General features: G+C 53.5%; 96 protein-coding genes and 1 pseudogene (1 of these 97 running past the window's edge). 34 read left to right on the top strand and 63 right to left on the bottom strand.

Annotation, left to right across the window (positions count from 1 at the left end):
* From B4923_RS15615 to B4923_RS15545, 16 genes and pseudogenes are all read right to left on the bottom strand, one after another.
* A partial coding sequence (locus tag B4923_RS15615; protein ID WP_211313967.1) for a phage tail protein occupies nt 1-598 on the bottom strand: 598 nt, incomplete at its 3' end.
* Entirely contained in the window at nt 595-1,203 is a 609-nt protein-coding gene (locus tag B4923_RS15610) for a phage tail protein I (RefSeq protein ID WP_109055292.1), read from the bottom strand. The genes B4923_RS15610 and B4923_RS15615, both read right to left, overlap by 4 nt.
* Entirely contained in the window at nt 1,196-2,092 is an 897-nt protein-coding gene (locus B4923_RS15605) for a baseplate assembly protein (RefSeq protein WP_109055291.1), read from the bottom strand. Before B4923_RS15605 ends, B4923_RS15610 begins: the two co-directional genes overlap by 8 nt.
* Nucleotides 2,079-2,447 (bottom strand): GPW/gp25 family protein, encoded by a 369-nt coding sequence (locus tag B4923_RS15600; RefSeq protein WP_211313966.1) that lies wholly within the window; start codon nt 2,445-2,447, stop codon nt 2,079-2,081. The genes B4923_RS15605 and B4923_RS15600 overlap by 14 nt, the downstream gene beginning before the upstream one ends.
* Nucleotides 2,444-3,025: a phage baseplate assembly protein V gene (locus B4923_RS15595; protein ID WP_109055290.1), complete on the bottom strand. Its 582-nt coding sequence runs from the start codon at nt 3,023-3,025 to the stop codon at nt 2,444-2,446. Before B4923_RS15595 ends, B4923_RS15600 begins: the two co-directional genes overlap by 4 nt.
* The gene (locus B4923_RS15590; RefSeq protein ID WP_109055289.1) at nt 3,022-3,657 is read right to left on the bottom strand and encodes a phage virion morphogenesis protein; all 636 of its coding nucleotides are present in this window, start codon (nt 3,655-3,657) and stop codon (nt 3,022-3,024) included. Before B4923_RS15590 ends, B4923_RS15595 begins: the two co-directional genes overlap by 4 nt.
* Nucleotides 3,654-4,115, bottom strand: a complete 462-nt coding sequence (locus tag B4923_RS15585) for a phage tail protein (protein WP_109055288.1) — start codon at nt 4,113-4,115, stop codon at nt 3,654-3,656. Before B4923_RS15585 ends, B4923_RS15590 begins: the two co-directional genes overlap by 4 nt.
* A gap of 3 nt (nt 4,116-4,118) precedes the next feature.
* Nucleotides 4,119-4,412 (bottom strand): Rz1-like lysis system protein LysC, encoded by a 294-nt coding sequence (gene lysC / locus B4923_RS21120; protein WP_245929608.1) that lies wholly within the window; start codon nt 4,410-4,412, stop codon nt 4,119-4,121.
* Nucleotides 4,333-4,689: pseudogene (lysB, locus tag B4923_RS15580) on the bottom strand (Rz-like lysis system protein LysB); the annotation flags it as partial. The gene lysC and the pseudogene lysB, both read right to left, overlap by 80 nt.
* Nucleotides 4,686-5,180, bottom strand: coding sequence for a glycoside hydrolase family 24 protein (locus B4923_RS15575; RefSeq protein ID WP_109055286.1), 495 nt, complete (start codon nt 5,178-5,180; stop codon nt 4,686-4,688). The gene B4923_RS15575 and the pseudogene lysB, both read right to left, overlap by 4 nt.
* Nucleotides 5,173-5,484: a phage holin family protein gene (locus tag B4923_RS15570; protein ID WP_109055285.1), complete on the bottom strand. Its 312-nt coding sequence runs from the start codon at nt 5,482-5,484 to the stop codon at nt 5,173-5,175. Before B4923_RS15570 ends, B4923_RS15575 begins: the two co-directional genes overlap by 8 nt.
* A gap of 2 nt (nt 5,485-5,486) precedes the next feature.
* Nucleotides 5,487-5,687: a tail protein X gene (locus B4923_RS15565; protein WP_109055284.1), complete on the bottom strand. Its 201-nt coding sequence runs from the start codon at nt 5,685-5,687 to the stop codon at nt 5,487-5,489.
* Nucleotides 5,687-6,184, bottom strand: coding sequence for a head completion/stabilization protein (locus tag B4923_RS15560; RefSeq protein ID WP_109055283.1), 498 nt, complete (start codon nt 6,182-6,184; stop codon nt 5,687-5,689). The genes B4923_RS15565 and B4923_RS15560 overlap by 1 nt, the downstream gene beginning before the upstream one ends.
* A gap of 102 nt (nt 6,185-6,286) precedes the next feature.
* Complete coding sequence (gene gpM, locus B4923_RS15555) at nt 6,287-7,192, bottom strand: phage terminase small subunit (RefSeq protein ID WP_109055282.1); 906 nt, start codon at nt 7,190-7,192, stop codon at nt 6,287-6,289.
* 45 nt (nt 7,193-7,237) lie between these two features.
* Nucleotides 7,238-8,284: a phage major capsid protein, P2 family gene (locus tag B4923_RS15550; RefSeq protein ID WP_109055281.1), complete on the bottom strand. Its 1,047-nt coding sequence runs from the start codon at nt 8,282-8,284 to the stop codon at nt 7,238-7,240.
* A gap of 25 nt (nt 8,285-8,309) precedes the next feature.
* Nucleotides 8,310-9,143 (bottom strand): GPO family capsid scaffolding protein, encoded by an 834-nt coding sequence (locus B4923_RS15545; protein ID WP_109055280.1) that lies wholly within the window; start codon nt 9,141-9,143, stop codon nt 8,310-8,312.
* 157 nt (nt 9,144-9,300) lie between these two features.
* Between B4923_RS15545 and B4923_RS15540 the strand changes: the two genes are divergently transcribed.
* A complete protein-coding gene (locus B4923_RS15540) occupies nt 9,301-11,022 on the top strand; it encodes a terminase large subunit domain-containing protein (protein WP_109055279.1) in 1,722 nt (573 codons plus the stop codon).
* Between the two features lie 2 nt (nt 11,023-11,024).
* The gene (locus B4923_RS15535; RefSeq protein ID WP_109055278.1) at nt 11,025-12,077 is read left to right on the top strand and encodes a phage portal protein; all 1,053 of its coding nucleotides are present in this window, start codon (nt 11,025-11,027) and stop codon (nt 12,075-12,077) included.
* A 50-nt stretch (nt 12,078-12,127) separates the two neighbouring features.
* Here the strand turns inward: B4923_RS15535 and B4923_RS20805 are convergent, their stop codons facing one another.
* The 13 genes from B4923_RS20805 to B4923_RS15465 form a co-directional block, all read right to left on the bottom strand.
* A complete protein-coding gene (locus tag B4923_RS20805; protein ID WP_146187265.1) occupies nt 12,128-12,340 on the bottom strand; it encodes a hypothetical protein in 213 nt (70 codons plus the stop codon).
* 285 nt (nt 12,341-12,625) lie between these two features.
* Complete coding sequence (locus tag B4923_RS15530; protein ID WP_109055277.1) at nt 12,626-13,036, bottom strand: type II toxin-antitoxin system HicB family antitoxin; 411 nt, start codon at nt 13,034-13,036, stop codon at nt 12,626-12,628.
* A gap of 27 nt (nt 13,037-13,063) precedes the next feature.
* Nucleotides 13,064-13,243: a type II toxin-antitoxin system HicA family toxin gene (locus B4923_RS15525; RefSeq protein ID WP_109055276.1), complete on the bottom strand. Its 180-nt coding sequence runs from the start codon at nt 13,241-13,243 to the stop codon at nt 13,064-13,066.
* Between the two features lie 86 nt (nt 13,244-13,329).
* Nucleotides 13,330-14,022: a DNA adenine methylase gene (locus B4923_RS15520; protein WP_109055275.1), complete on the bottom strand. Its 693-nt coding sequence runs from the start codon at nt 14,020-14,022 to the stop codon at nt 13,330-13,332.
* A 93-nt stretch (nt 14,023-14,115) separates the two neighbouring features.
* On the bottom strand, nt 14,116-16,662 hold the full coding sequence (locus tag B4923_RS15515; RefSeq protein WP_109055274.1) for a replication endonuclease: 2,547 nt from the start codon (nt 16,660-16,662) through the stop codon (nt 14,116-14,118).
* Nucleotides 16,662-17,666, bottom strand: a complete 1,005-nt coding sequence (locus B4923_RS15510; protein ID WP_109055273.1) for a phosphoadenosine phosphosulfate reductase domain-containing protein — start codon at nt 17,664-17,666, stop codon at nt 16,662-16,664. The genes B4923_RS15515 and B4923_RS15510 overlap by 1 nt, the downstream gene beginning before the upstream one ends.
* Nucleotides 17,663-18,691 carry a DNA cytosine methyltransferase gene (locus B4923_RS15505; RefSeq protein ID WP_109055272.1) on the bottom strand — a complete coding sequence of 343 codons (1,029 nt, stop codon included), beginning with the start codon at nt 18,689-18,691 and terminating at the stop codon, nt 17,663-17,665. Before B4923_RS15505 ends, B4923_RS15510 begins: the two co-directional genes overlap by 4 nt.
* Complete coding sequence (locus B4923_RS15500; protein ID WP_109055271.1) at nt 18,688-19,518, bottom strand: DNA adenine methylase; 831 nt, start codon at nt 19,516-19,518, stop codon at nt 18,688-18,690. Before B4923_RS15500 ends, B4923_RS15505 begins: the two co-directional genes overlap by 4 nt.
* A 136-nt stretch (nt 19,519-19,654) precedes the next feature.
* Nucleotides 19,655-19,879, bottom strand: coding sequence for a TraR/DksA family transcriptional regulator (locus tag B4923_RS15495; protein WP_109055270.1), 225 nt, complete (start codon nt 19,877-19,879; stop codon nt 19,655-19,657).
* On the bottom strand, nt 19,879-20,109 hold the full coding sequence (locus B4923_RS15490) for a DUF2732 family protein (protein ID WP_109055269.1): 231 nt from the start codon (nt 20,107-20,109) through the stop codon (nt 19,879-19,881). Before B4923_RS15490 ends, B4923_RS15495 begins: the two co-directional genes overlap by 1 nt.
* Nucleotides 20,110-20,174: 65 nt before the next feature.
* Nucleotides 20,175-20,516 carry a DUF5347 domain-containing protein gene (locus B4923_RS15485; protein WP_109055268.1) on the bottom strand — a complete coding sequence of 114 codons (342 nt, stop codon included), beginning with the start codon at nt 20,514-20,516 and terminating at the stop codon, nt 20,175-20,177.
* 5 nt (nt 20,517-20,521) lie between these two features.
* Nucleotides 20,522-20,722 (bottom strand): phage filamentation protein Fil family protein, encoded by a 201-nt coding sequence (locus B4923_RS15480; RefSeq protein ID WP_109055267.1) that lies wholly within the window; start codon nt 20,720-20,722, stop codon nt 20,522-20,524.
* A gap of 429 nt (nt 20,723-21,151) precedes the next feature.
* Nucleotides 21,152-21,424, bottom strand: a complete 273-nt coding sequence (locus tag B4923_RS15465) for a Cox family DNA-binding protein (RefSeq protein WP_109055264.1) — start codon at nt 21,422-21,424, stop codon at nt 21,152-21,154.
* Between the two features lie 262 nt (nt 21,425-21,686).
* On the opposite strand from B4923_RS15465, the gene B4923_RS15460 reads away from it, so the two are divergent.
* From B4923_RS15460 to B4923_RS15450, 3 genes are all read left to right on the top strand, one after another.
* Complete coding sequence (locus B4923_RS15460) at nt 21,687-22,154, top strand: hypothetical protein (RefSeq protein ID WP_109055263.1); 468 nt, start codon at nt 21,687-21,689, stop codon at nt 22,152-22,154.
* A 244-nt stretch (nt 22,155-22,398) separates the two neighbouring features.
* The gene (locus B4923_RS15455) at nt 22,399-22,692 is read left to right on the top strand and encodes a helix-turn-helix domain-containing protein (RefSeq protein ID WP_109055262.1); all 294 of its coding nucleotides are present in this window, start codon (nt 22,399-22,401) and stop codon (nt 22,690-22,692) included.
* A gap of 69 nt (nt 22,693-22,761) precedes the next feature.
* Nucleotides 22,762-23,745, top strand: coding sequence for a phage integrase (locus B4923_RS15450; protein ID WP_109055261.1), 984 nt, complete (start codon nt 22,762-22,764; stop codon nt 23,743-23,745).
* A 265-nt stretch (nt 23,746-24,010) separates the two neighbouring features.
* On the opposite strand, the gene cpxP is transcribed toward B4923_RS15450, so the two are convergent.
* Nucleotides 24,011-24,496 (bottom strand): cell-envelope stress modulator CpxP, encoded by a 486-nt coding sequence (gene cpxP / locus B4923_RS15445; protein ID WP_109055260.1) that lies wholly within the window; start codon nt 24,494-24,496, stop codon nt 24,011-24,013.
* Between the two features lie 153 nt (nt 24,497-24,649).
* On the opposite strand from cpxP, the gene cpxR reads away from it, so the two are divergent.
* Nucleotides 24,650-25,348 (top strand): envelope stress response regulator transcription factor CpxR, encoded by a 699-nt coding sequence (gene cpxR / locus B4923_RS15440; RefSeq protein WP_109055259.1) that lies wholly within the window; start codon nt 24,650-24,652, stop codon nt 25,346-25,348.
* A complete protein-coding gene (gene cpxA / locus B4923_RS15435; protein ID WP_109055258.1) occupies nt 25,345-26,715 on the top strand; it encodes an envelope stress sensor histidine kinase CpxA in 1,371 nt (456 codons plus the stop codon). The genes cpxR and cpxA overlap by 4 nt, the downstream gene beginning before the upstream one ends.
* Before the next feature lie 62 nt (nt 26,716-26,777).
* Here the strand turns inward: cpxA and B4923_RS21225 are convergent, their stop codons facing one another.
* From B4923_RS21225 to B4923_RS15420, 3 genes are read right to left on the bottom strand one after another with little or no spacing between them, the layout of a single operon-like run.
* Entirely contained in the window at nt 26,778-27,119 is a 342-nt protein-coding gene (locus B4923_RS21225; RefSeq protein ID WP_109055257.1) for a metal-sensitive transcriptional regulator, read from the bottom strand.
* Entirely contained in the window at nt 27,097-27,315 is a 219-nt protein-coding gene (locus B4923_RS15425; protein WP_109055256.1) for a heavy-metal-associated domain-containing protein, read from the bottom strand. Before B4923_RS15425 ends, B4923_RS21225 begins: the two co-directional genes overlap by 23 nt.
* A gap of 36 nt (nt 27,316-27,351) precedes the next feature.
* Entirely contained in the window at nt 27,352-29,739 is a 2,388-nt protein-coding gene (locus B4923_RS15420; RefSeq protein ID WP_109055255.1) for a heavy metal translocating P-type ATPase, read from the bottom strand.
* 371 nt (nt 29,740-30,110) lie between these two features.
* Here B4923_RS15420 and B4923_RS15415 point away from each other — a divergent pair, with 371 nt between their 5' ends.
* The 8 genes from B4923_RS15415 (at nt 30,111) to B4923_RS15385 (ending at nt 39,142) form a co-directional block, all read left to right on the top strand.
* Nucleotides 30,111-32,327, top strand: a complete 2,217-nt coding sequence (locus B4923_RS15415) for a TonB-dependent siderophore receptor (protein WP_109055254.1) — start codon at nt 30,111-30,113, stop codon at nt 32,325-32,327.
* 24 nt (nt 32,328-32,351) lie between these two features.
* Nucleotides 32,352-34,097, top strand: coding sequence for an ABC transporter ATP-binding protein/permease (locus tag B4923_RS15410; protein ID WP_170116068.1), 1,746 nt, complete (start codon nt 32,352-32,354; stop codon nt 34,095-34,097).
* 1 nt (nt 34,098) lies between these two features.
* The gene (locus B4923_RS15405) at nt 34,099-34,878 is read left to right on the top strand and encodes an energy transducer TonB (RefSeq protein WP_109055252.1); all 780 of its coding nucleotides are present in this window, start codon (nt 34,099-34,101) and stop codon (nt 34,876-34,878) included.
* 28 nt (nt 34,879-34,906) lie between these two features.
* Entirely contained in the window at nt 34,907-35,581 is a 675-nt protein-coding gene (locus tag B4923_RS15400; RefSeq protein ID WP_109055251.1) for a MotA/TolQ/ExbB proton channel family protein, read from the top strand.
* A gap of 17 nt (nt 35,582-35,598) precedes the next feature.
* Nucleotides 35,599-35,832: a biopolymer transporter ExbD gene (locus B4923_RS21115; protein ID WP_245929606.1), complete on the top strand. Its 234-nt coding sequence runs from the start codon at nt 35,599-35,601 to the stop codon at nt 35,830-35,832.
* Entirely contained in the window at nt 35,726-36,010 is a 285-nt protein-coding gene (locus B4923_RS21110; RefSeq protein ID WP_342752541.1) for an ExbD/TolR family protein, read from the top strand. Before B4923_RS21115 ends, B4923_RS21110 begins: the two co-directional genes overlap by 107 nt.
* A gap of 205 nt (nt 36,011-36,215) precedes the next feature.
* Nucleotides 36,216-38,414, top strand: a complete 2,199-nt coding sequence (locus B4923_RS15390; RefSeq protein ID WP_109055250.1) for a PA5441 family protein — start codon at nt 36,216-36,218, stop codon at nt 38,412-38,414.
* 11 nt (nt 38,415-38,425) lie between these two features.
* Nucleotides 38,426-39,142, top strand: a complete 717-nt coding sequence (locus tag B4923_RS15385; protein WP_425428638.1) for a DUF3142 domain-containing protein — start codon at nt 38,426-38,428, stop codon at nt 39,140-39,142.
* Nucleotides 39,143-39,189: 47 nt separating this feature from the next.
* Here B4923_RS15385 and B4923_RS15380 read toward each other — a convergent pair whose 3' ends face one another.
* Nucleotides 39,190-39,654 (bottom strand): tRNA (cytidine(34)-2'-O)-methyltransferase, encoded by a 465-nt coding sequence (locus B4923_RS15380; protein WP_109055248.1) that lies wholly within the window; start codon nt 39,652-39,654, stop codon nt 39,190-39,192.
* A gap of 163 nt (nt 39,655-39,817) precedes the next feature.
* On the opposite strand from B4923_RS15380, the gene B4923_RS15375 reads away from it, so the two are divergent.
* Entirely contained in the window at nt 39,818-40,114 is a 297-nt protein-coding gene (locus B4923_RS15375; RefSeq protein ID WP_211313968.1) for a DUF2756 domain-containing protein, read from the top strand.
* A 9-nt stretch (nt 40,115-40,123) separates the two neighbouring features.
* On the opposite strand, the gene B4923_RS15370 is transcribed toward B4923_RS15375, so the two are convergent.
* The 7 genes from B4923_RS15370 to ygbI all read right to left on the bottom strand — a co-directional run bounded on the left by B4923_RS15370 (nt 40,124) and on the right by ygbI (nt 47,220).
* On the bottom strand, nt 40,124-41,080 hold the full coding sequence (locus B4923_RS15370; RefSeq protein WP_109055247.1) for an AEC family transporter: 957 nt from the start codon (nt 41,078-41,080) through the stop codon (nt 40,124-40,126).
* A gap of 123 nt (nt 41,081-41,203) precedes the next feature.
* Nucleotides 41,204-41,953: a glycerophosphodiester phosphodiesterase gene (ugpQ, locus tag B4923_RS15365; RefSeq protein ID WP_109055246.1), complete on the bottom strand. Its 750-nt coding sequence runs from the start codon at nt 41,951-41,953 to the stop codon at nt 41,204-41,206.
* Nucleotides 41,954-41,958: 5 nt separating this feature from the next.
* Nucleotides 41,959-43,032 carry a sn-glycerol-3-phosphate import ATP-binding protein UgpC gene (locus B4923_RS15360; protein WP_109055297.1) on the bottom strand — a complete coding sequence of 358 codons (1,074 nt, stop codon included), beginning with the start codon at nt 43,030-43,032 and terminating at the stop codon, nt 41,959-41,961.
* Between the two features lie 78 nt (nt 43,033-43,110).
* Nucleotides 43,111-43,956: a sn-glycerol-3-phosphate ABC transporter permease UgpE gene (gene ugpE, locus B4923_RS15355; RefSeq protein ID WP_109055245.1), complete on the bottom strand. Its 846-nt coding sequence runs from the start codon at nt 43,954-43,956 to the stop codon at nt 43,111-43,113.
* A complete protein-coding gene (gene ugpA / locus B4923_RS15350; RefSeq protein ID WP_109055244.1) occupies nt 43,953-44,840 on the bottom strand; it encodes a sn-glycerol-3-phosphate ABC transporter permease UgpA in 888 nt (295 codons plus the stop codon). Before ugpA ends, ugpE begins: the two co-directional genes overlap by 4 nt.
* 86 nt (nt 44,841-44,926) lie before the next feature.
* Nucleotides 44,927-46,246, bottom strand: a complete 1,320-nt coding sequence (ugpB, locus tag B4923_RS15345) for a sn-glycerol-3-phosphate ABC transporter substrate-binding protein UgpB (RefSeq protein ID WP_109055243.1) — start codon at nt 46,244-46,246, stop codon at nt 44,927-44,929.
* 212 nt (nt 46,247-46,458) lie between these two features.
* Nucleotides 46,459-47,220: a DNA-binding transcriptional repressor YgbI gene (gene ygbI, locus B4923_RS15340; protein ID WP_109055242.1), complete on the bottom strand. Its 762-nt coding sequence runs from the start codon at nt 47,218-47,220 to the stop codon at nt 46,459-46,461.
* A gap of 307 nt (nt 47,221-47,527) precedes the next feature.
* Between ygbI and ltnD the strand changes: the two genes are divergently transcribed.
* The 5 genes from ltnD to B4923_RS15315 all read left to right on the top strand — a co-directional run bounded on the left by ltnD (nt 47,528) and on the right by B4923_RS15315 (nt 52,702).
* Nucleotides 47,528-48,442 (top strand): L-threonate dehydrogenase, encoded by a 915-nt coding sequence (ltnD, locus tag B4923_RS15335; RefSeq protein ID WP_109055241.1) that lies wholly within the window; start codon nt 47,528-47,530, stop codon nt 48,440-48,442.
* Nucleotides 48,439-49,713 (top strand): 3-oxo-tetronate kinase, encoded by a 1,275-nt coding sequence (otnK, locus tag B4923_RS15330; RefSeq protein ID WP_109055240.1) that lies wholly within the window; start codon nt 48,439-48,441, stop codon nt 49,711-49,713. Before ltnD ends, otnK begins: the two co-directional genes overlap by 4 nt.
* Nucleotides 49,710-50,351 (top strand): 3-oxo-tetronate 4-phosphate decarboxylase, encoded by a 642-nt coding sequence (gene otnC, locus B4923_RS15325; RefSeq protein WP_109055239.1) that lies wholly within the window; start codon nt 49,710-49,712, stop codon nt 50,349-50,351. The genes otnK and otnC overlap by 4 nt, the downstream gene beginning before the upstream one ends.
* Before the next feature lie 2 nt (nt 50,352-50,353).
* Nucleotides 50,354-51,142 carry a 2-oxo-tetronate isomerase gene (gene otnI, locus B4923_RS15320; RefSeq protein WP_109055238.1) on the top strand — a complete coding sequence of 263 codons (789 nt, stop codon included), beginning with the start codon at nt 50,354-50,356 and terminating at the stop codon, nt 51,140-51,142.
* Nucleotides 51,143-51,343: 201 nt separating this feature from the next.
* Nucleotides 51,344-52,702 (top strand): GntP family transporter, encoded by a 1,359-nt coding sequence (locus tag B4923_RS15315; protein WP_109055237.1) that lies wholly within the window; start codon nt 51,344-51,346, stop codon nt 52,700-52,702.
* A gap of 172 nt (nt 52,703-52,874) precedes the next feature.
* On the opposite strand, the gene B4923_RS15310 is transcribed toward B4923_RS15315, so the two are convergent.
* The 6 genes from B4923_RS15310 to B4923_RS15285 form a co-directional block, all read right to left on the bottom strand.
* Nucleotides 52,875-54,062: an aminotransferase-like domain-containing protein gene (locus B4923_RS15310; protein WP_109055236.1), complete on the bottom strand. Its 1,188-nt coding sequence runs from the start codon at nt 54,060-54,062 to the stop codon at nt 52,875-52,877.
* 53 nt (nt 54,063-54,115) lie between these two features.
* Nucleotides 54,116-54,817, bottom strand: coding sequence for a high-affinity branched-chain amino acid ABC transporter ATP-binding protein LivF (livF, locus tag B4923_RS15305; RefSeq protein WP_109055235.1), 702 nt, complete (start codon nt 54,815-54,817; stop codon nt 54,116-54,118).
* A 4-nt stretch (nt 54,818-54,821) separates the two neighbouring features.
* Nucleotides 54,822-55,592: a high-affinity branched-chain amino acid ABC transporter ATP-binding protein LivG gene (livG, locus tag B4923_RS15300; protein WP_109055234.1), complete on the bottom strand. Its 771-nt coding sequence runs from the start codon at nt 55,590-55,592 to the stop codon at nt 54,822-54,824.
* Nucleotides 55,589-56,860 carry a high-affinity branched-chain amino acid ABC transporter permease LivM gene (locus B4923_RS15295; RefSeq protein WP_109055233.1) on the bottom strand — a complete coding sequence of 424 codons (1,272 nt, stop codon included), beginning with the start codon at nt 56,858-56,860 and terminating at the stop codon, nt 55,589-55,591. Before B4923_RS15295 ends, livG begins: the two co-directional genes overlap by 4 nt.
* On the bottom strand, nt 56,857-57,783 hold the full coding sequence (gene livH, locus B4923_RS15290; protein ID WP_109055232.1) for a high-affinity branched-chain amino acid ABC transporter permease LivH: 927 nt from the start codon (nt 57,781-57,783) through the stop codon (nt 56,857-56,859). Before livH ends, B4923_RS15295 begins: the two co-directional genes overlap by 4 nt.
* Before the next feature lie 143 nt (nt 57,784-57,926).
* Nucleotides 57,927-59,039, bottom strand: coding sequence for a branched-chain amino acid ABC transporter substrate-binding protein (locus tag B4923_RS15285; protein WP_109055231.1), 1,113 nt, complete (start codon nt 59,037-59,039; stop codon nt 57,927-57,929).
* Nucleotides 59,040-59,617: 578 nt separating this feature from the next.
* Here B4923_RS15285 and panM point away from each other — a divergent pair.
* The gene (gene panM / locus B4923_RS15280; protein WP_109055230.1) at nt 59,618-60,025 is read left to right on the top strand and encodes an aspartate 1-decarboxylase autocleavage activator PanM; all 408 of its coding nucleotides are present in this window, start codon (nt 59,618-59,620) and stop codon (nt 60,023-60,025) included.
* Between the two features lie 127 nt (nt 60,026-60,152).
* Here panM and rpoH read toward each other — a convergent pair whose 3' ends face one another.
* The 4 genes from rpoH to ftsY all read right to left on the bottom strand — a co-directional run bounded on the left by rpoH (nt 60,153) and on the right by ftsY (nt 64,305).
* Nucleotides 60,153-61,010, bottom strand: a complete 858-nt coding sequence (rpoH, locus tag B4923_RS15275; RefSeq protein WP_109055229.1) for an RNA polymerase sigma factor RpoH — start codon at nt 61,008-61,010, stop codon at nt 60,153-60,155.
* Nucleotides 61,011-61,353: 343 nt separating this feature from the next.
* On the bottom strand, nt 61,354-62,322 hold the full coding sequence (ftsX, locus tag B4923_RS15270) for a permease-like cell division protein FtsX (RefSeq protein ID WP_109055228.1): 969 nt from the start codon (nt 62,320-62,322) through the stop codon (nt 61,354-61,356).
* Complete coding sequence (ftsE, locus tag B4923_RS15265; RefSeq protein WP_109055227.1) at nt 62,312-62,983, bottom strand: cell division ATP-binding protein FtsE; 672 nt, start codon at nt 62,981-62,983, stop codon at nt 62,312-62,314. Before ftsE ends, ftsX begins: the two co-directional genes overlap by 11 nt.
* Nucleotides 62,984-62,988: 5 nt before the next feature.
* Nucleotides 62,989-64,305, bottom strand: a complete 1,317-nt coding sequence (ftsY, locus tag B4923_RS15260) for a signal recognition particle-docking protein FtsY (RefSeq protein WP_109055226.1) — start codon at nt 64,303-64,305, stop codon at nt 62,989-62,991.
* 249 nt (nt 64,306-64,554) lie between these two features.
* On the opposite strand from ftsY, the gene rsmD reads away from it, so the two are divergent.
* Nucleotides 64,555-65,130 carry a 16S rRNA (guanine(966)-N(2))-methyltransferase gene (rsmD, locus tag B4923_RS15255; protein ID WP_109055225.1) on the top strand — a complete coding sequence of 192 codons (576 nt, stop codon included), beginning with the start codon at nt 64,555-64,557 and terminating at the stop codon, nt 65,128-65,130.
* Nucleotides 65,131-65,172: 42 nt separating this feature from the next.
* Nucleotides 65,173-65,451: a DUF1145 family protein gene (locus B4923_RS15250; protein ID WP_109055224.1), complete on the top strand. Its 279-nt coding sequence runs from the start codon at nt 65,173-65,175 to the stop codon at nt 65,449-65,451.
* 3 nt (nt 65,452-65,454) lie between these two features.
* Here the strand turns inward: B4923_RS15250 and B4923_RS15245 are convergent, their stop codons facing one another.
* Nucleotides 65,455-65,814: a DUF2500 domain-containing protein gene (locus B4923_RS15245; RefSeq protein WP_109055223.1), complete on the bottom strand. Its 360-nt coding sequence runs from the start codon at nt 65,812-65,814 to the stop codon at nt 65,455-65,457.
* Between the two features lie 3 nt (nt 65,815-65,817).
* Complete coding sequence (locus B4923_RS15240; protein WP_109055222.1) at nt 65,818-66,138, bottom strand: DUF1820 family protein; 321 nt, start codon at nt 66,136-66,138, stop codon at nt 65,818-65,820.
* A 192-nt stretch (nt 66,139-66,330) separates the two neighbouring features.
* Here B4923_RS15240 and B4923_RS15235 point away from each other — a divergent pair, with 192 nt between their 5' ends.
* Both B4923_RS15235 and B4923_RS15230 read left to right on the top strand, forming a co-directional pair.
* Nucleotides 66,331-66,960 (top strand): lysoplasmalogenase, encoded by a 630-nt coding sequence (locus tag B4923_RS15235; RefSeq protein ID WP_109055221.1) that lies wholly within the window; start codon nt 66,331-66,333, stop codon nt 66,958-66,960.
* A gap of 91 nt (nt 66,961-67,051) precedes the next feature.
* Nucleotides 67,052-69,367 (top strand): zinc/cadmium/mercury/lead-transporting ATPase, encoded by a 2,316-nt coding sequence (locus B4923_RS15230; RefSeq protein WP_109055220.1) that lies wholly within the window; start codon nt 67,052-67,054, stop codon nt 69,365-69,367.
* A gap of 114 nt (nt 69,368-69,481) precedes the next feature.
* Here the strand turns inward: B4923_RS15230 and B4923_RS15225 are convergent, their stop codons facing one another.
* The 3 genes from B4923_RS15225 to tusA all read right to left on the bottom strand — a co-directional run bounded on the left by B4923_RS15225 (nt 69,482) and on the right by tusA (nt 73,371).
* Nucleotides 69,482-70,447: a siderophore ABC transporter substrate-binding protein gene (locus B4923_RS15225; protein ID WP_109055219.1), complete on the bottom strand. Its 966-nt coding sequence runs from the start codon at nt 70,445-70,447 to the stop codon at nt 69,482-69,484.
* A 61-nt stretch (nt 70,448-70,508) separates the two neighbouring features.
* Nucleotides 70,509-72,737 carry a TonB-dependent siderophore receptor gene (locus tag B4923_RS15220; protein WP_146187264.1) on the bottom strand — a complete coding sequence of 743 codons (2,229 nt, stop codon included), beginning with the start codon at nt 72,735-72,737 and terminating at the stop codon, nt 70,509-70,511.
* Nucleotides 72,738-73,125: 388 nt separating this feature from the next.
* On the bottom strand, nt 73,126-73,371 hold the full coding sequence (gene tusA, locus B4923_RS15215; RefSeq protein WP_109055218.1) for a sulfurtransferase TusA: 246 nt from the start codon (nt 73,369-73,371) through the stop codon (nt 73,126-73,128).
* Between the two features lie 244 nt (nt 73,372-73,615).
* Here tusA and B4923_RS15210 point away from each other — a divergent pair, with 244 nt between their 5' ends.
* Both B4923_RS15210 and B4923_RS15205 read left to right on the top strand, forming a co-directional pair.
* Complete coding sequence (locus B4923_RS15210; RefSeq protein WP_109055295.1) at nt 73,616-74,293, top strand: 7-cyano-7-deazaguanine/7-aminomethyl-7-deazaguanine transporter; 678 nt, start codon at nt 73,616-73,618, stop codon at nt 74,291-74,293.
* 178 nt (nt 74,294-74,471) lie between these two features.
* The gene (locus B4923_RS15205) at nt 74,472-75,038 is read left to right on the top strand and encodes a DcrB family lipoprotein (protein ID WP_109055217.1); all 567 of its coding nucleotides are present in this window, start codon (nt 74,472-74,474) and stop codon (nt 75,036-75,038) included.
* Nucleotides 75,039-75,091: 53 nt separating this feature from the next.
* On the opposite strand, the gene B4923_RS15200 is transcribed toward B4923_RS15205, so the two are convergent.
* Together B4923_RS15200 and B4923_RS15195 are read right to left on the bottom strand one after the other, a co-directional pair.
* Nucleotides 75,092-76,621: a flavocytochrome c gene (locus B4923_RS15200; RefSeq protein ID WP_109055216.1), complete on the bottom strand. Its 1,530-nt coding sequence runs from the start codon at nt 76,619-76,621 to the stop codon at nt 75,092-75,094.
* 266 nt (nt 76,622-76,887) lie between these two features.
* Nucleotides 76,888-78,087: an MFS transporter gene (locus tag B4923_RS15195; RefSeq protein ID WP_109055215.1), complete on the bottom strand. Its 1,200-nt coding sequence runs from the start codon at nt 78,085-78,087 to the stop codon at nt 76,888-76,890.
* 249 nt (nt 78,088-78,336) lie between these two features.
* Between B4923_RS15195 and yhjD the strand changes: the two genes are divergently transcribed.
* The 3 genes from yhjD (at nt 78,337) to kdgK (ending at nt 80,800) form a co-directional block, all read left to right on the top strand.
* Nucleotides 78,337-79,431 carry an inner membrane protein YhjD gene (gene yhjD / locus B4923_RS15190; RefSeq protein WP_109055214.1) on the top strand — a complete coding sequence of 365 codons (1,095 nt, stop codon included), beginning with the start codon at nt 78,337-78,339 and terminating at the stop codon, nt 79,429-79,431.
* A gap of 17 nt (nt 79,432-79,448) precedes the next feature.
* Nucleotides 79,449-79,646 carry a 2-hydroxymuconate tautomerase family protein gene (locus B4923_RS15185; protein ID WP_109055213.1) on the top strand — a complete coding sequence of 66 codons (198 nt, stop codon included), beginning with the start codon at nt 79,449-79,451 and terminating at the stop codon, nt 79,644-79,646.
* A gap of 221 nt (nt 79,647-79,867) precedes the next feature.
* The gene (gene kdgK, locus B4923_RS15180; RefSeq protein ID WP_109055212.1) at nt 79,868-80,800 is read left to right on the top strand and encodes a 2-dehydro-3-deoxygluconokinase; all 933 of its coding nucleotides are present in this window, start codon (nt 79,868-79,870) and stop codon (nt 80,798-80,800) included.
* Between the two features lie 59 nt (nt 80,801-80,859).
* Here the strand turns inward: kdgK and B4923_RS15175 are convergent, their stop codons facing one another.
* The 5 genes from B4923_RS15175 to B4923_RS15155 all read right to left on the bottom strand — a co-directional run bounded on the left by B4923_RS15175 (nt 80,860) and on the right by B4923_RS15155 (nt 88,732).
* Complete coding sequence (locus B4923_RS15175) at nt 80,860-82,353, bottom strand: M16 family metallopeptidase (RefSeq protein ID WP_109055211.1); 1,494 nt, start codon at nt 82,351-82,353, stop codon at nt 80,860-80,862.
* A 397-nt stretch (nt 82,354-82,750) separates the two neighbouring features.
* Nucleotides 82,751-84,046 (bottom strand): dicarboxylate/amino acid:cation symporter, encoded by a 1,296-nt coding sequence (locus B4923_RS15170; RefSeq protein WP_109055210.1) that lies wholly within the window; start codon nt 84,044-84,046, stop codon nt 82,751-82,753.
* Between the two features lie 336 nt (nt 84,047-84,382).
* Nucleotides 84,383-85,540, bottom strand: a complete 1,158-nt coding sequence (locus tag B4923_RS15165; protein ID WP_109055209.1) for a diguanylate cyclase — start codon at nt 85,538-85,540, stop codon at nt 84,383-84,385.
* Between the two features lie 350 nt (nt 85,541-85,890).
* Nucleotides 85,891-87,654: a gamma-glutamyltransferase gene (gene ggt / locus B4923_RS15160; RefSeq protein WP_109055208.1), complete on the bottom strand. Its 1,764-nt coding sequence runs from the start codon at nt 87,652-87,654 to the stop codon at nt 85,891-85,893.
* A gap of 166 nt (nt 87,655-87,820) precedes the next feature.
* Nucleotides 87,821-88,732, bottom strand: a complete 912-nt coding sequence (locus tag B4923_RS15155) for an EamA family transporter (protein ID WP_109055207.1) — start codon at nt 88,730-88,732, stop codon at nt 87,821-87,823.
* A gap of 356 nt (nt 88,733-89,088) precedes the next feature.
* On the opposite strand from B4923_RS15155, the gene B4923_RS15150 reads away from it, so the two are divergent.
* The 3 genes in view from B4923_RS15150 to B4923_RS15140 are tightly spaced (at most 25 nt apart) and all read left to right on the top strand, a layout consistent with a single transcriptional unit that may run on beyond the window.
* Nucleotides 89,089-90,732, top strand: coding sequence for a TIGR04028 family ABC transporter substrate-binding protein (locus tag B4923_RS15150; protein WP_425428634.1), 1,644 nt, complete (start codon nt 89,089-89,091; stop codon nt 90,730-90,732).
* 25 nt (nt 90,733-90,757) lie between these two features.
* Nucleotides 90,758-91,705: an ABC transporter permease gene (locus tag B4923_RS15145; protein ID WP_109055205.1), complete on the top strand. Its 948-nt coding sequence runs from the start codon at nt 90,758-90,760 to the stop codon at nt 91,703-91,705.
* Nucleotides 91,702-91,762, top strand: the start of a protein-coding gene (locus B4923_RS15140; protein WP_109055204.1) for an ABC transporter permease. It continues 800 nt past the right edge of the window; the window shows 61 of its 861 coding nt (coding positions 1-61); its start codon is at nt 91,702-91,704; its stop codon lies beyond the right edge, outside the window. The genes B4923_RS15145 and B4923_RS15140 overlap by 4 nt, the downstream gene beginning before the upstream one ends.

The raw sequence follows: 91,762 nt of genomic DNA, 5'->3' as shown, positions 1-91,762 counted from the left end.
TCTGTGCTGCTGTCGGTGCTGTCGGCGTGCCGGTCAGCGCAGGGCTGGCTTTCGGTGCATATTGCGTATGTGGGTCTGCGGCGGCAACGTGGAGCCCCATCAAATTATCGGCATACGCCTTAACCTCTATCACTGCTTCATCAACATAACCCCGCGTCGCCAGTACCACTGCCGGATCGATTTTCAGCGTCACGGCAGCGGCGTTGCTGACAATCAAAATCATGCGCACAGTCTGAATGCGGCCACTCCCCTCCTGTAACAGTGGCTTGTAGGTTTCCGGGCAGTTGGCAATAGCAATCAGATTATCGTCGTCGTCAAACAGGCCGATCTCTCGTATCCAAAACCCCCCTTCGTTTTCTGGAATGACCTGTTCGGCGATGATTTGACTGGTATTATCTGGATCAACAATCAGGGCATTAATCACCCCCCGGCGTTTTTCGTTAATCAATTCTGTTTGTGCCGGGTTGGGCGTCGGCAGCGTGCCGCCACCATCCCCTACTGCCATTTTTGTTATGGATAAACGGCTTCCCAGCACGGTGGCGTTCGCCAGTTTAGCTACACCGATATTAGTTAATAGGGCGAAATAGGTTGCACTCATGCTGTTACGCTCACGTTGTCAATTAAGTGAATAGCCGCCCCGGTAACATCCAGTGTCGTGACGGTCAGAGTTTCAGGGAAATACGGATAAACAGTCAGGTCGTCACCGCTGTATGTAGTGACAGCGACATAGGCCGCGCCGTGCGTATCAAGATTAATATTCAGCCCGAGTAGGTGACGGCTCACGGGCTTAGCATCGGCAATCAGTCGCTCAAGCTCTAAAAAGATTTCATCTGTAATGCCGTTGTTTTGTACGCCAATATCAAGACGAAACGTACCCGGAGTCTCGTCAGACTGCCACCACTCGATAATACGGATCAGATAGCCAAACGGTTCAACAACGCGCCGTAGCGCAGCGATAGTTCCCTTTTGGCGATGTACCAACCAGGCAGACCTGATCACCTGGCGCTTTGTTTGCTCTGACCAACGTTTATCCCAACGATCGACAGATAGCGCCCACGCCAGATAGGGGAGTAGTTCAACAGGGCACCGATCCGCGTGCCATAGCGTATTAAGATCAACTGGCAGATCGTTAATTATCTGAAACGCCTTAACCACGTTGCGCATAAAGTCACTGGCAGAAGGCGGTAGCAGGCTGTTATTCATCTGTCCCCCCATCCTCAATAGTGAATGTTTCGCAATAAGCCGCTTGGATATCGCTGATCACAATATCTGCCGCCGGTTCGAGAAGCTCTACACGTTGCACACCCTGGACATGCAGCGCCGCCATAATTGCCGATCGTGCAACATCACGCCCAATATTGCCGTGTCCACCAATCCATGATTCCAACGCTGCCTGCGCCGCTTTATAAATGGGTTCCGATTCCGGGCCTGGGTAGAGATAGATCCGGGCGTTAATGTGGTAACTGACGATTTCCGCGCTTTGCACGGTCAAACGATCACCAACCGGTCTCTTATCTTCGGCAGATAGCGCTGCTTCAACAGTTGCCAGCAATTCATCAGAGGCCGAGCCGTTCCCGTCGAACGAAAGCACGGACACGACTACCGCCGCTGGCGAGGGGCTGGTTGCTTTAGCATCCCTGACTTTGCCGCTCGAACTCTTTGCAAAATACTCATATGCGCCAGTTGGCCCGGCTACGCTCAGCCCTTCAAACGCAGATTGCGCACGCAGGCGAAACGCATCATCGCCTTCCATGACTGCGGCGGCAGTTTCCGTAGCTTCTGTGATAACCAGGCGTTCTGTACTCAGGTTCACTGCCAGGTTATCCAGATCGCCAGAAACCGAATGACTGAGCATGCAAGCCGCAGCGCCTTCGTTAATTCGCTGGCGTAGCATCATTTCCCGATAAGCAACCACTTGCACAATCTGGTTCAATGGCTCTGACTCCAGTTCAAGCGCGGCAGCAACAGATGTTTGCTGGTCAGCAGGGAAGGCAGCGATCATGACCGCTTTCACGTCCCGTAAAATCACTTCAAAGTCCAGCACTTCAATGATCTGCGGCTGGGGTAACTGCGATAAATCAACTGTTGCCACTGTTAGCCCCTCGTATCGTTACCGTTCCGCCGCTTGATTCCATCGTCTCAGTGATCAGCCCGTTCAGCGATGCTTCGACTTCTCCAGATGCGGAATAGGTAATATCCACCGTGTTCAGAGCGATCCGAGGCTCCCAGCGTGTTAACGCAATAACCGTAGCGCTCATCAACTGCATGCGAGTGACTTCGTTCTGAGGCGCGTCAATCAAATCAGGCACGATCGAACCATAATCACGACGCATTACCCTTGAGCCGATCGGCGTGGTCAATATGTCGCGCACGGACTGCCACAGGTGATCGCTGTCTGTCAGTGTTCCCAGACGATCCGGATTCATACCGACATAACGTGTTGTCACTTGATGCCCTCCGTCCAACTACCGCCACGCTCCACGCCGCCGTGGTCATGTTCGTCAATCTGTACGCCGTTTGACTTGAACGCTCCGTTCGAATGATCAACATTGCCGCGTATCCTTCCGCCTTCGGTAATTTCGAGTGTTTTCGCCACAAGATGATCAGTGCATTCAACTACCGGGGTTTCCAGCGTTACGCCAACCGATGCGACAATGCGCGCCGTTTTCATTCCGCTGGCTTCCAAGGCGCTGGCGTCGGCGTCATATCGAACCGTCGCACCGTCCGGGGCTTTGATTACCATTTCATTGATACTACTGCCCGCCGCCGGATTTTCATCGCTGTACAAACTGCAAAGAATGACAGCGGTTTCTGGATTGCCACCGATGCAGCCCAGCAAAACCTGTTCACCCACAGATGGCGGAATCCAGATATTGAATGCCCCGGCGCGTGTCGTTTCCCAACGCAACCAATCCGTATTCAGTTCGCCGGAATTGACGCGGACGCGCCACGTATCAACATCTATCTCTGTTACCGTGCCGACGCGCAGCAAGTTACCCAGCAAGCGGAATAGTTCGGCGTTCATGACAGCCTCATTGATTCAATCATTTTCTCGGCAATGATCCGCCGGTCTGCTTCGCTCAGTCCAAGCAGCACGCGGCGCGGGTACGTCACCGACGCATTGCCGCCGACTTTATCTTTCAGTGCGAGCTGATGCACGCGGGCAATACGGGCAGCAACGCCTGAAAATCCCACCGTAGCGCCTGACGCATCCGCTTTAGTGCGCAGCCATTTGGCTGTTCTGAGTCTGCGGAACATAGGATCGGTTTTTGTCGTATCTTTTTTCGTTTGAGAAAAGTTGATATTGAGATAGCGTTCTATGTCGGCGCGATAAAACGAGCGGATGGCGCCGCGCCCATCATCGAAACCCGTAAGCATGCGCCCGCGCTTTCCGCGAGTAGCGCGCCAGTTTTTTAACTGCCTGGTTTCATCGTTCCAGACAAAGCTGATTCCGGCTTGCGAACGCAATACTTTGCGGCGGCGTTTCTCATACTGCGATCCGTCCGGGTTCTGCTGCCTGGCAATGCGTTGTTGCTGGCTGCGGCGCAGACCGATCGCAATGGCCCTGGCCGATGCACGGCGACCCTGCGCGGACATTCCCGACATGATGTTGTTAAACACGTCATCAAGCTGATGAAACAGATCGTTATCGCTCATGCGTCCGTCCCTTTAACCATTTCACCCTCAAAAACCGCATCCCATTCACTACCGATCAGCCGTGGGCGAGGTTCGGCCAGGTGTTTTGCTGTTACGGCGCCGCTTTCGTCGCGCGTGACAATCACCCGCTCCCATACCGGGATTTTGAAAAGCACGTCTGCTGTGTCATCGCTGGCAATATCCGCATCGAATTCAATCAGTTTGTTTTTGTCTGGGTTCAACAGCAGATCGGGCTGATTAACGCGCAGCCAGTCGAGGATCGGCAACGTGATATCGTCGATATTGCCGGGGTAATCCATGGCAAATACGCTAATCGGGTAGCGGTACATAAATGAGCTATCGTCACCGGCGATCTCAATAGAGCCTTTTTCAACCCAGACGGTTATCCGTTCCGGATTGGCCTTACACCAACGGTTTTTTTCTGCCAGCGCCGCGCGCAATGATTCAGCCTTTAGCATGGTTTATTCCCCATTATTCTCCGGTTTTCCCGCGTCTGGCGCGCCCGTGCGTTCCTGGCATTCGATGGTGATATCGACCTGATCGGCGCAGTCGGCCAATGCCGTTTCCGTCTCATCAAGCTGGTTATTCAGATCGCCGTTGGTCTGCGGGCTCGACGCCGGGAACCGGCACGGCGTCAGCTTCGGACAGCCATTTACGATAAGCGTTACCGCCGGAGAGAGCGGGGCGTTGCCGCAGCCTGACAATATCAGCAGGCAGAAGAGTGTCAGCCCAACGCTTAAGCTCTTGATTCTCACGTTTTAACCTCTCTATCAGTTTCTGCCGGCCGGATAATTCCGCGTGATTCTTTGCGGCCAACTCACGCAGCCGCGCCTGCGCTTCATCGCTGCGCTTTAGCTGGCCGGCCAATGCTTCAAGCTGGCTATTTTTTTCGCTCAGCGCATCCTGCTGCTGCTTTAACGTCTTGCTCTGCTGATCATTCAGTTGTTGAGCATGACTAAGCCGCCACGACTGCACGCCCAGGCCGGCCAGCAGTAACAGGATCGCCGCGCCGAAAATCAGCGCCGTTTTCATGCGACTTTCCCGCCCGCCTGCCGATAGGCGACCAGCAGACGATCAAGGCCATGCTCACGCTGACCATATCCGGCCCCCGGCAGCGAGGCCCAGATATTGCGGCATTTCGACACGGCAACATCGAACCGCCCGGCGATCACGTCATTCAGCGCGCCGCGCTCAGTGATGAGCCTGATCGCCAGCTTGTCCTGTGAATCGGGGCTAAAATCCGGCAGCGCCAACAATTTTTTGTAATGCGGCCAGTAACGGTAAAGCTGCTGATAACGCCCGGATGCCGTCGAGCGCTGCCCCTGCTTATTGAACACCTTGCCGGGACGTCCGGAGGCGAAAGGATGATCGCGGTAGTCGGTAAAAATCTCCGGCTTGCCGTCCATGCCGGTTACGATCACGTCATAGCCGCGGTTACGGGTTAACGGGTGATTCGCTGTTCCCTCCGAAAAGGCCAGCATATCTAGATACGCGATAACATTGGGTTGAGGTTGATTAGCCATTTTCGCCCCCGCTTGTCTCATCGTTTTTTTTGCTCAGTTGATTGGCGCGGCGCTGGATCAGCAGCTCAACGGTTTGATACCCGGCAATCCCCAACGCTGCGCCGATACCGTTAACCGCCAGCGGTGGCAGATCGGGAAACTGCACCAGCGCCACGCCTGCAATCATTGATACAAACCCACCCAGCAACACGCGACCGATAAACAACCGCAACGTGACGGGCTCGCTCCCTGCCAGCACTTTCCCTATGGCGATCATCACGCCGATAATGAACAGCGAAACCATGCTTTTTTCTGTTTCGTTCACAATTAACCCCAAAGCTGGATCGTCTGCGGCGTCTCGGCCTCAACGGTATCCGGCATTTCAACTGACTGACCAGCAGCCAGAAACAATTGACCGCTCAGGCCAGGATTGGCAGCAATAACCGCCTCGGTAACTCCCTCTGTGCGTCCATAGTGCCGATAGCACAACTGATCGACGGTATCGCCTTGCAATGCTTTCACTTTCACTAAAACACCTCCGCAAAATTGCGCACGGTGCCGATAATGTCGGAAATCGCCCAGCGCGCATCGCGCCACAGATCCGCTGCTTGCAAGGTCAACGCGCTGGCGTGCTTCTCGCCTGCGTCGCCGGTCGTATCAACGTCTCGGTAGTTCTCAATAAGCAGCGCGCGGGCGACGCTGAACACCGCGCGGCGGTAGCGGTACACCTTCACGCTTTCATTGTTTATCTGCGCCGCAGGGACGAGCGCGAGCGATGCATAACCGGCGCTCGTCTGGCCGGACTGCCACTTCGCTAACTGGTCGGTGACATGCGCAACAGCCTCGATCACAACGTGCTTTAGCCGGGTTGTCGTCACTGCGCCGTTAATGCGCATTTCCATGCGAACATCACTTAGCGAGATCTCCGGCCAGAACGCGCCAGCGCTGATTTTCTCGCCGTTATCATCGGTATCAGGCACATCGTCAGCGGCAGCGGTGACGGCTCGCCCGGCAACAAGGCTCATAGCCAAAGCTCCTTAAAGGTTGGCGGTGAGCGAGTGGAGAAAAGCACACGCTACGCGTTGCAGATCTCCGCCCGCGCCGCCAGCGCACGGGGCGCAAGTCGGTTATTCGGTTTTTTCGGGCGCGGCTTTCTTTGCCGCAGCCTTGCGGGTCGTTGTTTTCCTGACTGTCGATGCCGTTTTGCGCGTCGTTTTACGGGCCGAGGTCTTACTTGTCGCTGTAGCCACCACAGCCGAATCTGACGATGCTTCAGCGCTTGCGTCATTCGTCGCGCTCTCTGTTGTATCCTCGCCGCCATCAGCCGCATTCCCGGCATCGCTTCCGGCCTCCGCATCGGCGGATTGGCTGTTTTTCTTAACCAAACGAGCCAGGCGCTCGATCTCTTTTTTCACCCCCGCGCCCGCATCCAGCTTTAACGCTTCGCGCAGGTATTCCAGTGCCGTCGCCTGGGTTTCGGTTCCATTTCTCAGCGCAAAGGCGCGGGTTTTAAACAGCTTGGCGCGAACCTGATCCGGCATGTCTTTGCCGTCAACAATCTGGGCGACCTCATCCAGCACGGCCAGATTAGTGGAAATATCGGCGCTATCGTCGGCTTTCACTTGAACCAAGATCGGATCGCAGATTTCTTCAACAAGTACAGTCGGCGCCGTGCGGTTAAAGCGGTCTGGCATGACAAGACCGTGAGTTACCACATAACGGCCAATACGTACCGCAAGTGGATAATTAGCGGCATCGATCGCCCATACCATCAGAGTGACAATCACTTCATCCTGTCGCCCGCTGTCCCCTTCAATCGTTCCCTCGATCCAGCCCTCGTAATGGGGGAGTAGCCTTTGCTTCATCGCGGCTTTCGCCTGATCAGACTGCACTTTGCGCAACGCGCTCTGATCCATGCGCAGCCGGTGCATAATTTGTTCATGTGCGGTGCGGGCGGTGTCTGTCTGCGTTTCCGCGTTGCCGTGACGCTCTGCCATGACCCGTTGAAAATGTTTTTGTGCCGGTGTCAGCATTATCCTGTCCCCGAATAGCGGCGGGCATAGCCCGCCTACGTGTCATTAACCGCCGTTTTCTGCCTGCGCAAAGGTTATGCCGTCGATAAACGCCACAGCGCCGAAATCTTCTACGACGAAATCGTCGTTAGACGACTGATAGGTCGCCACGCGGTTATAGTGAGGCTCCTCGCGGATGGTGCGGCGTAAACTTCCGTTCTGGAAGTACAACGACAGGTTTTTAAACGGCGTAATCAGAATGCCGGTTGCCGGGAAATACGGCGCGATAAATGTCGGCATATTGGCTACACGTTCCTGGGCGACAATCAACTGACCAGCTAACATTTCAGTGTTCGGATTGGTCTGGCTCATTGCGTTGATCGTCGGAAAATTACTGGTTGTCAGCAGGTCGCCAGCCAGGATCACAACATTGTCCGGGTTGCGTTTGTGCCATTCGTCCATTAGGCTGTTTTTTGCGTCGTACACTGCGGCAGTCACGTTACCGTAAGTACCTTTCGTAATAATGGTATTGTCCTGATCGCGAGAGGTAACGGTAACGTTGCTGATGATTCGATGCGGCGCTTGATTGCGAATTTTTTGCAACCATCCAATACCGCAATCTTGCAATAGCGGATTGGTAGCGCGATCTGACGGATCGGCGTAACTGGTGCCGTTGAAACCGATCATGATTCGGTCAAGCGACATCTGGCGCGCCATCGCCGCGCTGATCAGTGGCTGGAAATTTGGCTTGTGCGCCCACGCATCCAGCTGCGCATACTTCATTGCGTAGTCATAGTTGACTTTGCGGCAGGTATATTTATCCGCGTTCATATCTTCGTTTGAAGCTGGGTTGCGGCGCGTGGTTGTGCTGTTATTTACCCCAGCAAGCGGCCCCTTGCTTCCGATCAGGATTTTTTCCCCAATCTGCTCATCAACGCCAAACACATTGATTTGTTTCAGGAACGAGTCGCTTTCCTGTGCCGCCGCTTCCAGCTTCTGCTGTGCCGCTGGATCAACGCTGAATTGTGCGGCAACTGCCGCAGGCGTTACGCCGTTTAGTTCCGCCTGTCGGGCCACGTACTGGTCAAACAGTTTGCGAGTGGTATTTCTCATGTTTGGGTTCTCTCGTTTCTGATTATCAGTAGTCAGCCAACTGGACGTTGCCGCCGCCGCTTGCTGCCGGACGCTGGCTAAAATTTCCGTCTGTGCCTTCCAGCTTCTGTTGCAGTGCGGCCAGATCGGCGGACAGCTTTTCAATAGCTTGCTTATCACCGGCGCGCGCCTGTTCTGCGGCGCTGAACTGGTCGCTTAAATCGGTCTGGGATTGCGCCACGACTTCAACCGCTTGATGCACCTGGCTGAATCGCTCATCGTCGGTTTTCTTTCCTTTTCCCAGAATGCCCATAACGCGGGAAAACCATTCCTTTCCTGAGTCAGAGCGCCCCTGATCTGCCTGGATCAAATCCGCTTCAATGGCTGCGGTGAACATCGTAGGCTCTGCATCCGCCGCGCTGAATCGCATGATTTCCCCGCGCTTCTCAGCCGCAAATTTCAGCTTGTCAGTTCCCAGGCTTGCCGGGGTATCCGTCATTGCCAGACCAACCAGATAAGGGCCGTTAGTCAGCGAAAACTTGGGGTGAATTTCGACGCTGGAATAAATCTTTTTCCCGTCATCGGTCATGGCCTTCATGCGGTCAGTAGGATCGATCTCAGCGAACAACGCCGCCTCGCCAGTCAACGGCCCCTCTGAAATATCCTCAGCAGAAAGCGCCAGTACATCACCCATTGCACAAAAGGTGCTGTCTGGGAACGGTGATAGATAATGCTCAATGTTCACGCGGGCGCCGTAAACCGCCGGGTTATATGCCGCCGCCATCGCGTGAATTTGATCGCGGGTAACAGTTCGGCCGTCAATTGTCGTGCCGGACGTCATCACGCGGAATTTTTTACGTGTATTCGTCTTACTTGCCATGTTTGCCTGCTCACCAATGTTTAGCTCCTGGTGATGATTCCATGCCGCACGCCCCCCCCTCAACGCCTTGTTGTTGTAGGGGAAATGTCACAACCGGCACCGCAAGAAACTACCCGCGCGCGCGGGTTAATCTCCCTGCCATGAACAGGGGGGAGCGATGGCGGTTCAGGAAGCATTTATCAGACTGCGGGCACGGCAACTTTACTGGCAGGGATACCCGCCAGCGGAAATCTCGCGCCTGATGGGCATCAATCAAAATACGGTTTACGCCTGGAAAAAACGCGATGAATGGGACGAAACACCCCCGATCCAGCGTGTTACTACGTCTATTGATGCGCGACTTGTTCAACTGACCGCGAAAGAGAAAAAGACCGGTGGCGATTTTAAAGAAATTGACCTGTTGACGCGCCAGTTAAAGAAACTGGATAACGGCACAGCAGCGACGCAGCCAAAAAAGAAAGTACGAAAGAAGCAAAATTCCTTTTCAGAGACGCAGATCGCCGCATTGCGGGCGAATATCCTCGACTCGCTTCACTGGCATCAACGCGGCTGGTATGAAAACCATCATTACCGGAACCGCGCGATCCTTAAGTCCCGCCAGATTGGGGCGACCTGGTACTTTGCCCGCGAGGCACTATTGCGGGCGTTGGTCGATGATGTGAAGTACAAGCATCAACGCAATCAAATATTTTTATCAGCCAGCCGGCGTCAGGCGTATCAGTTTCGCAGTTTTATCCGCTCCGCAGCGGAAGAGGTGGATGTTGAACTGAAAGGCGGCGACATGATCCAACTGTTCAACGGCGCAGAGCTTCATTTTCTCGGTACCTCGGCAGCGACGGCGCAGTCTTACACCGGCAACCTGTATTTTGATGAATTTTTTTGGGTAGGCCGGTTCGCCGACTTAAAAAAAGTGGCGGGGGCAATGGCAACCCTGAAAGGGCTTACTCGCACCTATTTTTCTACCCCTTCAGCGGAAAGCCATGAGGCTTATCCGTTCTGGACGGGAGAAGCCTTTAACAAAGGGCGCAGGAATGGCAAGCGCATTGAATTTGATACGTCATGGAAAACGCTTAACAGCGGTTTGATGTGCCCGGATAACGTTTGGCGGCAGATCGTCACGCTACAGGACGCCATCGATCACGGCTGGGATTTAACGGATATTGAGGAAATCCAGCAGGAGAACAGCCCGGAAGAGTACGACAACCTATACGGCTGTCAGTTTATCCGCACCGGTGAAGCTGCTTTCGATTACAACATGCTACTGACCTGCGGCGCAGATGGTTATGACGACTGGCCGGACTGGAAACCCTACGCCATGCGACCAATGGCCGATCGTCCGGTATGGATTGGTTACGACCCCAACGGCGCAAGCGGTAAAGGCGACAGCGGGGCGATCTCCGTCAACGCGGCGCCGCTCATCCCCGGCGGCAAATTCCGCACTATTGAAACGCTACGCGTCCGAGGTATGGAGTTTGAAGCGCAGGCCGCGCTGATTATCAACATGCTATCCCGCTACAACGTCCAGCACATCGGCATTGACGGCCAAGGTATTGGCGAGGCGGTTTATCAGTTAGTTAGGAAAAGATTTCCGGCGGCAGTGTGTTATCAGTTCTCAGCATCCAGCAAGCGCATGTTGGTATTGAAAATGTTACAGCTTATTCGCGGCGGACGCTGGGAATATGACCGGGGAGAGTACGATCTGATCACCGCTTTTAACTCAGTTCGCAAGGTTGTTACGCCTGGCGGGGTTATCACCTATGACACTGACCGCTCGCGCGGCGTCAGTCACGGCGATCTGGCCTGGGCGACCATGCTATCAATTATTAACGAACCGCTGGGACAAGAAGGCGGCGGCGGAATGACGGTTACGGAGTATTAAAATTGAGCAGACGAAAATCACCGCGCGGGCGGCATAGCGCCACGGCGCAGACGGATCTGGCGACAGAACTACAAAAACTCCCAGGCCTGAGTACGTTCACTTTCGACGGGCCTTGGCCGGTTACATCTGCCTATGATCTGTTGGACTCGATGTATTGCGCCGACAATGGCCGGTACTACGAGACGCCGATCAGCTGGTACGGCCTGGCTCGCCAGTCCGGGCATGCAAGCTGGCACCAGTCTGCACTGATGTTCAAGCGTAATGTGCTGGCCGGTTGTTTCGTCCCCAACAAGCTGCTATCGCGCCAAGTATTCTCAGCGTTCGCATTAGACTGGTTCGTTTTCGGTAATGCCTACCTGGAATTACGTAAAAACGTGCTCGGCGGTGCTCTGGCGCTGCGTCACGTTCTGGCGAAATATACACGGCGCGGATCTGATTTAGATACCTATTGGTTTATCCAATCCGGGCTTGATGATTACTCATTTAAGACTGGTGACGTTTGCCACCTTATCAACCCCGACATTCATCAGGAAATCTACGGCATGCCGGAATACCTGGCCGGGCTGCTATCCGCTAATCTGTCACACTCCGCTGATATGTTTCGCAAACTGTACTACGACAACGGCAGTCATGCGGGATGCATCGTTTACGTTAACAGCGCCATTGCCGATCAGGAGAGTTTGGACAAACTTAAAAAGACGCTGACGGACACGCGGCGAGGCGGGGCATTCAAAAACATACTGCTGCATGCACCGAATGGCGGTAAGGACTCAGTGCAGATTTTGCCATTCAGTCAGATATCGGCAAAGGATGAATTCATCGGCGTTAAGTCTGCCACGCGTGACGATATCCTGGCCGCGCACCGTGTGCCGCCGCAATTGATGGGCGCTATACCAGAAGGTAATGGATCGTTTGGGGATATTGAAAAGGCCGCAAAGGTATTCGCTATCAACGAACTAACCCCAGTGATGGAAGCTATGAAGTATGTAAACGACTGGATCGGCGAGGAAGTGATCCGCTTCAACCCCTACGCGCTATTAGATACTGGCAAATAATCACCGCCGCCATGCTGCTGGCCTGCGGCATGGCGATCCAGGTAACATAGTCATTGCTGGCTATTCCGGCCAACGCCCCAATAACTCCCCATACGCCAGGCATCGAGCATAGCCGCAACTAATCCATTGAGCGGCCCACAGCTGGCACAGTCATTACCGGCTATGTCTTCCGGAATGACTATTTTTTCGCCGCCCGTATCGCAACCTATCAATACCGCGCCAGACGCCGCAGGCGACACACTGGCATGTTCTCCCGTTCCCATTCGACTTTTGCACCGATGCGGTGCGCGCTTCACAGCGGGCGATTCAGGCGGCACCAGCCCCCCCTACCTGACCCCCAAAGCGCGCGCTTGCTCCCCCGCCTCGCCCGCGCGCTAAACATGCGTGTTTTTATGCAATATCTCAGGGCAGGGGAAGTCGCGCCGGGACTGGCGGGGGACAGGGTTTGCCGATGTGAAAAACTTGTGCAAATTTGTGCAGAATCTTGCGGTGATTTTTTCCAAAAAGAAAAACCCGCCAGGCGGGTTTTGTGAAGGAATATTTTTCGCTTACCGAACGGACGAAATGCGCTCCAAAGCCGCTTGTGCAAGGAACCCGGATCGGCTCTTAAATTCCGGGTTGCTCGCCACGCAGCGATCAATACGATCAATCAGTGATTTCGGTAGCGTGACGTTAATTTTTTCTGCGCCCCCCATTAATCGGGTCACGTCAATATCAACCACCGCCCAGGTGTAACCGGCGTATTCTACTTCTTTCGCCAACTCACCGACGGATGACACGTTGGGGATATCCTGGCCCATTTCGATCAACAGCTCAATATGACCGGTGATTGCTTCTTTGACGTTTGCTATCGCCTCATCAAGCGTATCACCCGCAGAAAAACAGCCTGGCAGATCCGGCACCGTTACGCCGTATGCGTGAGTATCATCGCCCGCTTCAATTGCCACTGGATAAAACATAATTCAGCCTCTTCGAGTAAGAGGGGATTAAATCCCCGCTTGTTTCCTGATGCTTTTTACCGTGCCTATCGGTAAATCCTTCTTAGGGTGTGGGATTGTCACTAATCCCGGTTTGCTGGGGTGTGTGAAATGGTGATGACTTCCGTTAACCCTTACCAGTTCCCACCCGTCGGCCTTGATTTCTGCTATTAACGTCCTGCTATCCATCCCTTTGCCCCGCTGCCCTTCGATAAAACAATAATAACCCCAATAACCCCAAACGGCAATCTTTTTAGGGTTATTGGAGTTATTTTTTATTTCGCGTCTATCTTGCTCAATGCCGTCATGATCGCCAGCCGTTCCGCCGGTGGTAACGCGGCATACTTCGTCTTCCACCGCTCCGCCTTGCGCTTAATACGCTGTCGATCGATATAGTCTCTTCCCGCGAAAGCCGCACTGTACGCCGCCCCGTCAGGATAGTTCATCCATAATTGTTCTGTGCGCGGCCCGCCGCGCGTCATCACCTGGAAGGTGATCGAACGCCAATCGTGCAGCAGTTCATCATAAAGTGCGGAGGGGTAACCGGAAATCATCACGCTGGCCGGCACGCTGCGCAGTATGGCGATCAGCGCGCGGTGATCGTCGGCGCTGTATTCATGCCGGTAGCGGTTCCGGCTGGTGCGGGTTTCGGGCAGGTAGGGCGGATCGGCATAAATCAACGTGCGGCCATATTTTTCAAATGGAACCGCGCGCAGCAACTTCACCGCGTCGCCCACTTCAATCATTAGCCGTTCTTCCTGGCTATCCAGAAAATCCGGGTTGAACTGACAGAATTTTTCTACTGTGATCATGTCTATATCCCAGCAGATAGAACGCAGCGCCGGCGGCTTGCGCAGCATCACCGTGCCACCGCCCAAGTGCGTTTCTATGTAGGTGTCGTGCGGCGGCATATTAGCAATGATTTTCTGATATGCGCCCGATGCCGCCTTACTCCCCAAATACCCCATATTTCCCCCTTTCGGTACCACATAGCTGTTTTTATCTGTGCTGTAGTAGTGTCATTTCTGTCTGTGATCGATGCCGCTGGCCAATACAGCCATTTATAACTGTGCGGCCAACTCCCGCAGCACGGCGACGCGCTGCAATAACGCTGCCGCTTTATCCTGATTTACTGATTCCCGGTCTTTCACTGGCGCGCAGTATAGGCACCCATCAGCGCGTGCAATGTATGGCCGACCAGCAAAGGTGATCGCATAGCCCATTGCCAGGCGTTGAACTTCCCCGTGGCTGATATCCCAACCCAGCGACCGGGCGAAATCGGTAACTCTGGCGCACCAGTCGTCCGACAGTTTGATAACCGTCTGTTTTTCATTCGCTTTAATGGGCTGAGTTATGGACGAGTGTTTGTTATGACGCCGATCCGGTGGCTGTGCTCGGAGTCTATTTAGTAAGGCGCGCCGTTCCGCATCCGCCATGTGCTCAAAGTTGATGCTTTCTTGTTCTGATATGCTGTCAATTTCTCCACCGAGCGGCCCACAGCTGGCACAGTCATTACCGGCTATGTCTTCCGGAATGACTATTTTTTCGCCGCCCGTAGAGTTATTGACAGAACTCCAAGCGTCGCCGGGGGGCGACGTAACGGCCAAAACCCTCCCGGCGTCGGCATCGGCGCCAGCGTCAACGGCCTGTTTTTTCCTGATTTTCCACTTGATTAACCGGGTACAGATGCGGGAGAGCGCGCCTAGGCGCGGAGAAAATACCCCGTAGATTTTTTCCGGAGTTTCGCCGTAGGTGTTTTGCTCGTCGGCTTCCTCATAAGCGATGCGCACCGTATAGCGCTCGCGCGGGATCAGTACGCCACCCTGTTTTTCAATGTAAGTGGCAAAACATCCCGCATCGGCGGATGCAAGCACGGCATCCATTGCCGGATCGGCAAGCTGTGCGGCACCACGTTTAAATGTACCGGCTTCTTTTTGTACCGCCGTAAGTTGATTCGCCAGGCGGCGCAGCTCGCGCCAAACCGTGACCGGCGGCAGGCCGAACGGCTGAAACTGCCTGATGTTATGCTGAGACGCCCAGGCCATCGCAAACTTTGCCGTTTCGCGCAGAGGCTTTCCGGTTTCATTATCCAGTTCGCCATCCAGCGCGTAACCGTCGATGTTTTTACTGATGTACTTCGCCACGTAAGCGGTGGCGCTGCCTTTTTTCGGATCGAGTTTTTTCGCCTTAAAACGCGCGCCGGTATTGCGTCCCAACTCCGCGCGATCTTCCGCGATGAAATACTCGCGCAGAATATCGGTAATCTCTTTTCTGTCGTCCGGCGGCATAAACAGCAATACGTGCCAGTGCGGGGTAGCGTCGTGATGCGGCTCGGCAACGCGGAAGCCATACGGGCGCAGGCCGCGGCGGTTCAGCGCCGACATTGCGCGCGCCCACGTCCGGCACAAATAGCGCTGCCCCTGACGCGTCGTGGTATGATCCCATTTGGGGTTTTGATGGCCGCTCTGAATATTCGCGTGAAAACGAGACGGGCAGGTGATCGTCAGAAAAACGCCGGCGTCGCCGCGCGACATAGCGACCATTTCGACGCCGGCCATGCGGGTCATTAATTCATGCCGCCGGATCGCCGGGTTGCTGATGCTTGCATACACCATATTTTCCAGCGATGCGACGTTACCGTCTTCATCAATCAATTCATGGGACTGGAAGAAAATGCGGTTTTTGCGGCGCTGCTCCTGCCACTGATTCAGCGCATCAATACTGACGTAAGGCATGCGCTTTTTGTGAATCACGCCGATGGCGCGGAACTGGTTTTCGCGCCATTCGCAGCGCAGGCGCCACAACTTACGCCCCCACCATTCCGGGCTGGTGATGCGCAGAATGGCGGAGTAAATGCGGTTTCTGGATTCGGCATCGCCGATAATTACGCCCCAGCTCGGCGGCGTAACCCGCAGCGCCAGCATTTCCCGGCCAAGATGCTCAAAAAGCATCTGGATCTCGATGTTCGCCATCTTTTCCGGCGACATATTGCCGCACTCGGTTTCAAACATTTCCGCGATGCTGGCGGCGATGGTATGCCCTGCGTTGATCGCCTCCTGCTTGGTGAATTCGGCCAGATGCGGCCAGCGATTACGCCAGTACATTGCCAACTCTGACGAAAAACCATCGCGCACGCTTTGCTTGGCGCGCACGGCTTCAAGACGCAGCAGTGCTTTTTTCACGGTTCCCATGAAAAAGGCACTGACGTGTCGCGGCTCGCGGTTGGCCCGCAGCCATTCTATTTTTTGACGGTAGGTATCGCGGATAAAAAACGGCTGTTCAAGCAATCTAGCTTCTACGCCTTCAGGCGTTTTCATCCAGTTACTTTGCTCCTCCATGTATTCCGCGCGCGCCTTTTCTGCAAACTCATGCCGGATATACAGCAAGGTGCCGTTAGGCTCTGAGCGCTCCAGCCGCGCAACGGATTGATTAACGTCTAAATTTGGCGCGGAAATGGCGCGAGAGATCATCCGTTTGAGGTGACATTCAACGGCGGGATGCTGCTCAACTTCCGTAGTTGGCAGGGCAGATGAAGAACTGGCGATCTCAGATAAGAGGGAGATCGCCGGGCGCGGGGCATTCCAGGGATAGGCCCATTGCTGGGGCATTATTCACACACCCCGGCATACACACTGTTGCAAACCATCGGATCGACAGCGTCTCCCAATAAATCGAATTGTTGCCCCCCCCTAGTTGTTAACGCCCAATCACGGTACGTTTGGATACCGTGAGACTCGACACTGATACACTCAATGCGCCGTTCTGCTTTTTTAGGATCGTTTGTTGATGGGAAAAACGTTGAGTTCTGGCGGCGAGAGCAAGCAGCAACGAGGCGTTCCCATCTTGCAACACGCTCAATCTCTTCCGGCCAGCGGCGGAATATTTCGGCCAATTCGGATTTTCTGGCGTGAATGCATGGCATGCATCCAACACGGCTACATCCTTGCTCGTAAAGCGGATTTGGCTTGATACCGTGGCGTTTTGCCAATGCGAAAACATCGGCATGCTTCCAATGAAGAATAGGGCGATATATGCTTAGGCGAGGGCCAATATCAAAGCCAGACTCCCACTCAGACAGCAACGCACGCGGGGCGGATTCTTCAGCGCGCACCCCTTGCCATGAGACAACCTCAAACCCTGCATCAATGATCGGTTCAACAACTTGCAGGCGAATAGGCTCATGCTTTAGCTCTGTTGAGCAAAAACGCCGTTTCGTTGATGGAAATCTCCCCTTCCACATGCACAAATCAAGAAACGGAATACCAGTGGGATGCAACGTATCTAACGCAATGGCAATAATGTTTGCGGCCTGTTCGTCAGTAAAACCACATTCTGAAACAAGGGTGACAGGCCATTTTTCGGCAATAAATTTTCTTTTACCTGCAATTTGCCGGGAAAAATCAGCATGGACGCGCCTGATTTTCCCCAGCTTGGATTCCAGATAATCCAAATATTCCATAGTCTGTGGGTGTTCGTGACCAGTATCAGCAAATGCGGGAATATGGCTAACGCCGTTCTCTACAGCCAATAGCCACTGAGCGAGACTGTCCTTACCTCCCGAAACGGAAATAACATTGATGGAGTTACCTACATAGCAGCGGGAATCAATCATGCTGCTGCCTCCATGTACGCGGCTATAAATTCTTTCGCCGCTTCCGCGTTGATCGCGTTTCCGTAGGCGCGCAAGCGTCCCACGCGGGCGGCAACCCCATTAGCCAACGGGAATGTGCCGGGTTCAATTGGGCGCCATTTTTTATCTCGGCAGTAGATCCAATCTGCATCACGCCAGAAGCCGTTAACCGGCAGGGCCCGCAGATCGCTGCAAAATCCTGTAAGCGCTGCTGGTTCTTTTTCCCGTGCAGATCTTTCATGTTCAGTGCACGGTCTGGCTTCCCCGATCTGTCGTTGCTGTCCGATAATGGAGTGGGCCAACCTGCCAAAAACACCATGTCCTCCAGTCTCCCCCGGTTGTTCTCCGCTCTGCTGTCGCTCCCTGTTGTATGCCCCGAATGGCATGATCGCGGCGTCGCCCAATGAGCCAATCCCGCCGTGTGAGCTAACATTATTTGTTTTTTTTCCCCCGAGAGGATTCGCTGTAGCGCATTTTGGGGATGATGCGCTGAATCCTGCGCGCTGGTTGTCGGCCACCCAGAAATTACGGTCTCTGACGTGCGGTGCACCGACGCCCGCAGACGGGAACGGCGTACTTGCAAAGGCGTAACCCATTCCTTCCACGTCAGCTTGAACAAGGTCGATCCAAGCGTCGATAGCCTTGCTTGCAACCTGCTCTCCAAAGATGATTGAAGGTCGAGACTGCTCGATGAGCCAGGCAAAAGATGGCCACAGGTGCCGTTCGTCAGCAAACCCAGCGCCTTTGCCTGCCGCGCTGAAAGGTTGGCATGGACATGAACCTGTCCAGACTGGCTTATCATCCGGCCATCCCGCGCGGCGCAAGGCGTATGACCAGACCCCGATCCCGGCAAAGAAATGGCATTGCGTGTAGTTTTTAAGGTCATCAGGTGTCACATCCTCGATTGATCGCTCGTCAACATCCCCCGGCGCGATATGGCCAGCGGCAATAAGATTGCGCAGCCATTGGGCTGCAAAGGGATCGATCTCGTTGTAGTAAGCGGTCACTGTTCCGCCCCTAGCACGCCAATCAACTCCCCGGCCTTTTTCCGCGATGCAGAGGCGGCGCTCAGCGAACGGCGCACACTGACTTCATGAAATTGATAGTGATGGTAAATTTCACGCGTGGCGGGGGTATCGCTGTTTGAAATAACAACGGGAACGCCGCGCGAACGGCTTACGCTCAGCAGCGCCGCCGCTAATTCGCGGTGATCCTCGCGTGTAAATGCGGCGTGATGATATTGCGTAAAATTAGCCGTATCGCTGGCCGGCAGATACGGCGGATCGCAATAGATAACGCTATTTTCGTTTATCGCCCTTGCTTTCAGCACTTTCCGAAAATCGGCCCTGATAAAACAGGTTGTGGTGTCGTTGGCCTTCTCTGCGAATAGCTTTATTTCAGCTTCCGGGAAGTAAGGCTTTTCATAGTTCCCAAACGGGACATTAAACAAACCGGCGCGGTTGTATCGGCAAAGGCCGTTATAGCAATGGCGGTTTAGGTATAGGAATAAAGCGGCCTTTAACATATGTTCATCGTCTGATATGGCGTTGAACGTGTCGCGATTACGGCAAAATTCGATCAGGCTATTGCCGTTTTCGAATAGCTCTTTCGCGATGCGGATAAAGGGTTTTGTGGCATTCTTAGCCATTTGATACGTATTAATAAGATCGGCGTTGATATCACCCAGTACATAACGGGGATAGTCTGTATTCAGGAATACCGATGCGCCGCCGACAAACGGCTCAAACAGGCGATCGCCTTTCGGCAGGAGTGGCAGCAAATCAGGCAGAACGCGGGTTTTACCCCCCGCCCATTTGATGAACGGGCGGATCATAATTCACCGCCTTGATTCGGGGCTAACCGAGACATGATCGCAGAAACCAAAGCCGCTTGGTTGATAGCATCATGTAGCGCGTTATGTATCGCACCGACGAGCACGATAGCGGGTGTGGAACCCATCATGACGTTATTCATTTTTCACCCCGATAGTGTTTGCTTTTCAGTTCGTTGATGGCCTGGCAATGCACACAAAGCGACACGCCCGGAACAGCAACGCGGCGCGCTTCCGGTATCGGTGCGTCGCAGTTCTCACAAGTGAAGGAGGATGACGCCGCAGGCTTGCGGCGGGCGTTGGCGATATGCGCATCGCGGATCAGATCTTGCTGCTCTTGCGCCGCGTCCATGTAATCCGCCATCAGATAAGCTCCTGCGCCGACGCCTCAAAACGCGCAGCCTCTTTTTGCAGCAGATCGGCAATTTCATTCACCGAAAGGCTTTTGCTGAGGATGTAAACAGTTAGCGCGTCAAGACGAACCGAAAAGGCTAAGTGCTGGTCTTTTTTTTCCGACAGCCTGGCCTTTCTTAGTAACTCGACGAGCGCGCCGTTATCCTCCACGCTCATCTGTTTAACTTCTGCATTTTTCATTGCTATTTCCTTTTTTCAGGTAATAGAAATCCCGGCGGGTTTACGCCTAAAAAAATGGGTTTTTATTACAGTGGTAGTGTTAAATGCCTGGGGAATAAACTCACAACTGCCTTAAGTTTATTCATTGCTTTAATCAGCCTTTTTTTCTCGTCAGTTGTCAGTTCATTAAAATTTACGTCATGGCGTTCTTTGTCTATATCAGCTAAATAAAAAATAGCTGACAGCACACGCTTATTTTCATGACACGCAGGATCAATCTTGTCTCTCATATCATCAATAAATCGGCAAATGTCTTTTTCGCAGTCAGTTAAAAAATGCTTTCTCCTTAGCATCGCTATGTGATTCAACCCGTCTGTTCTGGCGCCAACACTCAACGGAACAGCGCGAGCGGATTCGGTGTTAGCCATGATAGTTACGCCGTAATACCCAGCAACCGTGCAAACCAGCGGCGGCGCTTCGGGGTTGGCACGTAAGGTTTTTTACTCCACGGTGCAAAATATGCCTGCTGCGGTGTTGGTTGAAAACGCTGTCCGTTAGGTAACTCCAGCCAGCCTTTATTTTCTTGCCGTGGTGATGGCGATTGAGATATTAATAAACGCACAATGCTAATCATATTAACCCCCTCAAAAACAAGTATGTGATGATAGATACGGCGGCGAAAGAACAAATAACCACCTTAATCTTTAAAAGGATCACAACCGTATTTTTCAAATCTTGAAAAAAAGATAATTTTTTATCTCTCGAAAATCTGGTTAAAAATAAACACATCACCATTTCGGCGGTGCCTGACGAGATAACCCACGCCCAATAATCACTCATCTGCATTACTCTTCATTTTATAAAGCCGATCAATGTAGTGAATTGCTATCCCTTTCGCGTCGAATAAGCCGTAAGACTGATCGCCTTGCCGGACGCGGTAACGGGTAATAGGATTCGTCACTGTTCTGGGAATGCGAATAATCGAAAAGCTCCGGTATATATCGCAATGGTTACTGAGCCTGACTATCCCCTTTTGGTGTTGATGCATTATTTCACCCCCAGATTACAGCCCCAGCCACAATAACCATGCATCACGCTGTTCTTTCGGGCGATTCATAAAGGCATCACGCATAGCGCGATTGAACTCAGGGATATAAACCCAATTTTCTCCCCGGCGCGGGTTAGGATTTTCAGGGTTAACCCACGGAATTAGCGGTAGCTTGCCGTTATCAACCATGCCCTTTACTGCCGCTTCCGACTTCCCGATCATTTCTGCAAACTTCTGATACGGCACCGCGTCAACCGGGTGACGAACCTCATAAACACCATCGCTCATTACTGAACCCCTTCTTTCAATTATTGGAATGTGTGCCGGGATTTTTAGCCACGCCCGGCGCGTGGGTTTGTGGTATTTTTGCTATGCCCGCCTTGTTCTGAGCGGAACCACGGGCAAAACAACTACCCACACAAGGAACTGATATGGAACCAAACAAAACCAACATTCGATATCTGGTAGCGCCTGATAAAGACAGTGATGATTTTCACGTTCTTCATAAGCCTGCGCCGCCAGAGGAACAAGACGACGAGGAATAAGCGCCATGAATAAACAACCAACTGAACATGAAATTCATTTCCGCATCTGGTACAGCTACTGGCTGGAACGTATGACCGAAACGCTTAATCGGCGTATCGACATGTTTACTAATGCGATAATCCTTACGCTTGGTGCCGCAATATTTGCGACCAGTCATTTCAGTTGGTTGTTTGGCGGTATCATTGCCGTCCTTAGTGGTTTCCGTATCGCCTGGCAATACGGGAAAAAAGCGGAAGCGGCCAAGCAACAGGCAAAAAGATATGCCTCCCTTATTGATAATCTTCCCGGTATTACGATCGATGAAATTCGCGAAAAGCTGAAAATGCTTGAGGAATTCGACAGTGTCGCCCTTAATAGCCTCTGTAACCCAGCAAGAAATGGGGCGTCTATTTCCCTCAGACTCAAGTACAGGGAGCCCCTTTCTTTTATTGAAAAGGCTGTTTCGCTTTTGGCTGGCAGCACTCCCCGTTAACCCATCTATCGATCTGATCACGGCCTGAATAAACACGGCGTGGCTGCTAATAACGGTGGCTTCGCCTACTTTCTTCCTTTCCATCCGTTCACCCCTTCACTGTGTCGTGATACTCTCACTCGATCACCAATCGCTTAGGCTTGCTTTCTGTTGCTTGCTTGTGCGGTTGGTTTTTCGCACCCCAAAAGGTTTCCTATTGGTTACCTTTCGCGGTAAATATAGTCACCAAAGGGAGTCCCTGTCAATGAATATAGGGCAGAAACTTAAAGCCATACGAAAGGCTGAAGGGTTTACTCAAAAAAAGTTTTGTGAAATTAGTGGGATAGCACTTGGAACAGTTAAAAACTATGAAGGAGGATATAAAGAGCCGGGTATACAAGTAGTTTCGCAGGTAGTGAACACACCATCATTCAAAAAATACACCCTATGGATCATGACGGGTGATACAGCTCCACAAGCTGGTCAAATCGCACCGGCTCTCGCACACATTGGGCCAGACTCAACACAATCAGGCCACTCAGAGAAACAGACTGGTTAACGCTTTATAAACATTACATTTTCACTATTTGTTACCAAGACAGTGAAATGACCGCCGGAGGGCTTTCTTATGGCAATTAAGAAGCTCGATGATGGTCGATTTGAAGTGGACATTCGCCCCATCGGACGTAACGGAAAACGTATCCGGCGGCGGTTTGATAAAAAGACGGAAGCGGTAGCCTTTGAGCGCTATACGTTGTCCAGAACGGACAAAAAAGAGTGGCAGCACGGTTACGGTGTTGAGCATCGCCAACTCAGCGAGCTGGTCGAATTGTGGTGGCTCTATCACGGCCAGACGTTGAAAAACGGCATGATTGAAAAGCGACACCTGAAGCGCACAACCGAACAGATGGGCGACCCGGAGATCTGCCGGATAAATAAACGCGCGATACTGGAATTTCGCACGCTGCGGCTGACTGGCGGCATCAACCCGTCAACCATTAATCGCGACATGTACCGGCTTTCCGGCATGTTTTCGGCGTTGATTAAGCTGGAAGTCTACGCGGGGGATAATCCGCTAAAAGGCTTGCCACCGCTAACAGAAAAACCGGCGTCGGTTACATTCCTGGCGGAAGCGGAGATCGCGCGGTTATTGGAAGTGCTGGAAGGCGACTCGTACAGGCTGGCGGTGTTATGCCTGAGCACCGGGGCAAGATGGGGAGAGGCCAGCGCATTACGCGCCGATCAGGTAGTGAACCGCCGGGTGACGTTTACGGAAACAAAGAACGGCAAAAATAGAACCATCCCCATTTCGGAAGAGGTGGAACGGACTATTAAAACCCGCGAAACCGGCGGGCTGTTTAAGGTGGACTATCCGACGTTCTGTGAGCAAATCAGGGCGGTAAAGCCGGATATACCGAAAGGTCAGGCATCACACATTTTGCGGCATACGTTCGCCAGTCATTTCGTGATGAACGGGGGAAATCTGGTGGCACTACAACAGATCTTAGGTCATGCCAGCATTCAGCAAACTATGGTTTACGCACATCTGGCGCCGGACTATCTGGAAAACGCTATTACGCTCAACCCATTACGGGGGAAAATAGTCGTTTGAAAGCGTCCACATGTTGTCCACATTGGCCCAAAATGGCCCGTTTTTGACCACTTTTTAACCGCTTGCAGTTGCTTGCAATCGCTTAATATATGGTTGTTTTAAAACGTTTTTCCCATGACACCCCAAAAAAAAGCCCTCCATCATGGAGGGCGAAAAGACAGGGATGGTGTCTATGGCAAGGAAAAGGGTGTATCTACTACATGTATCTACTGCAAGGCACTACTCGAACTACACACTACTACTCGGGATTTACAATGGTGTCTGACTACTGTGGTGACGGTATCTGATTTAACATCGAGATCTGCCGTTCTATTTGCTGCATTCGTTGCTGGTGCTTCTGTTCCAGAATATTTTTCTGCTCTGATGTCAGCAGGTTGTACATTTGATTACGAATACGCGTCATCTGCACCTGACGTTCAATCTGTACTTCCATCATCTTGGTTATCTGTTTACGAACCGCATCTTCATCAAACGCATTAGCCGTCACCAGGTTATGCATGGTTTCAACATCTTTCGCATTAAACGCCGGAACGTCCTGGCGCCCCTGATACATAAGATCGCGCATTTGTTGCCGCTGTTGCTCGGTCAACTTCACACCATCAAACATCGCCTGCTGATCGTGCATGCGTTTCATGGCAGAGTCGTCCTGATGCCAGCTATTCACAGACGCACTCCCAACATCTGCCGCAAATGCAGTGAAAACGCTCAGCATCAGCAGCGAAGCAAGAGATAACGTTGTGGCGTGTTGCATCAATAACTCCCCGTTTTGGCGTGCTGTTCTGTGAATCAATGAGCATCAGTTTAATTGTCTTGCTGCAAACATGCGTCAGAGGATGTAAAACTACGTAAAGTCATGGAATACCACTAATCTATGGCGTATTTTGCCCCTGGAGGTAGATAAAACATGAACAAGATCCTGCTGGTTGATGACGATAAAGAGCTGACGTCTTTACTGAAAGAGTTGCTCGAAATGGAAGGATTTAATGTCGTGGTCGCCTATGACGGCGAGCAGGCATTAAACGCATTGGATAATACAATTGACCTGCTTTTGCTGGATGTGATGATGCCGAAAAAGAATGGCATCGACACATTAAAAGAATTACGTCAGCAACATCAGACACCGGTAATTATGTTGACCGCACGTGGCAGTGAACTGGATCGGGTACTCGGCCTGGAATTAGGCGCGGATGATTATCTGCCAAAACCCTTTAACGACCGTGAACTGGTGGCGCGTATCCGGGCCATTTTACGTCGTTCAAACTGGACAGATCAGCAACAGGCAGGTGAAAACAATGCGCCGACGCTGGAAGTTGACGGTCTGCGGCTCAACCCGGGGCGTCAGGAAGCCAGCTTCGACGATACCGTGCTGGATCTGACAGGCACGGAATTTACGCTGCTCTACCTGCTGGCCCAACGGCTGGGTCAGGTGGTTTCACGCGAACACCTGAGCCAGGAAGTGCTAGGCAAGCGTCTGACGCCATTTGACCGTGCCATTGATATGCATATCTCCAATCTGCGTCGCAAGTTACCGGAGCGCAAAGATGGGCTGCCCTGGTTTAAAACCTTGCGCGGACGAGGCTATCTGATGGTATCCGCTGCATGATTAATAGCCTGACCGCACGTATTTTCGCTATTTTCTGGCTAACGCTGGCTCTGGTTCTCATGCTGGTGCTGATGGTGCCCAAGCTGGATTCGCGTCAGCTGACGGCGCTGCTGGAAAATGAGCAGCGGCAAGGACTTATGCTGGAACAGCACATTGAAGCCGATCTGGCCAACACGCCCGCCAACGATTTACGCTGGTGGCTAAGGTTGTTCTGGGTCATTGAGAAATGGGCGCCGCCGGGGCAGCGTCTTTTGCTGGTCACCAGCGAAGGGCGGGTGCTGGGCGCTCAGAAGAATGAAACGCAGATTGTACGCAACTTTATCGGCCTGTCCGATAATGCCGATCACCCACAAAAGAAAAAGTATGGCCGGGTTGAATTACTGGGGCCATTCTCCATTCGGGATGGTGAAGACAACTACCAGCTTTACCTGATCCGTCCGGCCAGCAGCCCCCAGTCAGACTTTATCAGTCTGTTGTTCGACCGGCCGTTACTGCTGTTGATTTTCACCATGTTAATCAGTTCTCCCCTGCTGTTATGGCTTGCCTGGAGTCTCGCCAAACCGGCTCGTAAACTGAAAAACGCCGCTGACGAGGTTGCTCATGGCAATTTACGTCAACATCCTGAACTGGAATCCGGACCACAGGAGTTTCAGGCAACGGGCGTCAGCTTCAACCAGATGGTCAGCGCGCTTGAGCGAATGGTGACGGCGCAGCAACGCCTGCTGTCAGACATTTCGCATGAGTTGCGTACTCCGCTTACGCGTTTGCAGCTTGCCACCGCGCTCCTGCGCAGACGGCAAGGAGAGGGGAACGAACTGAGCCGTATCGAAATGGAAACCCAGCGGCTCGATAGCATGATCAACGATCTGCTGGTACTGTCGCGCAATCAGCACAAGAATGAGCTGACCCGTGAATTCTTGCGGGCTGATGAACTATGGGGCAATGTGCTGGACGACGCCGCGTTTGAAGCGGAACAGATGGGGAAAACGCTGGAAGTCACTTATCCCCCCGGCCCGTGGACGTTTTTCGGCAACCCGAACGCCCTCGACAGCGCGCTGGAGAATATCGTGCGCAATGCGCTACGTTATTCCCACCATCACATTGCGGTTGCGTTTTCCGTTGATAATCAAGGCATCACCATCAAAGTTGACGATGATGGCCCGGGCGTCAGCCCGGAAGATCGCGAACAGATTTTCCGGCCATTTTATCGAACGGATGAAGCCCGCGATCGCGAATCTGGTGGAACAGGATTAGGGTTGGCGATTGTCGAGACCGCCATCACCCAGCACAAAGGCTGGGTGAAAGCGGAAGACAGCCCGTTAGGTGGCTTGCGATTGGTGATCTGGCTTCCTCTGGACCAGCGATAAAACCTGACGTGGTGGTGATATCGCCGATAAAAGCTCTCGGCCGCGACGTCAGTTTGCCGTATTCAGCGCATTCGCTGGATTACCTGCAACAATTCCGCTATCTCGGCTTCGCCACCATCCGCCAGCACAGCTTTGCGCACGCATCCATTGGTATGATCGGCAAGTAATTGGTTCGCGACCGCATTCAGCGCAGAACGCGCAGCGGAAATCTGGTGGAGGATATCGACGCAATAACGATCCTGCTCAATCATCTGCGCAATACCGTTAACCTGCCCATTAATACGGCTCAGCCGATTAAGCAACGCCTTTTTGCGTGGCTGCACCACTCTGCGCTCGTCATGCGCGTCAACGCTATTCGCCGCCTCTGAGGCGGCGCAATATTCACACTTCCGAGACGACGTCAAATCCGAGACCTTCGACGGTGTCCCGGAAGACGGCTGGATTGGCTTTTTCTGTCTCATTATACTCCACATTGACCAGACCGGTTTCCAGAGTGACTTCTACACCCTGAACACCATTAAGCGCTTCTAGCGCATTCTTGACCTTGCCGGCGCAACCGCCACAAGCCATACCTTGAACGCTGATTGTAGCATAGGACATAAAATACTCTCCATTCTGACAGTTAACCGATCGGACTCAGTCGCGCTGCGTCGGTTTCCAGTTACGTAACAACAGTGAATTACTCAGTACGGAGATCGAACTGAGCGCCATGGCTGTGCCGGCAATAACCGGATTGAGCAACGAGAACGCCGCCAGGGGAATACCCAGCACATTATAGAAAAATGCAAAGAACAGGTTTTGTTTCACTTTGCCGAGCGTTGCCCGCGAGAGACTGATCGCATCGACAATACTATCCAACCGGTTACGCATCAGCACAACATCTGCGGTATCCAGCGCGATATCCGAACCGGCGCCAATCGCAAAACCGATATCGGCGGCCGCCAGCGCCGGCGCATCATTGATCCCATCGCCCACCATCCCGACACAGCGGCCGCTGGCCTGTATTCGCAGGATCTCCGTCGCCTTGTGCTCCGGCAACACCTGCGCCACAAATCGGTCTATACCCAGTTGCGCGGCAATCACCGACGCGACCCGGTGGTTATCGCCGGTAAGCATCACAACCTCGATCCCTTGCTTTTGCAAGGCTTGCACAGCGTCACGCGCATCGTTTCTTAAGCGATCTTGCAAGCTGATATACCCCAGCAGCCGCGATCCGATGGCAACGGCAATCACCGTTTTTCCCTGCGCTTCCAGCGTGGCAATGCGCTCGCTATCAAGAACAACGCCGCGTTCCGTCAGATATGTCGGCGATCCCAGCAACCACTCCTTGCCATCGATCTCAGCTCTGACGCCGCCGCCAATGATGGCTTGAAACGCACTCACTTCTGCCGCTGCCACGCCTGATTCCCGCGCATAGCACGCCAACGCCTGCCCCAAAGGGTGCTCCGAATGCTGTTCCAGCGACAGTGTGACATGAAGTAGTTCCCGAGCGGTGACCCCCTCCTGTGGAAAAATATCACTAACAGAGGGCTTTCCCTCCGTTACCGTACCCGTTTTATCCAGTACCAATACCTGTAAGCGCTGCACCTGCTCCAACGCATTGGCATTGCGGAACAGAATCCCCGAACGCGCGCCTTGTCCGGTGCCTACCATAATCGCGGTGGGCGTCGCCAGACCCAGAGCACAAGGACAGGCGATCACCAATACGGCAACGGCACTGACCAGACTGGCCGCAAACTCACCCGTGATCAGCCAGTGTGTTAGCCATGTCAACAATGCGAGGCTCACCACAACCGGCACAAACACCGCCGAAATTCTATCCGCCAGACGCTGTACCGCCGCCTTCGAGCCCTGAGCTTCTTCCACCATGCGGATAATACGCGCAAGCGCCGTATTACTCCCGACGCCAGAGGCCCTGACGCGCAACATCCCGCTCTGATTCAGCGTCGCTGCGTACACCTCGGACCCCACGCCTTTGACAACCGGAACACTTTCTCCCGTCAGCATGGCTTCGTTCACGTCCGACGCACCATCCAGAATCACGCCATCGACCGGAATACTTTCGCCTGGGCGAACGACAAACACTTCACCAACGCGCAGGCTGGAGACATCACGATCCCGTATTTCACCGTCAACCTCGATATGGGCGGTGATCGGTTGCAGATTCAGCAATCCTTCAATCGCAGCGCCGGTTTTCGCCTTTGCCCGCCCTTCCAATAATTTCCCCAATAAAACCAGCGTGATAATCGCCGCACTAGCTTCAAAATAGAGATGTCCATGCGGATCGTTGAACAGTGTAAAGACGCTGAAGCCATAAGCCACGCTGGTGCCCAGCGTCACCAGCACATCCATATTCGAGGTGCCATTGCGTAGGGCGCTCCAGGCACGACGGTAGAAATGACGGCCGCTCCAGAACTGCACCGGCGTCGCCAGCAGCCATTGCAGCCAGCCGGGCAACAGATGCCCGTGCTCGAAAAACATGCCCACCATTTCCACTAACAGCGGCGAAGCGAGAGCGGCGGCGATCAGGAACTCGCGCCGCTCCCGGTGCCATATGCGCTTACGCCTTTCACGCTCGGCCTCGCGATCCCCGTCATCAACGGCATGCGCCAGATAGCCGGCACGTTCTATCTGCTGAATAATTCGGTCGCGCTCGACTATCCCCGGCACATAGCGTACGGCGGCCCGTCCGCTGGCAAACCATACCGTCGCCGATACGCCCTCCAATGCGTTAAGATCGGCGCGGATTCGTTCGGCGCAACGTTCGCTGCTCATACCGACGATCTCGACCGTCAGGTTTTGCTCCACCACGTCAAATCCGAGTTTCTGAATGGCGGCAACGACTTCACGCGGTGAACTGGCTTCGGCCTGTAAACGGATGCGTGCCCGTTCACTGGCGAAATTGACGTTAGCTTCCACGCCATCCAGACGGTTCAGGACGCGTTCTATTCGTACGGCGCAAGCCGCACAGGACATGCCGCCAATCGGCAGATGAAAAGAGAGGGGGGCGCTGTTGTTTATCATGACATTGTTATCCTTAATCTTTCCGTAAAAAGGCCATCTTTAATCAGCCCCGTCGGCTGCCGATAAAATACCCCCAACTCATAAATAATAATACCCCATACAGGTATTATTATTAGAATAGTATATGCAAATTTTAGATATAATTTATTTTCAATAAGATAAAAACAATTATCTATATTTTGACAAAAGCATATATAAAAAAATCATTTTTAAAGCCCTATCATCCTTCCTAGTATCGAGTTAATAAAAATATACCCCATAGGGGTTTATTACATACTAAAAACATTCCAGTGTTTATTACCTGCAGATAGCAAAAAACACTAATCAGTTGAATTATAAATTTAATTTATTCATTTATAAGGGACAGGAACATGATGACATACACAGTTATTCGCCACACCAGGAAACATAAAACCTTTCAATTCAGCGCTACGGCGATTTTTATTTCCGGTATGTTATTCGGCGCGCAAACGGCGAGTTCCGCAACGACGTCGCCGGATGACACCGACTACGCCGAGGGGACGACGAATACCGCCACGCTGGAGGGGATTACCGTATGGGGACAGGCACCCACGGAAGACACCACCTCCTATACCGCGCAGGAGGTGACCGTGGCCAGCAAACTGCCGGTGGCACTGAAGGATATCCCGCAGTCGGTATCGGTTATTACCCGTCAGCGTATTGAAGATCAGAATCTCACTACGCTGGAAGACGCTTTGCAGCAAACCACCGGCGTGACAATCATCCCCAATGGCTCCGGTACCAGCATTATCCGGTCACGTGGACATAATTTGAACGCCTCCATCGACGGTGTTCCTGTTTATAATGGCTTGGGAGGCTCTGAGCAGTTCGATCTGGGGATATACGATCGGGTAGAAGTATTGCGCGGCCCGTCGGCGCTGTTGGGTGGTAGCGGAGATCCCGGCGGCACCGTTAACGTTGTCACCAAAAAACCGCGTGACGCTTTCGCACTTAACGGCACGCTGAGCGCAGGGAGCTGGAACAATTATCGCAGCGAACTCGACGTCACCGGACCGCTGAATGACAGCGGAACCCTGCGCGGTCGTGCAGTGGGTATCTGGCAGGATCGCGATTTCTTTTACGATAAGACTCATCAGGAAAAAAAGGTGTTCTACGGCGTGGTGGAATATGACCTGACGCCAGATACCACGCTGTCTCTGACATTCGCCAATCAAACCAACAATATCACGGCGCCGTATTACGGCCTTCCCACCTATTCCAATGGCGCCCTGCTGGATGTCTCGCGATCGGTAAATACCACACCGGAGTGGGCCTGGTACAATAATCGCACTCAGGAATATGTTGCCGGGCTGGAACAACGCTTCGATAACGGCTGGACCGCAACCGGAAAATTCCGTTATCTGAACAAGGACAATCCGTATAAGGACATCTTCCCTCGAGGTGTCGGTGTTGACCCTCAGACCTTAACGCTGCCTTACTCATGGAACCGGCATTATGATTACGAGTATCAACGCTATGCGCTGGATCTGTACGTTGGCGGTCCGTTTATTCTGTTTGGCCGCGAGCATCAGGCGTTAATCGGCTATAACTATGACGATTATCAGGAACAGTATCAGGGCGGAAGGACATGGGGCTCCCAAGCCTCACAAAACGACATCAATCTGTTCGATTCGTCCGCGGTACAAGAATACGATGTGGATTGGACGCAAGGTCTGCGCACCCGCACCATCCAGAGCGGTATTTATGGACAGACCCGCTTACGCCTGCTCGATCCGCTCACCTGGGTGATTGGTGGACGAATCAGCGATTTCAGCGTCAAAGAACGTAGCATCGCCCCTGCCGAACCCACCGGATGGAACCAAACCCAGTCGGCAAGCAGCGAACTTATCCCTTATACCGGCCTGATCTACGAACTGACCCCCCAGCTTTCCCTTTACGGTAGCTATTCCGAAACCTTTGTCCCGCAAACGGACAAACGCGCGGACGGTTCAACGCTGGATCCACGTAAAGGTAAACAATATGAAACCGGGATTAAAGGCAGTTTTTATGATGGCGCACTGAATGCTTCGGTTGCCGTATTCCGCATTGATGACGTCAACCGCGCATTCAGCGATCCGAACTACCCTGATGACGATTTCTACATCGCCGCTGGCAAGGTCAGAAGCGAAGGGTGGGAAGCGGAAATCAGTGGCAGCCCGCTACCGGGTTGGGATATCTCCGCCGGCTACGCCTACCTGAACACACGCTATCTGTCCGACGACAGCAATATCGGCGCCTTCAGCTTGGCCGAACCGAAGCATAGTTTCAAACTGTGGAGCCATTATCGTATTGCCGGTGGTCTGCTGGACGGCCTTGGTTTCGGCGGTGGACTTTATGCCGTCAGCAATTATGCAGATGCCAGAGGAAATGGCGAAGAACGCTATCAGGGCGGTTACGCGCTATTGAACGCGGCGCTCAGTTATCCCATCAATGACAACTTTACCGTCGCGCTCAATGCGGAGAATCTGACCGATCGCAAATACTACGCCAGTATCGGCGGCCGTGGAACGCAGAACGTATATGGTACACCACGTAATTTCACTCTTTCGCTGCATGCGAAATTTTAACCCAGGCACATGATGAAGAAACCTTTGTCACATAGCGCACTGTTGGGCGCTTACTGGCGGTCTGAAGAGCGATGGCGCGCCGGCGGCCTGCTGGCGCTGGTTATCCTGCTCGAAATGGGCACCGTATATGCGGCCGTGGGGATCAGCAACTGGCAAAAAAATTTTTTTGACGCCCTGGCTGACTATCAGCGTAGCGCTATCGCGCCGCTGCTGCTGACGCTGGCGTTACTGATGGGCATCGCAGTGCTGAGCAAAACGTTCAGCATCTGGTTCACCCAGTTGCTCACGCTGCGCTGGCGCAGTTGGCTGGTTGATGTGTTTCTGGAAAAATGGTTGCGGCAGCGCATCTATTACCATCTGGAAAACGATGCGACAGCCGACAACCCGGACCAGCGTATAGCCGAAGACCTGCGCCAGATGGCGGAAAAGAGCCTGGAACTACTGCTCGGACTACTCACCAACATAGCGAACGCCATCTCTTTTTCCGTGATCCTGTGGGGATTGTCAGGCACCCTCTCTCTTACGCTGCTGGGTCACGAATTTCAGGTACCGGGCTACATGTTGTGGGTCGGCATCGCCTATGCGCTGCTGGGATCGTGGCTGATGGAAAAGATCGGGCGCCCGCTGGTAGGGCTGGGCTATCAGCAGCAGCGCTGCGAGGCGGACTTCCGTTATCAACTGATGCGCATTCGGGAAAGTGCCGAACAAATTGCCTTCTATCGTGGGGAAAATGAAGAAAACCGGCGTCTACGCACTGGCTTTGCCGCCGTTCAACAAAACTGGCGTGGCTTGATGGTGTACTCGAAACGCGTCGCCTTTACAGAAACCCTGTATATCGAAGCGGGCAGTTTTGTTCCCTATCTGTTTACCATCCCACGCTATTTTGCCAGACAACTCACCATCGGCGGCGTGATGCAAATGGGGATCGGCTTCGCCCGCCTGCGCACCGCGCTTTCCTGGTTTCTTTTCAATTACAAGGATCTGGCGCTACTGCGTGCCGTACTGCGGCGGCTGTGTGAATTCGATGATTTGTTACGCCAACAGGAGCGTGGCGATATTGCGATCACCTCTTCCGCTGACAACGCCCTGCGCACCCGCGGCCTTTCCCTGCGCCTGCCGGACGGCGCGCCGCTGGTCGCCATTCCCGATACCGAGATACGGCCCGGCGAACGCTGGATGATCTGCGGCGGCTCAGGCGGCGGCAAGAGTACGCTGCTGCGCGCGCTGGCGGGATTATGGCCATACGGCGGCGGCAGTATTGCGTTTCCGACCGGTTCTTACCTGTTTCTGCCGCAAAAGAGTTATCTGCCCTCCGGCACGTTGCGGGAGGCGATGAGCTATCCCGGCAAGACGCTGGATAGCGGACGCTGCCGCGACGCGTTGACACAGGTACGACTGGAGCATTATATCCCTTGTCTGGAACAGGCGGCACAGTGGGATAAACGGCTGTCGCCGGGAGAACAGCAGAGGCTGGCGTTCGCCCGCGTGCTGCTACAACGCCCGGACAACGTGTTTCTGGACGAAGCCACCTCGGCGCTGGACCGGGAAAACGAAGATAATCTGTACCGTTTGCTGCAAGAAGCCTTGCCAGACGCCATGGTGATCAGCGTTACCCACCATCCGCACCTGACGCACTGGCACACGCATACCTTGCGCATCACGTCGGCTAAGGAAGAAAACAACACCGCCACGCCGGATAAATCGCAAAACGATAGTTCGTCTTTTCCCGGCAACGCGACGGAAACGATCACTGTTAGCAGGGCACACTGAAATGGCAGCCGTTTTTTCAACATCAACCGGCGGAATAACCGGAAAGATCGAAAAACTCCTGATCGTCATGTTGGCAACCGGACTGCATATCCTGCTGATCTATCAGATAGCGCATTTATCATCAGCGCCGGCCATATCGCAACCGCAACCTTCAATGACTCTCGAGCTGGCGCTGACCGCGCCGTCTGCGGAAACATCCGTCACGGCGTCGGCGCCCTCGCTTCCCGAAATAGCGCCGCCGGCAGAAAACCTGCCACAACAAGATATGTCAAAACAAGATAGGCCAAAACAACAGGAGACGTCCCCCGTTGACGAGTTCGCGATGACGCCGCCGAAACCGGTGGAAAAACACGTTGAACCAGAACGAGCGATCAAACCACAGCCCAAACGCCCCGACAAACAACCCACACCGCCAGCCCAAAGAAAGGCGGCTCCCGGCGCCCTCATGCAAAACGCGGCAACCACCCAGACCACCGCGAAATCGTCGGCTAACGGCGTCATGACGCCCGCCTCGGCAAACGCGGCGCATCTGAATAACCCTGCACCGCGCTACCCCGCGCTGGCGCTTAAGAGGAAGTGGCAGGGAACGGTACAGCTACGGGTCCGGGTGCTCACCAACGGCAGACCGAATGAAATCCTGATCGCGCGCAGCAGCGGACGGGATCTTCTCGATCAGGCCGCGGTAGCGGCAGTACGTCAATGGTCGTTTATACCGGCGAAAAAAGACGGTGTCCCACAAGAAAGCTGGACCACCTTTCCACTGAGCTTCAAATTGCAGTAACGCACGCCCTCAACCAACGGAGCAGACTATGACTCTCGCAACCTCTTCATTTTCCGTCGAAACATTGGCGATCTGGCTACTCATCGTGTTTTCGATCATCACCTGGTCGCTGGTTATTCTCAAAGTGGTGCTATTTTATCGTCTGGAACAGCGCAACCACCGCTTTCTGAAAACCTTCTGGTCCGCCAATACGCTGCGCGGCGCCATCACCGACGGCGCTCATTATATTGGCCCTATCGCCAACATCGCCAAAGCAGGCATCGCCTCAATTCATATCGATCATGCGACCACTCAGGGTCTGGCCCAAGAGATTGACTATCAGGATCGTTTCGAACGCGCGCTGCGTCATCAAATCCAGCGGGAAAGCCGGGTGCTGGAGTCCGGTCTGGCACTCGTCGCTTCCATCGGTTCCATTTCCCCGTTTGTCGGACTGTTCGGCACGGTATGGGGGATCATGGATGCCCTGAAAAGTATCAGCGCCTCGGGCAGCGCCAGCCTGGACGTCGTGGCAGGTCCCGTGGGCTCCGCCCTGCTCGCCACCGGCGTAGGCATTGCCGTAGCCATTCCGGCGGTGCTGGCGCACAACTACTTTCTGCGCCGTTTAAAGAGAATTCTGGCGGAGCTGGATGATTTTGCACACGATCTTTACGGCATTGTGCAGAAAAATGGCTTCCGGCTCGCCACTGACTCACTCAACGCTTAATAACCGGGAATATCATTATGGCTTTTACTCCCATCTCACAACATAGCAACCATGAGATACACAGCGAAATCAACGTCACACCACTGGTGGACGTCATGCTGGTACTGCTGGTGATTTTTATCGTCACTGCGCCACTGCTGACCAATTCCATCGCCATTAATTTACCAAAGACCGCCGCCACCGCAGCGCCGGAGGCTAAAAAAACCGCTGATAATCAGCATCAACGATCGCGGCGACCTCTTCATCGGTGAAGAAAACGTACCCCCCGAACGGCTTGAAACTCGCCTGATCTCGGCCAGAGAAGCAGATAGCGGTCTGCAAGTACAGCTACGGGCCAGTGAAACGGTTAATTACGGCGTAGTGGCAAAATCGCTGGTAAGCGTAGAACGTGCCGGCATCAGCAAAGTGGCGGTCATCACCGCTCGCTGACGAATGCCGCATACCGTTCGTTCCAAAGGAAGCCCCTCCTTTTGGGATGGGAAACGGGAAATTTTTCTGCTTCCCGTCCTTCAAACCGTTAACAGTTGGTATTTTCATCATCCTTGCGTAAAGTTGACACCATTTTCCGACGGTATGGTGGGAGCGGTTGCTCTCTGGCAACACATGCGGTGCTTGATAACGCAGGGATTTGACAATGAAAAACATGATATTACTGGCTGGCGTACCCATGTTTCTGTTTAGCAGCCACGCTTTCAGTTCCAGCGACGGTATTTGTGGTTTTTCCGATGCCGAGTGCGGGATGTCCGCGTTTCCTTACCTGTTGCCAGATAATGACACCCGAACCAATCTGATGCTCTTGCAGAGCAGTCGTAGCCATATCGAGCTACCGTTGCCCCAACCGCTGCCCGCCCAAGCCCATACGCGCATTGATCCCTTCACGGCCTACCGCGTGATGGGATTGGCGGCAACCGAAGGCCCCAGCCAACCCGCCATACCCTCGCCGGCTCCCATAACGCCGACAGAGACCGTCATCTCCGCGGCGGACATCCGCCCATTGCAACAAAAAGCCCAGCGTCTTCACCTGTCGCCAGCCGCACAGGAAAAACTGATCGCTCTGACTTCCGGCGAGGGTGAAGGACGACAGATCTCGAACGATGTTTCCACCGTCGAGGCGTTCTTTGACGTGCTGCTGGCAGATCAACAGGTAACGGATGATCAGCGCACCCCGCTGGCGCAAGCGCGTATGAACATGCTGTCGTCCGATTATACGGCATCCGCCTTATCCACTGAGCTCGTCAGCGTGCCGGATGAAGGCCATGCCGGATCGCTGAAACATTATCTGATCAATGCGCAGGCTTTCTATCAAGGCGAATTTGATCGGGCGGAAAAAGGTTTTCAGTCACTGGCGCAAACCGCGCAGCCATGGGTTGCTGAAACATCGCGTTATATGTTGATACGCGTGAAAATCAACCAGTCTATGCGACACGCGCTGGACGAATACAATATGTTCGATGCCGGCAAGGCCGATAAGCCTGCCGCTTTGGCGGCGATACAACGCATTGACGACTATCTGAAGCAATACCCGCACGGCAGGTACGCCGATTCGGCGCAAGGGCTTTATCGTCGGGCTTACTGGATCATCGGTGATTTGAACGCGTTGCCGAAAACCTATCAGCAGGCACTGGAAAAAACGGAGAACGTCGCTGGCTTACAGGCATTAAGCGACGAAATTGACAATAAGCTGTTGGAAAACGGCGCATTCACCACCTCGACGGAAAGCCCGATGTTGATGTTGGTGCAGGATCTTAAACGTCTGCGTGCCGATAACGGCTGGACCAACCTGCCGGCATTATCCGCAGAAGCGTTGTCTGCCCAGCAGGTCCTGTTTGATAATGCCGGTATGCAAAATGAGTTTCACTATCTCCAGGCGGCCTGGCAGTTCTATCGCCGGAAAGATTATGCCGCCGTGATCAATCTCATCCCTGCTGCCAGCGAGCACGATCTGACCGATACCACACGCTTTAGTCTGCAAATATTACGCGGTCAGGCGCTCCAGCAACTGTCACGCCGGGATGAAGCAGAAGCCCACTGGCGCCATCTGCTGACATTGAACACAAACTATACCCAGCAGCAATTTCTGCAACTGGCCCTGGCCGAAACACTGGTGAAAGCGGGGCATCCGGAGCGGATTTTTGCAACCGATAGTCCGGTTAAAAACCTGCGTTTCCGTTCGGCGGTCCTCAAGGTCAGCGCCAGTGCCGATTTATTGCGTCAGCAAACCGGTCCGCAGCAAACACATGAAGAACGGGCTATCGCCCTGCATACCCTCCTGACCAAGTCACTCACTCACGGTGATTACGCCGGTTATCTGCAAGACAGCGAACTCAGAAAGGACATCGCCCCGCTGACCAGCTCTGAAAATATGAGCTGGGATGAGGAAGATCTGACGGTATTTGACTGGGATGGCAGCGATACCGAGGAAGGGTATCAGTGTCCAACGCTGGCTATCGTGGTGAATACGCTGAACCAGCGACCGAACGATGCCCGTGCGATTAACTGCCTCGGCGAGTTTTCCCTGCGTACCGGCAACAGCGTCGGATTCGACTGGGGCGAAAGCAACATGCTGGACGGGCTGACCCACTCACCAACACAGTTCAAAGGAACCGAATATAACCGGCTGGATGGTTATATGCGGGTGATTGCCGATCCGCAAGCGCCACCGGAAGACAAAAGCTACGCCCTTTACCGCGCGGTTTATTGTTATGCGCCCAGCGGCTATAACGATTGCGGTCAACAGGACATCAGTAAAGCGACCCGCAAAGCCTGGTTTAGCCGGCTGAAAACCGAATTTAAAGGCAGCGTGTGGGCAAACCAGCTCAAATATTACTGGTAACGCAGACATTCATGCTGGCCTGGGTGCTGTCATTCAGCCCCGGGGTGAATGCGCTTACCGTCAACGCGGCGCACTATCAGGATTTTTGGCTATGGGCGGCCGTCCGGCCACAGCCGGTACTGCACCAGGCGCGGACGCTTTATCTTCACCAGGGGGAAATCGCCCGCCGGCAGGGAAAAGTGGTCTTTCTGCGTCAGGGAATTCCCCCCAGCAAACTCCGCGTAGCCAACGTCTGGCTCTCCTACCGGATGACCACGCTGGAACTCTCAGATAAACATCTCAACCGTATCCTGAAACTACGAGAGAATTGGCGCAGCCACGGTAATCAGATTAAAGGGATTCAACTCGATTTTGACGCGAAAAGCTATCAACTGGCGGGATATGTGGCGTTTTTGCAGCAACTGCGCGACAGGCTGCCCGCTGATTGCCAAATCAGCATTACGGGTTTGCTCGACTGGTCAAAAACGGGCGATGTAGCAGAACTTAACCGCCTGCATGATAGCGTAGATGAACTGGTGGTTCAGACCTATCAGGGGTACGGTACGATTACCAATTATGCCGACTATCTTCCCGCCCTGCTGAAGCTGACCATTCCTTTTCGTCTGGGGCTGGTGCAGCACGGTCAGTGGGATAAACACTGGCAACAGCGTCTGGCGGTTTCGCCCTATTACCGCGGCGAAGTCGTTTTTCTGGTCAATCCGCCAGGAAAACCGTCCCCTAAGCGATAATCCCCATGCACTGGTTGGGGAACGCCGGAAAGGAACGGTCCAGCCCGTCAGGTGCGTCCGCCAAAACCATTCTGCCGCCAGGCTTCATAGCTGATAATCGCCACGGCATTCGAGAGATTCAGACTGCGGCAATCTGGCTGCATCGGGATACGAATACGAAAATCAGGCGAGAAACCGTCACGGATCGCATCCGGCAAACCCGCCGTTTCCGATCCAAACAGCAGCACATCTCCCGGCTGATAAGCGGGCCGATCGTATGGACGGCTGCCTTTGGTGGTACAGGCGAAAATACGTTTGCCGGGCACCGCCGCCAGAAAATCCTGATAGTTTTTGTGGCGGCTGACGCTAGCCAAATCATGATAGTCCAGCCCTGCCCGGCGCAGTTTCTTCTCTTCAAAATCGAAGCCCAGCGGTTCAATCAAGTGGAGGCAGCAACCGTTGTTGGCGGCCAGACGGATAATGTTTCCGGTATTCGGGGCGATTTGTGGCTCATAGAGCGCAATATGAAACATGGATAACTTCATTCGCAAAGAAAAATTCAGCGGCAGTATATATCATTCCCACAGAGCGACCCAAAACCTGAACGGACAACGAATACGGATTACTCTGCACGACGTTGTCGCCCTCAGCGATTACACTGTTAGTAACACGATGATTAATGCAGGTAAGGCAATGATGAAAATCCGACTGATATCTCTATCCTTGTGCGCCTTGTTTAGCCTGCCGCTGACGACCCTGGCCAACACGGCGCAAATACCCTCGACACAGCAGCAATTTGAAAATGGCATCAGCAGCCAGAAGCAGCTACAGCAGAATATGCAGCAGAACCAGCAATTACAGCAGCAGCGGCTGAATCAGCAGTTGCAGCAGCGCAATTCTCAGCTACAGCAACAACGACAACAGCAGTTACAGCAGGATCGGCAACGGGCGCAGCAAACCACGCCCCCGCCGCCAATCAAGCAAACGCCCTGACGCGGCGATTTACAACCGCACCCCCATCAGGGTCAGTATCAACGGCGTGGTCAGCGCGGCCAATGCCGTTGACATCAGCAGGCTGGAGGCCACCGGTCCCCCCAGTACGCTGAACTGGCGCGACATCAGATAAACGTTCACGCCGACCGCCATCGACCCCAGCAACACCACGGCCCGCGTTTCCATTTCCGGCAGGCCGAGTGCGATCGCAATGCCCCAGATCACCAACGGCTGCACCAGCAGTTTGATGACGCAAATCACGCTGCTAATCTGCCAGCCATCGCGGATCTGATATTCGGCCAGTCCCATCCCCAGGGCGATCAGCGACAGCGGCACCGCAACCTGTCCCAGCATGCTGAGCGGCTGATCGACATAGGAAGGGAGCGACAGCCCGGTCAGGCTGAAGGCCGTCCCGGACAGGATGCCGATAATCAGCGGGTTTTTCAGCACGCCCAGCGCGGTTTTGGTAAATCCCTGTAGCGATAGCGCCCCGTTGCGCGCCCACTCCACCGACACCGTCACCAGCGTCCACAGGATCAGGCCGTTGAACACCACCACCAGCGCAACGGACGGTATCGCCTCTTCCCCCAGCATCAGCGTAGCGATCGGCAGCCCCAGCATGACATTGTTGGAGAAGATGCCGCTCAGCGCAAAAATAGAGCCGGATACGCCGTCGAGATGAAAGATTCTGCGCGCCACAACGCGGCCCAGCACAAAAACCACCAGACAACTGCCGAAAAAAGCAATCAACAGCCGGGCATCCACCACCGGGCGCTTGGAAAAATCACACATCAGGCGGAATAACATGGCGGGCATCGCCACGGAAAAGACAAAGCGGCTCATGCCATCGGTAATGGTGGTCGGCCACTTGCCATAACGGATCAGGCAGTAGCCCAACGCGATCAGCACAAACAGCGGTAAAGACAGAAAAATCTGGTGCCAGAGAGAAATAACAAATGCGGGCATCGAGCCACTTCCTTAATTACCGGCACACATGGAGGAAAGCAGAGATATACCCATCATCTTTCACGCCGCAGACGCGTTCACATCCCGCACGGAGAAAGCTATTCGGTATACAACAGGCAAATTTCAGCCGGTAGCAAAACCCGCCCCGATTAAATCTATCCGGTCAGTGCAGATACAGTCAACGCCCCAATCCAGTAAAGTTTGCGCTCGTTCAGGTTGGTTGACGGTATAGACCAAAATTCGCAGGCCAGCCGCCTTGATCAATGCCACGCGTTCCGCCGTCAGCAGCTCATGATTCACATGCAGGGACACGCAGGCCAGACGCTGCGTCAGGTTTTGCCAGTCATCACGCCATTCATCCAGCAGCAGGCCGCGTGGCAATTCCGGCACCGCGTGTTGCGCGGCAGCCAGCGCATCAATAGAGAATGACGACAGCAATGGCGCCATAGGATGGTTGGCCCACAGCTGACGCGCGGCGCGCGCGACAACACGCCCGGTTTCCGACTCCTGACCGGTGGTTGGCTTGATCTCAATGTTGGCCACCATACCATGCTGCGCACAGCGTTTTGCCACCTCTGACAGCAGCGGCAGTCGTTCACCCATAAACTGTTTGCCGTACCAGCCGCCGACATCCAGATCTACCAGCTTGTCCCACGGGAGTTCCCCCGCGATACCCCAGCCGTTACTGGTTCGCTCCAAGGTGTCATCATGCAATAAAAAGATCTGGCCATCTTGCGATAGCTTGGCATCGAACTCGATCATTTTGTGACCCAGACTCGCGCCCATATCAATTGCCGCCAGCGTATTTTCCGGCGCCAATGAACCGCCGCCGCGATGGGCGACAATTGCCGGGTAAGGCCAGATAGTTGCCATTATTTTTATTCCATCCGTAATCCGTTTTGCGAATCAAACAAATGCCATGACGGCTCAGGCAGATGCAGCCAGAGCGTCGATCCAATCGTCGGACAATGTTCATAAGACAAACGGGCGATCACATTCTGTCCGCCCCAGCGGCCATGCGCCAAATTGTCGGCGCCCAGCAGTTCCAGTGTGGAAACCTGCAACGGGATCCCCCCCGTCTCGCGCGTTGCCAGTTGAATATGCTCCGGTCTTACCCCAAGCGTCAATTCACGCCCGCGCCATTGTGGTTTCGCCGTCGGCAGCGCCAGTGCGATATCATCGCCAATCTCGAAGCGGCAACCATCATCGCTGATTCGCCCGGACCACAAATTCATGGCCGGTGAACCGATAAAACTGGCCACAAACAGCGATGCCGGACGGCGATAAATCTCCGACGGCGCGCCAATCTGCTCGGCAATCCCCTTATTCATCACGATCACACGCTGCGCCAGCGTCATGGCTTCCACCTGATCGTGCGTCACATACAGGCTGGTAGTTTTCAGTCGCTGATGCAGTTGCTGTAACTCCAGCCGCATCTGCACCCGCAGCTTGGCATCCAGATTCGACAGCGGCTCATCAAACAAAAATACCGCCGGTTCGCGCACAATCGCCCGGCCCATGGCCACACGCTGACGCTGCCCGCCGGAAAGCTCGCGCGGCTTGCGCTGCAACAGCGGCATCAATTCCAGAATACGCGCCGCTTCTTCCACTCGCTGACGAATCTGTCCTTTACCAAAACCACGAATTTTCAGCCCATAGGCCATATTGTCATACACGTTCATGTGGGGATACAGCGCGTAGTTCTGGAATACCATCGCAATGCCGCGATCTTTGGGTTCCAGTTCGGTGACGCGCTGGTCGCCAATATAGATATCCCCGCTGGTGGTGCGTTCCAGACCCGCCACCATGCGCAGCAATGTCGATTTTCCACATCCCGATGGCCCGACCATCACGACAAATTCACCATCGGCGACGTCCAGATCGATGGGGTGAATAATCTGCGTTTTGCCGTCATAGGATTTGGTGACAGCCTGAAGTTTTAAACATGCCATAAAAAAACACCCCGTGTGTTTTTCAACGTCGCTTGCGACGGCTCGAAGATCGGCGGGCAAGATGCCCGCCATCACGTATTATTTCTCGCTATCCACCAGACCGCGCACAAACCAGCGCTGCATCAACAGCACAACCAGCAGCGGCGGCAGCATGGTGAGCAGCATCGCGGCCATCACCTGATTCCACTGTGTCGCGCCATCGCCGGAGGCAATCATGCTTTTGATCCCCGCCACCGCCGTACCCAGATTGGCATCGCTGATAATCAGCAACGGCCACAGATACTGATTCCAGCCATAGATGAACGTAATTACAAACAGCGCCGCCAGATTGGTTTTCGACAGCGGCAGCACCATGTCGAAAAAGAAACGCATCGGACTCGCGCCATCAATGCGCGCCGCTTCCAGCAGCTCATCCGGCAGGGTCATAAAAAATTGCCGGAACAGAAACGTCGCCGTGGCCGAAGCCATCAGCGGCAGCGTCAGCCCGGCATAGCTATCCATCATGTCCAGTCTGGCGATCACTTCAACCGTGGGAAAGATACGCACTTCCACCGGCAGCATCAGCGTCAGGAAAATCATCCAGAAAAACAGACTGCGCAGCGGAAAACGAAAATAGACAATGGCATAGGCAGATAAAATCGACACGGTGATCTTGCCCAGCGTAATCGCCAGCGCCATGACAAAGCTGTTCAGCAGCATCAGTCCAAAAGGTGTCTTATTATTGCCTGCGCCGTGTAACCAGATACCACTCAGGTTCTCCCACAGGTGCGTCCCCGGGATCAGCGACATCGGAGCCTGAAAGACCTCCTGGTTATCCAGCGTCGCCGCCACAATGGCGACGTAGAGTGGAAATAGCACCGCTGCAATCCCGATGATCAGCATCAGGTGACTGAAAATATCCAGCCCTCGGCGATTCTCAATCATTGGTAGTTCACCTTCCGTTCAACAAAGCGGAACTGGATCACCGTCAGCCCGATGACCAACAGCATCAGCACCACCGACTGCGCGGCCGAACTGGACAGATCCAGACCGGCAAAGCCTTCCCGGTAAATTTTGTAGATTAGCGTGGTCGTTGATTGCACCGGTCCGCCCGCGGTGGCGGCATCGATAATCGGGAAGGTATCGAAAAAGGCATAAACCAGGTTGACCACCAGCAGGAAAAAGCTCACTGGCGAAATCAGCGGCAGCACCAGATTGAAGAACCGGCGCACGGGTCCGGCGCCATCGATCGCCGCCGCCTCGGTCAGCGAGCGGGGAATGGATTGCAAGGCCGCGAGGAAAAACAGAAAGTTATAGCTAATCTGTTTCCAGATGGAGGCCAGCACCACCAGAAACATCGCCTGTCCGCTGTTCTGCGCATGATTCCACGAGTAGCCCAACAGCCCCAGAAAATGCGTAATCAGCCCCAGCCCGGGGTTGAACAGAAACATCCACAGCACGGCAGCGACCGCCGGCGCGACCGCATAGGGCAGAATAATCAACGTCTGATACAGGCGGCTGCACCGGATGACATAGTCCACCAGCGCGGCCAGAAATAACGAAATCAGCAGACCAAAACCCGCCACCAGAAAGCTGAAGATCAGCGTGGTGTAAAACGAATCCAAATAGTAGCTGTCGCTGAACAATTGCCGGAAGTTTTCCGCGCCCACGAACTCGCTGGACAAGCCAAACGGATCGAGGTTTTGCACCGAATACCAGAGCGCCTGACCCGCAGGCCAGATGAAAAAAATGATGGTGATCAGCAACTGGGGCAAGACCAGTACATAGGGAAGCCAACTGCGGCCAAACACGGGGCGGGATGATGTCATGCGATAACTCTTGCTATCAAAAAAAGAAAGGAGCCGATGTCATTCGGCTCCATATGACATTGATTACATGGTTATTGATTACATGGTTATTTCGTTGATTGCTCGAAACGACGCAACAGGGCATTACCACGTTCTACCGCGCTATCCAACGCCTGCTGCGGGGTTTTCTTGCCCGTCCAGACGCTTTCCAGCTCTTCATCCACCACGGTACGGATCTGCGGCATGTTGCCCAGACGCAAACCTTTGGTGAACGCCAACGGCGGCTTGTTCAACATCTGACGCGTGGCGATATCCGCGCCGGGATTCTTCTCGTAGAAGCCCTGCTGCTGCGTTAACTCATACGCGGCTTTGGTGATCGGCAGATAACCGGTTTTCTGATGCCATTCGGCGGCGTTTTCCGGTTGCGCCAGGAACTGCATAAACTCGGCTACGCCTTTATAGGTCGCGGCGTCTTTGCCGTTCATCACCCACAGACTGGCGCCGCCGATGATGGCGTTCTGCGGCGCGCCTTGCACATCGGCGTCATACGGCATCATGCCCACGCCGTAGTTGAATTTGGCATTCTGACGAATATTCGCCAGTGAACCGGACGACGCGGTAGTCATGGCACATTCGCCGTTGTAGAACTTCTCGGTCGGTTCATCCTTACGACCAAAATAGGTGAAATCCCCTTTCTTGTTCATGTCCTGCAACAGTTGGATATGCTTGACCTGAGTAGGTTTATTGAATTCCAGTACCGCATCGGCGCCGTCGAAGCCGTTATTTTTGCTGGCGACCGGCAAACCATGCCAGGCACTGAAGTTTTCAATCTGAATCCAGCCCTGCCAGCCGCTGGCATAGCCGCATTTCATGCCTGATGCGCGTAACTTCGCGGTATACTCGGCCATTTGCTGCCAGGTTTTTGGCGGTTGTTCCGGATCCAATCCCGCGTTTTTAAAGGCATCTTTGTTGTAGTACAGCACAGGAGTCGAGCTGTTAAACGGCTGCGACAGTAGATGACCGCTTTTCGCATCGGTGTAATAACCGGAAACGGTCGGCACAAAAACCGACTCATCGAAATTGATACCGGCATCGTTGAATACTTCATACACCGGTTTGATCGCCTTACTGGCCATCATGGTGGCCGTACCGACTTCATAAACCTGCAAAATTGCCGGGGCGTTTCCGGCACGATAAGCGGCAATCCCTGCTGCCAGATTCTGTTCGTAGTTGCCTTTATAGACCGGGACAATTTTCACATCACTGTGAGACTGATTAAAACGATCAACCAGAGAATTGACCTCTGTCCCGAGTTCGCCTTCCATTGAGTGCCAGAAAGGAATTTCGGTAGCCGCCTGCGCATTGGCGCTGCAAGCCAACGCCAATACCACACACGCTGTCGCTTTACGGATGTTAGGATTAAACATGCCTGTCTCCTGAGGTTTTACCTGACTTGAGTGGAAAGCGCTTTTATTCGGGAGGTAACATGACATCTTTTTATGACGAAAAAATAACTGAAAAATGACTGTGCGATGACAGGAAGGTGAATGGCTTATTTCTATCGCAGGGAACGGTTTTAAGTGGAATGTCCGCTTCCTAACAAATAGGAAGTGACGGACAGTTCCCGCCGTTTAAGATCTTATATCGCCGCCAGCACCTCAACCCCCATTTTCCCCAATGCCTCTTTCGCCGCCGTCGGCAGGCCGTCGTCGGTAATAATACTGTTAAAGACCGTCAGCGGGGTGATCAGATAGGTGGCGATGCGGCCGTATTTTGAGGTGTCGCAGAGCAGAATATGTTTGCTGCTGGCTTCTACCACCGCGCGTTTGACCGCAACTTTGTCTTCATTTGGCGTGGACAGGCCACGCAGGCTCCACGATGAAGCGGAGATAAATGCGATATCGATAAATAGGTTACGCAGCGCCTGCGCAGTGGCTTCGCCGACGCAGGAGCGGTTTTCCCGGCATAGCGTACCGCCGGTGTGAATCATGCGGCACTGGCTGGATTCAATGAGAAAGGCGGCAATCACAAAATCATTGGTCACGATCAGTAAATCATCCCGATCGGCCAGTTGATGCGCCAGCGACAGCGTTGTGGTGCCTGCGTCCAGATAAATACAACTGTTCAGCGGGATCTGCCGGGCCGCCAGCCGGCCAATCGCTTCTTTCTGCTGGCTGAACATGACGGATTTATCCTGATGCGACGGCTCAATCGCCAGCCGTTCCGGCGAGCGCACGCCGCCAGAGACGCTTAGCAACAAGCCATCTTGCTCCAGCTTTTGCACATCCCGCCGCACGGTCATATGTGAAACCCCGAGCCGCTCGGTCAGTTCCGTGATGCTAACCACACCGCGTTCCGCGATCAGCGCCAGAATCCGTTGATGACGTTCTACTGGAATCATCCTTGCTCCTATCCCTAATTTGATAAATATTGTGATAACGACCGCATTTAAGAACAGTTATTATCATAAATTCACGCCGTAAACCACGCTGAGTTTAACAGCCTAACGTTACCCCAAATGACAAAAAGCATAACCTTCTGATTTAACAGGTTAATAATGAAATTCTTTTGCCTGCGTTCGATCGGAGACAGCAATTTTGTTCGTGCAATGTTAATTTATGTGACAAAAATCACCGCCCGCATTGAGTACAGGGGTTACATTTAACACCATAGAACAAATAATCACTAAAATTAACAAGGCAACCATCATGAAAGAAACCGCAGATTATGCAGTAGCCGTTATTGGTCTTGGCTCCATGGGCTTCGGCGCCGCGACATCCTGTATCAACGCCGGGCTGACAACCTATGGCGTCGATATCAATCCCCAGGCGCTGGAGCGCTTACGTCAGGCCGGTGCCGCACAGGCTGAAACGAGCATTGATGCATTTGCCGACCGACTGGATGCCGTACTGCTGCTGGTGGTCAATGCCGCACAGGTGAATACGGTTCTGTTTGGCGAGCCCAACGTCGCCGCCAAACTGAAACCCGGCACCGTGGTGATGGTGTCCTCAACCATCTCCTCGCAGGATGCCAAAGATATTGCTCAGCGACTGGCGGAACATCAACTGATCATGCTGGATGCCCCGGTATCCGGCGGGGCGGTCAAAGCCGCCGCGGGTGAGATGACGGTGATGGCGTCTGGTGCCGATCTGGCATTCGATAAGCTCCAGCCGGTTTTGAACGCCGTCGCCAGTAAGGTTTACCGCATTGGCGATGAGATTGGTCTGGGCGCGACCGTCAAAATTATCCACCAGTTGCTGGCGGGCGTGCATATCGCCGCCGGTGCGGAAGCGATGGCGCTGGCCTCTCGTGCGGGCATCCCGCTGGATATTATGTATGACGTGGTAACCAATGCTGCCGGTAATTCATGGATGTTCGAAAACCGCATGCGCCATGTGGTGGACGGCGACTATACGCCAAAATCCGCCGTCGATATCTTCGTCAAGGATCTGGGGTTGGTAACCGACACGGCCAAAGCGCTCCACTTTCCGCTGCCGTTGGCGTCAACCGCCTTCAATATGTTTACCTCCGCCAGTAATGCCGGGTTCGGCAAACAGGATGACAGCGCGGTGATCAAAATTTTCAGTGGCATTACCCTGCCGGAAAAGCGGGAGGAAAAATGATAACCCTTGGTGTTATTGCAGACGACTTTACCGGCGCCACCGACATTGCCAGCTTTTTGGTCGGAAACGGCTTGCCGACGGTTCAGTTAAACGGTGTACCGCCGTCAGATTTTCAGGTTAATGCGCAGGCCGTGGTTATTAGCCTGAAATCTCGCTCATGCCCGGCAGAGCAGGCGGTTGCAGAATCGCTGAACGCGCTGTCCTGGTTACAGCAGCAAGGTTGCCGCCAGTTTTATTTCAAATATTGCTCGACCTTTGACAGTACGGCCAAAGGCAATATCGGCCCGGTTACCGACGCGCTGCTGGACGCGCTGGGAGAAACGCAAACCGTCATTTCGCCTGCACTGCCGGTGAACGGCAGAACCGTGTACCAGGGCTATCTGTTTGTTATGGATCAGCTATTGTCCGAGTCCGGTATGCGACATCACCCGGTGACGCCGATGACGGACAGCAATCTGTTGCGCGTGATGGAACAACAGGCTGCCGGTCGCAGCGGACTGGTTCCTTATCAGGTGATGGAGCAAGGCGCTGCGGCGGTTAAACAGCAGTTGGCGCAATTAAAACAGCAAGGTATCCGCTATGTGGTGCTGGATACGCTGAACGAACAACATCTGCTGACGCAAGGAGAGGCGCTGCGCGACATGAAGCTGGTTACCGGTGGTTCCGGTCTGGCTATCGGCCTCGCCCGTCAGTGGGCGCAATCGTCGCAACAAACTGCCGCCGCCACCGCCGCCGGTATGCCGCAGTCCGGCCCCGGCGTGGTGCTGTCCGGCTCCTGCTCGGTCATGACCAATAAGCAGGTCGCCCGTTACCGCGAACAGGCGGCCAGCCGCGCCATAGACGTAGCGCGCTGCCTGCAAGGAGATAAAGAACGGCAGGCCTATGCCCGCGAGCTCACCCTATGGGTGAACGAGCATCGCGATGAGGCGCTTGCGCCGCTGTTGTACGCGACGACCTCGGCGGAAGAGCTTGTCCGGATTCAGCAGCGCTGGGGTGCAGAAGCCAGCAGTCAGGCGGTGGAAAGCCTGTTTGCCGGCGTCGCTCGTCAGCTACAACAAGACGGTTTTCAGCGTTTCATCATCGCTGGCGGCGAGACTTCCAGCATTGTGGTGCAAACATTGGGTATTCATGCTTTCCATATCGGCCCGTCGATTTCACCCGGCGTGCCTTGGGTCAGATCCACCAATCATCCTTTGTCGCTGGCGTTGAAATCCGGCAATTTCGGCGATGAAGACTTTTTTGCCCGGGCGCAAAGGGAGTTCGCAGTATGAGTGAGCATGGCTATAGGGATGAACAGCAGGCGCGCGACGAGATGGTCAGGCTGGGGGCGTCTTTCTTTCAACGCGGCTATGCCACCGGTTCGGCGGGCAATCTGTCACTGTTGCTGGATGATGGCACGCTGCTGGCGACGCCGACGGGGTCCTGTCTGGGAGAACTTGAGGCTGACCGTTTATCCAAAGTCAGCATGAGCGGCGAATGGATCTCTGGTGACAAGCCGTCGAAAGAAATCAGCTTTCATCTGTCGATTTACCGCAATAGTCAGGAATGTAAGGCTATTGTTCATCTGCACAGCACCTATCTGACGGCGTTTTCCTGTCTGGAAGGACTTGACCCGCAAGACGCCATTAAACCGTTCACGCCTTACGTGGTGATGCGGGTCGGTCAGGTGCCGGTCGTACCTTATTACCGTCCGGGCGACGCACGGCTCGGCGAAGATTTGGCTAAGCTGGCCTCGCATTATCGGGCGTTTCTGTTAGCCAACCACGGCCCGGTGGTCACCGGTAAAGATTTGCGTGCGGCGGCGGACAATATGGAAGAGCTGGAAGAAACCGCCAAACTGATCTTTATTCTCGGCGACCGGCGTATTCGTTATCTCACTGCTAAAGAAATTGCTGAATTACGGAGTTAATCATGCCTAAATTTGCTGCCAATCTTTCCATGCTGTTTACCGACTTACCGTTTCTCGATCGCTTCAAAGCCGCGGCCGATGCGGGTTTTGAGGCGGTAGAATACCTGTTTCCCTATGAATATCCGGCGCCGCTGCTGGCGGAAAAGCTGCGGGAAAACGGACTGAAGCAGGTGTTATTCAATACCGCGCCCGGCAATATCGCTGCGGGAGAATGGGGCGTCGCCGCTCTGCCCGATCGCATTGATGATGCGCGTCGGGATATCGATATCGCGCTGGAGTATGCGCTGGCGTTGAACTGTCCGTCGTTACTGGTGATGGCGGGGGTCGTACCTGTCGGCGCCGATCGTGATGTCTATCAGCAAACCTTTATCGATAATCTGCGTTATGCCGCCGATAAATTTGCGCAGCATGGCATCAATATCATGATTGAGGCGTTAAGCGCGAAGGTGAAACAAAACTATCTGTTTTCCAGCCAATATCAGGCATTGGAATTATTAAACTTAATCGACCGGCCGAATGTGTATATCCAATTGGATTTTTTCCATGCGCAAATTGTGGATGGCAACCTGACGCAAATTATTCACGATCTTGATGGTCGCGTCGGACATATTCAAATTGCCTCGGTTCCTGCACGGCATGAGCCAGACGAAGGGGAAATTAATTATCCTTTCCTGTTTGAAGAGTTGGATCGCGTGAATTATTCCGGCTGGATTGGATGTGAATATAACCCACGGGGTAAAACCGCAGCGGGACTGGGTTGGGTGAAGCCCTGGCTTAAGGGGAAAAAGTAACATCGCCAGATAGTATTTATATTGGCGCCAGAGAAGAATTTATTAAAAAACGAGAAAAGATTGGGTTTCCGTATTATTTCCATACGAAAATCGGGGCGCCTTTTTCTTTAAATAACGAATTAATACCCTATAGATTTCAGAACGCGGTCAATATTATCGCGTCATGAAAGGTGCCGGGGTATATATGATGAGAGCATAAATATGACCACCTCACTCTTACTCTGCATCGCCATCGCCGGGGTATTATTGCTGCTCCTGATGGTCATTAAGTTTAAAATACAACCCTTTGTGGCGCTGCTGGTCGTGAGTTTATTGGTCGCACTGGCGACCGGCATTCCAACGGGCGAAGTCATGAAAGTCGTGACATCCGGCATGGGCGGGATCCTCGGTTCGGTGACGATCATTATCGGTCTTGGCGCCATGTTGGGCAGAATGATTGAAGTCTCTGGCGGCGCGGAATCGCTGGCCAGACGCTTTGCCCAATTGATGGGGCCCGGATTAATGGTGGCCGCCTTAACCAGCGCTGCTTTTATTCTGGGTATCCCGGTCTTTTTTGATGTCGGATTTATTATTCTCGCGCCGATTATTTATGGATTCGCGAAAGTCGCCAAAGTCTCGCCGATTAAATTCGGTCTGCCGGTGGCTGGCGTCATGCTGACGGTGCACGTCGCGCTGCCGCCGCATCCCGGCCCGGTGGCGGCGGCCGGATTGTTGAATGCGGATATAGGCTGGTTGACGATGATCGGTCTGGTGGTGTCTATTCCTGTCGGCATCATCAGCTACTGGGTCGCCAAAAGTCTTAACCGACGTAATTATACGCTGTCTGTTGAGGTGCTGGAGCAGTTGCAATTGGCAAAACCGGAGCAGACTACCCCGCAAGGGGCAACCTCCTCCACGCCGCCGGCCGGGTTGATCGCCGCGTTGATCGTGATCCCCATCCTGATTATTATGCTCGGCACCGTTTCTGCCACCATCCTGCCCGCCGGCCATGCGGTACGCGATGTCATGTCGCTGGTCGGTTCCCCGGCGGTGGCGTTGCTGATTGCGCTGACGTTGGCCTTCTGGCTAATTGCATTGCGTCGCGGCTGGTCGCTGGAAAAAGCCAGCGGTGTGATGGGAGACGCCATGCCCGCTGCGGCGATGGTCATCATGGTGACCGGCGCTGGCGGGGTGTTCGGTAAAGTACTGGTGGAATCCGGCATCGGCAAAGCGCTGGCGGATACGCTGACCAGTATTCATCTGCCGCTGGTACCCGCCGCGTTTATTCTTTCACTGGCGCTGCGGGCCTCGCAGGGCTCCGCCACCGTCGCGATTCTCACCACCTGCGGCCTGCTGAGTGAAGCCGTCAGCGGCTTGAATCAGATGCAACTGGTGCTGGTGACGTTATCCGCCTGTTTTGGCGGGCTGGGGCTTTCTCACGTCAATGATTCCGGCTTCTGGATTGTGACGAAATACCTCGGTCTGTCTGTTGCCGACGGCCTGAGAACCTGGACTGTGCTGACCACCGTGCTAGGACTGGCCGGTTTTATCTTTACCTGGGCGCTGTGGTTTATGTTTTAACCGCGTGCTTCGCCAGCCTGAATCCCAGGCTGGCGCCACCGTATGACCCACTTGCCAGGAAATGTGATAATTTATTAAAAATTAATGACTTTATCCACCAGAAGGAGAGGATAAGGACCAGAGGTTTTGTGATCAAGCTCAGGCCGCCTACGCGGCCTTTATTTGGCGTGGATTACAGCGCACGACGCAAACGGGCAACCGCTTCATGCATCTGCTCATCCGTGGCGGTCGCAAAGGAAAAACGCAGCGTCGAATAGTCAGGGCAATCAGAGAAGAAGAATTCGCCGGGAACAAACACCACACCTTGATTGAGCGTCTGCTTCAACCAGTCAGTGGTATTGAATTCATAACGGAATTTCGCCCACAGGAACATGCCGCCTTTCGGCTGGTTAAAGGCAATAACATTGCCCAGCTCCTGTTCCACCAGCTGCGCCAACAGCTCGCTTTTGTGCTTGTAGGCGTAACGAATTTTCTCGATCTGCGCGTCCAGACGCCCCAACCCCAGATAGTACTCTGCCACGGTTTGCGACAATGCGCTGGCATGCAAATCCGCCGCCTGTTTGATAATCGCGACCTTATGCAGCAACCAGTGCGGCAGGATCGCCCAGCCCAGACGCAAGCCCGGCGCCAGAATCTTTGAAAACGTCGAGGTGTAAAGCACATATTCCGTGCTGCCCAGCGTTTCCTGCGCCAGCTGGAACAATGTCGGATTGCGCTCTTCGGTAAAACGCAACTCGCCGTAGGGATCATCTTCAATGATGACAAAACCATAGCGCTCAGCCAGTACAATTAACTGTTTACGGCGCTCATAACTCAGCGTGGCGCCGCTGGGGTTACCAAAGTTCGGGACAATGTACACGCCTTTGATGCGCTGTTTTTGCAGCAGCGCTTCCAACTCATCCACGACCATGCCGTGCTCGTCGGACGCAACGGACATCACCTGCGTCTGGGCCAGTTCAAGCGTTTGCAGGGCGGCAAGATAAGTCGGACGTTCAACCACAAAAACATCGCCCGGATCGACCATCGCACGGATGATCAAATCCAGCGCCTGCTGTGAGCCCGCCGTGACCACAATATCTTCCGCCCGCGTTTTCACGCCACGTAACGCACACAGATCGGCGATACGATCGCGCAACACGCCGCTGCCTTCCGTCAGCCCGTACTGGAAAGCCGTTTTCGGCTGCTCGGTAATGGCTAACTGCGTCGCCTGATTCAACCCTTCAAAATCAAACAGTGCCTCAGAGGGGATCCCACCAGCCAGCGAGATAATATTGTCCATCTTGCTATGCTTAAGCAGTTCGCGAATCGCGGAACTTTTCAACTGAGCAATGCGGTGCGCCAGTAACCCTTCATTGGCCATCTTTTCTCATACCTTCATTTACAGAACAGGCCGGAGCACCGGCCTTATATCAATCACCCGCCCAGATAGGCTGAACGCACCGCTTCATTTGCCAGCAACGCTGCGCCGGTATCTTCCAGCACAACATGACCATTTTCCAGCACATAACCACGATCGGCCAGCCGCAGCGCCTGATTGGCGTTTTGTTCCACCAGGAAGATGGTCATGCCTTCTTCACGCAGTTGCTGAATAGTATCAAAAATTTGCAGAATAATAATCGGCGCCAGCCCCAGCGAGGGCTCGTCCAGCAGCAGCAAACGCGGCTGACTCATCAGCGCACGTCCAATCGCCAGCATCTGTTGCTCCCCGCCGGACATGGTGCCAGCCCGCTGAGCGCGTCGCTCATACAGCCGCGGAAACAGGTTATAGACCCGTTCAATGCGCTGCTGGTACTGATGGCGATCCGCAAAAAAACCGCCCATCGCCAGATTTTCTTCAACGGTCATACGGGAAAAAACACGGCGGCCTTCAGGAACAATGGCAATCGCCTCACGCATAATCTGCGCCGTTTGCCAGTAGGTAATGTCTTTCCCATCAAACGTGATTGTGCCTTCCGTCGCACGCGGGTCGCCACAGAGCGTCCCCAGCAGCGTCGTTTTACCGGCGCCGTTGGCGCCGATAAGCGTAACGATTTCGCCCTGTTCAATGTGCAGGCTAACCTGATGCAGCGCCTGAATTTTACCGTAGTGAGCCGAAACCTGATTTAATGACAGCATAACGTTATCCTTCACCCAGATAAGCGCGGATCACATCCGGGTTATTACGAATTTCAGCCGGGGTGCCTTGAGCCAGCGGCGTGCCCTGATTAACGACATAAATCCTGTCGGAGATCCCCATCACCAGTTTCATGTCATGCTCAATCAGCAGGACTGACACCTGATGACTATCGCGTAACTCCGCGATCAGCTGATTCAGCTCTTCAGTTTCTTTCGGATTAAGACCTGCCGCCGGTTCATCCAACATCAGCAGTTCAGGCCGGGTCACCATACAACGGGCAATTTCCAACCGACGCTGCTGACCATAAGCCAGGTTACCCGCCTGACGATTCGCCAGCTCCAGCAAACCGATGCGCTCCAGCCAGACTGCGGCACGATCCTGCGCGTCGGCTTCCGCACGACGAAATGCCGGCGTTTTCAGTAGCCCGGCAAACACGCCGCTTTTCAGATGCTGATGCTGCGCCACCAGCAGGTTTTCCACCACGGTCATTTCGCGAAATAAACGCACGTGCTGGAACGTCCGCACCACGCCCATCCGGGCAATCGCCTGCCCTGACAAACCTTCCAGATGGCGATCGCGCAACATGATGGTACCGCCGCTCGGGCGATAAAAGCCGGTCAGGCAGTTGAATACCGTGGTTTTGCCTGCCCCGTTCGGGCCGATCAACGAAACGATTTCACCCGCATGAATATCCAGTTCAACATTGTTGACCGCCAGCAGGCCGCCAAAACGCATCATCAGGCCTCTGACCGATAATAATGGCTGCGTACTCATGCCTGCTCTTCCTTCTTAGCGACTTTCAGCTTCATTTGCGGACGCTTCATCGGCAGTAAGCCTTGAGGACGCCAAATCATCATCAGCACCATCAGCGCGCCCAGCAACAACATACTGTACTCATTCAAATCACGCATCAGCTCACGGGAAACCACCAGCAAAATGGCAGCAAGAATCACCGCGAACTGCGAACCCATTCCCCCCAACACAACAATCGCCAACACGAATGCCGATTCGGCGAAGGTGAAGGATTCCGGGCTGACGAAGCCCTGACGCGCCGCAAACAGCGTACCGGCAAACCCTGCAAACGCAGCGCTAATGGTAAACGCGGTCAGCTTGATACGGGTCGGACTCAGGCCCAGCGAACGGCAGGCAATTTCGTCATCGCGCAGCGCCTCCCAGGCCCGTCCCAGCGGCATACGCAACAGGCGATTAATCACAAACAGGGTTAGCACCACCAGCAGCAGCGCAACCAGATAAAGGAAAATGATGCGATCGCTGGGGTCATATTGCAGACCAAAGAAGTTATGGAAGGTATCCCAGCCATCGCGGGCGCTGCGGCTGAACTCCAGACCAAAGAAGGTCGGCTTGGGAATCTGGCTGATACCGTTCGGGCCGCCGGTGATTTCGGTATTGTTCAACAGCAGAATACGAACAATTTCACCGAACCCCAGCGTCACAATGGCCAGATAATCCCCACGCAGACGCAGCACCGGAAACCCGAGTAAAAACCCGGACAGCGCCGCCATCATGCCTGCCAACGGCAGACTTTCCCAGAAGCCAAAGCCATAATAGTGATTCAGCAAGGCATAGGTATACGCCCCGATGGCATAAAAGCCGCCGTAACCCAGCACCAGCAAACCCGACAGCCCCACAACCACGTTCAGGCCCAGCCCCAGCATCACGTAAATTAGCGTGAGAGTGGCAATATCGACGGTACCGCGAGATACCAGAAAAGGCCAGGTAACGGCCGCGATGATTAACAGAGCCGCCAGCAGCTTCTGCCGCGGCGTACTGCCATCAAAACTTGGCAATACCAGCGACGGACCTGAAAACTTTTTCATGCCGGCCAGGAAAAACGGGCGAATCAACTGGAAGAAGAACACTACGATGCAGCCTGCACCGATCCAGTACCAGCGAACCTCATCGGCGCCGCGAACCACCAGTTTGGTGCCATCAAGCCCGAGCTGCATCCCCATTAAAAATGCCGCAAGCACCAGTAACATAAATGCGGAGAAGATCGCATTGAAAAGGTTGAGTTTTTTCATACTTTCTCAACCTCCGGACGACCAAGAATACCGGTAGGCATAACCAGCAGTACACCAATCAGCAACGCGAACGATACGGCATCCTTGTACTCCGTACTCAGGTATGCGGATGTCAGCGCTTCGGCTACGCCCAGAATCAACCCGCCAATCATCGCGCCGGGGATACTGCCGATTCCGCCCAGCACTGCCGCCGTAAAGGCTTTCATACCGGCCATAAAACCGATATAGGGGTTAATCACGCCATAGAACTGCCCCAGCAGAACACCGGCTACCGCCGCCATCAGCGCGCCAATCACAAACGTCAGGGAAATGACGCGGTCAGTGCTGATGCCAAGTAAGCTGGCCATTTTCAGATCTTCCGCACAGGCCCGGCAGGCGCGCCCCATCCGCGAGTAGCGGATAAACATCGTCAACGCCAGCATGGCGAGGAAAGTCACGATCCAGATCGTCAACTGCATCGTGCTGATTGTCGCAGCAAAGCCGTTGGTCTCGCCCAACACCCATTGTCCGGTAATCATGCTGGGGAGCGCGACATCGCGTGAACCCTGATTCAGGCTGACGTAGTTTTGCAGAAAAATAGACATCCCGATGGCGGAAATCAGTGCAATCAGGCGTTTGGAAGTTCGTACCGGCCGGTAGGCGACCCGTTCAATACTCCAGCCGTAGGCGCTGGAAATCACGACGGCGGCAACAAAGGCGACGCTGATCAACAGCCAGCTCGCATCAATGCCCATCATCATCAGGGCGGCAATAACAATAAAAGAGACATAGCTACCGATCATGTAAACTTCGCCGTGTGCGAAGTTAATCATGCCGATGATGCCGTAAACCATGGTGTAACCAATGGCGATCAGCGCATAAGTGCTGCCCAACGTCAGGCCGTTGAACATCTGCTGAAAAAAGTAAAGGAACTGCTCGGACATACCCTAACCTTAAATTCTGCCCCCGCACCTTACGGCAACGGGGGCATTCGGTATTGAGGAATTAATACAGAGGCGGTTAATGACGGCTCAGGCACATGCAGAACACACGGAGAGCCAGCACCGAAATCGTTACCGCACAATCATTACTTCGCTGCGCTGGAAGTACCGTCTGCATGCCACTCAAATACACCAAACTCAAACCCTTTCAGGTCACCTTTTTCGTCCCAGCTCAGCGGCCCCATGACGGTATCCACGGAATTGGCTTTCAGATCGCTGACCAGTTTTTCCGGCTCCATGCTACCGCTGCGCTCCATTGCGGTAGTCAGAGATTGCAATGCGGCATAAGTCGTCCAGACAAACGGGCCGGTTGGATCCAGTTTTTTGGCTTTCAGCGCATCGACGATCGGTTGGTTGGCAGGATCCTGGTCATAGCGTTTCGGCAATGTGACCAGCATGCCTTCAGATGCGTCACCCGCGATATTGGACAAAGAGGAGTTACCCACGCCTTCCGGTCCCATGAATTGGGTGGTCATGCCAGCCTGCCGGGCCTGACGCATAAGCAGCCCCATTTCCGGGTAGTAACCGCCAAAATAAACGAAATCCACGTTTTCTTTCTTCAGACGCGCAACCAGTGAGGAGAAATCTTTATCACCCGCGGTCACACCTTCAAACAACACAACGTTCGCATTGGCTTTTTTCAGACTATCCTGAACAGAACGGGCCAAACCTTCACCGTACTGCTGTTTATCATGCACAACGGCAATGCGCTGAGGTTTAATCGTTTCAACGATATATTTTGCCGCCGTTGGACCCTGATCGGAATCCAGACCGGTTGTCCGCAGAACCATCTTGTAGCCGCGGGTGGTCAGATCAGCGTTCGTTGCCGCGGGCGTAATCATGATCACGTCTTCTTCTTCGTAAATATCAGAAGCGGGCTGTGTGGAAGAGGAGCACAAATGGCCGATAACATAACGAATGCCGTCGTTGATGACTTTGTTCGCTACGGCAACGGCCTGTTTCGGGTCGCACGCATCATCGTATTCGACGCCAACCAGTTTATTGCCATTGACGCCGCCTTTGGCGTTGATATCCGCAATGGCCTGACGTGCGCCGATAAACTCCATATCACCATATTGCGCAACCGGACCAGACATGGCACCCACGACGGCAACCTTAATATCTGCGGCGCTCACCGCATGGCTCAACGCAACCGCCATACAACCCATCAGCAATGTTTTGCCTTTACTGAATTTCATTCGATTTACCCCATCTTTTATTATGGATATTGCTGAAAATGTGACCGCCCTGCGTCATAACATAACCTTTTTCTTATAAGTAAGAATGGGTTAGGGTTATTATTAGTAATAGTTTCTAATAAGGCTTTATTTTTCATATTATTAAACAGGAATATTATGCTGCAAATCAACTAGCATCATCATAAATACGCGATGCAAACAGCATAAAATACTTGTCTTAAAAGCCAATATTTAATCTATATATAGTCAGTTATGCTGCTTTTTTCATTAATTATTGATGTAATGCTCGATAAATAGTCGCAGAGAAAAACGTTTTCCCTGTTAACCGTAAAGAATAAAAATACTTCAAGCATTTTTATTCTTTACGCAGTAAGGGCCCGAAGGGGAGCAGGCAGGGATAGCCCGAAGGGTGACGACAAGGATGGCAGTCATAAAAAAACGCCGGGAGCGTTTTTAAACGTCGCGTAGCGACGGCCCGAAGGGTGACGGGCAAGGATAGCCCGTCATAAAAAAATGCCTCACAGTTTCACCACAAAACGATTACATTATTCTTCACTCATTTAATGGAGTGCTAGTCAATGAAACTAACCGTTGAATGCCTCACCCAATTCAGCCATCAGGATAAAATTGATCTGTCTAAAATCTGGCCGCACCAGAATATAGAACGCCTGGAAGAGGGTCTTAACGTGGATCGCCGCCTGTTTGCCGCACGTTTTAACGATCGCTTACTGGCCGCGGTTCTTGTTGAGATTGAAGGCGAATACGCCGAATTGAGCGATCTTCTGGTACGTGAAACCACCCGCCGACGCGGCGTTGGTTTATATCTGATAGACGAAGTACGGAAGCAGTTACCGAGTGTTAAAGAGTGGTGGCTGGCGACTGACGATCACGCGTCCGTCAAAGAAGACGTGCTGGCAAAGTTCATGATTTCTTGCGGCTTTTCGCCGGTATCCGGTGGCTGGCGTTACATCCGTAATCAGGGTTAAAAAACGCAGGAAGCGTTTTTTAACGTCGCTTGCGACAGTCTGGAGGGGGACGGACAGGGATAGCCCGTCATAAAAACAAAACGACCGGGCAAATGCCCGGCCGCGCTTATTTATTTTTCGCTATCGCTTAGGCTTCAATCGCCACACGCAGCTTCTTCATGGCGTTCTTTTCCAACTGGCGCACTCGCTCTGCGGATACACCATATTTATCAGCCAGTTCCTGCAATGTTGACTTATTGTCATCATCCAGCCAGCGGGCGCGGATAATATGCTGGCTACGTTCATCCAGACCTTGCAGCGCATCCGTCAGCTTGTCCGCCGCGTGGCTTTCCCAATTGTTTTCTTCGATGCCGTCAGCAAAATCAGAGGACTTATCCTGTAGATACAGCATCGGGGACATGGCCTTGCCATCATGCGTTTCTTCATCTGGCGTCGGATCAAAGGTCATATCCTGTGCGGCCATACGCGATTCCATTTCACGCACATCTTTACTGGTCACACCCAATTCACGGGCAACCAGTTCAACTTCATCCTGATTGAACCAACCAAGGCGCGTTTTAGACTTACGCAGGTTAAAGAACAGCTTACGCTGCGCTTTGGTGGTAGCGACTTTCACAATGCGCCAGTTGCGCAGCACATATTCGTGAATTTCAGCTTTGATCCAGTGTACGGCAAAAGAAACCAGACGCACGCCCACTTCAGGATTAAAGCGACGCACCGCCTTCATCAGGCCGATGTTGCCTTCCTGAATCAGGTCTGCCTGCGGCAGACCATAGCCGGAATAATTACGGGCCACATGAATAACAAAACGCAGATGCGACAAAATAAGCTGCTTTGCTGCATCCAGATCGCCCTGATAATGCAGCCGTTCAGCCAGCGCCCGCTCTTCCTCTGCCGTTAGCATCGGATAGGCATTGGCGGCTCGAATGTAACCTTCCAGACTGCCCTGGGGAACTAAGGTGAAAGTTTGCATATCTTTGGTCATCCAACCTCTCTCATAACTACAGTTACGCAGCGCTCTTCAACCAGCCCGCTCAAACGAGCGTCATTGACAAGTCGTTATACTAGCACTGCTTTAACATACTGTTTTGTGCTAAACGGATAAAAAAATCCGGCACGCTGTCCCTATCTTCAGACTGTGATTTCCCTCACAAGTTCCTACAATATTATCCATCTTATTTCACATATCAAGTTGGATACAGCGAGAAAATTATACACCAATAAAACAGGAGAAAATACGCGGGAACACCGCAAGAAGAAAGAGCACCGATGACCGCTTCCCCTGCCACACAGCTGGAGTAACAGGGAAAGAGTATACCAAAAAAAGACTATTGTGGTGTAAAGCGGCGTAAATGTTGCACTGTCGCCAACCACGCAGCCAGCCAGCCTATCATCCCGGCGACAAGCAACAACAACAGCGATTCATCCCAGCTCAACCCTTTGACCGTAAAGGTCGTACCAAACACCGAAGCCACCTGCGCCACCACCGCGCCGAGCTTCCACACCAGCGCCTGAGACAGGATCAGCGACAGCACCGCTCCGCCAAACCCCATGACGGCGCCGCCATTCAGAAACGGACGCAAAATAAAACCATCCGTCGCACCAATCAATTTCATGACGTTGATGGTTTCGCGACGGCTGAAAATGCTCAAACGCACGCTGTTGCCGATGACCAAAAACACCGCGATAACCATCAATATGCCAATTGTCGCCGCAATCTGGCCGACCAGGCCGGTCAGCGCAACCAGCCGGGCAAACCAGCTATCATCCATCCGTACTTCATCCACCCCTTGCGTGGCGGCTACGCGGTCGCGCAACGTTGTCAGCGTGTTCGCGCTCTGGAAATTCATTTTGGGGGTGATGATGGCCACGGCAGGCAGCGGATTCTCTTCAAGCATATCCAGTGCGCCGCCAAAACCAGACCAGTTGCGGAACTCTCCCATCGCTTCATCACGCGACAAGTAGTTCACTTTATCGACACCGTCTTCAGACTGAAGCTGGGTGATCACCGCCTGCGCGGCGTTGTCATCCAGAGATTTATCCAGATATACCGTCAATTGAGGTGAGGGATACCACTGCGTCGCGGCCTGACTCACATTTTTCCACACCAGATAACAGATACTGGGCAAGGCCAGAGAGATGGCAATCACCATCACCGTCAGCAGCGTTGCCAACGGTTGGCGCAACATATCATCCAGCGTATTCGTCCAGGCATAACGCCACTGCTCCCGCCAGCCGCCGCGCAAAGCCCTGGACTTCATTCCCGGCTTTTTCGCATTACGGGTGTTATTCGCCATGATGATTTCCCCCAATCATGCGACCATCGGACAGCGTAAGAACCCGGTAATTGCGACGGGCAATCAGCCCGGTATCGTGGGTGGCCATCAACACCGTGACGCCAACCCGGTTAAATTCTTCAAACAAACGCAAAATACCCTCGGACAGTGCATCATCCAGATTACCCGTCGGCTCGTCCGCCAGTAAGACGGCGGGCTTATTCACCACCGCGCGAGCAATACCAACCCGCTGCTGCTCACCGCCCGAAAGCTGGATAGGGTAATTTCGGGCTTTATCCAGCAGCCCGACTTTGTCCAGTGCTGCGGATACCCGGCGACGAATATCTTCGCTGCTGGCGCCGGCAATAATGAGCGGCATCGCCACGTTGTCATAGACGGTTCTTTCCATCAGTAGATGGTGATCCTGAAAGATCATGCCGATCTGACGACGCAGAAACGGAACTTCACTTTTTTTCAACCGGCTAATGTTATGTCCACTAAACAGGATCTGCCCCGCACTGGGGCGTTCAATGCCACAAATCAGTTTCAGCAGGGTGCTTTTCCCCGCGCCAGAATGGCCGGTCAGAAACGCCATCTCTGCCGGACGCAGATGAAAATCTATGCCCTGTAGCGCCTGGCGCCCGCCGAGATAAGCTTTACTGACCTGTTCAAAACGAATCATCCGTTTTAATCCTCTCGGGCAAAAAGTGCCTCAATAAAATCGTCAGCCTTGAATGGCCGCAAATCTTCAATACCTTCCCCCACCCCAATATAGCGGATAGGAATACCGAACTGGTCGGCAATGGCGAAGATCACCCCGCCTTTGGCGGTACCGTCCAGTTTGGTCAGTACAATACCCGTCAGACCTACCGCCTCGTTGAAAAGCTTCGCCTGGCTGACGGCGTTCTGACCGGTGCTGGCATCCAACGTCAGCATCACTTCATGCGGCGCATCCTGATCCAGCTTCTTCATCACGCGCACAATCTTTTTCAGTTCTTCCATCAGATGCGCTTTGTTCTGCAATCGGCCCGCCGTGTCGGCAATCAGTACATCGACGCCACGCGCTTTTGCCGCCTGAATCGCATCAAAAATCACCGAGGCGGAATCCGCGCCGGTATGCTGAGCCACCACCGCAACATGGTTACGCTGGCCCCAGACCTGGAGCTGTTCTACCGCCGCGGCACGGAAAGTATCGCCCGCCGCCAGCATCACGGATTTCCCCTGCGCCTGGAACTGACGCGCCATTTTGCCAATGGTGGTGGTTTTCCCGACGCCATTCACCCCAACCATCAGGATCACATAAGGTATTTTGCCTTCGATAATCAGCGGCTCATCAACCTTAGCAAGAATCGTCGCCATTTCTTCTTTCAGCTTAACAAAAAGCGTATCAGCATCTTTCAACTGCCGGTGATTGACGTGCTCCGTCAGGTTGGTAATGATCTTGCGAGTGGTCTCCACGCCTACGTCGGCAATCAGCAATTGCTCTTCCAGTTCGTCGAACAGATCGTCGTCGATTTTCTTGCCACGAAACAATCCGATAAATCCTGAACCCAGATTTTGGCGAGTTTTAACCAGGCCTCGTTTCAGGCGGGCGAAGAATCCCTCTTTCGTCGGACGCTCCTGCTCCTGTAGCACGACAGGCACATCATCCGGTTGACGCTTTTCCGGCTCGTCTGCGACGACCGGCGCGGTTTCCGCCACGCTCGCCGGTTCGGTCTCTTTTACCGTTTCATTCACTACCGCCGCTTGCTGCGTCAGCGCATCCGCTACGACAATCGGTTCTTCCGGCTGCGGCTGTTCCGCCGGAGAGTCATTTTCCGGCGCCGCGACATCGGCCAATTCGAGGTCCTTTTCAACACCCTGTTGGGTTGAGACCTCAATATCCGGCGATACGGCGGGCACATCCTCGACTACCGGTTTCTCTTGCGGTTGCTCTTTTTGTTCTTCTTCCTGTTTCCCCAATCCCAACCAGGAAAAAAAACCGCGCTTCTTTTCTTTTGTCATGTGCAATCGCGCTCCACGCCGCTCACCGCAGCGAATGAATCAATTAAAATCATATTTAAACAACAAGTTTAACACTTTCCTGCCGCCAGCAACACGCAGCCAACGGCGGCAAGGTCAGACAATCTCCGTAACGAAGTGTGTCAGCCCCCATCTTAACATTCCCTCTACACGTAACCGCCGTTAGAATAGCGCCTGAATTTTCCCGATTGTGTCTGCCGGCAACGCAGCACGCCAACCAACCTGTGAGCTATGGCTAAAAAAAATGCATCGTCAGCCGCCGGCCAGATCCGAATTATCGGTGGGCAATGGCGCGGCAGAAAACTTCCGGTTCCCGATAGTCCGGGTTTACGCCCTACGACCGATCGGGTACGCGAAACGCTGTTCAACTGGCTGGCCCCCGTTATTCAGGAAGCCCGCTGTCTGGACTGTTTTGCCGGTAGCGGCGCGCTGGGTCTGGAAGCCTTATCGCGTTATGCGGCCCATGCCACATTATTGGAAACCGAGCGAGCGATAGCGCAACAATTAACGCAGAATCTGGCTCTGCTTCGGGCGGAGAACGCACAGGTCGTGAATACGGATACGCTACGCTGGCTGGCCCAACCGGGAGAACCCTATGACGTGGTATTTCTCGATCCTCCTTTTCGCAAAGACTTATTGAACAACACGCTTTCCCTGCTGGAACAGCAGGGCTGGCTGGCGCCGGAAGCATGGATCTACGTGGAAACCGAGTCAGAAAATACACAGTTGGTTATTCCGGATAACTGGCGCTTGCACCGGGAAAAAATCGCGGGTCAGGTCGCTTCCCGTTTGTACATCCGCCAATGATCGCCTTAGCAACCCATTCTCAAAACAATTAAGGGGTACATGATGATATGGATTAATCTGGGACGACTGTTGATGCTGGGCGTATGGGGCTTTCTGATTTTTAACCTGATTCACCCGTTTCCCAGACCATTGAATATTTTCATGACGGTGGCGATGGTGTTTATGATCCTGATGCATGGTTTCCAACTGCTGCTGCTGAAATCCAGCCAGCCGAAAGACGACTCGTCACTCAACCGGGCGCTACAGGCGCGTATTTTTCTGTTTGGCGTATTCGAACTGCTGGCATGGCAAAAGAAACAGCCCAGGCCGCCTGGGAAATAACGTTCACGCCTGCCGGGGCGCAAAACCGATAAAACGGGTGCCTTTCACCTGCAACATGCCCTGCATTCCCTTATCAAGCCGGTGATAGTCCGTACTATCGAGCCGCAGAATGATATCCGCCCCGCCATATACCGGACGAAACGTCGCTTCATAACGCATATCCTGCGCTACCATAATCTGGTGTTCACGGGAGCGGCTGCGACTACGCGGAAACTCCCGCTTGGTCTTTATCTCCGCCAAAACGGTACGCAGCGGAGCGGCATCATTCAATGCCGCCTGCTTACGCTGGCGCAAATATTGTCGTCCGGCCAGCACCAGAATCAACGCAACAGCCAGTATCAACAGCAAGGGAAACTTACCCATAGGTCAGGGCTTTTTACCGGGAAGATAGGGAAAGTGCGTCACATTATCCCCCAGTTCAGAAATTCGGGCGCTGCCTTTTTCCGTCACCGCATCGATACGAATAATTGCCTGCAAGGGAATAAAGCTGCGGCTAACACCGGAAAATTCCGTTTTGAGCTTTTCTGTCGACGGGTCAACCAGCACCGTTGATTGGCTGTCGAAGACAAAATCGGCAATTTCAATAAAACCAAACAAACTGCTCGACGCTAATTCGCGCACATAAAGCTGGTAGTTTTTACCATTATTAATGAATTGAATACGATACAGTGCAGGTTCATTACTCATTCAACACTACTCTCCTTCAAGAGACTTTACGGCACTCATCGACAATAAAAACAGGTCGATAAAATAACATGATGCACGGATATTCGCACCCGTCTCACCCGATGTTGTTTATACTCATAACAACCCACTACATTGCATAAAGAAAGGGTTATGTCTGATATTGGTCACTGAATCCTCCTATAAGGACAATCTATGCTTTGGTCATTTATTGCTGTACTTTTCTCTGGCTGGCTATATGTTGACGCCAGCTATCGTGGCCCGGCGTGGCAACGCTGGCTATTCAAACCGGTCACGTTATTACTGCTGCTGGCGCTGGCCTGGCAAACCCCGTTTCTGAGCGTATCGGGTTATCTGATCGTCGCAGGATTGCTGGCTACGTTGGTCGCCGACACCCTTCTGCTGCTTCCGACACAGCGCCTGCTCTATGCGTTTGCCGCCTATTTCGTTTCTCATCTGCTTTACACCATCAGTTTTTTTACCAGCCAAATAACGCTGACGCTCTTCTGGCCGTTAGCGCTGGTGCTCGTGGTACTGGCCGCAGCGTTGATCGCCATTATCTGGAGCAGGCTCGATACCCAACGCTGGCCGGCGTGCGCCTTTATTCTCATGACCACCCTGATGGTCTGGATCGCCGGTGAACGTTATTTTGCACTGTCAACGGACTATAACTTCTCCTTGCTGGCTGGCTGTGCGCTGCTGTTTATCGCCCATGCAGCCTGGCTTATCCATCATTATCGGCTCAGCTTTCGCGCCCATCAGGTCATCGTCGCGGCCTGCTATTTTGGCGGACATTTCCTTATCGTGCGTTCGCTCTATTTTTAATCTTCACTGCACACGCGAAATGCTGGAGTAGCCTGATATAACGGTGTAAGGTTTCTGATGAGAATCACTATCATCAACACAGGAGGAAAGTATGCATTCTCATCAGCATCACTGCGGCGAAAAATCAGCCTGTTGCCAGGCCCATGCCAAACCCGCATCACGTGCAGATAAAAGCTGCTGCGCGGTAAAACGCGCCCCTGCCTCAGCGATCGACAGCGTTCGTAACCCCGATAATGACGCGTCAGCAAGTAGCGATAATGCCGATTCAGACGACCCCGACGGCGGAGACAGTGACCGACCCGGCTCCCACCAGCGTTTCAGCTGGAAAATCAGCGGCATGGATTGTCCAGGCTGCGCCCGTAAAATTGAAAACGCAGTAAAAAATCTCCAGGGCATTGAACACGCCTCTGTGCTGTTCGTAACCGAAAAACTGGTTGTCGCCGCCCGCCACGATGTACGCCCACAGATACAACGCGCTGTTTCGCAAATCGGTTTCACCTTACAGGATATTTCGCCAGGCACGCCACCAGCGGTAAATCCACGCCATTTTATTCACGGCGCGTCTTTTTACGAATATGGTTTCCTGATTCTTTTTGTGTCGCTGACCGCGATAAGCTGGGGGATTTCATTCCTGAATGACTCACTCGGCGAAATTGCGTTTATCGCCACCACCATTGTTGGCCTCATTCCCGTACTGAAAAAAGCCCTACAGCTTACCCGTTCCGGCACGCCTTTTGCGATTGAAACGCTGATGAGTGTGGCTTCCATCGGGGCATTACTGATCGGCGCCACAACAGAAGCCACCGTGATTCTGCTGCTCTTTATGCTGGGTGAACGGCTGGAAGCCTATGCTGCCAACCGGGCGCGACAAGGCGTCACCGCCTTAATGGCCCTGATCCCCGAAGACGCCACCGTCGTCAGAAATGCACGGCGCGTTAAAGTACCGATTGCCAGTCTGTTGCCCGGCGAGGTGATTGAAGTCGCTCCCGGAGGAAGATTGCCAGCCGATGCGGAGTTACTGCACACGGAAGCCAGCTTTGATGAAAGCGCCCTGACCGGCGAGTCGATGCCCGTTGAACGCACCGCGGGCGACAAGGTTGCCGCCGGCAGCCTGTGTGTCGATAAAATGGTACAGCTGTGCGTCATTTCACCACCGGGCAACAGCGCTATCGATCGCATTCTGCAATTGATAGAGGAAGCCGAAGCGCGACGTGCGCCAATAGAACGTTTCCTCGATCGCTTTAGCCGAGGCTACACGCCAGCCATTATGCTGCTGTCGTTACTGGTGATGTTGATTCCGCCTTTACTGATGGGGCAGCTCTGGCAAGAGTGGATTTATCGCGGCCTGACGCTGCTGCTGATCGGCTGTCCTTGCGCGTTGGTGATTTCCACGCCGGCGGCGATTACCTCCGGTCTGGCGGCGGCAACCCGTCAGGGGGCACTGATCAAAGGGGGCGCCGCGCTGGAATCGCTGGGAGGTATTCGCACTATCGCCTTTGATAAAACCGGCACCCTGACCGAAGGCAAACCACAGATTACCGATATTTTACCGGCGGTTGGCGTGAGCGAGGCGGCGCTGCTGGCGCGAACCGCGGCAGTGGAATCCGGCTCACACCACCCGCTGGCTCAGGCGATTGTGCAACATGCACGGGCAACCCGCGCTTTTCTGCCTATCGCGGAAGATCGCCGCGCGTTAGCCGGCATTGGGGTAGAAGGCACCATTGCCGGCAAGCGAATTCAGGTTAGCGCGCCCGCCAGATTAGCCTCGGACATACTGGACAATGTCTGGCAGCAACATGTTGATACGCTGGAAAGTGAAGGCAAGACGGTGATTGTGGTGCAGGAAGATGGCCGGGTACAGGGCTTGCTGGCACTGCGCGACACACTGCGCAACGACGCGCGAAGCGCGCTGAGCGCCTTACAGAGCATGAATATACGTTGCATCATGCTCACGGGCGACAATCCGCGGGCCGCTATGGCGATCGCCGCCGAGTTGGGCATCGATTACCGGGCTGGTTTACTGCCTGCCGACAAAGTGACGGTTGTGAGTGAGCTTAACCAGCAACACCCGGTCGCCATGGTGGGTGACGGCATCAACGATGCGCCCGCCATGAAAGCGTCAACCATCGGTATTGCCATGGGAAGCGGCACCGATGTCGCGCTGGAAACGGCTGACGCCGCCTTGACGCAAAGTCGCCTTGGGGGATTAGCCGACATAATCCGGCTATCGCGGGCCACGCACCGGAATATTCGTCAGAATATAACCATCGCACTGGGGCTGAAAGCCGTCTTTCTGATCACCAGCATATTGGGGATCACGGGGCTCTGGCTGGCAGTATTGGCAGATTCCGGCGCCACGGCACTGGTCACCGCCAACGCGTTGCGGTTGCTTAAAAAACAGGACTAACGTCGTGATCCGGCGCACCGCGACGGTGCGCCATGCTTTCAGCGACAAGATGCCGATAATACCGACCCCGTCTTTCAGGACGGGGAAGCATCATTTGATGAGGAAAGTCCCCGATCAATTCGCAGGATGCTGATCCAGCGCTTTGTTAACGTCATCCATCAAACGGGAATAGGACTGCAACCCCCCCGCCACGTACAGCGCACTGGAATCCATGTAGACGATCTGATTTTTCTGCCAGGCAGTGGTTTTGTGAACCAACGGATTATCCAACACCTGTTTTGCCGCGTCTTCTCCGGTACGGCCAATCGCACTGTCGCGGCTCAGCACAAACAGCCAGTCAGGGTTGTACTGCAACAGAAGCTCCGGGCTCACCACATTGCCGTGCCGTCCTTCCTGGGGGAGTTCAATGGCGGGCTGAAAACCAAGAACATCAAAGACAAAGCCAAAACGTGATTTCGGGTTATAAGCAGAAAGTTTTCCACCGCTGATCATCAGCACCATGGCGTTACCCGCATGGGCCGATTTAGCTTTGACTTGTTCAACCTGTTGTTTAAAGGCATCCAGCTTTTGCTGAGCTTCTTTTTCTTTGCCGAAAATAAGGCCGATTTGCTCAGTACGCTGGGTCAGGCTATCAATGAAGTTATTGTCATCAACGCTCAGAGAAATCGTGGGCGCAATACCGCTGAGTTTGTCATACGCATCGGTAGCGCGCGCGCCAGCGATGATCAGATCCGGTTTGGCGCTGCTCAACGCTTCATAATTGGGTTCAAACAGCGTCCCCGCGTTCAGGTATTCGCTGCCGCTATATTTGGATAAAAATGATGGCAAATGGATGCTGGTTTGCGGCACGCCGCTGATTTTGACATCCAGCGCATCCAGAATATCCAGCGTTTCCGGGTTAAATACGATGACGTTCTGCGGGTTTAGCGGAACCTCAGTGGTACCTTGCGCATGTTCGATGGTTACCGTTTTCGGGGCGGCGCTTTCGGTCGCTGCGGGACGATCGTCGCATCCGGCCAGCAGCAGGAACGACAGGGCGACAGCCACTGAATGTAATGGGGTGATTTTTATCTTGCTCATCAAAAAAACCTATAGTGATTAATTAATTGTAAAAAATGCCGGGCGAGCCCGGCACTCGGCATCAGAATGAAGTTGTAATACCTGCGTAGTAGGCCCGGCCCGGTTCGTTATAGGTCGACGCCCCATCGTTTTCGCGATAGACGCGTTTGTCGAGCAGGTTGCTGACGCCGGCGTTAACGCGCAGGTTTTTATTAATGTCATATTTCACACCGACACCCACTACGGAATAGGCCGCGACCTCTTTAGAGGAAAGACCATTGTTAGCCTCATTTACGGTTTCAGCATACTGACGCGGCTTCTGACGACCGTACATCGTCCAGCCAACGTTGGTGGATAACTGTTCGGTTACCTGCCAGTCCAGCATGGTGTTGATGGTGTATTTGGGAATCACGGATAACGGGTTGCCGGTATCCTTATTCTTGGAGTTGATCATATAGGTGGCGTTGGTGCGCCAGTTCAGCGTATCACGCACCACCGGCACCACCAGATGGGCTTCCAACCCTTCCACCAGCGCCTTGCCGCCGTTTTCCCAGCGCAGAATGTCATATGTGGATGGGCGAGAACCCGAAGTAACCGTCACAGTGTCATAGACCACCGAACCACCGACGATTTTGTTCTTATAATCGTTGCGGAAATAGGTGAGACCGGCATCGTAACCGTTATAGGTAAACTCCAACCCAATTTCCTTGTTGACGCTGATTTCTGGTTTCAGATTGTCGTTACCCATGAGATAGCACGAATTGCTGATACCTATCGGGCAGCCACGACCACTGCTGGGTAGCAAATATCCTCCGCTGGACTGATACAGGTTGGGAGCCTTGAACACCCGGGCGATCCCCGCCTTCAACTTAAAGTAATCGCCCAACTCCTGCGAGGCGTTTAGGCTGGGGCTCCAGTTACTACCGAACTTGTCATGATAGTCGAAACGCAGGCCGGGTATAATATTGGTGCCAGGCGTAGCTTCAATATTGTCCTCAAAATACAGGGCGCTCAGTTCCGCGCTGTTTTTACTGCTGCGATCGGAGGGGTCCAGTGACTCACCGTTAGTCGTGGTCACGCCGATGCCGTGACTTGCCTGCAATGAAGCTGGATCATTAAGCTCATCGCGGTTCCATTCGGCGCCCAGCGTAACAGTTTGCTCCACCAGCAGGGATAGTGGAATATTCAGTTCGCCGTTAGTCCGATAGCTTTTCAATCGACTGGTTTTATAGGTAAGCGGGGAAGTATCAGAGTTTGATATCTGGCCCTCTACCGCTCCCGCCATTCCTTCATCATAGCGTGTATTGTTGGTCTTCTCATAGTAGAAACCCAGACGCGAAAGGCCCCAGTCCCAGATGCCGTTATGGGTAACGCCGTAAGTCTGGCGATACATACGGTTCGTTTCCGCGCCGGATTCCGCCAAAGCCTGGGTCGTGTCACTGGCACCGCTAAGCTGAGTATCGCCGGTATAGATATTGCCTTGACGACTGTAGGCGTATTCAAAATCCATGATCTGCTGGGGGTTGATTTTCCATGACAGCAGGGTGTTGATATCCTTGTTGCGCACGCCTTCACGTCCGGCAACACCCTCTTCTCCCGCATACTGATTATTGATATCGGGACTATCGGAGTCGGTTTTATTGATATTGCCGTACAGACGCATCGTTAGCACATCATCGATTAGCGGCCCGTTCAAACTAAAGTTGGCACGTTTGGTGGCACCTTCCTTGCTGTCTTCCGGCTGATTGGTGAACAAGGAAAGCGAACCGTGCCAGTCGTTAGTGGGGCGTTTGGTAATGATATTCACCACGCCGCCGGCAGCGCCGGAGCCGTAACGCGCCGCAGCCGGGCCACGCAGCACTTCGATGCGTTCCACCATTTCCGGCGGCACCCAGTTGGTATCTCCGCGGGTGTCGCGTTCGCCGCGACGGCTATAGCGCACGGAGTTGCGTGAAGTGACCGGCTTGCCGTCGATCAGGATCAGAGTATTTTCCGGCCCCATGCCGCGAATATCGATCTGGCGGTTGTTACCGCGCGTACCGGTGGCACTGTTGCCGGTCAGGTTAACGCCGGGCATTTTACGAATAATTTCCGACAGGTCATTGACCGGCGGCTGTTTTTCAATGTCTTCTTTAGTAATAATGGAAACACCGGGCTGTTGCTTAAGCTCTTCTTCCGCCGTCGCCCGCACCACCATTTGATCTTCAAACTCGGTGTCGGTTTCCGCGGCGGCATAAGCGCCACCCCCCATCATTCCCACCAATAACAACGCCAGTGGTTTTTTTGCGCATTTAATACCATGTGGAAACATCGTTCCTCCCCTTATTACTTATGGTTATATTTTTTTACTAATTCACAAGGATGGTAATATCAATAGCAATGAGAATCATTAGCATTCTTTTTGAGAGTAGAATTTTTTTCGGGATCGCCATTTTTTTAAGAAAAATCGATAGTGTGAATAAATTATGGAGATTCACTATTTTGAGCTAACGGGCCTTTACATATGCCCATTTTGATGAGCAACAATGTGGAAATAGCGGCGTCGCTGTCCGCATTATCCAAACTGACTACAGAATCCCACATGCCCGATGCGGAAACGGACAGGAGGACGCGGATATGGAGAAATGATTTATTGGGCGGAACCTTCCGCCGGCGGGATCACCGTCTGTGATGGCAAGTGTTGCAGTCTTCCCCTGAACTTAGCCGCCTTTGCGCAGCAGATACCGGTAGGGAAGCTGCTCGGTCATCAGCGCCAGCAGGTCATGTTCCATATAGCGGCAGAAACCGGGAATATCACGGGTCGTCGCGGGATCGTCCGCAATCACCAGCAGCGTTTGTCCAGACTCCATCTGGCGTACCATCTTGCGCACCATCATCACCGGTTCGGGACAGCGCAATCCCTGAGCATCAAGGGTTTTATCCGGATTGGCAAATGGATCGGTCATCAACGTTCTCTGTGGTAATGTGATAAGTAGCGATAAAAACCGCCTTAATTTACGACGGAGATAGTTTACGCCGGAGATTTTATGACGCAAGCCACGACAATGCTTGTGTAAAAAACAACCATTTTTCTTAGCAAAACAAATTGCATTACAAAATCAATTGCGTATCATGCCGCGCGTCGATAACAAAAGCAGTACGCCATTATTTCTTGGGTTCCCTAACCCCAATAACCAAAAAGGTCACATCATGTATCGTTTTACTCTCCGGCAGCGGCTTACGGCGCTGATCTGGCTATCGTTGTTTCATATTCTGATCATTACTTCCAGTAATTATCTGGTACAGCTCCCGATATCCATCTTCGGTTTTCATACCACCTGGGGGGCGTTTACCTTTCCCTTTATCTTTCTGGCTACCGACCTGACGGTACGGATTTTCGGCGCGCCGCTGGCACGCCGTATCATTCTGACCGTCATGGTGCCCGCGCTGGTGATTTCCTATGTCATTTCCGCACTGTTCTATCAAGGGGAGTGGCAAGGGTTCGGATCGCTGAACCAGATCAACATCGTGGTTGCCCGCATTGCCTGCGCCAGCTTTATGGCTTACGTCCTTGGCCAGATTCTGGATGTGCATGTCTTTAACCGATTGCGCCAGCGCAATGCCTGGTGGGTCGCGCCGGCGGTCTCCACGCTGTTCGGCAATTTCAGCGACACGCTGGCCTTCTTCTTTATTGCGTTCTATCGCAGTACCGATCCTTTCATGGCCGCAAACTGGATTGAAATCGCGCTGGTGGACTATACATTCAAGTTACTGATCAGCCTGATTTTCTTCCTGCCGATGTATGGCGTGATGTTGAATATGCTGCTGAAACGCCTGAGCGAACAGCAAGATACGGTGTCCTATCAGGACGTCGAAAACCAAAGCTAACCGCGACGTCGCCGAATATCGACGATATCGGCGGCAAACCGGAATTTGTAAAAATAGTTCCTGTGATGCCAACGGTTTGCAACAACAAAATGCTTGTTTTTGCAATCTGAATAGGGTGCCATACTGTTCTTCACTTGTTTCAAAATGCCTGTTTCAAAAATGAGAGAAAGGGAACCCCATGTCGAATTTAATAAAATACCTCGGCGTCAGCCTATTGGTGACCGTGCTGGCAGCCTGTGATGGCAAAACGGACGATTCCGCGAAAACTCCCGCGCAAGATAAACCGGCAGCCGAAGCCGCGGCAAACAATACGGTTGAATTACTGTCTGGCAAGGTCGTATTTACGCTGCCAGCCGACATGCAGGATCAAAGCGGTAAATTAGGGACACAGGCCAACAACATGCATGTGTACGCCAACGATAACGGACAAAAAGCGGTTATCGTGATTCTGGGCGACAACACCACGGAAGAACTGTCCGTGTTGACACAGCGTCTGGAAGATCAGCAACGTACGCGCGATGCCAACCTTCAGGTTGTAACCAACAAAACCATCGACATTGACGGGCAGAAGTTGCAACAGTTGGACAGCATTATCACCAGCAGCGGGCAGCAGGCATACTCCTCGGTAGTGTTGGGGAAAGTGGACAACCATTTGCTGACCTTGCAGATCACCCTGCCCGCAGACAACCAACAGCAGGCCCAGACCGAAGCGGAAAACATCATTCACACGCTGAAGCTGAAATAAACGTTGCCGCATTAAAAAGACGGCCAGCAAATGGCCGTCTTTTTCGCTGACTGTCAAACCGTTAACGCCGCATTTTTCCCGGCGATACGCCCAAATACAATACAATCCGTCATGGCGACGCTGCCAAGCCTGACGGCGCCATGCACTCCACCGACGGTTTCGCCTGCCGCATACAGGCCGGGAATCGGCTTCAGGTCGAAACCGATCACCTGCGCGTCCTTGTTAATCGCCAAACCACCCATCGTGTGGTGTACCCGAGGCCATAAACGCGCCGCATAAAACGGCGGCGTAACGTTAGGCACCGCATCCTGGAAAATCATACAGTCGAGATCGGCATCGTTACGCTGGCTGACAAACTCGTTCCAGCGCTTAACCTGCGCAACAAACGCGTCCACCGGCATTTCATAGGCTTTCGCCAGCTCTTCCAGCGTGTTATACGGCTTAAGCGAACCATTCTTCAACGCGCCTTCCCGTTGTCCCGGATCCACCATATTGTCTGTATTGGTTTTATCGGCAATGATGATGGCCGGATGCCCCAGTTGGATAATGGCGTCGGCACGCTCCTTACGGTTTCCTGTCTCTTTAAAGAAGCGCTTTCCGGTCGCGGGATCGACCATCAACCCATAGCCGACCACACGTTCGACAAACTGCGGTACATACCCGAAACCTTTTTCGTCCGGGCTGGTCCATGGCCCCAGTTGGATCCAGTCCATCTGCGTATCCAGCGCACCAATCATACAGGCCGCCATAATTGCCTCGCCGGTTGCCCCGGGGTGGTTGGTCGAAGTGAATGATTCGGTCAAACGCGGATCGTACATCTGACGTAATGCAACACCCTGTGAGAAACCGCCGGACGCCAGCACCACGCCTTTACGGGCACGGATATAGACAATTTCGCCCGAGTTTTCATCCGGAAACCGGTAGCCCCGCCGTATTTCCGCACCGATAACCCGGCCATCAGGCTCGACGATCAGCCGCAGGAGCTTGGCGCGTTGTTCAATCACCGCGCCAAGCTCCTTCGCTTTCTGTTGCTGTTTGACGATTAATCCCGACCCTGAACGCTGTACCAGTTGATGGGCCCGTTTCACCGAGTGGCCGCCATGATAGTTGACGACATTAAATTGCGCGCCAATGCTCTGCGCCCATTCCAGCGCTTCCACCGAATGTTCCGCAACGGTTCTGGCAAGTTCAGGATAATTGAGGCCGTTGCCCGCCTTGAGCATGTCCTGATACATCAGCTCCGGCGAATCATCAATGCCGGCCTCTTTTTGCATTTTGGAGCCCGCCGCCGCGAGATCGCCGCCATTCAGCACTGAATTCCCCCCCAGCAGCGGCATTTTATCGATGATTAATACCTCGGCCTGCGCATTACGCGCTTCAATGGCGGCCGCCAATCCGGCAAACCCGGTACCGATAATCAGAACATCAACCGTCGTATCCCATTTCTGCGGCACGGGGGATGGCGTTGGCACCGCCTGCGCCGGTTGAGATAGCGCCATACCGCCGAGCGCTCCTACGACCATGCCGGTTGATTTCAAAAACTGTCGGCGACTCTGTTGATCATTTACTGGTTTGTTACTCATTTGCACTACCTCCATATGCTCGAAAACGATAAATGGCGATAAAAACCAAAAAACATTCTGGAGACCCTGCGCGATGGATGACGACACAGACGGTAGGGAGACGATAGCAGGTGATGATTGAAGCGGTACGTGTTGGAGTTATAAGTACCTGAAATCATTTCAACATAAAAAGCAGGAGATTAAACGTGAGTCCACTCGCACTGTCGCCATTATTCCCGGCGAACCGAACCACCGGCTATGCTGTCCGGTGGCGGACGAGGTACATTTTACTCTGACGTAACCCGGCGCCGGTCCAAACGCAGGGTCAGCAGTAAACCCGCAACCCCAAGGAGCGCCGCCGCCAGATAGATGGAAGCGATACCGAAATAACTCATCAGCAACCCGGCAGCCGGCCCGACGACACCCAATGACAAATCGAGAAAGATGGTATAGGTCGCCAGTGCGCTTCCCTGATTCTGCGGCGAGACGGCCTTGACCGCCACCACACCGAGCGCCGGGAACACCAGCGAAAACCCCGCCCCCGCGAGAAACACGCCCAACTCGGCCATCAATGGATGTACCGCGCCACACACCAGCAGCAGTCCCGTTACTTCGACCACAAAACACGCCAGCGCCACGCGCAAGCCGCCAAACCGGTTGATACTGTTAGGAAACAACAGGCGTGCGCCAACAAAGGCACAGCTGAAAATGGTCAACGTCAGAGCAGCGCCTTCCCAGTTTCTGTCAGCGTAAAACAGCGTAATGAACGTCGCGATCACACCAAACCCCGCCGAAGCGAGCGACAGGATAATGCCGTACATCCACACCTTGCCCAATACCTCACGGAAGGGGATTTTCTTGCCGGGCGTGACTTTCACCTCTGAACGAGGCAGTGCGCAGACGATCGCCACCGCCGCAACCAGGATAATGGAAACAGACAGCAACGTTAGTCCGCCGATATGGTTCAGCCAGACACCAAGCGGCGCGCCAATCGCCATGGCGCCATAAGTCGCAATACCGTTCCACGAGATCACCCGCCCGATATGCCGCGATCCGACCACGCCGATACCCCACAGTATCGAACCGGTTCCGGCAAAACTCTGCCCGGCCCCCAACATCAGTCGTCCGACAAACAGCAAAAGCAGCGCGATCAGCGGTGAGGCGCCGTTCTGGGCCGCCAGCAGATAAAACAGACCGCTGAGCAGCGTTCCCGCCAGTCCCCACACCACCACTTTCTTCGGGCCTTTCTCATCGATACAGCGTCCGGCATAGGGACGGCTCAGCAGCGTAGAAAAATATTGCAGGCTGATCACCAGCCCGGTCCAGAACGCGTTATATCCCAATGTGTCATGAACATACACGGGCAACACGGCTAACGGCAGACCGATATTCAGGTAACTGGCAAAGTTGAAAACAACGACGGAAAAAATGCGCAAATTAAGGCGCAGCGCACCAACGGCAGGCTCTGATGAGGACGGAACAGACATAGAAAATTTCACTCACTTAACATCATCACTTGAGGCGGAGCAAAAGTGTTAGCCGGGTAATCCGGTCGTTGGCATACAGACGTTTGAGTATAAACAAGCGCCAGCCAGCTTTCACGGTTAATTATCACGGACGTCACTATTTAATTTACACCTAAGAACAACAAACCATGAAAAACATAACATTCTCATATTGTTGGTTATAATCAAGACTATCCCCTATCACTCAAACCTGACCGCAGGAGAAGATCAATGCCTGAACCGGCAGAGTCGGATCGTCATTCACTACCAACCCATCCCGCGACAAAAGAGGGCGGAGAAGCAAAAAATTCCCAGGAGAAATTTTTGACGTCGCACCGCGACGGCCCGCAAGGGACCGCGGACACAAAAGAACCGCACGCTTTTTTAACCCGGACCAAACGGTTGGTGAAACGTATCCAGGACACCCCCAGCGTGGCGCATATGATCCGCGCGGGCGAGCGCTTTAATGACCGCATGGGCAATCAGTTTGGTGCGGCGATCACCTATTTTTCTTTCCTGTCGCTGATACCGATTCTCATGGTGTCCTTTGCGGCGGTCGGTTTCGTGCTGGCGTCCAACCCGGATTTGCTGACCGGGCTGATCAACAAAATCGTCAACAGCATCAGCGATCCCAGTCTGGCCAACACGCTGAAAAATACGGTTAACACCGCCATTCAGCAGCGTACTACCGTCGGACTGACAGGGCTGCTGATCGCCTTGTATTCCGGCGTCAGTTGGATGGGAAATCTACGAGAAGCCATCCGTGCGCAATCGCGCGACGTCTGGGAACGCAACCCACAGGACGAAGAGAAGATTTACTTCCAGTACACCCGCGATTTTCTGTCTCTTACCGGGCTGATGGCTGCGCTGGTCGTGACGCTGTTCCTGACTTCGGTGGCGGGTGCCGCGCAAAATATCATTGTGAATGCGCTGGGGCTGGGCGGCATCGAATGGCTGCGCCCTGCCCTGACATTGATTGCGCTGTCGATTTCAATTTTCGCCAACTATTTATTGTTTCTCTGGATCTTCTTTGTGTTGCCACGACACAAACCCAAACGTAAGGCTCTGCTCCGGGGAACGCTTCTTGCTGCCGTTGGTTTCGAGATAATCAAATTTGCCATGACCGTCGTGCTGCCCAAGCTCGCCAGCTCTCCTTCCGGCGCCGCTTTTGGTTCCGTGATCGGCTTGATGGCATTTTTCTATTTATTCGCCCGGTTAACACTCTTCTGTGCCGCCTGGATTGCCACCGCAAACTATAAAGGCGACATCTCTACGGATCAGAATGAACAAGAAGACGCCTCATCGAAAAAGGATCAATCCACTTAACCCAGACAGGAGAATTTATGCCTTACGTTAATATCAAAATCACCCGGGAAGGGGCGACCACCGAGCAGAAGAAAGCGCTGATTGCCGGCGTGACACAGCTTCTGGTCGATACGCTGGGGAAAAATCCGGCCACCACCGTGGTCGTCATTGATGAAGTCGATACCGACAACTGGGGCATCGGCGGAGAAAGCGTGACAAATTTGCGCCGGAAATAGCCCGTCTCTTCCCGGAAGAAATTTTCAACGCCGCTACGACAGCCCGCAGGGTAGCGGACATTCTGTCCGCCATAAAACGGATCGGAAAATCCTGATTTTCCGATCCACGTCATGAAAAAATAAAACATCGTTTCAGGACTATTGACTCGGTCTCCCGTTATGTTGAGACTGATGCTAGTTTCCGCGTCTTACCGACTTCTTTTTCAAACAGGCCAGCAGTGATGACAACTAATAACATTGCCGTAATCGGCGAATGCATGATCGAACTGTCGCAAAAAGGCACGGATCTTAACCGTGGATTTGGCGGCGATACCCTGAATACCGCCGTATATATCGCCCGTCAGGTTAACCCCGATGCGCTCGGCGTTCACTACGTTACCGCGCTCGGCACCGATAGTTTCAGTGAAGAGATGGTTGCCGCATGGCAGAAAGAAGGGGTGAAAACCGATTTGATCCAGCGCATGGATAACAAACTGCCCGGTTTGTACTTCATCGAAACAGACGACACGGGTGAGCGAACCTTCTATTACTGGCGCAACGATGCCGCGGCCCGCTACTGGCTGGACAGCGCTGAATCGGAAAAAATCTGTCAGCATCTGGCTCGCTTTGAGTATCTTTACCTCAGCGGCATCAGTCTGGCGATCCTCAACCCGGAAAGCCGCCAGCGCCTGTTATCCCTGCTGCGCATCTGCCGTGCCAATGGCGGTAAAGTCATTTTTGATAACAACTATCGCCCGCGTTTGTGGCAAAGCCAGGCAGAAACGCAGCAAGCTTATACTGAAATCCTGTCCTGTACGGATATCGCCTTCCTGACGTTGGACGATGAAGATATGCTGTGGGGCGAAAAACCGGTGGAAGATGTTCTGGAGCGTACCCACGGTTTTGGCGTGGCGGAAATCGTGGTGAAGCGCGGCGCGGACTCCTGCCTCGTTTCAGAACGCGGAAAAGCGATCATTGACGTACCAGCGGTGAAGCTGCCGAAAGAGAAAGTGGTCGATACCACCGCCGCTGGCGATTCTTTCAGCGCCGGTTATCTGGCTGTCCGTCTGAGCGGCGGCAGCGCTCAGGAAGCGGCTCAGCGTGGTCACCTGACCGCCAGTACGGTGATCCAGTATCGCGGGGCGATTATCCCGCAGGAAGCCATGCCGGCTTAATGCGGGCTCAACGTTAGAAACCGGTAAAAAAGGCCGCATTTGCGGCCTTTTGCGTTTGGTTACTGGGCGGCGGGCGCATCACCTTGCAACGGGGGCGTTTCTGCAACAGGCGCCGAGACGACCTCAGCCGCCGGCGTCATGATCCGATTGTAGGTAGCCTGAAGATCTTTCATATTCGTCTCCGGCTCCCCCTGCCGCTGCACCAACATCAACGTCGCGTCCTGCGAAAGCTGCTGATGAAGCTCTTGGTTCAGCATATCGAGCGTCAGCGCCGACAAATAAGCCTGCCGTAGTTTCTGATATTGCTCGGGAGCAATATCCACCACCCCATTTTGCTGAGACCGCAGACGTTGCGACATCAGAATATCGGTACTGGTGCGGGCATAGGTCGCAAACAGCTTGCTCAGCTCATCCGTTTTGCGTGAAATCAGCTCATCAAACTCCGGCTGTGTCAGTCCGTTATCCCTCAACGTCGCCAGTTCCTGAGCCAGAAATGTCAGACCCGGCGTCACGCTATCGTTATTCGGCACATCCAGATGGATCGCACACTGCGCACGGCTGTAGAACACATTGCAGTCAAAACGCAGATTGTTATCTTTCTGCTGGCTCTTCACCAACGCCTGTTGTAAATGCCAGAACAACGCTTCCCGGGCTAAATCACTTTGCCAGTAATTCGCTAACTCCTGCGACTCGCGAATCGGATGCCAGGGCGTATCCCATACCAGTGATAACGTATCCTGCTGAACATTTTTATTCATCAGGCTGATGGCCTGTTGCGGCAGCGGGCTTAATGTCGGCATCGGAGCCGGCGCTTCCCGCTTACCCTGCAACGCAGAGAACGCTTTGCTGATTTGCTCCACAATACTACGGTTATCGACGTGCCCAACGACGTAGAGCGTCATCGCATCGGGTGTGTACCAGGCTTTATAAAATTGCTGCAATTGCTCACTGTTAAGCGGCAGTTTGACGTCCTGACCGGGATCGTGGGCTAATAATGCCGACCCTTTGAGACGATAGCGCCAACTGGGATCTTGTGGATTCTGCGGAAAGGTCGTTACCTGATCGGGAATATTGAGCGCGGTTTGAATATTTTCATCATTGATTGCCATCTGCCCCGCAGTTTCTGCCAGCCAACCCAGCGCTTCTTTCAGTAGCTCCGGTCGGTTGTTCGGCAGGCTCAGATTATAAGACGTGAAATCATATGAGGTAATTACCGGCGACAGAGGACGCATGCCATTATTGTCTTGTATCCACATAGACGGCGACTGGGCGGCCGAAAGCTTCTCGCCGGGCGCCAGCGCCAGACGCGGAAGAAAATGTGCGAACCCGATTTGCTGAGCATTCTCGACCAGCGAACCGGTATTGATCATCAGACGTAGTTCCACCCGGTCGCCGGGGCGCTGCGGCGTGGTCAGTAATTGCCAGGTAAAACCATTGTCCAGTTTACCCTGTTGCCAGGCAGGATCAGGTTGTAGTGTTTCAGCCTGCACGTTGCTGCCGACAACCGCCAGCAACATTCCACCAACTAAAAGGCCAATTTTGGTGCCCTGCATGTGAACCCCTACTTAAATAACTATCCAACATAATGTGGTTGTTGTTGATAATAATAGTGGCCTCGCGTTTGCCACCAACACGCTCGTGTATTCATCACGGAAAATGAGAAAGGCGAAGTGTACCATTCCCTTAGACCACGCGCTTTTATCTATGTCACCCAAATAGATTAAATAATCGGCAAAAAAAGAAAAATATTTAGATTTAACAATCTGTTTACGTGATTGGGGCGGTTAACAGCAGGCGGGAAACGCACAAGAAAAACGCAGCGCATTGAAGACGAACCAGTGATAGAAAATCGCTTGCGACGGCGGGCAGAGGGCGGGCAGGACCGCCAAAAAAACGCCCCACGGTGCAATCACGCCGTGGGGAAGTGCTATTCAGGAACACGCATCGTGATTATGGCAGTGTATTCGGTGCCGTCGTGTTGTTGTTGTGCTTATTATTACCGGAAAGTTCGTCCTCCAGCTGTTTCTCATCCAGTTCACGGCAGTATTTCGCAACCACGATAGTGGCGACGCCGTTGCCGACCAGGTTAGTCAGCGCGCGGGCTTCCGACATGAAACGGTCAACACCCAGGATTAACGCCAGACCCGCCACCGGCAGGTGACCTACGGCAGACAAGGTCGCGGCCAGTACGATAAATCCGCTTCCCGTTACTCCCGCCGCCCCTTTGGAAGAAAGCAGCAGCACAATCAGCAACGTGATCTGATGCCAGATGTCCATGTGGCTGTTGGTCGCCTGCGCAATAAATACCGCGGCCATGGTCAGATAGATAGAGGTTCCGTCAAGGTTGAACGAATAGCCGGTGGGGATCACCAGACCGACAACGGATTTCTTACAGCCGACTTTCTCCATCTTTTCCAGCATACGTGGCAACACCGACTCAGAAGACGACGTACCCAGCACGATCAGCAGTTCTTCCTTGATATAGCGGATGAACTTGAAAATGCTGAACCCGGTCGCTTTGGCGATACTGCCCAACACCAGGAAAACAAACAGAAGACAGGTGATGTAGAAACAAATGATCAATTGGCCCAACTGTACCAACGTGCCCACACCATATTTACCAATGGTGAAGGCCATGGCGCCAAACGCGCCCAGCGGTGCCAGTTTCATGATCATGTTGATGATACCGAAGATGACTTTGGAGAAGCTTTCGATCACATCAAAAATCATCTTGCCTTTGCTGCCCAGACGATGCAGCGCAAAACCAAACATGACGGCAAACAGCAACACCTGCAAAATGTTGCCGCTGGCAAAAGCCCCAATCACACTCGATGGGATGACGTCCATCAGGAACGGAATCAGTCCCTGCTGGGAAGCCTGCTGGGTATAAACCGCAACAGCCGACGCATCCAGCGTGCTCGGATCGACGTTCATTCCCACGCCCGGTTTTATTATGTTTACCACGGTCAGACCGATGATCAAGGCAACCGTACTGACAACTTCAAAGTACAACAGGGCAACCGCACCGGTACGGCCGACTGACTTCATGCTTTCCATGCCGGCAATGCCCGTTACAACCGTACAGAAGATAACCGGGGCGATGATCATTTTAATTAATTTAACAAACCCATCGCCGAGCGGTTTCATCTGTGCGCCGAGATCCGGATAGAAATGCCCCAGCAGTATCCCTACCGTAATGGCGACAAGCACCTGAAAATAAAGACTTTTAACAATAGATAGTTTCATATATATATACGTCCTATGGTGGGGAAACACAGGAGGATTAATAGAGTACGGTAATAATGCCGCCTGTGATTGCGCCGGAAAGTAACATCGCAATAACAGGCTGAAAATGTTTTATAACTTTAGTTTGTGAACGGAAGGTTAAAAATAAGAACTGAATCGCTTCAATAAATGTTAATAATAAACAGATGTGCAATTTATTTGTAACAAGCCGCCAATTATCTCTAACGGCATATCGCCATAAGAAATCGACGAGGCCAGTCATAGCGGGGCTTACAAGGAAATAAACGATAAAACACTTAATAATTATAAGGTTATTGATGGATGAAAATTATTTAATCATGACATAAAGAGATGAATGCCATTTCTTCCTTCATTACGGGCGACCTGCATCGCAAAACGAGCTTGAGCGAGAAACAAGTCCGCATCCCTCTTTTTCCCCGATAACGGTGGGACAAGGTGAACCATTCCCACACAGGCCGCCAGCGGTGACTGGCCGGTGATGGCAAATGGCGTATTGAGTTGCAACACAATATGTTGTGCCCAATTCTGTATCTGCTCTGTCGGCAGTGGTTTCCTCAGCAGCGCGAATTCATCGCTGTTCAGACACGCCAACAGAACCGGTTCCCCGGATGTCTCAATTGCCGATTTCAGCTGATTCACTAATGTATGCAACGCCGCATCGCGCGTATTGTCCTGCGCCACCGGCGGCGGCTCAAATCCGATAACCATCAGACAGAGCGGGATGTTTTCCGACAGGCATTGTTGTAACTGCGCTAAAAAAGCGTCTTTTCCCGGTAAATCATAGCGTTCCTCTATCGAAATAAGGGATTGCTCCAGCCATTGCTGATTGCGGTTATAGCTGCGAACCAACACACCGAGTTCATCATCCTGATGCCACTCGGGCAAGGTTAGCTGGTGGTGTGGCAGCGCTTCCGTCGGCAGATTTTGCAACTCGGCAATAATGGCGCGCAGCGGATGAACCATAAGCCGATTAATACACCAGGTAATGGCAATCGACAGGATCAGCGCCAACAGCAGGTACGTTGCCAGCATGGTCGAAAACGTACTGACGATGAACTGAAACATACGATAAGAATCCGCCTGTAGCACCAGGTTCGCCAATGGCGTCGTATTCTGCGTCTGCGGTGGTGAATAGAGTGGCACAGAGATCCGGATAGGCAGCTTGAATACGCGGGCAATCCAGTCTGGCACCGGGCGTTCGGTCGGGAAATTGGCATGCAGCGTCTGGAATTCGTCCGGCAACAACACATCAGCCCGACTGAGAAAACCGGCAGGCAGCAGGTTATTGAGAATATCTTCGGCACGCTGCACTTCACCTTGCAGGACCGCCTCCGTCAAAGGCTGACGCACGGAATAAGCGATGCTCTCCAGTTGCCTGGCGTAATCTTCACGACGTTGATGAACGAAGTGAAAAAGCTGTATCACGATAAAAAGGCTGATGGTGACCAGTGCCACAGCGGACACGGCAGTCATCTGCTTAATCGTTAATGAACGTCTGAGCCGCAAGCACCTTCTCCGTCAATCCTGTATTGCCGCTGTATTTATACCCAATAGATTTATGACGGCTATCCTGCCCGTCAACGGGAGTCAACGCTACGCGTTGTTAAAAAACGCGAATTTACCGCAATTTCATTCAATTACGGGCTAAAAATACCGTACTTGCCCGCTTTTGACACCAAGATGAAAGAAGCCGGAAAGAAACCCGGCTAGTATAAGACAGCTTATCTGCGCCTCCATGCTGTTTTATGCCGCTACCCACCGGATTTCGTCTTAATCCTATGTCGCATTTATGTGGTGGTACCGCCCTGTCGGCCCGAAGGATATCAATAACCGATCGCCGCACCAGCCGGACGTCGGATATCATTGGCGCCGTACAGGTAGCCTTCGCGTACTTTGCCGGAAACCGCAGAGTCGTTACCGGAGTTAGCGGGCATGACACCTGCCGCACCCGGCAACCCGACCATGATCAACTCTGCCGCGCCCCAGGGCGTTTGTTCCACCATCTTATATCCACGCTGCTTTAAGAGCGCCAGCGTATCGGCGGAAAGTCCGCGCTGTTCGTAATACACCTCATCCGGCAGCCACTGATGGTGAATACGTGGCGCGTCCACCGCTTCCTGGGGCGCCATACCGTGATCGATGATATTCAACGCGGTCTGCAAGGTAATCGTGATAATGCGCGACCCGCCCGGAGACCCCAGCACCATAAAGATTTTTCCATCTTTCGTGACCAATGACGGGCTCATGGATGATAGTGGGCGCTTACCGGGGGCAATGGCGTTACGTTCCCCCTGCACCAGTCCGTACAGATTCTGCTCACCCACTTTGGTGGTGAAATCATCCATTTCATCGTTGAGGAAAAAGCCGGTCCCCGGCGCAATCACCACCGCCCCGAAACGCCCGTTGACCGTATAGGTTGTAGAGACCGCATTTCCCTGATTATCCACGATGGAGTAGTGCGTGGTTTCCGGTTTCTCATGCGGCCCGATGCCAGGCTGAACCTGCTGCGACGGCGTGGCGTTTTGCGGTTCTATTTTTTTGCGGATCTCGGCGGCGTAATCTTTACTGAGCAGACGTTCAACCGGATTACTGACAAAATCCGGGTCACCCAGATAGGTGTTGCGATCCATATAGGCATGACGCATGGCCTCGCTCAGGACGTGTATCGACGCGGCTGAATTGAATCCCAGCGCGTTGAGATCGTAGCCTTCCACAATATTGAGAATTTCACACATCGTCACACCGCCTGAACTCGGGGGCGGGGAAGAAACAAACTTATAGCCGCGATAATCGCAGGTGACGGGCGCGGTTTCAGTAATGCGGTAATCAGCAAAATCCGCTGCGGTCAGAATGCCGCCGCCCTGACGCGCCGCCTGCTCTACCGCCTGTGGGATTTTTCCTCTGTAGAAGGCGTCAGGACCGTTATCCGCAATGGCCTGCAAGGTGTTCGCCAAATCAAGCTGCACCAGTTTATCGCCTGGCTGTAGCGGACTGCCATCCGGACGCAGGAAAATGCGAGCCGCTTCAGGATCGTCTTTGAAACGTTTGACGGTCGTATCCAGAATATCGGTATCCGCCCGCGTCAGCTCAAAACCATATCGCGCCAGTTTTATCGCCGGCGCCATTACCTGTTCGCGGCTCAGCTTGCCGTATTTTTTCTGCACCGTATCCAGACCTAATACCGTTCCGGGTACGCCAGCGGCCAGATAGCCATACAGACTGGCCTCTTTCTTTATATTGCCCGCCGCATCAAGATACATGTCTGCATTGGCCGCCGCGGGCGCCGTTTCACGGAAATTGATGAAGGTGTCTTTCCCGTCGGCCAGATGAATGGTCATAAACCCGCCGCCGCCAATATTGCCGCAACAGGGATTAACCACCGCTTGTGCATATCCCACAGCAACCGCCGCATCAATCGCGTTTCCCCCCATCTTCATGATATCGACGCCTATCTGCGAGGCCAGATATTGCGAACTGACCACCATGCCGTTTTTCGCCTCTACCGCAGGCGCAGATGCGGCCTGCACCGCGCCACTGACCAGCAGCGCCGCCACGCTCAGCGACAAAAACCATTTTCCCAATGCCATTGCGACTCCTTTTACCCTGTTTATTCGGTGTTGTTTCTTGTTGCACAACGCCCAAACCAATTTATTTCCGACCGGCGATATACTTATCGCCGCGCACTGTTGGCGCTTAACAAACGCAGGCAAAAAATCCCTTCGTTTTCAAGGTGCAGGCCACCAACATGGCCCGTTATCCCTGTCGGATCGGAATCAATGACCGCAGACGGGAGCCAAATACATTGATTACCAGCCCCAGCATAATCATCAATGCGCCGACAATCTGTAGCGCCGATAATGCTTCATTGAGGAAAACAGCGGCGCTTATCAGCCCCGTAACCGGCACCAGCAACGACAGCGGCGCAACGCGCCAGGTTTCATAGCGCGCCAGCAAATTCCCCCAGATGCCAAAGCCGATAATGGTGGCGCAAAAAGCCAGATAGATCAGCGACAGAATAGTAGGAAGCTGGATATTCACCAGACTGGAGACCATCGCATCCTGGCCTTCAAACAGCCAGGAACACGCAAAGAAAGGCACGATGGGGATCAGCGCGCTCCACACCACCAGCGACATAATGTTGACGCCGCGGTAACTACTCATAATGATTTTATTGCTGATATTCCCGAACGCCCATGACAGCGCGGCGGCCAGCGTGAGCAGCAGCGTAGCGATCGTCATGCCGGAAGCCATTTGCCCGTCAGTACGCCCTTCCGCCAGCACAAACATCCCCACCGCGGCCACCAGGATACCGACGATGTGATTCCAGCGAAGCTTTTCCGACAGCAGCACGGCCCCCACCAGCAGGGTAAAGAATGCCTGCGCCTGGAGCACCAGCGACGCGATACCTGCCGGCATACCCAGCTTAATCGCAAGAAACAGAAACCCAAACTGACCAAAACTGATGGTCATGCCATACGCCAACAGCCAACGAAAAGGAATTCGCGGCGCGGGGATAAAAAAGATCGCCGGCAATGCCACCAGCAAAAAGCGTAGTCCGGCCAGTAAAAAAGGCGGCATATCATGCAGGCCAATTTTGATTACCACAAAATTTACCCCCCATAAAACCACCACACAAAGCGCAAGCAACCCATCTCTTATCGACATCCGGAATCTCTCTCACCGTATCAGACAACGACTTACTACTGTACAACCCGGCGTGACCGGGGAATACAAACCGTTCAGGAAAATTTAGGCTAAAACCAATACCGCCGGTTAGCGCCTCTGCATGTTCACATGTTTCCATTCACAGTTAAAACGTTACATGAATTAAACACATCAAATACAGAACACTCACTTCTCCTACACAAAATTGGATAATAAATGCCGGTTTTGTTCTTTGCTGTTTCTGATCACCGATGGAAGTATCGGCTTTGGATATCGGTTAAATCCTCCAGCAATATCGCATCAGGCAATGGCGTGGCCGATGCATTCATCTATATGATAAATAAATGGAAAACAACGTGAAGAACGACTTTCATTCTCATCAGAAACCGGCTCTGAGCCTTTTTGCCTCTCTGATACTTCTGGGCAGTACCTTTGGTTCACAGGCGGCAAGCGACACGCCAAAAATCGGCGGCACGCTGCTCTATCTGGAGCAACAACCCCACACCAATCTCTATACGCCCGCAGGCGGGTTTTATCCTAATGGCGGTATTCTCAATCAAATAACCGACAAGCTGACGTACCAAAACCCAGAAACGCTGGAGATCGAACCCTGGATTGCCGAGTCCTGGAGCGTCAACGCCGATAACACCGAATATACGTTTAAACTCCGCCCTGGCGTCACCTTCTCGGATGGCACGCCGCTGGACGCCAACGCCGTCGCAAAAAACTTCGATACTTACGGGTTAGGCAACCCGGCGCTCAACCAGCCTGTCTCCGAAGTCATTAATAACTACCTGCGCAGCGAAGTCATCGATCCCCTGACGGTGAAGTTCTACTTCAAGAAACCGTCGCCGGGCTTTCTACAGGGAACCTCGGCCATTGGTTCCGGTCTGGTTTCCCTCAACACGCTGGCGCAGAATTTCAACCAGTTAGGCAACGCCCGCAACATCATCGGCTCCGGTCCGTTTGTGGTCAGCGGCGAAAAGGTGGGACGTGAACTGAAACTGACCGCCCGCCAGGATTACAACTGGGCGCCGGTGAAATCGAAGCATCAGGGGCGGCCTTATCTGGATGGCATAACCCTTCTGGTCACGCCGGAAGATAGCGTGCGTATCGGTGCATTGGTATCCGGTCAGGCTGATTTTATTCGCCAGATACAGGCATACGATGAAAAGCGGGTACAGGATCAAGGCTTCAATATTTACGCGCCGCCGACGCGCGGCGTAAACAACAGCATCGTTTTCCGCCCGGATAATCCGCTGGTGGCCGACATTCGCGTCCGTAAGGCGCTGCTGCATGCCACCAATACCAAAGAGATCATCGATACGCTATTTTCCGCCAACTATCCGCAGGCGACCTCACCGCTGGCGAAAACGGCGGCGGGATATGTCGATCTCTCGGAGAAGCTGACGTTCGATCCGGCTCAGGCCTCTCGTCTGCTGGATGACGCAGGCTGGAAAACGGGCGCTCAGGGTATCCGGCAAAAAGACGGCCAGTCACTGATACTGACGGCGTATGAATCCCTGCCTCAACCCCAGAACAAAGAAACGTTGCAGCTCGTCTCACAACAGTGGGCCAACGTTGGCGTGAAGCTGAATATCCTGGCGGGCGATGCCGGCAGTAAAACCGTGGATAGCCTTGACCCGCTCAAAACCGCCGTGGCTCCCGCCATGGTAGGACGCGCCGATCCTGATGTACTGAAAAGCCAGTATTACCCCACGGTGCGTAACGCCCTGCTGCAAAAAGGCGGCGCCAGCGACAAGGTCAAAGATTTTGTGGATACCCGCCTGAACGCCCTGCTGGATGGCATCGCCACCGAAACCGATCGCAGCAAACGGCTGGCGCTGGTTGGCGAAGTCCAGAACTACCTGATCGACCAGGCGTATGTGATCCCCATTTTTGAAGAGCCGCAGGTCTTTGCCGGCGCCTCAACGACCAAAGGCATCGCCTTTGAAGCCGTAGGACGCCCCAATTTTTACAACACCTGGTTAGATAAGTAATCAGACTGACGATGAGGAGAGCATCATGAGCAGATATCTGGCAATACGCATCGGTCAGGCGCTGATTGTGCTCTGGGCGGCATTTACCTTATCTTTCATACTGCTCCAGGCCATGCCGGGCGATGCCGTTCTCATCAAGTTTCAAAACCCCGAGCTTGGCCTGAGCGCCGATCAGATAGCCCAGTTACGTCTGGCCTACGGCGCGGATATTCCGGTGCTGACCCAATATTTTCACGCCATTGACCGGGTTTTACATGGCGATTTCGGCCTTTCATTGCAGGCTGGCGTACCGGTTACCGAACTGCTGGCGGTCAATTTGCCCCCCACGCTGTTACTGGCGGTACTGGGCTTCAGCGCTGCGGCGATTCTGGCGTTCGCCATCGCGTTCGTATCGACGCTGACCCCCTTTCATTGGTTGCGCACCGCGTTGCAGTCGCTGCCTTCGCTGTTTATCTCCGTACCCACCTTCTGGTTGGGCATCGTACTCATTCAGATTTTCTCTTTCCGGCTGGGTTTAATTTCCGTGATTAATCCCGGCGAATGGGAAGGATTGATTTTACCTGTCCTCACGCTGGCGCTACCGATTTCCGCGCCGCTGGCACAGGTGCTGATGCGCAGTATCGATCAGGTTCAGACTCAGCCTTTCGTCGCCGTGGCGCGCGCCAAGGGCGCCAGCCGTCGCGGCGTGCTGTGGCGACATATCGCCCGCAACGCGATGCTGCCCACGCTCACTATCGCCGGTTTGCTGCTGGGGGAATTAATCGCGGGCGCGCTGATTACCGAAACCGTATTTGGCCGCAGCGGGCTCGGGCAACTGACGCAGGACGCGGTGAACAATCAGGACAGCAGCGTGTTACAGGCCATCGTGATTATCTCCGCCATCGCCTTCGTGGTGGTCAATCTGGTTGTTGACCTGCTTTATCCCTTACTCGATCCGCGCCTGAAGAAAACGACGACAGGAACCACATTATGACTATTGCGCAACTGGAAAAAATTTCTTTTCCGCTATTACGCAAACGCCCCCGCCTGC

The sequence above is a fragment of the Brenneria roseae subsp. americana genome (assembly GCF_003115815.1).
GTDB classification, from domain to species: Bacteria; Pseudomonadota; Gammaproteobacteria; order Enterobacterales; family Enterobacteriaceae; genus Brenneria; species Brenneria roseae.
The sequence above is the reverse complement of the archived record's forward strand: the minus strand, read 5'-3'. Positions and strand labels throughout refer to the sequence as shown.

What these genes read in the sequence shown, in the direction of transcription:
- B4923_RS15610 (WP_109055292.1), bottom strand. Translation starts at nt 1,203, where the DNA reads ATGAATAACAGCCTGCTACCGCCTTCTGCCAGTGACTTTATGCGCAAC.
- B4923_RS15595 (WP_109055290.1), bottom strand. Translation starts at nt 3,025, where the DNA reads ATGAACGCCGAACTATTCCGCTTGCTGGGTAACTTGCTGCGCGTCGGC.
- B4923_RS15590 (WP_109055289.1), bottom strand. Translation starts at nt 3,657, where the DNA reads ATGAGCGATAACGATCTGTTTCATCAGCTTGATGACGTGTTTAACAAC.
- B4923_RS15585 (WP_109055288.1), bottom strand. Translation starts at nt 4,115, where the DNA reads ATGCTAAAGGCTGAATCATTGCGCGCGGCGCTGGCAGAAAAAAACCGT.
- B4923_RS15575 (WP_109055286.1), bottom strand. Translation starts at nt 5,180, where the DNA reads ATGGCTAATCAACCTCAACCCAATGTTATCGCGTATCTAGATATGCTG.
- B4923_RS15560 (WP_109055283.1), bottom strand. Translation starts at nt 6,184, where the DNA reads ATGAGCCTTGTTGCCGGGCGAGCCGTCACCGCTGCCGCTGACGATGTG.
- gpM (WP_109055282.1), bottom strand. Translation starts at nt 7,192, where the DNA reads ATGCTGACACCGGCACAAAAACATTTTCAACGGGTCATGGCAGAGCGT.
- B4923_RS15550 (WP_109055281.1), bottom strand. Translation starts at nt 8,284, where the DNA reads ATGAGAAATACCACTCGCAAACTGTTTGACCAGTACGTGGCCCGACAG.
- B4923_RS15545 (WP_109055280.1), bottom strand. Translation starts at nt 9,143, where the DNA reads ATGGCAAGTAAGACGAATACACGTAAAAAATTCCGCGTGATGACGTCC.
- B4923_RS15540 (WP_109055279.1), top strand. Translation starts at nt 9,301, where the DNA reads ATGGCGGTTCAGGAAGCATTTATCAGACTGCGGGCACGGCAACTTTAC.
- B4923_RS20805 (WP_146187265.1), bottom strand. Translation starts at nt 12,340, where the DNA reads ATGGGAACGGGAGAACATGCCAGTGTGTCGCCTGCGGCGTCTGGCGCG.
- B4923_RS15530 (WP_109055277.1), bottom strand. Translation starts at nt 13,036, where the DNA reads ATGTTTTATCCAGTGGCAATTGAAGCGGGCGATGATACTCACGCATAC.
- B4923_RS15525 (WP_109055276.1), bottom strand. Translation starts at nt 13,243, where the DNA reads ATGGATAGCAGGACGTTAATAGCAGAAATCAAGGCCGACGGGTGGGAA.
- B4923_RS15520 (WP_109055275.1), bottom strand. Translation starts at nt 14,022, where the DNA reads ATGGGGTATTTGGGGAGTAAGGCGGCATCGGGCGCATATCAGAAAATC.
- B4923_RS15515 (WP_109055274.1), bottom strand. Translation starts at nt 16,662, where the DNA reads ATGCCCCAGCAATGGGCCTATCCCTGGAATGCCCCGCGCCCGGCGATC.
- B4923_RS15510 (WP_109055273.1), bottom strand. Translation starts at nt 17,666, where the DNA reads ATGATTGATTCCCGCTGCTATGTAGGTAACTCCATCAATGTTATTTCC.
- B4923_RS15500 (WP_109055271.1), bottom strand. Translation starts at nt 19,518, where the DNA reads ATGATCCGCCCGTTCATCAAATGGGCGGGGGGTAAAACCCGCGTTCTG.
- B4923_RS15495 (WP_109055270.1), bottom strand. Translation starts at nt 19,879, where the DNA reads ATGGCGGATTACATGGACGCGGCGCAAGAGCAGCAAGATCTGATCCGC.
- B4923_RS15490 (WP_109055269.1), bottom strand. Translation starts at nt 20,109, where the DNA reads ATGAAAAATGCAGAAGTTAAACAGATGAGCGTGGAGGATAACGGCGCG.
- B4923_RS15485 (WP_109055268.1), bottom strand. Translation starts at nt 20,516, where the DNA reads ATGGCTAACACCGAATCCGCTCGCGCTGTTCCGTTGAGTGTTGGCGCC.
- B4923_RS15480 (WP_109055267.1), bottom strand. Translation starts at nt 20,722, where the DNA reads ATGATTAGCATTGTGCGTTTATTAATATCTCAATCGCCATCACCACGG.
- B4923_RS15465 (WP_109055264.1), bottom strand. Translation starts at nt 21,424, where the DNA reads ATGAGCGATGGTGTTTATGAGGTTCGTCACCCGGTTGACGCGGTGCCG.
- B4923_RS15460 (WP_109055263.1), top strand. Translation starts at nt 21,687, where the DNA reads ATGAATAAACAACCAACTGAACATGAAATTCATTTCCGCATCTGGTAC.
- B4923_RS15455 (WP_109055262.1), top strand. Translation starts at nt 22,399, where the DNA reads ATGAATATAGGGCAGAAACTTAAAGCCATACGAAAGGCTGAAGGGTTT.
- B4923_RS15450 (WP_109055261.1), top strand. Translation starts at nt 22,762, where the DNA reads ATGGCAATTAAGAAGCTCGATGATGGTCGATTTGAAGTGGACATTCGC.
- cpxP (WP_109055260.1), bottom strand. Translation starts at nt 24,496, where the DNA reads ATGCAACACGCCACAACGTTATCTCTTGCTTCGCTGCTGATGCTGAGC.
- cpxR (WP_109055259.1), top strand. Translation starts at nt 24,650, where the DNA reads ATGAACAAGATCCTGCTGGTTGATGACGATAAAGAGCTGACGTCTTTA.
- cpxA (WP_109055258.1), top strand. Translation starts at nt 25,345, where the DNA reads ATGATTAATAGCCTGACCGCACGTATTTTCGCTATTTTCTGGCTAACG.
- B4923_RS15425 (WP_109055256.1), bottom strand. Translation starts at nt 27,315, where the DNA reads ATGTCCTATGCTACAATCAGCGTTCAAGGTATGGCTTGTGGCGGTTGC.
- B4923_RS15420 (WP_109055255.1), bottom strand. Translation starts at nt 29,739, where the DNA reads ATGATAAACAACAGCGCCCCCCTCTCTTTTCATCTGCCGATTGGCGGC.
- B4923_RS15415 (WP_109055254.1), top strand. Translation starts at nt 30,111, where the DNA reads ATGATGACATACACAGTTATTCGCCACACCAGGAAACATAAAACCTTT.
- B4923_RS15405 (WP_109055252.1), top strand. Translation starts at nt 34,099, where the DNA reads ATGGCAGCCGTTTTTTCAACATCAACCGGCGGAATAACCGGAAAGATC.
- B4923_RS15400 (WP_109055251.1), top strand. Translation starts at nt 34,907, where the DNA reads ATGACTCTCGCAACCTCTTCATTTTCCGTCGAAACATTGGCGATCTGG.
- B4923_RS21115 (WP_245929606.1), top strand. Translation starts at nt 35,599, where the DNA reads ATGGCTTTTACTCCCATCTCACAACATAGCAACCATGAGATACACAGC.
- B4923_RS15390 (WP_109055250.1), top strand. Translation starts at nt 36,216, where the DNA reads ATGAAAAACATGATATTACTGGCTGGCGTACCCATGTTTCTGTTTAGC.
- B4923_RS15385 (WP_425428638.1), top strand. Translation starts at nt 38,426, where the DNA reads ATGCTGGCCTGGGTGCTGTCATTCAGCCCCGGGGTGAATGCGCTTACC.
- B4923_RS15380 (WP_109055248.1), bottom strand. Translation starts at nt 39,654, where the DNA reads ATGTTTCATATTGCGCTCTATGAGCCACAAATCGCCCCGAATACCGGA.
- B4923_RS15375 (WP_211313968.1), top strand. Translation starts at nt 39,818, where the DNA reads ATGAAAATCCGACTGATATCTCTATCCTTGTGCGCCTTGTTTAGCCTG.
- B4923_RS15370 (WP_109055247.1), bottom strand. Translation starts at nt 41,080, where the DNA reads ATGCCCGCATTTGTTATTTCTCTCTGGCACCAGATTTTTCTGTCTTTA.
- ugpQ (WP_109055246.1), bottom strand. Translation starts at nt 41,953, where the DNA reads ATGGCAACTATCTGGCCTTACCCGGCAATTGTCGCCCATCGCGGCGGC.
- B4923_RS15360 (WP_109055297.1), bottom strand. Translation starts at nt 43,032, where the DNA reads ATGGCATGTTTAAAACTTCAGGCTGTCACCAAATCCTATGACGGCAAA.
- ugpE (WP_109055245.1), bottom strand. Translation starts at nt 43,956, where the DNA reads ATGATTGAGAATCGCCGAGGGCTGGATATTTTCAGTCACCTGATGCTG.
- ugpA (WP_109055244.1), bottom strand. Translation starts at nt 44,840, where the DNA reads ATGACATCATCCCGCCCCGTGTTTGGCCGCAGTTGGCTTCCCTATGTA.
- ugpB (WP_109055243.1), bottom strand. Translation starts at nt 46,246, where the DNA reads ATGTTTAATCCTAACATCCGTAAAGCGACAGCGTGTGTGGTATTGGCG.
- ygbI (WP_109055242.1), bottom strand. Translation starts at nt 47,220, where the DNA reads ATGATTCCAGTAGAACGTCATCAACGGATTCTGGCGCTGATCGCGGAA.
- ltnD (WP_109055241.1), top strand. Translation starts at nt 47,528, where the DNA reads ATGAAAGAAACCGCAGATTATGCAGTAGCCGTTATTGGTCTTGGCTCC.
- otnK (WP_109055240.1), top strand. Translation starts at nt 48,439, where the DNA reads ATGATAACCCTTGGTGTTATTGCAGACGACTTTACCGGCGCCACCGAC.
- otnC (WP_109055239.1), top strand. Translation starts at nt 49,710, where the DNA reads ATGAGTGAGCATGGCTATAGGGATGAACAGCAGGCGCGCGACGAGATG.
- otnI (WP_109055238.1), top strand. Translation starts at nt 50,354, where the DNA reads ATGCCTAAATTTGCTGCCAATCTTTCCATGCTGTTTACCGACTTACCG.
- B4923_RS15315 (WP_109055237.1), top strand. Translation starts at nt 51,344, where the DNA reads ATGACCACCTCACTCTTACTCTGCATCGCCATCGCCGGGGTATTATTG.
- B4923_RS15310 (WP_109055236.1), bottom strand. Translation starts at nt 54,062, where the DNA reads ATGGCCAATGAAGGGTTACTGGCGCACCGCATTGCTCAGTTGAAAAGT.
- livF (WP_109055235.1), bottom strand. Translation starts at nt 54,817, where the DNA reads ATGCTGTCATTAAATCAGGTTTCGGCTCACTACGGTAAAATTCAGGCG.
- livG (WP_109055234.1), bottom strand. Translation starts at nt 55,592, where the DNA reads ATGAGTACGCAGCCATTATTATCGGTCAGAGGCCTGATGATGCGTTTT.
- B4923_RS15295 (WP_109055233.1), bottom strand. Translation starts at nt 56,860, where the DNA reads ATGAAAAAACTCAACCTTTTCAATGCGATCTTCTCCGCATTTATGTTA.
- livH (WP_109055232.1), bottom strand. Translation starts at nt 57,783, where the DNA reads ATGTCCGAGCAGTTCCTTTACTTTTTTCAGCAGATGTTCAACGGCCTG.
- B4923_RS15285 (WP_109055231.1), bottom strand. Translation starts at nt 59,039, where the DNA reads ATGAAATTCAGTAAAGGCAAAACATTGCTGATGGGTTGTATGGCGGTT.
- panM (WP_109055230.1), top strand. Translation starts at nt 59,618, where the DNA reads ATGAAACTAACCGTTGAATGCCTCACCCAATTCAGCCATCAGGATAAA.
- rpoH (WP_109055229.1), bottom strand. Translation starts at nt 61,010, where the DNA reads ATGACCAAAGATATGCAAACTTTCACCTTAGTTCCCCAGGGCAGTCTG.
- ftsX (WP_109055228.1), bottom strand. Translation starts at nt 62,322, where the DNA reads ATGGCGAATAACACCCGTAATGCGAAAAAGCCGGGAATGAAGTCCAGG.
- ftsE (WP_109055227.1), bottom strand. Translation starts at nt 62,983, where the DNA reads ATGATTCGTTTTGAACAGGTCAGTAAAGCTTATCTCGGCGGGCGCCAG.
- ftsY (WP_109055226.1), bottom strand. Translation starts at nt 64,305, where the DNA reads ATGACAAAAGAAAAGAAGCGCGGTTTTTTTTCCTGGTTGGGATTGGGG.
- rsmD (WP_109055225.1), top strand. Translation starts at nt 64,555, where the DNA reads ATGGCTAAAAAAAATGCATCGTCAGCCGCCGGCCAGATCCGAATTATC.
- B4923_RS15250 (WP_109055224.1), top strand. Translation starts at nt 65,173, where the DNA reads ATGATATGGATTAATCTGGGACGACTGTTGATGCTGGGCGTATGGGGC.
- B4923_RS15245 (WP_109055223.1), bottom strand. Translation starts at nt 65,814, where the DNA reads ATGGGTAAGTTTCCCTTGCTGTTGATACTGGCTGTTGCGTTGATTCTG.
- B4923_RS15240 (WP_109055222.1), bottom strand. Translation starts at nt 66,138, where the DNA reads ATGAGTAATGAACCTGCACTGTATCGTATTCAATTCATTAATAATGGT.
- B4923_RS15235 (WP_109055221.1), top strand. Translation starts at nt 66,331, where the DNA reads ATGCTTTGGTCATTTATTGCTGTACTTTTCTCTGGCTGGCTATATGTT.
- B4923_RS15230 (WP_109055220.1), top strand. Translation starts at nt 67,052, where the DNA reads ATGCATTCTCATCAGCATCACTGCGGCGAAAAATCAGCCTGTTGCCAG.
- B4923_RS15225 (WP_109055219.1), bottom strand. Translation starts at nt 70,447, where the DNA reads ATGAGCAAGATAAAAATCACCCCATTACATTCAGTGGCTGTCGCCCTG.
- B4923_RS15220 (WP_146187264.1), bottom strand. Translation starts at nt 72,737, where the DNA reads ATGTTTCCACATGGTATTAAATGCGCAAAAAAACCACTGGCGTTGTTA.
- tusA (WP_109055218.1), bottom strand. Translation starts at nt 73,371, where the DNA reads ATGACCGATCCATTTGCCAATCCGGATAAAACCCTTGATGCTCAGGGA.
- B4923_RS15210 (WP_109055295.1), top strand. Translation starts at nt 73,616, where the DNA reads ATGTATCGTTTTACTCTCCGGCAGCGGCTTACGGCGCTGATCTGGCTA.
- B4923_RS15205 (WP_109055217.1), top strand. Translation starts at nt 74,472, where the DNA reads ATGTCGAATTTAATAAAATACCTCGGCGTCAGCCTATTGGTGACCGTG.
- B4923_RS15200 (WP_109055216.1), bottom strand. Translation starts at nt 76,621, where the DNA reads ATGAGTAACAAACCAGTAAATGATCAACAGAGTCGCCGACAGTTTTTG.
- B4923_RS15195 (WP_109055215.1), bottom strand. Translation starts at nt 78,087, where the DNA reads ATGTCTGTTCCGTCCTCATCAGAGCCTGCCGTTGGTGCGCTGCGCCTT.
- yhjD (WP_109055214.1), top strand. Translation starts at nt 78,337, where the DNA reads ATGCCTGAACCGGCAGAGTCGGATCGTCATTCACTACCAACCCATCCC.
- B4923_RS15185 (WP_109055213.1), top strand. Translation starts at nt 79,449, where the DNA reads ATGCCTTACGTTAATATCAAAATCACCCGGGAAGGGGCGACCACCGAG.
- kdgK (WP_109055212.1), top strand. Translation starts at nt 79,868, where the DNA reads ATGACAACTAATAACATTGCCGTAATCGGCGAATGCATGATCGAACTG.
- B4923_RS15175 (WP_109055211.1), bottom strand. Translation starts at nt 82,353, where the DNA reads ATGCAGGGCACCAAAATTGGCCTTTTAGTTGGTGGAATGTTGCTGGCG.
- B4923_RS15170 (WP_109055210.1), bottom strand. Translation starts at nt 84,046, where the DNA reads ATGAAACTATCTATTGTTAAAAGTCTTTATTTTCAGGTGCTTGTCGCC.
- B4923_RS15165 (WP_109055209.1), bottom strand. Translation starts at nt 85,540, where the DNA reads ATGACTGCCGTGTCCGCTGTGGCACTGGTCACCATCAGCCTTTTTATC.
- ggt (WP_109055208.1), bottom strand. Translation starts at nt 87,654, where the DNA reads ATGGCATTGGGAAAATGGTTTTTGTCGCTGAGCGTGGCGGCGCTGCTG.
- B4923_RS15155 (WP_109055207.1), bottom strand. Translation starts at nt 88,732, where the DNA reads ATGTCGATAAGAGATGGGTTGCTTGCGCTTTGTGTGGTGGTTTTATGG.
- B4923_RS15145 (WP_109055205.1), top strand. Translation starts at nt 90,758, where the DNA reads ATGAGCAGATATCTGGCAATACGCATCGGTCAGGCGCTGATTGTGCTC.